This window comes from Nonomuraea cavernae, assembly GCF_014646355.1.
In the GTDB taxonomy this organism is placed as follows: Bacteria; Actinomycetota; Actinomycetes; order Streptosporangiales; family Streptosporangiaceae; genus Nonomuraea; species Nonomuraea cavernae.
The window spans coordinates 196615-311557 of record NZ_BMNH01000001.1 but is presented as its reverse complement, the minus strand read 5'-3'; the positions used below and the strand labels follow the sequence as shown (position 1 = coordinate 311557).

Annotated in this window: 103 protein-coding genes (1 of these 103 cut by a window edge); 53 read left to right on the top strand and 50 right to left on the bottom strand. The window is 71.2% G+C overall.

Features of this window, described 5'->3' with window-relative positions; translation table 11 throughout:
* Together IEY82_RS01455 and IEY82_RS01450 are read right to left on the bottom strand one after the other, a co-directional pair.
* Positions 1-2450, bottom strand: partial view of a type I polyketide synthase gene (locus IEY82_RS01455; RefSeq protein WP_189122088.1) — the 5' portion only. 733 nt of this gene lie to the left of the window's left edge; the window shows 2450 of its 3183 coding nt (coding positions 1-2450); its start codon is at positions 2448-2450; the stop codon falls past the left edge of the window.
* Positions 2451-2697: 247 nt separating this feature from the next.
* On the bottom strand, positions 2698-3543 hold the full coding sequence (locus IEY82_RS01450) for a CAP domain-containing protein (RefSeq protein WP_189122087.1): 846 nt from the start codon (positions 3541-3543) through the stop codon (positions 2698-2700).
* Positions 3544-4055: 512 nt separating this feature from the next.
* Between IEY82_RS01450 and IEY82_RS01445 the strand changes: the two genes are divergently transcribed.
* Positions 4056-4859 carry a hypothetical protein gene (locus IEY82_RS01445; RefSeq protein ID WP_189122086.1) on the top strand — a complete coding sequence of 268 codons (804 nt, stop codon included), beginning with the start codon at positions 4056-4058 and terminating at the stop codon, positions 4857-4859.
* Positions 4860-5194: 335 nt separating this feature from the next.
* Positions 5195-5398, top strand: a complete 204-nt coding sequence (locus IEY82_RS01440; protein ID WP_014179498.1) for a cold-shock protein — start codon at positions 5195-5197, stop codon at positions 5396-5398.
* A 64-nt stretch (positions 5399-5462) separates the two neighbouring features.
* Here IEY82_RS01440 and IEY82_RS01435 read toward each other — a convergent pair whose 3' ends face one another.
* A complete protein-coding gene (locus IEY82_RS01435; RefSeq protein ID WP_189122085.1) occupies positions 5463-5825 on the bottom strand; it encodes a MerR family transcriptional regulator in 363 nt (120 codons plus the stop codon).
* 452 nt (positions 5826-6277) lie between these two features.
* On the opposite strand from IEY82_RS01435, the gene IEY82_RS01430 reads away from it, so the two are divergent.
* Entirely contained in the window at positions 6278-7429 is a 1152-nt protein-coding gene (locus tag IEY82_RS01430) for an acyl-CoA dehydrogenase family protein (protein ID WP_189122084.1), read from the top strand.
* Between the two features lie 153 nt (positions 7430-7582).
* Here IEY82_RS01430 and IEY82_RS01425 read toward each other — a convergent pair whose 3' ends face one another.
* From IEY82_RS01425 to IEY82_RS01405, 5 genes are all read right to left on the bottom strand, one after another.
* Positions 7583-7732, bottom strand: a complete 150-nt coding sequence (locus IEY82_RS01425) for a GPGG-motif small membrane protein (RefSeq protein WP_189122083.1) — start codon at positions 7730-7732, stop codon at positions 7583-7585.
* Positions 7733-7786: 54 nt separating this feature from the next.
* Positions 7787-8989 (bottom strand): AI-2E family transporter, encoded by a 1203-nt coding sequence (locus tag IEY82_RS01420; RefSeq protein WP_189122082.1) that lies wholly within the window; start codon positions 8987-8989, stop codon positions 7787-7789.
* 69 nt (positions 8990-9058) lie between these two features.
* Entirely contained in the window at positions 9059-10243 is a 1185-nt protein-coding gene (locus tag IEY82_RS01415) for an FUSC family protein (protein ID WP_189122081.1), read from the bottom strand.
* 55 nt (positions 10244-10298) lie between these two features.
* Entirely contained in the window at positions 10299-10835 is a 537-nt protein-coding gene (locus IEY82_RS01410; RefSeq protein WP_189122080.1) for an NUDIX hydrolase family protein, read from the bottom strand.
* 69 nt (positions 10836-10904) lie between these two features.
* Positions 10905-11384: a helix-turn-helix transcriptional regulator gene (locus IEY82_RS01405; RefSeq protein ID WP_225261975.1), complete on the bottom strand. Its 480-nt coding sequence runs from the start codon at positions 11382-11384 to the stop codon at positions 10905-10907.
* 82 nt (positions 11385-11466) lie between these two features.
* Here IEY82_RS01405 and IEY82_RS01400 point away from each other — a divergent pair, with 82 nt between their 5' ends.
* From IEY82_RS01400 to crcB (IEY82_RS01385), 4 genes are all read left to right on the top strand, one after another.
* Positions 11467-11859 carry an STAS domain-containing protein gene (locus tag IEY82_RS01400; protein WP_189122079.1) on the top strand — a complete coding sequence of 131 codons (393 nt, stop codon included), beginning with the start codon at positions 11467-11469 and terminating at the stop codon, positions 11857-11859.
* Positions 11860-12020: 161 nt separating this feature from the next.
* Positions 12021-12530 carry a fluoride efflux transporter CrcB gene (gene crcB / locus IEY82_RS01395; protein WP_225261973.1) on the top strand — a complete coding sequence of 170 codons (510 nt, stop codon included), beginning with the start codon at positions 12021-12023 and terminating at the stop codon, positions 12528-12530.
* The gene (locus IEY82_RS01390) at positions 12527-12877 is read left to right on the top strand and encodes a DUF190 domain-containing protein (protein ID WP_189122077.1); all 351 of its coding nucleotides are present in this window, start codon (positions 12527-12529) and stop codon (positions 12875-12877) included. Before crcB (IEY82_RS01395) ends, IEY82_RS01390 begins: the two co-directional genes overlap by 4 nt.
* Complete coding sequence (gene crcB, locus IEY82_RS01385) at positions 12874-13242, top strand: fluoride efflux transporter CrcB (RefSeq protein ID WP_189122076.1); 369 nt, start codon at positions 12874-12876, stop codon at positions 13240-13242. Before IEY82_RS01390 ends, crcB (IEY82_RS01385) begins: the two co-directional genes overlap by 4 nt.
* Before the next feature lie 82 nt (positions 13243-13324).
* Here crcB (IEY82_RS01385) and IEY82_RS01380 read toward each other — a convergent pair whose 3' ends face one another.
* From IEY82_RS01380 to IEY82_RS01350, 7 genes are all read right to left on the bottom strand, one after another.
* Positions 13325-13651, bottom strand: coding sequence for a DUF3040 domain-containing protein (locus IEY82_RS01380; protein ID WP_189122075.1), 327 nt, complete (start codon positions 13649-13651; stop codon positions 13325-13327).
* A gap of 70 nt (positions 13652-13721) precedes the next feature.
* The gene (gene ctaD / locus IEY82_RS01375) at positions 13722-15344 is read right to left on the bottom strand and encodes an aa3-type cytochrome oxidase subunit I (RefSeq protein WP_189122542.1); all 1623 of its coding nucleotides are present in this window, start codon (positions 15342-15344) and stop codon (positions 13722-13724) included.
* A gap of 416 nt (positions 15345-15760) precedes the next feature.
* Complete coding sequence (locus IEY82_RS01370) at positions 15761-16783, bottom strand: branched-chain amino acid ABC transporter permease (RefSeq protein ID WP_225261971.1); 1023 nt, start codon at positions 16781-16783, stop codon at positions 15761-15763.
* Complete coding sequence (locus IEY82_RS01365) at positions 16780-17640, bottom strand: branched-chain amino acid ABC transporter permease (protein WP_189122074.1); 861 nt, start codon at positions 17638-17640, stop codon at positions 16780-16782. The genes IEY82_RS01370 and IEY82_RS01365 overlap by 4 nt, the downstream gene beginning before the upstream one ends.
* The gene (locus IEY82_RS01360) at positions 17637-18296 is read right to left on the bottom strand and encodes an ABC transporter ATP-binding protein (protein WP_189122073.1); all 660 of its coding nucleotides are present in this window, start codon (positions 18294-18296) and stop codon (positions 17637-17639) included. Before IEY82_RS01360 ends, IEY82_RS01365 begins: the two co-directional genes overlap by 4 nt.
* Positions 18293-19000 (bottom strand): ABC transporter ATP-binding protein, encoded by a 708-nt coding sequence (locus tag IEY82_RS01355; RefSeq protein WP_225261969.1) that lies wholly within the window; start codon positions 18998-19000, stop codon positions 18293-18295. The genes IEY82_RS01360 and IEY82_RS01355 overlap by 4 nt, the downstream gene beginning before the upstream one ends.
* A 50-nt stretch (positions 19001-19050) precedes the next feature.
* On the bottom strand, positions 19051-20238 hold the full coding sequence (locus IEY82_RS01350) for an ABC transporter substrate-binding protein (protein ID WP_189122071.1): 1188 nt from the start codon (positions 20236-20238) through the stop codon (positions 19051-19053).
* A gap of 94 nt (positions 20239-20332) precedes the next feature.
* Between IEY82_RS01350 and IEY82_RS01345 the strand changes: the two genes are divergently transcribed.
* From IEY82_RS01345 to IEY82_RS01330, 4 genes are all read left to right on the top strand, one after another.
* The gene (locus tag IEY82_RS01345; RefSeq protein ID WP_225261967.1) at positions 20333-21169 is read left to right on the top strand and encodes a PaaX family transcriptional regulator; all 837 of its coding nucleotides are present in this window, start codon (positions 20333-20335) and stop codon (positions 21167-21169) included.
* A gap of 72 nt (positions 21170-21241) precedes the next feature.
* A complete protein-coding gene (locus IEY82_RS01340; protein WP_189122070.1) occupies positions 21242-22747 on the top strand; it encodes an acyl-CoA synthetase in 1506 nt (501 codons plus the stop codon).
* A gap of 45 nt (positions 22748-22792) precedes the next feature.
* Positions 22793-23893 (top strand): 5-methyltetrahydropteroyltriglutamate--homocysteine S-methyltransferase, encoded by a 1101-nt coding sequence (locus IEY82_RS01335; RefSeq protein WP_225261965.1) that lies wholly within the window; start codon positions 22793-22795, stop codon positions 23891-23893.
* A 48-nt stretch (positions 23894-23941) separates the two neighbouring features.
* Entirely contained in the window at positions 23942-24298 is a 357-nt protein-coding gene (locus IEY82_RS01330) for a hypothetical protein (RefSeq protein WP_225261964.1), read from the top strand.
* Between the two features lie 62 nt (positions 24299-24360).
* On the opposite strand, the gene IEY82_RS01325 is transcribed toward IEY82_RS01330, so the two are convergent.
* A complete protein-coding gene (locus IEY82_RS01325) occupies positions 24361-24828 on the bottom strand; it encodes a MarR family winged helix-turn-helix transcriptional regulator (RefSeq protein WP_225261962.1) in 468 nt (155 codons plus the stop codon).
* Positions 24829-24988: 160 nt separating this feature from the next.
* On the opposite strand from IEY82_RS01325, the gene IEY82_RS01320 reads away from it, so the two are divergent.
* Complete coding sequence (locus IEY82_RS01320; RefSeq protein WP_225261960.1) at positions 24989-27007, top strand: MMPL family transporter; 2019 nt, start codon at positions 24989-24991, stop codon at positions 27005-27007.
* A gap of 18 nt (positions 27008-27025) precedes the next feature.
* On the opposite strand, the gene IEY82_RS01315 is transcribed toward IEY82_RS01320, so the two are convergent.
* On the bottom strand, positions 27026-28189 hold the full coding sequence (locus IEY82_RS01315) for a pyridoxal phosphate-dependent aminotransferase (protein ID WP_225261958.1): 1164 nt from the start codon (positions 28187-28189) through the stop codon (positions 27026-27028).
* 217 nt (positions 28190-28406) lie between these two features.
* Between IEY82_RS01315 and IEY82_RS01310 the strand changes: the two genes are divergently transcribed.
* Genes IEY82_RS01310 through IEY82_RS01300 form a run of 3 tightly spaced genes read left to right on the top strand, consistent with a single transcriptional unit; the run spans position 28407 to position 31965 of the window.
* Positions 28407-29165 (top strand): carotenoid biosynthesis protein, encoded by a 759-nt coding sequence (locus IEY82_RS01310; protein WP_189122067.1) that lies wholly within the window; start codon positions 28407-28409, stop codon positions 29163-29165.
* Positions 29153-30718, top strand: coding sequence for a phytoene desaturase family protein (locus IEY82_RS01305; RefSeq protein ID WP_225261956.1), 1566 nt, complete (start codon positions 29153-29155; stop codon positions 30716-30718). Before IEY82_RS01310 ends, IEY82_RS01305 begins: the two co-directional genes overlap by 13 nt.
* Positions 30715-31965, top strand: a complete 1251-nt coding sequence (locus IEY82_RS01300) for a glycosyltransferase family 2 protein (RefSeq protein WP_225261954.1) — start codon at positions 30715-30717, stop codon at positions 31963-31965. Before IEY82_RS01305 ends, IEY82_RS01300 begins: the two co-directional genes overlap by 4 nt.
* Here IEY82_RS01300 and IEY82_RS01295 read toward each other — a convergent pair.
* Positions 31916-32512 carry a glycerol-3-phosphate acyltransferase gene (locus IEY82_RS01295; protein WP_189122065.1) on the bottom strand — a complete coding sequence of 199 codons (597 nt, stop codon included), beginning with the start codon at positions 32510-32512 and terminating at the stop codon, positions 31916-31918. The two genes, IEY82_RS01300 and IEY82_RS01295, sit on opposite strands and share 50 nt — an antisense overlap.
* On the opposite strand from IEY82_RS01295, the gene IEY82_RS01290 reads away from it, so the two are divergent.
* Positions 32487-33308 carry a spheroidene monooxygenase gene (locus tag IEY82_RS01290; RefSeq protein WP_225261952.1) on the top strand — a complete coding sequence of 274 codons (822 nt, stop codon included), beginning with the start codon at positions 32487-32489 and terminating at the stop codon, positions 33306-33308. The genes IEY82_RS01295 and IEY82_RS01290 overlap by 26 nt on opposite strands.
* Positions 33309-33463: 155 nt before the next feature.
* Here IEY82_RS01290 and plsX read toward each other — a convergent pair whose 3' ends face one another.
* From plsX to IEY82_RS01250, 8 genes are all read right to left on the bottom strand, one after another.
* Positions 33464-34459: a phosphate acyltransferase PlsX gene (plsX, locus tag IEY82_RS01285; protein ID WP_189122534.1), complete on the bottom strand. Its 996-nt coding sequence runs from the start codon at positions 34457-34459 to the stop codon at positions 33464-33466.
* A 74-nt stretch (positions 34460-34533) separates the two neighbouring features.
* Positions 34534-35433, bottom strand: a complete 900-nt coding sequence (locus IEY82_RS01280) for a phytoene/squalene synthase family protein (protein WP_189122064.1) — start codon at positions 35431-35433, stop codon at positions 34534-34536.
* Positions 35430-36896 carry a phytoene desaturase family protein gene (gene crtI, locus IEY82_RS01275; protein ID WP_189122063.1) on the bottom strand — a complete coding sequence of 489 codons (1467 nt, stop codon included), beginning with the start codon at positions 36894-36896 and terminating at the stop codon, positions 35430-35432. Before crtI ends, IEY82_RS01280 begins: the two co-directional genes overlap by 4 nt.
* On the bottom strand, positions 36896-37948 hold the full coding sequence (locus IEY82_RS01270; RefSeq protein ID WP_189122062.1) for a polyprenyl synthetase family protein: 1053 nt from the start codon (positions 37946-37948) through the stop codon (positions 36896-36898). Before IEY82_RS01270 ends, crtI begins: the two co-directional genes overlap by 1 nt.
* A 116-nt stretch (positions 37949-38064) precedes the next feature.
* A complete protein-coding gene (locus tag IEY82_RS01265; RefSeq protein WP_225261946.1) occupies positions 38065-38544 on the bottom strand; it encodes an RNA polymerase sigma factor in 480 nt (159 codons plus the stop codon).
* A gap of 79 nt (positions 38545-38623) precedes the next feature.
* Entirely contained in the window at positions 38624-39532 is a 909-nt protein-coding gene (locus IEY82_RS01260) for a MerR family transcriptional regulator (protein WP_189122061.1), read from the bottom strand.
* A 204-nt stretch (positions 39533-39736) separates the two neighbouring features.
* Positions 39737-40912, bottom strand: a complete 1176-nt coding sequence (locus IEY82_RS01255; RefSeq protein WP_308015905.1) for an anhydro-N-acetylmuramic acid kinase — start codon at positions 40910-40912, stop codon at positions 39737-39739.
* Between the two features lie 98 nt (positions 40913-41010).
* A complete protein-coding gene (locus IEY82_RS01250) occupies positions 41011-41241 on the bottom strand; it encodes a hypothetical protein (protein WP_189122060.1) in 231 nt (76 codons plus the stop codon).
* A 486-nt stretch (positions 41242-41727) separates the two neighbouring features.
* On the opposite strand from IEY82_RS01250, the gene IEY82_RS01245 reads away from it, so the two are divergent.
* On the top strand, positions 41728-43797 hold the full coding sequence (locus IEY82_RS01245) for a sensor histidine kinase (protein WP_225261944.1): 2070 nt from the start codon (positions 41728-41730) through the stop codon (positions 43795-43797).
* 15 nt (positions 43798-43812) lie between these two features.
* On the opposite strand, the gene IEY82_RS01240 is transcribed toward IEY82_RS01245, so the two are convergent.
* Both IEY82_RS01240 and IEY82_RS01235 read right to left on the bottom strand, forming a co-directional pair.
* Complete coding sequence (locus tag IEY82_RS01240) at positions 43813-44766, bottom strand: NAD-dependent epimerase/dehydratase family protein (protein WP_189122059.1); 954 nt, start codon at positions 44764-44766, stop codon at positions 43813-43815.
* 31 nt (positions 44767-44797) lie between these two features.
* Positions 44798-45781 carry an anti-sigma factor RsbA family regulatory protein gene (locus IEY82_RS01235; protein WP_225262136.1) on the bottom strand — a complete coding sequence of 328 codons (984 nt, stop codon included), beginning with the start codon at positions 45779-45781 and terminating at the stop codon, positions 44798-44800.
* A 243-nt stretch (positions 45782-46024) separates the two neighbouring features.
* On the opposite strand from IEY82_RS01235, the gene IEY82_RS01230 reads away from it, so the two are divergent.
* The 3 genes from IEY82_RS01230 to gdhA all read left to right on the top strand — a co-directional run bounded on the left by IEY82_RS01230 (position 46025) and on the right by gdhA (position 50501).
* Positions 46025-47854 (top strand): glycoside hydrolase family 15 protein, encoded by a 1830-nt coding sequence (locus tag IEY82_RS01230; protein WP_189122057.1) that lies wholly within the window; start codon positions 46025-46027, stop codon positions 47852-47854.
* A 108-nt stretch (positions 47855-47962) separates the two neighbouring features.
* On the top strand, positions 47963-49066 hold the full coding sequence (locus IEY82_RS01225; protein WP_189122056.1) for a C45 family autoproteolytic acyltransferase/hydrolase: 1104 nt from the start codon (positions 47963-47965) through the stop codon (positions 49064-49066).
* Between the two features lie 91 nt (positions 49067-49157).
* Positions 49158-50501, top strand: coding sequence for an NADP-specific glutamate dehydrogenase (gdhA, locus tag IEY82_RS01220; RefSeq protein WP_189122055.1), 1344 nt, complete (start codon positions 49158-49160; stop codon positions 50499-50501).
* Here the strand turns inward: gdhA and IEY82_RS01215 are convergent.
* From IEY82_RS01215 to IEY82_RS01190, 6 genes are all read right to left on the bottom strand, one after another.
* Positions 50498-51331, bottom strand: coding sequence for an SAM-dependent methyltransferase (locus tag IEY82_RS01215; protein WP_189122054.1), 834 nt, complete (start codon positions 51329-51331; stop codon positions 50498-50500). The genes gdhA and IEY82_RS01215 overlap by 4 nt on opposite strands.
* An 85-nt stretch (positions 51332-51416) precedes the next feature.
* Positions 51417-52373: a quinone oxidoreductase family protein gene (locus IEY82_RS01210; protein WP_225261942.1), complete on the bottom strand. Its 957-nt coding sequence runs from the start codon at positions 52371-52373 to the stop codon at positions 51417-51419.
* Positions 52374-52376: 3 nt separating this feature from the next.
* Positions 52377-52736, bottom strand: coding sequence for a hypothetical protein (locus IEY82_RS01205; RefSeq protein ID WP_189122053.1), 360 nt, complete (start codon positions 52734-52736; stop codon positions 52377-52379).
* Positions 52733-53596 carry a DODA-type extradiol aromatic ring-opening family dioxygenase gene (locus tag IEY82_RS01200; RefSeq protein WP_189122052.1) on the bottom strand — a complete coding sequence of 288 codons (864 nt, stop codon included), beginning with the start codon at positions 53594-53596 and terminating at the stop codon, positions 52733-52735. The genes IEY82_RS01205 and IEY82_RS01200 overlap by 4 nt, the downstream gene beginning before the upstream one ends.
* Positions 53589-54455 carry a citryl-CoA lyase gene (locus tag IEY82_RS01195; protein ID WP_189122051.1) on the bottom strand — a complete coding sequence of 289 codons (867 nt, stop codon included), beginning with the start codon at positions 54453-54455 and terminating at the stop codon, positions 53589-53591. Before IEY82_RS01195 ends, IEY82_RS01200 begins: the two co-directional genes overlap by 8 nt.
* Positions 54448-55623, bottom strand: a complete 1176-nt coding sequence (locus IEY82_RS01190; RefSeq protein WP_189122050.1) for a CaiB/BaiF CoA transferase family protein — start codon at positions 55621-55623, stop codon at positions 54448-54450. The genes IEY82_RS01195 and IEY82_RS01190 overlap by 8 nt, the downstream gene beginning before the upstream one ends.
* Positions 55624-55827: 204 nt before the next feature.
* Between IEY82_RS01190 and IEY82_RS01185 the strand changes: the two genes are divergently transcribed.
* Together IEY82_RS01185 and IEY82_RS01180 are read left to right on the top strand one after the other, a co-directional pair.
* On the top strand, positions 55828-57276 hold the full coding sequence (locus IEY82_RS01185) for an amidohydrolase family protein (RefSeq protein WP_189122049.1): 1449 nt from the start codon (positions 55828-55830) through the stop codon (positions 57274-57276).
* Between the two features lie 50 nt (positions 57277-57326).
* On the top strand, positions 57327-58127 hold the full coding sequence (locus IEY82_RS01180; RefSeq protein ID WP_189122048.1) for an IclR family transcriptional regulator domain-containing protein: 801 nt from the start codon (positions 57327-57329) through the stop codon (positions 58125-58127).
* Between the two features lie 73 nt (positions 58128-58200).
* Here IEY82_RS01180 and IEY82_RS01175 read toward each other — a convergent pair whose 3' ends face one another.
* Positions 58201-60633 (bottom strand): protein kinase domain-containing protein, encoded by a 2433-nt coding sequence (locus IEY82_RS01175; RefSeq protein WP_189122047.1) that lies wholly within the window; start codon positions 60631-60633, stop codon positions 58201-58203.
* 174 nt (positions 60634-60807) lie between these two features.
* Here IEY82_RS01175 and IEY82_RS01170 point away from each other — a divergent pair, with 174 nt between their 5' ends.
* A complete protein-coding gene (locus IEY82_RS01170; RefSeq protein ID WP_225261940.1) occupies positions 60808-61719 on the top strand; it encodes a glycoside hydrolase family protein in 912 nt (303 codons plus the stop codon).
* 15 nt (positions 61720-61734) lie between these two features.
* Here the strand turns inward: IEY82_RS01170 and IEY82_RS01165 are convergent, their stop codons facing one another.
* Complete coding sequence (locus IEY82_RS01165) at positions 61735-62685, bottom strand: sulfotransferase family protein (protein ID WP_225261938.1); 951 nt, start codon at positions 62683-62685, stop codon at positions 61735-61737.
* Between the two features lie 73 nt (positions 62686-62758).
* Here IEY82_RS01165 and IEY82_RS01160 point away from each other — a divergent pair, with 73 nt between their 5' ends.
* From IEY82_RS01160 to IEY82_RS01135, 6 genes are all read left to right on the top strand, one after another.
* Positions 62759-64096: a lanthionine synthetase LanC family protein gene (locus IEY82_RS01160; protein WP_189122045.1), complete on the top strand. Its 1338-nt coding sequence runs from the start codon at positions 62759-62761 to the stop codon at positions 64094-64096.
* A gap of 101 nt (positions 64097-64197) precedes the next feature.
* Positions 64198-64398, top strand: a complete 201-nt coding sequence (locus tag IEY82_RS01155) for a hypothetical protein (protein ID WP_189122044.1) — start codon at positions 64198-64200, stop codon at positions 64396-64398.
* Entirely contained in the window at positions 64395-64922 is a 528-nt protein-coding gene (locus IEY82_RS01150; protein ID WP_189122043.1) for an NADPH-dependent FMN reductase, read from the top strand. The genes IEY82_RS01155 and IEY82_RS01150 overlap by 4 nt, the downstream gene beginning before the upstream one ends.
* Positions 64923-65088: 166 nt before the next feature.
* The gene (locus IEY82_RS01145; protein ID WP_189122042.1) at positions 65089-66753 is read left to right on the top strand and encodes a PucR family transcriptional regulator; all 1665 of its coding nucleotides are present in this window, start codon (positions 65089-65091) and stop codon (positions 66751-66753) included.
* Positions 66754-66864: 111 nt separating this feature from the next.
* Positions 66865-68115 carry an NAD(P)/FAD-dependent oxidoreductase gene (locus IEY82_RS01140; RefSeq protein ID WP_189122041.1) on the top strand — a complete coding sequence of 417 codons (1251 nt, stop codon included), beginning with the start codon at positions 66865-66867 and terminating at the stop codon, positions 68113-68115.
* Between the two features lie 104 nt (positions 68116-68219).
* Entirely contained in the window at positions 68220-69491 is a 1272-nt protein-coding gene (locus IEY82_RS01135) for a phospholipase D-like domain-containing protein (RefSeq protein WP_189122040.1), read from the top strand.
* A 48-nt stretch (positions 69492-69539) separates the two neighbouring features.
* On the opposite strand, the gene IEY82_RS01130 is transcribed toward IEY82_RS01135, so the two are convergent.
* A complete protein-coding gene (locus IEY82_RS01130) occupies positions 69540-70790 on the bottom strand; it encodes a C39 family peptidase (RefSeq protein WP_189122039.1) in 1251 nt (416 codons plus the stop codon).
* Between the two features lie 431 nt (positions 70791-71221).
* Here IEY82_RS01130 and IEY82_RS01125 point away from each other — a divergent pair, with 431 nt between their 5' ends.
* The 7 genes from IEY82_RS01125 (at position 71222) to IEY82_RS01100 (ending at position 80483) form a co-directional block, all read left to right on the top strand.
* The gene (locus IEY82_RS01125) at positions 71222-71872 is read left to right on the top strand and encodes a hypothetical protein (protein WP_189122038.1); all 651 of its coding nucleotides are present in this window, start codon (positions 71222-71224) and stop codon (positions 71870-71872) included.
* A gap of 159 nt (positions 71873-72031) precedes the next feature.
* Positions 72032-72820 (top strand): hypothetical protein, encoded by a 789-nt coding sequence (locus IEY82_RS01120; RefSeq protein ID WP_189122037.1) that lies wholly within the window; start codon positions 72032-72034, stop codon positions 72818-72820.
* A gap of 62 nt (positions 72821-72882) precedes the next feature.
* On the top strand, positions 72883-77199 hold the full coding sequence (locus tag IEY82_RS01115) for a cation-translocating P-type ATPase (protein WP_189122036.1): 4317 nt from the start codon (positions 72883-72885) through the stop codon (positions 77197-77199).
* A 100-nt stretch (positions 77200-77299) separates the two neighbouring features.
* Positions 77300-77425 (top strand): hypothetical protein, encoded by a 126-nt coding sequence (locus IEY82_RS39770; protein ID WP_263647436.1) that lies wholly within the window; start codon positions 77300-77302, stop codon positions 77423-77425.
* Between the two features lie 350 nt (positions 77426-77775).
* A complete protein-coding gene (locus tag IEY82_RS01110) occupies positions 77776-78585 on the top strand; it encodes a phytanoyl-CoA dioxygenase family protein (RefSeq protein ID WP_189122035.1) in 810 nt (269 codons plus the stop codon).
* Between the two features lie 4 nt (positions 78586-78589).
* Complete coding sequence (locus IEY82_RS01105; protein ID WP_229697516.1) at positions 78590-79924, top strand: glutamate-cysteine ligase family protein; 1335 nt, start codon at positions 78590-78592, stop codon at positions 79922-79924.
* Between the two features lie 178 nt (positions 79925-80102).
* On the top strand, positions 80103-80483 hold the full coding sequence (locus tag IEY82_RS01100) for a RidA family protein (RefSeq protein WP_189122033.1): 381 nt from the start codon (positions 80103-80105) through the stop codon (positions 80481-80483).
* A 7-nt stretch (positions 80484-80490) separates the two neighbouring features.
* On the opposite strand, the gene IEY82_RS01095 is transcribed toward IEY82_RS01100, so the two are convergent.
* The 7 genes from IEY82_RS01095 to IEY82_RS01065 all read right to left on the bottom strand — a co-directional run bounded on the left by IEY82_RS01095 (position 80491) and on the right by IEY82_RS01065 (position 89787).
* Positions 80491-81246, bottom strand: coding sequence for a methyltransferase (locus IEY82_RS01095; RefSeq protein ID WP_189122032.1), 756 nt, complete (start codon positions 81244-81246; stop codon positions 80491-80493).
* Positions 81247-81278: 32 nt separating this feature from the next.
* Positions 81279-82253 carry an NAD(P)-dependent oxidoreductase gene (locus tag IEY82_RS01090; RefSeq protein ID WP_189122031.1) on the bottom strand — a complete coding sequence of 325 codons (975 nt, stop codon included), beginning with the start codon at positions 82251-82253 and terminating at the stop codon, positions 81279-81281.
* Entirely contained in the window at positions 82250-83254 is a 1005-nt protein-coding gene (locus IEY82_RS01085; RefSeq protein ID WP_189122030.1) for a hypothetical protein, read from the bottom strand. Before IEY82_RS01085 ends, IEY82_RS01090 begins: the two co-directional genes overlap by 4 nt.
* A gap of 29 nt (positions 83255-83283) precedes the next feature.
* On the bottom strand, positions 83284-83658 hold the full coding sequence (locus tag IEY82_RS01080) for a hypothetical protein (RefSeq protein ID WP_189122029.1): 375 nt from the start codon (positions 83656-83658) through the stop codon (positions 83284-83286).
* Positions 83659-84027: 369 nt separating this feature from the next.
* Positions 84028-86829 (bottom strand): cation-translocating P-type ATPase, encoded by a 2802-nt coding sequence (locus IEY82_RS01075; RefSeq protein WP_189122028.1) that lies wholly within the window; start codon positions 86827-86829, stop codon positions 84028-84030.
* Between the two features lie 107 nt (positions 86830-86936).
* A complete protein-coding gene (locus tag IEY82_RS01070) occupies positions 86937-88169 on the bottom strand; it encodes an AI-2E family transporter (protein ID WP_225261934.1) in 1233 nt (410 codons plus the stop codon).
* 148 nt (positions 88170-88317) lie between these two features.
* Positions 88318-89787: an MFS transporter gene (locus tag IEY82_RS01065; RefSeq protein WP_189122027.1), complete on the bottom strand. Its 1470-nt coding sequence runs from the start codon at positions 89785-89787 to the stop codon at positions 88318-88320.
* 153 nt (positions 89788-89940) lie between these two features.
* Between IEY82_RS01065 and IEY82_RS01060 the strand changes: the two genes are divergently transcribed.
* From IEY82_RS01060 to IEY82_RS39765, 5 genes are read left to right on the top strand one after another with little or no spacing between them, the layout of a single operon-like run.
* A complete protein-coding gene (locus IEY82_RS01060; RefSeq protein WP_225261932.1) occupies positions 89941-90333 on the top strand; it encodes a YbaB/EbfC family nucleoid-associated protein in 393 nt (130 codons plus the stop codon).
* Positions 90330-90656, top strand: coding sequence for a hypothetical protein (locus IEY82_RS01055; protein ID WP_189122026.1), 327 nt, complete (start codon positions 90330-90332; stop codon positions 90654-90656). The genes IEY82_RS01060 and IEY82_RS01055 overlap by 4 nt, the downstream gene beginning before the upstream one ends.
* Positions 90657-90659: 3 nt before the next feature.
* A complete protein-coding gene (locus tag IEY82_RS01050; protein ID WP_189122025.1) occupies positions 90660-91139 on the top strand; it encodes a hypothetical protein in 480 nt (159 codons plus the stop codon).
* Between the two features lie 26 nt (positions 91140-91165).
* Positions 91166-91645 carry a hypothetical protein gene (locus IEY82_RS01045; RefSeq protein ID WP_189122024.1) on the top strand — a complete coding sequence of 160 codons (480 nt, stop codon included), beginning with the start codon at positions 91166-91168 and terminating at the stop codon, positions 91643-91645.
* A 46-nt stretch (positions 91646-91691) separates the two neighbouring features.
* On the top strand, positions 91692-91817 hold the full coding sequence (locus IEY82_RS39765; RefSeq protein ID WP_263647435.1) for a hypothetical protein: 126 nt from the start codon (positions 91692-91694) through the stop codon (positions 91815-91817).
* Positions 91818-91871: 54 nt separating this feature from the next.
* Here the strand turns inward: IEY82_RS39765 and IEY82_RS01040 are convergent, their stop codons facing one another.
* Positions 91872-92375, bottom strand: a complete 504-nt coding sequence (locus IEY82_RS01040; protein ID WP_229697514.1) for a hypothetical protein — start codon at positions 92373-92375, stop codon at positions 91872-91874.
* 1356 nt (positions 92376-93731) lie between these two features.
* Between IEY82_RS01040 and IEY82_RS01035 the strand changes: the two genes are divergently transcribed.
* Both IEY82_RS01035 and IEY82_RS01030 read left to right on the top strand, forming a co-directional pair.
* Positions 93732-94073 carry a hypothetical protein gene (locus IEY82_RS01035; protein ID WP_189122022.1) on the top strand — a complete coding sequence of 114 codons (342 nt, stop codon included), beginning with the start codon at positions 93732-93734 and terminating at the stop codon, positions 94071-94073.
* 132 nt (positions 94074-94205) lie between these two features.
* Positions 94206-94727, top strand: coding sequence for a hypothetical protein (locus tag IEY82_RS01030; protein ID WP_189122021.1), 522 nt, complete (start codon positions 94206-94208; stop codon positions 94725-94727).
* A 14-nt stretch (positions 94728-94741) separates the two neighbouring features.
* Here the strand turns inward: IEY82_RS01030 and IEY82_RS01025 are convergent, their stop codons facing one another.
* The 3 genes from IEY82_RS01025 to IEY82_RS01015 form a co-directional block, all read right to left on the bottom strand.
* A complete protein-coding gene (locus IEY82_RS01025; RefSeq protein WP_189122020.1) occupies positions 94742-95929 on the bottom strand; it encodes a tetratricopeptide repeat protein in 1188 nt (395 codons plus the stop codon).
* Positions 95926-97314, bottom strand: coding sequence for an ATP-binding protein (locus tag IEY82_RS01020; RefSeq protein ID WP_189122019.1), 1389 nt, complete (start codon positions 97312-97314; stop codon positions 95926-95928). The genes IEY82_RS01025 and IEY82_RS01020 overlap by 4 nt, the downstream gene beginning before the upstream one ends.
* A 109-nt stretch (positions 97315-97423) precedes the next feature.
* A complete protein-coding gene (locus tag IEY82_RS01015) occupies positions 97424-97720 on the bottom strand; it encodes a 4a-hydroxytetrahydrobiopterin dehydratase (protein WP_189122018.1) in 297 nt (98 codons plus the stop codon).
* A gap of 89 nt (positions 97721-97809) precedes the next feature.
* Between IEY82_RS01015 and IEY82_RS01010 the strand changes: the two genes are divergently transcribed.
* The 5 genes from IEY82_RS01010 to cydB all read left to right on the top strand — a co-directional run bounded on the left by IEY82_RS01010 (position 97810) and on the right by cydB (position 107843).
* Positions 97810-98769 (top strand): lytic transglycosylase domain-containing protein, encoded by a 960-nt coding sequence (locus IEY82_RS01010; protein ID WP_189122017.1) that lies wholly within the window; start codon positions 97810-97812, stop codon positions 98767-98769.
* Positions 98770-98980: 211 nt separating this feature from the next.
* On the top strand, positions 98981-102943 hold the full coding sequence (locus IEY82_RS01005; protein ID WP_189122016.1) for a HAMP domain-containing hybrid sensor histidine kinase/response regulator: 3963 nt from the start codon (positions 98981-98983) through the stop codon (positions 102941-102943).
* A 47-nt stretch (positions 102944-102990) separates the two neighbouring features.
* Positions 102991-105366, top strand: coding sequence for a SpoIIE family protein phosphatase (locus tag IEY82_RS01000; protein ID WP_189122015.1), 2376 nt, complete (start codon positions 102991-102993; stop codon positions 105364-105366).
* A gap of 95 nt (positions 105367-105461) precedes the next feature.
* Positions 105462-106841, top strand: coding sequence for a cytochrome ubiquinol oxidase subunit I (locus IEY82_RS00995; RefSeq protein ID WP_189122014.1), 1380 nt, complete (start codon positions 105462-105464; stop codon positions 106839-106841).
* 18 nt (positions 106842-106859) lie between these two features.
* Positions 106860-107843 (top strand): cytochrome d ubiquinol oxidase subunit II, encoded by a 984-nt coding sequence (gene cydB / locus IEY82_RS00990; RefSeq protein WP_189122013.1) that lies wholly within the window; start codon positions 106860-106862, stop codon positions 107841-107843.
* Between the two features lie 15 nt (positions 107844-107858).
* On the opposite strand, the gene IEY82_RS00985 is transcribed toward cydB, so the two are convergent.
* A complete protein-coding gene (locus IEY82_RS00985) occupies positions 107859-108926 on the bottom strand; it encodes a trypsin-like serine peptidase (RefSeq protein ID WP_189122012.1) in 1068 nt (355 codons plus the stop codon).
* A gap of 170 nt (positions 108927-109096) precedes the next feature.
* Positions 109097-109375 (bottom strand): MafI2 family immunity protein, encoded by a 279-nt coding sequence (locus IEY82_RS00980; RefSeq protein WP_189122011.1) that lies wholly within the window; start codon positions 109373-109375, stop codon positions 109097-109099.
* Between the two features lie 575 nt (positions 109376-109950).
* On the opposite strand from IEY82_RS00980, the gene IEY82_RS00975 reads away from it, so the two are divergent.
* From IEY82_RS00975 to IEY82_RS38815, 5 genes are all read left to right on the top strand, one after another.
* A complete protein-coding gene (locus IEY82_RS00975) occupies positions 109951-111474 on the top strand; it encodes an FGGY family carbohydrate kinase (protein WP_225261930.1) in 1524 nt (507 codons plus the stop codon).
* Positions 111471-112277, top strand: a complete 807-nt coding sequence (locus IEY82_RS00970; protein WP_189122010.1) for an SDR family NAD(P)-dependent oxidoreductase — start codon at positions 111471-111473, stop codon at positions 112275-112277. Before IEY82_RS00975 ends, IEY82_RS00970 begins: the two co-directional genes overlap by 4 nt.
* 48 nt (positions 112278-112325) lie before the next feature.
* Positions 112326-113345, top strand: coding sequence for an ABC transporter permease (locus IEY82_RS00965; RefSeq protein WP_225261929.1), 1020 nt, complete (start codon positions 112326-112328; stop codon positions 113343-113345).
* Positions 113346-113407: 62 nt separating this feature from the next.
* The gene (locus IEY82_RS00960; RefSeq protein WP_189122008.1) at positions 113408-114364 is read left to right on the top strand and encodes a substrate-binding domain-containing protein; all 957 of its coding nucleotides are present in this window, start codon (positions 113408-113410) and stop codon (positions 114362-114364) included.
* A partial coding sequence (locus IEY82_RS38815) for an ATP-binding cassette domain-containing protein (RefSeq protein WP_229697513.1) occupies positions 114364-114943 on the top strand: 580 nt, incomplete at its 3' end. The genes IEY82_RS00960 and IEY82_RS38815, both read left to right, overlap by 1 nt.

Here is a 114943-nt window from a genome sequence, read left to right as displayed (position 1 = left end):
AACCGTACGGGCTCGCGAAGGTTGCGCACCCAGTAACCGGCGTCGAGCTCCGCGCCGTCGGTGAAGCGGTCGAGCACCGTCGACCAGATCGGCACGTCCGGCGCGGCCGGCCGGAGGTCGCGCAGCTCCAGGAGCAGGTCCTGTCCGAGGTCGTCCACCTGCGGGCTGTGCGAGGCGAAGGCCACCTGGACCGTACGGTGGAAGACGCCCCGCCGGTCGAGGTCATGCGTGATCTCGCCGAGCGCCTCCTGGTCGCCGGACAGGATCGTCGAGGACGGGCTGTTGAAGGCGGCCACCGCGACCCGGTCCTCGTGGCCGGAGAGCGCCGCGCGGGCGGCTTCCCCGGAGAGCCCCGCCGAGACCATCGCGCCGCGCCCGCTGATCCGCTGGGCCAGCCCGCTGCGGCGGCAGATGATCGCGGCGGCGTCCGGCAGCCCGAGGCCGCCCGCCACGCAGGCCGCCGCCACCTCGCCCATGCTGTGCCCGATGACCAGGTCGGGTTCGACTCCGAGGGAGCGCCACAGCGCGGCCAGCGCCACCGACACGGCCCACAGGGTGGGCTGGATCTCGTCGGCGCGGTCCGACAGGGGAGCCCCGGCCTGCAGCCTGGCGAGCACCGACCAGCCCGCCTCCGCCTCGACCGCCTCCGAACACCGCCGCAGCGCCTCTTCGAAGACCTCGGAGGACGACAGCAGGTCGCGGGCCATCCCCGTCCACTGTGAACCCTGCCCCGGGAAGACGAACGCGATCCGGGGCGCGGCGCCTAGCACCTCATCGCCGGCGATCACGTCGTCGGCCGCGCCCGCGTGCCCGTACTCGTGTAACGCCGCCGCCAGGGCGTCGTGGGTCGGTCCGACGGCGACCAGCCGGCTCTCGTGGTGCCCGCGCCGCCGTGCCGCCGTGTAACAGATGTCGCGCAGGCTCGGCCGGCGTCCCGCGCCACCGGGGGCCAGGTAGCCGGCGGCCCTGCCGGCCGCCTCCCTCAGCGCCTCCGGCGAGCGGGCCGACAGCGTGAACAGGTGCGCGCCGCCCACCGGCGGGCGGACCCGTGCCTCCGCCCTGCGTGGGACGTGTCCGGGCGGGACGTGTCCGTGCTGAGCGTGTCCGTGCTGGACGTGCTCTGCGAGCACGACATGCGCGTTCGTGCCCGAGATGCCGAACGAGCTCACCCCGGCGATCATCGGCTCCGGGCCGGTCGGCCGCCATGGTTCGGTCGGGAGCTCCAGAGCCGAGTCGTCACGCGTGATGGCGGGGTTCGGTTCGAGGACGTGCAGCGTGGGCGGGACGGCCCGGTGGTCGACGCAGAGCGCCGCCTTGATCAGCCCGGCGATGCCCGCGGCGGCCTCGGCGTGCCCGATGTTGGACTTCACCGAGCCCACCAGGCACGGCTTCCCGGCCGGTCGCCCCTCACGCAGGATGTTGCCGAGGGCGGTCAGCTCCACCAGGTCGCCCACCCTGGTCCCGGTACCGTGCGCCTCGACGTAGTCGACGTCGGCGGCGTCCACCCCGGCGGCCTCCAGCGCCTGCCGCAGCAGGTGCTCCTGCCCGGCCACGCTCGGCGTCATGAGCTGCCCGTTGCTCCGCCCGTCGTTGTTGACCGCGCTCCCGTGGATGACCGCGTACACCCGGTCCCCGTCGGCGACGGCGTCGGGTAACGGCTTGAGGACGACGACGCCGACCCCGTCCGACCGGACGAACCCGTCGGCGGCGGCGTCGCCGAACTTGCACCGGCCGTCCGGCGCCAGCATGCCGGCGTCCGCGAAGGCCGCCCCCTCCTGAGGGAGCAACGCCAGGTTGACGCCGCCGACCAGGGCTGTCGTCGACTCGCCCAGCCGGATGCTCTGGCAGGCCAGATGGACGGCGGTCAGTGACGCGGAGCAGGCGGTGTCGACCGACACGCTCGGCCCGCGCAGGTCCAGGTGGAACGAGACGCGTCCGGGCAGCGACGCCCGGAACTCACTGCCGACCAGGCCGTAGATGTCGGGGTCGGCCTGCCGGCAGAGCAGCTCCCAGTAGTTGGAGGTCACCTGCCCCACGAACACGCCGGTTCTGCTGCCCGCGAGCCGGTCCGGGCACAGCCCGGCGTCCTCGATCGCCTCCCAGGCGGTCTCCAGGAAGAGGCGGAGCTGAGGGTCCGCCTGCTGCGCCTCCCTCGGAGCCATGTCGAAGAAGCCCGCGTCGAAGCGGTCGATCGCGTCGAGCCGGCCGCCGCGCCCTGCTTCCGCGCCACGCCCTGCTTCCGCGCCACGCCCTGCTTCCGCGCCACGCCCTGCTTCCGCTCCGTGCCCTGCTTCCGCGCCGTGAGCGCGTGCCGCGTCGCCGACGACGTCCACCCTGTCCATCAGCAGCCGCCAGAACTGGTCGGGCCCGTGCGCTCCCGGGTATCGGCACGCGATCCCGATGATCGCGATCTCCGTGGGCTTCCCGGGCTCGTGGTTGAGCCGGTCCATAACTGACCCCGTCCGCGTCGTTTCGGTGTCCATGTCGTGCAGCTCGCCCCAGTGCCCCGACTGCAGTGCCCAACGCGGTGCGCGGTATGCGTCATGGACGGAAGTCGTGGCGAGATTCCCTGTGACCTGCGGGACCCCGGAACGGGAGACGCCCCGCGACGGGCGACCGTCGCGGGGCGTCTCATTCACCCGCCGTGGGCTGGTGACTCTCGTACGCGTTCTTTCTGGCTTACCTGGCTTACCAGGCTTACTTGGCGGCGAAGTTCTGGGTCCAGTAGATCTGGCCCTTCGAGTTCTTGGCCGCGCCGACACCGATGAGGGTGTACTTGCAGTTCATGATGTTGGCCTTGTGACCGGAGCTGTTCATCCAGGAGGTCATCACGGCCGCCGGGGTGGACTGGCCCATGGCGATGTTCTCGGCCCAGCCGGAGCCACCGGTGAAGCCGGCGCCCCGGATACGGTCCATGAAGGTGCGGCCGTCCTTGGACGTGTGGCTGAGGTAGTTCTGGGTCGCCATGTCCGACGAGTGGCCGAAGGCGGCCTGGCGGAGCTGGGCGTCGTGCTTGAGCGGCTGGCAGCCGCCCTTCGCGCGCTCCACGTTGGTCAGCCGTACGACCTCGTTCTCCTCGGCCGTGCCGACGGTGCCGGCGGGCGGCGTCGCGGTGGCGGACGGCTTGGGAGTGGACGACGACGTGGCGGTGGGGGTCGGCTTGGGGGTGGCCGACGAGGTGGGGGAGGCCGTCGGGGTCGGCGTGCTCGGGGCGCACGTCAGCCGGGTGGCCCGGGACTTGCCGGTGTTGCCGCGATAGTCGGTGACCACCGCGTAGTAGACGCCGGGGGTGCACGGCAGGGTGACGGTGACCTTTCCGCCGGTGGTTCTCCTGGCCCCGCTCTTGATGACCGGATCGGTGCCGGCCTGTGCGCGCTTGACGCGGATGCGGACCAGTGCGGTGCTGTCACAGCCGCTACGGGACGCGGACGCCCGGATCCTGCCGTCGGCGGTGAGGGCCGGCTTGGCCACCTTCACCCCGCAGGCGGCGGCCTGCGCTTCCGTCGCGGCGTTGGCGCTGGCGACGGGCATACCGAGGGCCATCAGGCTTACGACGCTCGCGAGTACCCCAAGGGGTCTACGCATATGGGGGTTCCTCCAGTCGGATTGGACGCTGGATAGGCTCCGCATTCTGTCGGGGTGGGTCGCGCCTTGTCACGAAATTTCGGACATTTTTTGAGATTTGGGTAAACCAATGGGGCTCCAGAGGCGTCCCGCTCGGCTTCCCGGCAGGTCTCCGCTCGGCTCCCGACCGTGCTCTGTTCAGGTTCCCGAGCGGCCCTTCGAGCGGGCCCCCGAGCGGGCCCCCGAGCGGGCCCCCGAGCGGGTCCCCGAGCGCCCCTTCGAGCGGGTCCCCGATCAGGGCCTATGACCGCCTCACGGCCGGGGGCCGGTGTGTGCGTTCCAGTGGGCTGCAAGCGGCCGGCCGACTTTCAGCCCGCTATCGGCAGCTCTCGTCAGTGCCGGGCAAGGCACTCGCAGGTGGTGGAGCGCATAACTGGTACGAGACCCGGGGGCAACGCCGGACCGGGAACACCACGAACAGGAGACCCCCCATGAAGCGCACCTCGCTCGGTCTGGCCGTCTTCGCGATCGCCGGCCTCGCCACCGCGGTCCCCGCCACATCCGCCTCCGCCGCCACCACGGAGGCCGCCGCCACGGAGGCCGCCGCCACGTCCGCCGCCCTGGGCGCCACCGCCGTCACGGGCGTGGCCACCACGGTCACCGCCGCGGACCCCGGCCCCGAGACCTGCCGCCAGGGTTACGTCTGGCGGGTCGCCCGGTCCTCCGACCTCGTCTGCGTCCTGCCGAAGACCCGCAGCCAGGTCGCCGCCGACAACGCCGCCAAGGCCGGCCGCTGGACCAACGGCGCCTACGGCCCGCACACCTGCGTCGTCCCCTACGTCTGGCGCGAGGCCTACAAGGGCGACGACGTGTGCGTCACCGGCACGCAGCGTGACCTGGCCGCCGCCGACAACCGGGCGAGCTCGGGCCGCAAGGTCCTGGCCAAGCTGTGGATCACCAAGTACACGGTCCCGCCCAAGGACAACGGCGACGGCACCGCCACCAGCACGTCCGTCGACGACATCGCCCGGCTCAAGCTGAACGGCAGCCACTACAACTTCGGCAAGGTCCAGCTCGTCATCCGGTGGAGCCACAACGACGCCGTCTACTGGCACGGCAGCGTGACCGCCAAGTCCAACGGCGGCTACCCGGGCGGCAGCTTCGGCTACAAGACCGGCAAGTTCGACTGCTCCGCCAAGAACAAGCCGGCCAACGCGTACGCCTACGCCTACGACACGATGTCGGGCCGCTACTCCGCCCGTGTCCCCGTCCGCATCGGCTGCGCCGTCCTCTGACCGCGCGCCATCCCCTGCGGGGCCGGCCTTCCCCGTGGCCGGCCCCGCCTGCCGCCCTGACCAGCCCGCTGTCCCGATCCGTACGCCGCCCCAACCCGTACGGCGGGCCACTGTGAGGAGGCGAGCGGGGGCATCACGGCTTTGCTCCGTGCACGACGGGGCGCGTGCTAGACTCAGGATCAGTTGCAGTTTTGGTACCCATGAACTTTGTGTGCGCCTGGCGAATGTAACCCAGGCGCATTTTGTTTTGCCGGTCATTTCCGGATGGGTCATGGCGGCGACGTGGGATCCGTGAAGTGCGGATACCAGCTCTGCGCCTATCGAAGGAGAATGACATGGCGACTGGCACCGTTAAGTGGTTCAACGCTGAAAAGGGCTTCGGCTTCATCGAGCAGGACGGCGGCGGCGCCGACGTCTTCGCTCACTACTCCAACATCGCCGCTCAGGGCTTTCGCGAGCTCCACGAGGGCCAGAAGGTGAGCTTCGACGTCACGCAGGGCCAGAAGGGCCCGCAGGCCGAGAACATCGTTCCCGCCTGACGCGACGCACCACCTCGAGCCGGGGTCCGGACCTGAAAGGGTCTGGGCGCCGGCTCGTTCGTTTTCAGGGGCCTGTCGTCGGCGGCTCGCGGCGATCGTGGACCTGACGCAGCTCGGTGTTGGCGCGCTGAGCGTCGGCGAGCTGGTCTTCCAGGTTGATGATGCGGCAGGCCGCCTCCAGGGCGGTGCCTTGGTCGATGAGCTCACGGACGCGGGCGGCGATCCGGAGCTGCCTGCGTGAATAGCGGCGGTGGCCGCCACCGGATCGCTGCGGCGAGATCAGCTCGGCGCTGTCCAGAGTGCGGAGGAAAGCCTGGGTGACACCCAGGATCTCCGCTGCCCGCCCCATGCTGTAGGCGGGGTAGTCCTCGTCTTCGAACTTGTCGTCGGGGAAGTGGCCCGGCGACTCGGCTTGAGCTTGATCCATCTAACCTTCCGTAACACGAACGGGGGGCCCGGTGCGTGCACCGGACCCCGAGAGGTTCAACACCATCCGCCGGCCACTGGGCCGGCTCCTTGTGTCCGCGTCATCCCCGAAGGGACGCTACGCGGGGATCGCGTAAGCGAGACCGTAGACCACCTTCCAATCTGCGGGACCTGCGGTGACCCGCGCGGCGCTGGGCCGGCGACGGGCGATCCTGATGGCGCTCAACGCTCCCTTCTGTGTCTTCCACTTCACTGACAAGACTTCGGCGACCCGTGTGGCCGCTCACTGATGACTTTCTCCCGTTGCTTCGTTAGGAACTCTACTGGTGATGGCTGCGTATGTCTACATCGAGCGCTGTAGATTTTCTGCCTCTCGCTGGAAAGAGCCGAGGTCGATTGGCCGAGGCATCTGAGGGCACGTGATCAGCCTGTCTATCGTCAGGAGAGACCGCCGTGCACACAGGTGACTTCTACGACTACTTCGACCTGCTTGAAGACGACGAGAAGAAGATCGTCCTGCGCGTCCGCGAGTTCATGAACCAGGAGGTCGCGCCCATCGCCGACGAGGCGTGGACCACCGCGAGGTTCCCCCACCAGCTGATCCCCAAGCTCGCCGAACTCGACATCGCCGGCCTGCCCTATCGGGGGGCGCGCAGCCTGCTGACCGGATTCGTGGTGCTGGAGATGAACCGCGTGGACCCGTCGATGGGCACGTTCTTCGGCGTGCACAACGGCCTGGCCATGGGCAGCATCGCTCGGCTGGGCTCGGACGAGCAGCAGGAGAGATGGCTGCCGCCGATGAGCGACCTGACGAAGATCGGGGCGTTCGCCCTGACCGAGCCCAAGGGCGGATCCGATGTGGCGGCCGGCCTGCGCACCACGGCGCGACGCGACGGCGACAGCTGGGTGCTCAACGGCGCCAAGCGCTGGATCGGCAACGCCACCTTCGCCGACCTCATCGTGGTCTGGGCCAAGGAGGAGACGGACGGGCAGGTCAAGGGGTTCGTGGTGGAGAAGGGGACGCCGGGGTTCACCGCGACGCGGATCGAGAACAAGATCGCCCTGCGGACCGTGCAGAACGCCGACATCACCCTGACCGGCTGCCGCGTGCCCGACGCCAACCGGCTGCCCGGCGCCCGCACGTTCCGGGACACCGCGGCGATCCTGCGTCAGACGCGGGGAGGGGTGGCCTGGCAGGCCGTCGGCTGCATGATGGGCGCCTACGAGCGAGCCCTGTCCTACGCCAAGGAGCGCGAGCAGTTCGGCCGGCCTGTGGCGGGCTTCCAACTGGTGCAGGACCTGCTCGTCCGGATGCTCGGCAACGTCACCTGCTCGCTCGGCATGGTCGTACGGCTCGCGCAGCTCCAGGACCAGGGCGTCTACAAGGACGAGCACTCGGCGATGGCCAAGGCGTTCTGCACGGCCAGGATGCGGGAGGCGGTGGGCTGGGGCAGGGAGATCATGGGTGGCAACGGCATCGTCCTCGACTACGGCATGGGCAGGTTCGTGGCCGACTCGGAGGCGATCTACTCCTACGAGGGCACGCGCGAGATCAACACTCTGATCGTGGGACGCGCGATCACCGGCCTCGGCGCCTTCGTCTGAACCGGAGCGTCCGAGCCCGGGCGGCCAGCCCGGGCGTCGGAGCTCGGGCGTCAGAGCCCGGTCCGCCGGACATGCCGGACCGCGCCTGGAACGGCTCATCCAGGCGCGGCGCCGGCGACTCGTTCCCCGTGTCCGGTGACCGGGGAACGAGGGTCAGACATTGAAGATGCTCACTCCTCCTGGGCCGACCAGCAGCCCGAGAACGATGAGGACGATGCCCCACAGAATGTCGCGGCGGGCGATGAGTACGTAGACGCCGGCGATGACCAGTACGACGGCCAGAATCCAGAGCAAGGTAGCCATGACCTAGTGCTGCCCTGGGCTTGAGGGGTAAACCTCAGGAGGGTAATGGTCTGGTCAGTGACGTTCCTGCCGGGGCAGCACGACCTCCGCCGTGATCAGCTGGAGCGCGGCGGCGGCCGGGATGGCGAGCAGCGCGCCGACGACGCCGAGCAGGGTGCCACCGATCAGGGCGGCGACGATGGTGGTGGCGGCCGGCACGTCCACGGACGACTTCATCACCCGGGGCGCGATCAGATAGTTCTCGATCTGCTGGTAGACGACGAAGAACACCAGCGTGGCGATGGCGACCGGGAACGACACGAAGAGGGCGACCAGCGTGGCCACGGCCGCGCCGATCCCCGCTCCGATCAGCGGGATCAGGTCGGTGATCGCCACGATGATGGACAGCGCGAGGGCGTAGGGCACTCCGGCGATCGACAGGAACATGAACGACGTCACGCCGGCGATCAGCGAGATCAGCAGGTTGCCGGCCACGTAGCCGCCGACGCGCTGGAGGATCTCGTCGCCCAGCATCTGCACGCGGGTCCGGCGACTGCGGGGGATCAGCCGGTAGCCGTACCTGGTGATGGAGGGCAGCGCGGCGAGGAAGTACAGCGTCAGGATCAGCGCCGTGATGGCGGAGAAGACCGCGCTGACCAGCAGGGTGGCCGCGCCGAGCAGCCCGCCGAAGAGCTGCTGCCCCAGGTTGCCGCTGAGCAGATACTCCTGCGCCCGTTCCAGCAGCCCGTAGCGCTGGTCGAGCTCGCGCACCTGCGGGTTGTTCTGCAGCTGGGTGACGTACGTGGGCAGCTGCTCGACGAACTGGCCGGCCTGTGCCGACAGGGCGGGCACGGCGGCCAGGGCGAAGATCACGAAGAAGGCGATCACCGTGACGAACACGATGGTGATCGCGAGCACGCGGGACAGGCCACGTTCCTCCAGCCATTCCACGAACGGGTTCAGCCCGACGGCGAGGAACAGCGACACCACGATCAGGATCAGCACGGAGACGGTGGACGCCAGCGCCTGGACCAGCAGCCAGGCGGTCAGCACACCAAGGGCGGCGTTGAAGCCGAACAGGAACGGGTTGCCGTTGAACGGGCGGCCGGGCCGGCCGAAGGGCAGTGGTGTTCCGGCTCCCGATCCTTCGCTGGCTCCGGCGGCCGCGGAGGACGCGGGAGCCGCGGTGGTCGTGGAGGTGGGCGCGTCGCCGTCGGACGACGCGACCTGCGGCGAGGCCGACGGCGCGGGGGGTTTCGGCGCGGGGGTATCCGACACGGGGGGCTCCTCGGGGTGACGGGCACTCCACTGCCCCGCGGAGCGGGTTCTAGCCGTGTTCCGGTGGTGTCACAGGCCCGGGGCCGCCTCGGGTTCGCCGGCGATCAGGGTCATGATGCGGTGGGCGTCGGTGAGCAGGCTGCCGCTGATCGCCCAGCCGGCGGGGTGGTCGACCTCGCCCGCCTGGATCTCACTGGTCATCCGCTCGTGGATGCGGGTGGCCTGCCTGTCGGCCCGCGACAGCAGCTCGCGGACCCGTTCGGGGTCGTCGGCGTGCCGGATCTGGCTGGTCAGCAGGTCGGCGAGCAGGTCGAGCAGGTCGGCGTAGTCGCGGGCGTAGGCGTCGCTGAGGTCGGACGGGTCCGGCTGCGAGGTCCCGGTGGGGTCGAGATGGGTCAGGGCGTGCACGATGGCGTGGAGGTGCACGCCGACGCCGGTCATGGTGCGCAGCAGAGCGGCGTGGTCACGGTCGGCCTGGCGGCGCAGGCGGCGTAACTGGTAGTGGCGCAGGTTGTAGCGGCGGCTCTCGGCGCTGTCGGCGACGGCGGTCCTCGCCTCGGCCAGCCGGGAGTCCAGCCGGGCGGCCTGGCGTTCCCAGTCGGGTGCGCCGGACAGGTCCCAGCCGTGGCGCAGGCTCTCGGCCATGTCGCTCAGCAGGTCCGACTGGTGTTTGGCCAGGCGGCGGAAGGCCAGGTCGGGGCGCTCGCGGTAGAGCGGCGGCCACAGCACGGTGTTGACCACCGCTCCGCACAGGGCGCCCAGGGCGGTGGCGATGATGTAGGCGAGCAGATAGCGCTCCTGGGAGGCGGCGCCGAAGGAGAGCATGAGCACGGCGGTGGTGGCCACGTCGGTGCCGTGCCGCCCCATCCGGTGCCAGCGCGCGGCGACCAGAGCGGGCGGGATCACCAGGACGAGGCTGAGCGCGCTCAGGCCGAGCAGGTGCCCGATGCTGCCGGCCAGGATGACCCCGGCGGCGACCGCGCTGACCCGGCGCAGGCCGTTGGTCAGAGTCTGGTAGACGGTGGCGTGCACCATGATCACGGCGGTCGCCGGGGCGAACCAGATGCTCTCGCGCGGCAGTAGCCGGTCGGCGAGGAACCAGGCGGTCACCGCGGCCAGCGTCGCCTTGGCGACCTGGCGCACCTGGAGCCGCTGCTGCGAGCCAGGGCGGCCGAGTCCTCTCAGCTGGGTGCGGATGTAGCCGAGTTCGTGGCGCACGGTTTGCCGCAGGTTGCCGAGCCAGCGGGAGCTCATATCGCGACATTTAACGATAGATCGGTTAGATGCAAGCCGCCGCCCGGGATGACGCTCAGCTGAGCCGGCCGACGTGGGCCAGCGCCTGCTTCAGCAGGACGCCCTGCCCGCCGGCCATCTCCTCCTGCACCATCGGGGAGCACGCCTCCTCCGGAGTGAACCAGACCAGGTCGAGCGCGTCCTGACGGGGACGGCAGTCACCTGCCACCGGGACGATGTACGCCAGCGACACGGCATGCTGACGGGGATCGTGATAGGGCGTCACGTCGCGCGACGGGAAGTATTCGGCGATGGTGAACGGCTGCGGCGACGCCGGCACGTGCGGCAGCGCCACGGGGCCGAGATCCTTCTCCAGGTGGCGCAGCAGGGCGTCGCGCACCCGCTCCTGGTGCAGCACCCGCCCGGAGACGAGGGCCCGGCTGACCGCCCCGTCGGCGGAGATCCGCAGCAGCAGGCCGACATGCGTCACGACCCCGGTGGCGTCGACCCGCACCGGCACGGCGTCCACGTAGAGGATCGGCATCCGCCCCCGCACCGACTCGAGCTCCTCGGGAGCGAGCCATCCGGGCCGGGTCTCGGTATCTTCGATCATCCGTCGATCGTACGTGCAGGTCTGGCCGGAGCGGCGAGGCGGGGAGCGGGCAGGCGGCGGGCCGCTCGGTCACCGCTGGTCGCCCGGCGGCTGCTCGTCGTCGCGGAGATCCCGGTGGGTGAACATGTCGATCAGCACCTGCACCGGCACGTCCGCCTCGGTGGGGTGGCGGAAGTGCTGGCGAGGATCGATGCTGTAGTTGTTGCGTCGTCCGATCCGGATGCGTTGCAGATAGCCCGAGTCCTCCAGGTCGGAGACGATGCCCTGAGCCGCCCGTTCGGTGATGCCGATGGCGGCGGCGATGTCCCGGAGGCGAGCCTGTGGGTCACGGGCGATCACGAGCAGGACACGAGCGTGGTTGGTCAAGAACGTCCAGGAGGATGGCGTTTCCGGCATCTTGCCCTCAGGTGGAATTTTCGGATCTTCGTCACAGGACCTGGGGCCCTTACCCGAAGATTTTATACTGAAAAATTCTTCCGGTAATCTTCTTCTGACGTTACCGTTGACGAGGACCCCAGTCCCCGTTTCGAAGGGGCCGACCTTGAGCATCCGAAGTGTGTGTGGCAGGCGCGTGCCGCGCCCGATCAGCGTGTCCGCGAGCCTCGACGAGTTGGTCGTCTAGGTGCGCGCCATGATGTCGACCGACCGCGACGACGCCGTTCGCGCACGTCGTGACGACGCTGTCCGCGCCCGCGGTGACGTCGCCTCCGGCGGCGGCGTGCCGGCCGACGAGGTGCTCTACGTCGACGAGATCCTGCGCATCTCCTGCGCCGTGATCGCCGGCCCGACCGTGGTCCGGCTGGTCGGCGAGGTCGACGCCACCAACAGCGGCGCGCTGCGTCGTGCGCTGGCCCGAGCCCTGCGGATGGATCGCCATCTCGTCATCGACGCGGGCCGGGTCGTCTTCATCGACGTGTCGGGGGTCCGCGAGCTGGTCTCCTTCGTCCAGGAGACCTCGGTGCGCGTGCACAACGTGCCGTCCCAGATGCGCCGCCTGCTGCACATGCTGCGCCTGGGCCTCTGAGCTCGCCAACCGCACACCCCCGGATCGAGCGCGGCGGACGGTACGTAGACTTGGAGAACCCGCCGGTGATGGATCCCGCCGGGGCGGCTCGCCGCCCGCACCGCCCACGTGGCTGATGGTTCCTGACTCAGGTCAGCGACGCGTGTCCAAGGGGGATGAAGGTGACCTCGCGACCGGCCCACGACCGGCTCGGCGGCTTCCAGGGCCGACCGGCCAAGGATGTGTTCCAGATACGCGCGCGTACCCGTGACAGGCGGGCCGCCCGGGTGATCGCCGTCATCGCGCTGGGCGGCGGTCTCGGCAGCGTGGCCCGCTACCTGGTCGGCGAGGCGGTGCCGGTCGCCGCCGGCGGCTTCCCCTGGGGCACGTTCCTCGTCAACGTGACGGGCTGCTTCCTCCTCGGCCTGCTCATGGTCTTCGTCCTGCACGTCTGGCCGCCCACCCACTACGTACGTCCCTTCCTCGGCGTCGGGTTCCTGGGCGGCTACACGACCTTCTCGGCCTTCACCGCCGAGATCGTCCTCCTGGCCGACGACGGGGTCTGGACGCCGACCGACCTCTACGCGCTGGACAGCCTGCTGGCCGGGCTGGCGGCCGTCTGGTTCGGGACGGTGCTGGGCCGGGTCGTGGCCGGCCTGCCGCGGCGGCGGGCCGAAGGGAGCCGACGATGAGACTGCACGGCAGCGCGATGCGGCTGACCATCCTGATCGGCGAGGACGCCCACTACAAACAGCGCCCGCTCTACTCCGAGATCGTGCGCCGCGCCCACGACCAGGGGATGGCCGGCGCCAGCGTGTTCCGAGGGATGGAGGGCTTCGGCGCCTCCTCGCTCATCCACACCGACCGCATCCTGTCGCTCAGCGACGATCTGCCGATCGCGATCGTCATCGTCGACAACGAGGAGCGGATCAACGAGTTCGTGGCCCAGCTCGACGAGCTGGTGACCGAAGGGCTCGTGATCATGGACCGGGTGGAGGTCTACCGCTACGTCGGCCGGCCGCCCTGGGCGGCCGGGTGACGGTTCTGCTCGTGTTCCTCGGCGGCGCCATCGGCGCGCCGGCCCGCTACCTCATCGACCGCTACGTGCAGAGCCGCCGTCGGGGCGTCTTCCCCTGGGGCACCCTCACCGTCAACGTCCTCGGCTCGCTCGTCCTCGGGTTCCTGCTCGGCATGGGCGCCGGGGCGGGGTTGCCCGCACAGGTCCTCCTACTGGTCGGCACCGGCGTCTGCGGCGCCCTGACCACGTTCAGCACCTTCGGCTTCGAGACCCTGCGGCTGCTGGAGGAGGGGGCGGTGACGGAGGCCGTGCTCAACGCCGCCGGCAGCCTGGTGCTCGGCGTGCTGGCCGCGTTCGGCGGCTACCTGCTCGGCGGGCTGCTCTGAGGCCGGGCGTCGGCAACCGTCCGGCGGGCTGACGGCGGGCGTTCACCCGCATCTGTCCGAGTGGCGCTGACGGCAGGTGTGCTCACCGGCAGCTGTCCGAACGGGCCGAGGCCGGTGGTGGGTTGGGCGCCGGGTACGGGGCTCCGCTGCTGGAGCTGCCCGTACGAGCGGGCGTGGGACAGGCGCGACCGGCGTGCAGCACCACGATCACCGGCAGCACGGCCAGCAGGAGCGCGGCGATGAGCACGCAGACCATCTCCATCCCGCTCACGTGCGAGGAGAACCGGCGCGGGCCCTCCTCGGCGGCCGCGTTGAGCGCGTCGATGCGGCGGGCGAAGGCCTGGTCGCACTCACGCAGGCCCAGCTCGATCTCGGCCAGGATCCGCCGCTCCCGGTGCGACAAACTCATGGTCCGGGTCCCTTCCGGAGACCCGGGCGCGCGTGCCGGCCGGTCGCGGGCGGCGGTGGGAACCAGGGCTTCAAGGCCGGTACCTCCTCGCGGGTGCCACGGTGAGCTGCGTGCTGGGGTCGCCGTGCGGATGGCGTAGGTCGAAGGCGGGTCGCTCGGAGCGGATGGGCGGCATCGAGGTGAAGTTGTGCCGGGGCGGTGGGCAGGAGGTGGCCCACTCCAGTGAGTTGGCGAACCCCCACGGGTCGTCCACCTTCACTTTGGGCGCGTGGCGCGCGGTGTGCCAGACGTTGTAGAGGAACGGCAGCGTGGAGAGGCCGAGCAGGAAGGCGCCCAGCGACGAGATCTCGTTGAGCGTGGTGAACCCGTCGATCGCGCTGTAGTCGGCGTAGCGGCGCGGCATGCCGATCACGCCGAGCCAGTGCTGGACCAGGAAGGTCGTGTGGAAGCCGATGAACAGCATCCAGAACTGGATCTTGCCCAGCGTGTCGTTGAGCATCTTGCCGGTCATCTTGGGCCACCAGAAGTAGAACCCGGCGTACATCGCGAACACCACGGTGCCGAAGACCACGTAGTGGAAGTGGGCCACCACGAAGTAGGTGTCGGTGACCTGGAAGTCGAGGGGCGGCGAGGCCAGGATCACCCCCGTCAGGCCGCCGAGCAGGAACGTCACCAGGAAGCCGACCGTGAACAGCATCGGTGACTCGAAGGACAGATAGCCGCGCCACATGGTGCCGATCCAGTTGAAGAACTTCACACCCGTGGGCACCGCGATCAGGAACGTCATGAACGAGAAGAACGGCAGCAGCACCTGCCCGGTGCCGAACATGTGGTGCGCCCAGACGGTCATCGACAGGCCCGCGATGGCGATCGTGGCGCCGACGAGACCGACGTAGCCGAACAGCGGCTTGCGGGAGAACACCGGGACGATCTCGGAGATGATGCCGAAGAACGGCAGCGCGATGATGTAGACCTCGGGATGGCCGAAGAACCAGAACAGGTGCTGCCAGATCATCGCCCCGCCGTTGGCCGCGTCGAAGACGTGGGTGCCGATCCTGCGGTCGAGCTCGAGCACCAGCAACGCGGCCGACAGCACCGGGAACGCCATCAGCACGAGCATGCCGGTCAGCAGCACGTTCCAGGTGAAGAGCGGCATCCGGAACATCGTCATGCCGGGCGCGCGCATCCCGAGGATCGTGGTGATGAAGTTGACCGAGCCGAGGATCGTGCCCAGGCCGGCCAGCGCCAGTCCCATGATCCACAGATCGCCGCCCGTCCCGGGGGTGAAGACCTTGTGCGACAGCGGTGTGTACGCGGTCCAGCCGAAGTCGGCGGCGCCGCCGTTGGTGAAGAAGCCGGACAACGCGATCAGCCCGCCGAACAGGAACAGCCAGTAGCTGACCGCGTTCAGCCGGGGGAAGGCCACGTCCGGGGCGCCGATCTGCAGCGGCATCAGCACGTTGGCGAATCCGGCGAACAGCGGGGTGGCGAACAACAGCAGCATGATCGCGCCGTGCATGGTGAACAGCTGGTTGTAGACCTGCTGGCTGACCAGTTGCAGCTCCGGTCGGGCCAGCTCGGCCCTGATGACCATCGCCATGATGCCGCCGACGAGGAAGAAGACGTAGGAGGTGATCAGGTAGAGGTATCCGATGACCTTGTGGTCGGTGGTCGACAGCCAGGCGGCGATCATCCTGCCCTTGCTCGTCCTGGGCGGGGCCGGTGAGATCGGCGGTTCGTCGGCCAGCGGCTCGTAGATGGTCACCGGGAAACTCCTTCCGCCGCGGTGGCGGGTGTCGCGATCGCCGGCCGTGTGCCGTCCTGAAGCGGCTGTCCCGGCCCTCTGACCGGCGACCTGCCGTATGCGGGGATTACCCCCGTCCACCAGGCGCTATGCCTGTCCGTGGGCGCGTCGCCACGGAGGGGGACGTTCCCTTCTGGTCAGGTTTTCACCGTCTTGAGAGGTAGGCCCCGACCAGGTCGGGTAACAGCCACACCGCGTGCGTGCCCCACGCGCATGCCCCACGCGCGTGCCTCCGACGCGGGCCGCCGGCCGGGTGGTCCGGCGGGCGACTTCGGAAAGATCCGGCAAAGGTTCCGGCAGCCCCGTCAGCGGGACTCGGCAGCAGAGCCGTCCCGTTCCTCTGTCAGCGGCTGCCGGGTCCGGTCACGCCGGGCGGCCAGGCGGCCGGTGACGGCGGGCAGCAGCCCCTGGGGCAGGAAGAGGACGACGACGATGAGGACGAGCGCGTAGACCGCGTACGACAGCACGCTCGGCGCGTACGTCGGCATCCCCGGCACGGTGGCGAGGGTGTTGAGGCCCTGCAGCAGCAGGGTGATCGCGGTCGCCCCGACGACGGCCCCCCAGATCGTGCCGAGCCCGCCGACGACGGCCATCACGATGTACTGGATCGAGATGAGCACCGGGAAGGAGCCCGGCGCGACGTAGCCGGTGTAGAAGCAGTAGATGCCGCCGGCCAGCCCGGCGAAGGCGGCCGACAGGGCGAACACGGTCAGCTTGTAGCGGCCGACCGGGATGCCGGAGGAGGCGGCGGCCGTCTCACTGGTCGCCAGGGCCCGCAGCGCGCGGCCGGGTCGTGAGGTGATCACGTTGTGCGTCACCAGCATCACCAGCGCGAGCCCGCCCCAGGTCAGATAGGCGTACGCGGCCGCGCCGCCCATCTCGAACGAGCCGACGCCGAACTGCGGGATGGCCTGCAACCCGATGTCGCCGCCGGTGAAGTCGAGCTGCCCCGCGAGGGAGAGCAGGATCAGCTGCATGGCCAGCGTCGCGAAGGCGAGGTGGTGACCGCGCAGCCGGAGCAGCGGCGTGCCGATCACGACGGCGAACACCGCGGCCACGACCGGGGCCGCGACCAGACCGACCGGCGGCGGGACGCCGCCCAGGCTGAGCAGGGCGGCGGTGTAGGCGCCGATGGCGTAGAAGGCGCCCTGGCCGAGCGAGACCTGGCCGGCGTAGCCCATCAGCAGCGACACCCCGACCGTGACCATCGCGGCGAGGCCGAGCAGGATGTAGACGGCCAGCGCGCTGTCGTCGAGCACCGCGGGCAGGGCGAGTGTCACCGCGGCGACCGGCAGCCCGATCAGCGTCCCCACAGGCGGACGGCTCACACGGCCTCCTGGTGGATGGTCGAACGGCGACCGGCCCGTACGATCATGACGACCAGCATCAGGCCCAGCGCCACCTCCAGCTGGTGCGCCCCGTAGCCGTAACCGGCGGCCATGGTCTCGGCGACGCCGAGCAGCAGCGCGCCGGCGAGCGCGACGACCGGCCGGGTGAGCCCGCCGAAGACGGCGGCGGCGAATCCGTTGACGATCAGCGTGACGTCGGTGTCGAAGGAGATCGGCCGCAGCGGCGTGACCAGCACCCCGGCGATGCCGCCGAGCAGCCCGCCCAGCGCGAAGGCCAGCAGCCCCAGCCGCCGCACGTCGAGACCGACCACCCGGGCGGCGTACGGGTTGGAGGCGCACGCGGTCAGCGCCTTGCCCAGGTAGGTGCGGCCGAAGAAGAGGGCGAGCAGGACGAACGTCACCGCGGTGACGGCGATGACGAGCAGGTGCTGCGTCTGGATCCGGGCGCCGGCGACGGTCACCGAGCCGGCCAGGCCGGGGGCCGAGCGCGGCTGGTCGCCCCACAGCACGATCTCCACGGCGTACGCGAGGACGCCCACGCCGAGCGTGACGATGAGCGACGACAGCGGCGTGGTGCCCGGCCGGCCGATGGCCGCGAGACCGGTCAGCAGGCCGGCCAGCGCCGCGACCAGCACGGCGGCGACCTCGCTGAGCCCGTGCGGCAGCCCGAGCCCGAGCAGCGAGGAGACGCAGAGCCCGGCGACCACGGCGAAGGTGCCCTGGGCGAAGTTGACCACGCCGGTGACCCGGTGGACGGCGACCAGCCCGCTGGCGATGAGCGCGATCGCGCACCCGACGGCCAGGCCGTTCAGCAGGTAGCCGAGGAAGGCGCTCACGTGATGGCACCGCCGAGGTAGGCGCCCGCCACCCGCGGGTCGCCGGCCAGGTCGGCGCAGTCGCCCTCGGCCACCAGCCGCCCCGACTCCAGCACGTACGCCCGCTCGCACAGCTCGAAGGCGAGGCGCGCGTTCTGCTCGATGAGCAGCACGGTCAGGCCCCGTTCCCGGTTCAGCTCGACCAGGTGCCGGGCCAGGCCGGAGGTGACGTTGGGGGCGAGCCCGAGGGACAGCTCGTCGACGACGAGCACGTCGGGATGCGACATCAGGGCCCGGCCGAAGGCCACCATCTGCTGCTCGCCGCCCGACAGCACGCCCGCGCGCCTGGGGGCCAGCTCGGCCAGGCGCGGCAGCAGCGTGTAGACCGGGGCCGGGTCGCGCTGCCCGGAGCGCCAGCCGCCCAGGGCCAGGTTGTCGGCGACCGACAGGTCGGGGAACAGCTGGCGGCCCTCCGGGATGAGCGCCAGCCGGCCGTGTACGGTCACGGTGCCCGAGGCCGGGGTGAGGAGGCCGGCCAGGGTGTTGGCCAGCGTCGACTTGCCCGCTCCGTTGGGGCCGAGCAGGGCGACCATCTCGCCCGGCCGGATCGAGAGGGTGACGTGGTCGAGGGCGGTGGCGGAGCCGTACGAGACGACCAGGCCGGTGACGTCGATCATGACGCCTGCCCGAGGTAGGCGGCGAGGACGAGCGGGTCCGCGCGCACCTCGGCGGGCGGCCCGTCGGCGATGACCTGCCCGAGGTCGAGGACGACGGCGCGGTCGGCGAGCCGGGTCACGAAGCCGACGTCGTGCTCGATGAGCAGGATCGTCAGCCCGCTCGCGCGCAGCTCCTCGACCAGGGTCGCGAGCCGCTCGCGCTCGCCCGCGCGCAGGCCGGAGGCGGGCTCGTCGAGCAGCAGCAGCCGGGGCCGCGCGCACAGGGCGCGGGCGAGCTGCAGGGCGCGCTGCTGGCCCATCGGCAGCCGGTCCGCGGGCCGGTCGGCCCACTCGGCCAGGCCCACGCGGTCCAGCGCGAGACCGGCCTCGCGGGCGATCTCCCGCTCGTCGCGGCGGTGCCGGGGCAGCCGCAGCGCCGCCGAGACGAAGCCGGCCCGGGTGCGGCCGTGCATCCCCACCATGACGTTCTCCCGGACCGTCATGCCGCGGAAGACGCGGGCGCCCTGGAAGACGATGGCCATGCCGAGCCGGGCCCGCCGGTGCGGCGCGAGCCGTTCGACCGGCCGGCCGAGAAAGGAGACGCCGCCCCGGTCGGCCGCCAGATGGCCGGTGATCAGGTTGAACAGGGTGGACTTGCCGGCCCCGTTGGGCCCGATGACACCGCACACCTCGCCCTCGCCGACGGCGAGAGTGACGTCACGCACGGCGTAGACACCACCGAAGGAGCGCGAGATCCCGGTGACCGCGAGCACGGCTACCCCGCGCCGACGGTCTTGGCGAGCTGTGTCCTGGCCCACTCCGTGGGGACGAACTGGCCGTTCTTGACCGTGTTGACCGAGATGAACTCGGGGGACAGCCCGGAGTGGTCGGTGGGGGAGTAGCGGAACCGGCCGTTCGGGGTGACCAGGTCCATGGTCTCCAGCGCCTGCTGGATCTTGGGCTGGTCGGTGCCGCCGGCCTTCCTGATCGCCTCGAACAGCAGCAGGCAGGCGCTGTAGCCGTCCTGCGCGAACTGCGGCGGCGGATAGCCGTGCTTCTCCTGGTAGGGCTTGGCCATCTGCTCGATGATCTGCTTCTGCCGCCCGTCGGGCAGGTGCTCGCCCACGACGCCGATCGCGCTCTGCACGGTCATGCCCTCGGCGGCGGCGCCCATCGGCTCCAGCCAGAGCTTGCTGGCCTGGGACGCGGTCAGGAACAACGGCACCTTCAGCCCGGAGGCCGTGTACTGCTTGGCGGCGGTGACGCCGGGCGCGCCCGAGCCCCAGAAGACCAGCGCCTCGGCGCTCGACTCGCGGACGTGCGTGAAGATCGCGCTGAAGTCGGAGGTCGTGGTCTCGTACGGCTCGTCCACGGCGATCTTCACGTCGTACTTCGGGGCGAGCGCGACCATCGCCTTGTGCCCGGACACCGAGTAGGCGCTCTTGGAGTCCCAGGCCACGGCTACCGTCTTGACGCCGATGGCCTGGATGTACTGCAGGTAGCGCTCGGCGTACATGCTGGACAGGGCCGGCGTGACGAAGACGTACGACTTGATCGGCTCGACCTGCTCCTGGGCCGGCGCGAGCGACAGGTAGGGCATCTTGTCGCGCTGCGCCAGCGGCTCGATGGCCAGCGCCGCGTTGGAGAAGACCGGCCCGATGAGCGCGTCGATCTCGCCCTTGATCTGGTTGTAGGCCACGATGCCCTGGTCGGGCGCGGTCTTGTCGTCACGGGTGACCAGCTCGATCTTGCGGCCGTGCAGCCCGCCCTGGGCGTTGACCTGCTCGACGGCCAGCTCGACGGCCTTCTTGTCCTCGCTGCCGAGCGGCGTGTAGTTGCCGGTCAGGGAGACGATGAGGCCCACTCTGATCGGGTCGCCGGCGCCGGATCCGCCGCTCGCGCCGCCGCCGCACGCGGTGACGGCGAGAAGGAGACAGGCCAGGGACGGGAGTAACCGGCGCATCTGGACCTCCGGGACCGCGATGAGGCCCTGAATGTAGGCAGGTACATTACAGCTGTCAAGAGAATGCCCAACCTTGCTGGGGCAGGAGACGGACGTGACCGGACCAGGCCGGGACGGCGGAGTGCGCCCCCAGTCGGTGATGCTCACCTTCCTCGGCGACCACGTCCACGGCAATGACATCTGCGTGTTCTCGGGCAGCTTCATCGACGCGTTCGCCAGGGTGGGGATCTCGAAGGAGGCGACCCGCTCCACGTTGACGCGGATGGTTCGCCGCGGGCTGTTGCGCCGCCAGCGGGCCGGTCGCCGCATGTACTTCGGCCTGACCCCGGTGAGCGCCCAGGTGCTCAGGGACGGCGGGCGGCGCATCTGGGGCAGCGGGGTGGTCAACGACGACGGCGACGACCGGTGGACGCTGATCGGCTTCTCCCTGCCCGAGTCCTGGCAGCGCCAGCGGCACGAGCTGCGCGCGCGGCTGACCTGGGCCGGGTTCGGCCCGTTGCGGAACGGACTGTGGATCGCTCCAGGCGAGGTCGACGTCACCCGGGTGATCGACGACCTGGGCGCCAACGTGCGCGTCTTCGCGGCCGAGCCCCGATCGCCCACCGACATGCGGGCGCTCGTCGCCGACGCCTACGACCTGGCCGGGCTGGGGCGGCGCTACCAGGCGTTCCTGCACCGGTGGGACCGGCCGGACCCGATGCCGGAGGCGCCCGACGACCTGGCCCGCTCGCTGGTGCTGCTGACCGAGTGGTTGCAGATCATCCGGACCGATCCGCGGCTGCCGCTGCGCCACCTGCCCGGCGACTGGCCGGCCCAGCAGGCCCAGCGCGTCTGCCACGCGCTGCACGAGAGGTTCCGGCCGGAGGCGGAGGCGGTCGCGAGCGCGATCCTCGACACGGTGCCTGACGCGCAAAGTTGGGCAGATCAGTGACAGCCGTTGCACACTGGCCTAACTTGAGGGCGGGACCGATCTGACCGTCGACCTGACCGTCAAGGAGTGCCGATGCGCAACCAGGGGCTCGGCTCGTGGCCGGCGCGCCGGGCGCGGATGACGCCGGACCGGGTGGCGCTGAGCCACCGGGGAGACCACCGGACCTACCGCGACCTGCGGACCAGAACCGATCGGCTCGCCCACGCGCTGCGCGGTCTCGGCGTGCGGCGCGGCGACCGGGTCGCGTACCTGGGAGTCAACCATCCGGCCCTGGTCGAGACCTTCTTCGCCGCGGGGCTGCTGGGGGCGGTGTTCGTCCCGCTCAACCACCGTCTGACCGCGCCCGAGCTGAGCTTCGTCGTCGAGGACGCCGGAGCGGCGATCGTGCTGCTCGGCGACGGACAGGACGGCTCCGGGCTCCCCGGCCGGCACGTCCCGGCCGGCGACTACGAGCGGCTGGTGGCCTCGGGCGCCCCCGGCCCGATCGACGAGCCGGTGGACCGCGACGACCCGTGCCTGATCATGTACACCTCGGGCACCACCGGGCACCCCAAAGGGGCCGTGCTCACCCACGCCAACCTGACCTGGAACGTGGTCAACCTGCTGGTCGACGTGCCGTTCGCGCACGACGAGGTGACGCTGATCAGCGCCCCGCTGTTCCACATCGCCGCCCTGGCCCAGACGCTGCTCCCGAGCGTGCTCAAGGGCGGCCGGGCGATCCTCGAACCGTCCTTCGACGTGGCGCGGGTCTTCGACCTGATCGAGACCGAGCGGGTCACCGTGATGTTCGGCGTGCCGTCGATGTTCGGCTTCCTCGCGCGGTCGCCGCGCTGGCCGTCGGCCGACCTGTCCAGCCTGCGCCATCTGCTCTGCGGCGGCGCCCCTGTGCCCATGCCGCTGATCAGGTCGTACGAGGAGCGTGGGCTGACCCTCCTGCAGGGCTACGGCATGACCGAGACGGCGCCCGGCGCGCTGTTCCTCGCGGCCGAGCACGCGGCGGACAAGGCGGGCTCGGCCGGTGTGCCGTGCTTCTTCACCGACGTCCGGCTGGTCGCGCCCGACGGCTCCGACGCCGCTCCGGGCGAGCCCGGCGAGGTGTACGTGCGGGGCCCCAACGTGATGCCCGGCTACTGGCGGCGCCCCGAGGAGACCGCGAAGGTGCTGTCGCCCGACGGCTGGTTCCGCTCGGGAGACCTCGGGGTGGCCGACGAGGACGGGTACGTCCGCATCTCCGATCGGATCAAAGACATGATCATCTCTGGCGGTGAGAACGTCTACCCCGCCGAGGTGGAGAGCGCCCTGTACGGCCACGCCGCGGTGGCCGAGTGCGCGGTGATCGGCGTGCCCGACGAAAGGTGGGGGGAGGTCGGCAAGGCGCTGGTCGTGCTGCGGCCCGGCGCGACGGCGCGGCCCGCCGACCTGCTCGCGCACCTGGACGGCCGGCTGGCCCGCTACAAGATCCCCAAGTACCTGGAGTTCGTCGCCGAACTGCCCCGGAACGCCGCGGGCAAGCTGCTCAAGGCCCCGCTCCGCGCCCGCTACGGTGACCCGGCGCGCACCGGCGGCGCCGACGGCTGATCCCCCGACCCCTCGTCGCGACCGACCACGGAGGAGAAGATCCCCATGCGCACCTCACCGCCGTTCCGAGCCGACCACGTCGGCAGCCTGCTGCGCCCGCCCGCCCTGCTCCGCGCCCGCGACAGCCTCACCGGGGAGGCGCTGCGCGAGGTGGAGGACGAGGCGATCCGCGAGGTGGTGCGCCGCCAGGAGGAGATCGGCCTGCGGGCGGCGACCGACGGAGAGTTCAGGCGGGCCTCCTGGCACATGGACTTCATCTACCAGCTCGGCGGCATCGGCCAGGCCGCCGACGAGCGCATCACGGTCCGCTTCCACAACCGGCAGGGCGACATCGAGTTCACCCCCGCGGCCCTGCGGGTGCACGACCGGATCAGCCTGCCCCGGCCCGTCTTCGCCGACGCCTTCACGTTCCTGCGCGACACGGCCCGCACCGCGGTGCCCAAGCTGACCATCCCCTCGCCCAGCATGGTCCACTACCGCGGCGGGCCGGCCGCCATCGACCCGGCCGTCTACCCCGACGTCGAGGAGTTCTGGAGCGACCTCAGCGCCGCCTACGCCGAGCAGGTGCGCCGGATCGGCGAGCTGGGCTGCACCTACCTCCAGCTCGACGACACCAGCCTGGCCTACCTGAACGACCCGGCCCAGCGCGCCGAGCTGGCCGAACGCGGTGACGACGCCGAGCACATGCACCTGCGCTACATCAAGCAGATCAACGCCGCGCTCGCCGCCAAGCCCGAGGGCATGACGGTCACCACCCACATGTGCCGGGGCAACTTCCGCTCCTCGTGGGCCGCTTCGGGCACCTACGACTTCGTCGCCGAGGCGCTGTTCGGCGAGCTTGCCGTGGACGGCTTCTTCCTGGAGTACGACGACGAGCGGTCGGGCGGCTTCGAGCCGCTGAGGTTCGTGCCGCCGGGCAAGACGGTGGTGCTCGGCCTGGTCACCACCAAGACCGGCGAGCTCGAGTCCAAGGACGCGCTCAAGCGGCGCATCGACGAGGCGGCCAAGTTCGTCGACCTCGACCAGCTCTGCCTGTCGCCGCAGTGCGGTTTCTCCTCCACGGTCGAGGGCAACACACTCACCGCCGACCAGCAGTTCGCCAAGCTGGCCCTGATCGTCGAGACGGCACGGGAGGTGTGGGGCTGACAGGTTTGGCGCCCGCGCCTGGCGGTAGCTCGCATGCAGGGGGGAAGCATGAAGGGAATCGTTGTCTCTGGGGTCGGGTTGCTGGCCATCCTCGGGATGGTCGTGGGGTTCACCCGGGATGGCTCTGAACCACGAGAGGTGAGCGAGGACCAGTACCACGTCCTGATGGAGCAGTGCCGCTACGCCGACACCTCGGCCCGGCAGGCCGAATGCCGGGCGGCCGTCAAGGAGGGATACCGGGTCGGCAAGGTCGCCGATCCGACGCTCGACTGCCGCACCTACGTGGGCGTCACCGTATGCGGCGAGCTCACGCTGAGCGACGCCGAGCAGAAGTGCGTGCGCCACTCGGTCGACGAGGGGCTGCCCTACCGCCGTGCCGAAGTGGAGTGCTACGTCGCGGCATGACCGGATGCAACCGGACGGGGAGGCCCTGACGAAGGACAGGGTATGAGGTCGAGGACTGAGGGTCAGGCGGTCGACTGCCGCCTGGCCTTCGCCGTGGCCTCGACGGCGCGGTCGAGAAACCTGCCGATCACCTCGCGCTCCTCGGGGGCGAACTCGTCGATCACGGTGGCGAGCTGGCGGGCCAGGGGCGTGAAGAACTGCCCGGCCAGCCGGGCGGCCTGCTCGTTCAGCACCACCTCGACCTTGCGCCGGTCGGTGGCGCTGCGGCGGCGTTCGACGTGGCCGACGCCTTCGAGCCGGTTGATCAGGGCCGTCGTGGCGGGTGGGCTGAGGTTGAGCGCGGCGCCCAGATGGCCGGGGGTGAGCGGGTGGCCGGCGGCGTACGCGTCGAGGATGACCACGAGCGCGTTGAGGTCGGTGCGATGCAGGCCGTGCAGGTCGGCGAAGCGCTCGGCGAACCGGTCGTTCTCCACGTTGAGGCGCCGGATCGCGAACATCAGCTCGGTGGCGTCGGGAATGCGCGCCGTCACGGTCCCCCCTCCCTCAGCTCCGCCTCTTGGGGCATGCTAACGTTTCCATCATAGAAATATTCCACCATGGAAAGAGTTTTACATGTGGCGAGCAGAGCCTAGTAGGTGGGACGTCTTGTGGGGCAGATCGGGTAAATGGCTCACGATCGTTCTCGCGATCGTGATCTCCGGCCTGGCTCTGGCGTTCGGCGGTGCCGCCAAGGTGAGCACCGACCCCGCCGACTCGCTGCCCAAGGGGGCGGAGTCGGCGGCGGTGGCGCGGCTGCAGCAGGAGTTCCCCAGCGGCCAGGTGCTGCCCGCGCTGGTCGTCTACAGCCGGTCCGGCGCGCTGACCGCCGACGACCGCGCCGCCATCGACGCCGACGCCGAGCGGATGGCCGCGCGGGCCGTGGGCGGCAGGGTGCCGCCGCCGGTCATGGCGCCGGAGGGTGACGTGGCGCTGCTGACCGTGCCCCTGGCGGGCACGTTGTCCAACAGCGAGCTGTCCGAGGCCGTGGCGCAGGTCAGGGCCGAGGCGCGAGACGGCCTCCCGGCCGGCGCGAGGGTCGAGGTCACCGGCGGCGCCGGGTTCAAGGTCGACCTGTCCTCGGTCTTCAGCGGGGCCAACATCACGCTGCTGGCCGTCACCGCGAGCGTCGTGGCGCTGCTGCTGCTGCTCACCTACCGCAGCCCGTGGCTGTGGCTGGTGCCGCTCGCCGTCGTCGGGGTGGCCGACCAGGTCGCCGCCAAGGCCGTCGCCCTGCTCACCAACCTCACCGGGCTGACCGTCGACGACTCCACCCTCGGCATCACCTCCGTCCTGGTGTTCGGAGCCGGCACCAACTACGCGCTGCTGCTCATCGCCCGCTACCGCGAGCAGCTCCGCATCCACGAGGACCGCCACCAGGCGATGTCCGCCGCGGTGCGGTCCGCCGCGCCCGCCATCCTGGCCAGCTCGGCCACCGTCGCCCTGGCGTTGTGCACGCTGCTGTTCGCGCTGTCGCCGTTCAACCGGGCCATCGGCATGGCGGGCGCCATCGGCATCGTGATCGCCGTGGCCTACGCGCTGATCGTGCTGCCGGCCGCGATGGTGCTGTTCGGCCGCGGGCTGTTCTGGCCCTTCGCCCCCAAGGTGGGCCAGGCCGATCCGGCGCGCGACGGGCTGTGGCGGCGCGTCGGCGCCGGGGTGGCCCGTCGCCCGATCCTCATGACGCTGGTGAGCGTCGGCGTCCTGGCCTTCCTCGCGGTGGGCGCGGTGGGCGTACAGAGTGGGCTGTCGCAGACGGAGCAGTTCCGCGAGAAGGTCGAGGCCATCGCCGGGCAGGAGACCCTGAGCAGGGCCTTCCCGGCGGGCAGCGCGCAGCCGGTGGTCGTGATCGCCCGCGAGCCGGCGGCCGAGGCCGTGCTCCAGGCGGCCAAGGGCGCACCGGGCGTCTCCACGGCCACCGTGGCCGACAGCGCGTCCGATCTCACCAAGATCAACGTCGTGCTGGCGGCCGAGCCGGGCAGCGACGCCAGTCTCACCGCCGTCGAGAAGCTGCGCGAGGCGGTCAAGGCCGTGCCGGACGGGCAGGCGCTGGTGGGCGGCCCCGAGGCCATCGACCTGGACGAACGGCAGGCCGCCACCCGTGACCAGTTCGTCGTCATCCCCCTGGTGCTCGGCGTGGTCATGCTCGTGCTGCTGCTCCTGCTCAGGTCGGTCGTCGCCGCCGTCACGCTGGTGACGACCGTGATCATCAGCTTCGTGGCCAGCTTCGGGGCCGGGTGGTTCGCCTTCGAGCGGTTCTTCGACTTCCCCGCCATGGACCTCTCGGTGCCGTTGCTGAGCTTCCTGTTCCTGGTCGCCCTGGGTGTCGACTACAACATCTTCCTCACCCACAGGGCCCGCGAGGAGGCCGTCCGCCAGGGCACGCACGCCGGCATCGTCACCGCCCTGGCGGTCACCGGCGGCGTCATCACCAGCGCCGGCATCGTGCTCGCCGCGGTCTTCGCGGTGCTCGGCGTGCTGCCGCTGATCACGCTCACCCAGCTCGGCATCATCGTCGGCTTCGGCGTGCTGCTCGACACGCTGCTGGTGCGCAGCGTGCTGGTGCCCGCCCTGGTCACGCTGATGGGCGAGCGCTTCTGGTGGCCGAGCCGCCCGCTGTCGCTGAGCGCCGCGCGGAGGCTCGACAGGGAGCGCGAGCTCCAGAGTTCGTAGAGTTGGCGGGTTCGCGGGTCAGGCGGACAACGGGTTGACCGCCCGGTGGTGCAGGCCGATGACGGGCATCTCGTGCAGGCTGCCCGAATAAAGGAACTGCGTCATGCCGACCAGCAGCCGCCGCACGTCCTCCTGAGGGCGCACCACCAGCCGGAGAAACTGGCTGGTGGTGCCCAGCTTGTTGCCGCACTCGCGGACGTACACACCGTGCTCGGTCAGCAGGTGGTCGCGCAGGGGCACCCCGTCATACCCCGGGGGTAGCTTCACCAGCAGGAAGTTGCCCTGCGAGGCGTAGACCGACAGCTCCGGCATGGTGCTGAGCTGCTGGAACATCACCCGCCGGTCCTGGCTGAGGCGCCTCAGGCTCTCCTGGTACTCGCCCATGCACTGCTTCATCATGAACACCACGACCTCGGCGAACGAGTTGAGGTTCCACTTCGGCAGCGCGTCCCTCACCTTGCCGGCCAGGGCCGGGTTGGCGACCAGGTAGCCGAACCTGATGCCGTGCAGCCCGAAGTTCTTGCCCAGGCTGCGCAGCACGATCACGTTCGGCCGCACCGCCGCCTCGGCGGCCACCCCCGGATACGGCTCGGCGTCCACGAAGTCGCCGAACGACTCGTCCACGATCACCAGGTCCAGGTCGATGAGCTGGTCGAGCAGCCGCAGCACCTCGTGCTTCGGCAGGTAGCCGCCGTCGGGGTTGTTGGGGTTGCAGATCACAGCCACGCGTGAGCCGCGCATGCGGACGAAGGACACGTAGTCGTTCACGTCGAGGGCGAAGTTGCGGCTCTCCAGCAGCGGATACATGTCGACCCGCTTGCCCGTCTCCAGCGGCTGGTCGGTCCACCGGCCGAAGGTGGGGATCGGCACCGCCAGGCTGCCGCGCACCAGCAGATGGTCGATCCAGGTGATCAGCTCGGTGGAGCCGTTGCCCATGGCGACCGTCTGGGGGTGAAGGCCGAGGGTGGAGCAGAGCTCCGCGGTGATCGTGTCCGCGCCACTGGGATAGAACTTGAGGATCGTCTCCAGGTTCCGCCCGAGATGCTCGAATATCTCCGGCGTCGGGAAGTACGGGTTGCACGGGATGCAGAAGTCGACCGGGGCCCGCTGCCCGGAGGACCCGCGCAGCAGTGAGAAGTACGAAGGGCTGTGCGCCTGTGTACGCAAGAGGCTGAGCTCCACGACACCTCCATGGACGCGGGTCCGGACGTGTGGAGGTACGCGCCCGCGCACCGACCGGTTCAGCCCGGCGCCTCCGGTTCCGGCGCGTGACAGACCGGAGCGGAAAGATTCCCCCATGTCGGCGGTTCGGTAGTAACCCCCGCACAACGCCTGGAGAGCATGGAAGCGACCCGGATGCGACGCAACCGAGCGCCGCCCGGATCCGAAGGATCAGGACATGGACGCTCTTCGCGATGCACCCGTCACCCGGCCCGCGCTGGGTCAGGCGCTGGGCGCGGTGTTCCTGTGCGCCATGGTCGCCGCCCAGGTGATGTCCGGGCTGAGCGACGACCCGCTGCCGTTCACCGGTGTCGTCGTGGCGCTGCTGGCGGTGAGCGCCGTGGGCTTCGCGGCGGCGGCGCTGGGCCGGCCGCGGGCCGTGGCCGCCTTCGGCGCGGCGGTGGCGGTCGGCTACCTGGCCGAGCTGGTCGGCGTCCACACCGGGTTCCCGTTCGGCGCCTACCACTACACCGGCGCGCTGTGGCCGCAGGTCGGCGGGGTGCCGCTGGTGGTGGCGCTGGCCTGGGGCGGCATGGGGCTGGCCGCGTACGGGATCGGCGCCACCGTCGGAGGGCGGGCCGGCGTGGTGGTCGGCGCGCTGGCGCTGACCGCGTGGGACCTGTTCCTCGACCCGCAGATGCTGCGGCTGGGGCTGTGGGTGTGGGCCGAGCCGGGCCCCTACCGCGGCGTCCCGCTGAGCAACCTGGCCGGCTGGCTTCTGGTGTCCCTACTGGTCATGGTGGTCGTCCGGCGGATCGCCGGGCCCGACCGCCCGGCCCGCGCCGGGCTGCCGGCGCTGTACACGACGATGGCCGCGATGGAGACGCTCGGCTTCGCGGCGGTGTTCCAGCCGCCCGATCCGCTCGTCGCGGCAGTGGGAGGGGTGGCGATGGGCACGTTCGCGGCGCTGGGATGGAGGCGGCTGTGGCTTCGGTGACCGTGGTGGGCGGCGGCTTCGGCGGCATGGCCGCCGCGCTCCTGCTGGCCCGGTGGGGCCACGAGGTCCGGCTGTACGAACGGCTGCCCCGGCTCGGTGGCAAGCTCGCCGAGCACCGTCGCGACGGGTTCACCTTCTCCCTCGGCCCCTCGCTGCTCACCATGCCGGACGTGTTCCGCGAGCTCGGGCTGGAACGGGAGCTGATCGAACCGGCCGAGCTGTGCCGCTACCGGTTCGCCGACGGCTCCCGGCTGACCGCCCGGCGCGACCCCGCCGAGATGGCCGCCGAGGTCGACCGCCTCGCCCCCGGGGAGGGCGCCGCCTGGCGGGCCTTCCACGCGTGGGCCGGCCGCTGCCTCGCCGCCGCCGGCCGTACCTTCTTCGCCGGACCCCTCACCCGCCCTCCCGAGCAGGCCCGTCCGGCCGACCTGCTCGCAGTCGCGCCCGGCCGCACCCTGCACGGCCTGGCCCGCCGCCACTTCCGCGACCCGCGCCTCGTCCAGTACGTCGACCGCTACGCCACCTACGCCGGCTCCGACCCGCACCGGGCGCCCGCCGCGCTCGGCTGCATCCCCGCCCTGGAGCACGGCCAGGGCGGCTGGTACGTGCCCGGCGGCCTGCCCCGGCTGGCCGACGACCTGGCGGCGCTGCTGGACAAGGCGGGCGTCGAGGTGCACCTGTCGGCTCCGGTGGCCGCCATCACCGCCGACGGCGACCGCGTCACCGGGCTGCGGCTGGCAGGTGGCGAGCGGGTGCCCGCCGACATCGTGGTGGCCAACACCGACGCCGCGAGCCTGTACGGCGACCTGCTGCCGCACCGGCGGCGGCTGCGCCGGATCGCCCGGCTGGGCCGGTCCTCGTCGGTGTTGCTGCTGCTGGCCGGCGTCGAAGGCCGCACCCCCGGGCTGGCGCACCACTCGATCGTCTTCTCCGCCGACTACCGGCAGGAGTTCGCCGACATCTTCGAACGCCGCGTGCCGCCGCGCGACCCGACCGTCTACATCGGCTGCTCGGCCGTCGACGACCCGTCGCAGGCGCCGGACGGCGCCGAGAACCAGGTCCTGCTCGTCAACGTGCCCGCCCGCGATCCGGGGCGGTGGCCGGTGTCCGTGGAGTCGTACCGGGATCTCGTGCTGGAACGGCTCGCCGAGCGCGGCCACGACCTGGCCGGGCGGCTGCGCTTCGTGGACACCTTCACCCCCGCCGACCTGCGCGACCGCTACGGAGCCTGGGGCGGAGCCATCTACGGCGCCGCCACCCACGGGACGCTCTCGCCGTTCCTGCGGCCCGGCAACCGGGGCCCCCGGCGCGGCCTCTACCTCGTGGGCGGCTCCGCCCACCCCGGCGGCGGCCTGCCCATGGTCACCCTGGGCGCCCGCATCGTGGCCGGGCTCGTCGCCCAGGACTTCCCCACGGCGGCGTCGCCGAGACGTGATGACCGACCGGGCTCCCGGATTCGCGTGGCCGGGGAGATCCGATCGGGCGGTCGGGCTCACGGCGAACCGGAGGGCCGATCGGTCGCTCGGGCTGTCGACGAAAGGGGGGGCCGGTGAGGATTCGGCCGCTTGTCGTCGCCCAGGCCGTCGCGGCCGTCGTCGTCGCCGCCCGTCTCGCCCGAGGCCGCGACCGCCTGCCGCCCCTGCGTCCCGCCACGCCACCCGCTGACGACCGGCTGTCCGGTGAGGTTCGGGCGCGGGCCATGAAGGCGCCCGGCGAGGCGGCCCGGATCGGGCGGGCCGACCGGGGGATCTTTGCGGGAGTGCCGCCACGTGAGGAGGAGGGCCGGGGCGAGGGGATCTCCGTGGTGGTGCCGGCGCGGGACGAGGAGCGGCGGATCGGGCCGTGCCTGCGGGCGGCGCTCGCCGACCCGTACGTCGACGAGGTGATCGTCGTGGACGACGGCTCGACCGACGGCACGGCGGCGCTGGCCGCGTCCCTGGGCGCCAAGGTGGTCACCGGCGCCCCGCTGCCCGCCGGGTGGGTCGGCAAACAGTGGGCGTTGCGCCAGGGAGTGGCCGCGGCGCGGGGGGACGTGGTCATCACGCTGGACGCCGACGCCCGGCCCGACCCTGGCCTGTTCGGAGCGGTGGCCGCCGCGCTCGACGGCCGCGACCTGGTCACCGTGGGACCTCGGTTCAGCTGCGACGGCGGCCTGGAGCAGGCGTCGCACGCGTCGATGCTGGCGACGCTGGTCTACCGGTTCGGCCCCATCGGCCCGGCCACTCCGCCCGCGCCGCACCGCGCGGTCGCCAACGGCCAGTGCATGGCGTTCCGGCGTGAGCGGATGCTCGCGGCCGACGGGTTCGCCCGGGTGCGCGACCGGATGACCGACGACGTCGCGCTGGCCCGCCATCTGGCGGGTGAGGGCTGGTCGGTCGCGTTCCTCGACGCGGGGGCGCTGCTGGAGGTCGACATGCACGACTCGACGGCGGAGCTCTGGCGCGAGTGGGGCCGGTCGCTGCCGCTGCGGGACGTGACCGGGCCCGGCTGGCAGGCGGCCGATCTGGCGGTCGTCTGGCTGACCGCCGCGCTGCCCGTGCTGCGGCTGGCGATCGGCCGCCCGTCCCGGCTCGACCTGGCGCTGCTGGCCGTACGGTGGCTGCTGGCCGGGGCGTTGCGCGGCAGCTACACCCGGCCCGGCGTCGGCCTGTGGCTCTCACCGCTGCTCGACCCCGCCACGGCGGTCCGCCTGACGCAGGCCACGCTGCGCCCGGTCCGCACCTGGCGGGGCCGCACCTACCCGCCGGCGGTCAGGGGCGCTGCGAGGCCAGGGCGGCCTGCCCGAAGCGCAGGCCGATGAGACAGAGCAGCGCGCCCGTCGCGGCCACCTGCGGGGCGGGGACGAACAGCAGGTGCAACACCGGCACACCGAACACGGCGACCCTGGCACCTACGGCGAACGACCGGGTCACCAGGGAGACGAGCACCAGCGCCAGAACGGCCAGCAGGAAGGCGGGCAGGCAGATGACGGCGACACCCCCGGCGAAGGCGAGGATCGAGCGACCGCCCCGGAACCCGGCGAACACCGGCCAGGCGTGGCCGAGCATGGCCCCCGCCACGGCCACGTACACGGGCAGCACACTCGGCGGCACCACGACCGCCCACTCGCCGACGTGCCCGCCTCCGGCGAACAGGCCGAGCAGCCCCGCCGCGGTGCCCTTCAGCGTGTCACCGGCGAACACCGGCACCGCGGCCCGCCAGCCCAGTTGCTCCTTCATGTTCCAGAAGCCCGGGTTGCGGTCGCCCACCTCCCGGGGGTCGAACCCGTGGGCGCGCGCGACCAGCAGGGCGACCGGCACCGAGCCGGCCAGGTAGCCACCGATGAGCGACACCAGCACAGCGACCATCGCTTCGTTCCACCTCATCCGATATGACACCGTCGGCGCGATGCGCCACATGGCCTTCGACCGGCCGGTGCTGCGGAGCATCGGCGGGTTGCGGTTCTGGCGGCTGCTGGGCACCGGCCGGGGCCCGAGCATGTCGCTGGGAGCCGATCTGCGCCGCTGGGCCCTGTTCGCGGTCTGGCGTGGTGAGCCGGACCTGGACGACTTCCTGCGGCGCTCGCCGATCGCGGGCCGCTGGCGGGACGAGGCGCGGGAGTCCTGGCACGTCCGCTTGCGCCCGCTGGCCGCCCGTGGAGCCTGGGGCGGCATCGACCCGTTCGCCCCCTTCACCCAGGCCGGGCGGCCCACTGTCGCCGCTGGGGTGACATCGCCCGGCGCCGCCGGACAGGATGCAACCGGTCTCGCCGGGGCCGTCGGACAGGACGCGGCCGGGCCCGTGGCGGTGCTGACGCGGGCGTCGATCCGGATCGGTCGGCTGGCGGCGTTCTACCGTGCGGTTCCGGCGGTGGACCAGGCGCTGCGCGAGCAGGAGGGACTGCTGGCCTCGGTCGGCATCGGCGAGTGGCCGCTGGCCCGCCAGGCCACCTTCTCCCTGTGGCGCGACGCGCACGCCGTCCGCGACTTCGCCTACCGCACCGCCGACCACCGGACGGTCATCACCCGCGTACGGGCCCACGACTGGTACGGCGAGGAGCTGTTCGCCCGCTTCACCCCGTACGGAAGCCAGGGCGCCTGGAACGGCGCCGACCCCCTCGCCGGCTTCGGCGTCGGCACCCACACCGGGAGCGGGACCGGGTGATCTGGCACCGGCACCGGCACCGGCACCGGGAGCGGGTGATCTGGCACCGGCACCGGCACCGGGAGCGGGTGATCTGGCACCGGCACCGGCACCGGGAGCGGGTGATCTGGCACCGGCACCGGCACCGGCACCGGCACCGGGAGCGGGTGATCTGGTCACGGCACCGGCTCCGTGGCGAGAGGCGCTGCGACTTGTGAGGTGATCCGGGCCGCCACGTCGGCGCGGGCCAGGTCGTGGGCCACCACGCAGGCGCGGGCGATGGTGGCGGCCGTGGCGGAGCCGTGGGCCACGACCGCGGTGCCCTTGAGCCCGAGCAGGGCGGCGCCGCCGTGGGTGCGCGGGTCGTAGCGGGCCGCCACCCCGGCGAGCTGGGCGGGCGAGGCGATCCCGGAGTCCGCGACCATGGCGAGCGCGGCGCGTACGGTGCCCTCGACGTTCTTCAGCACGACGTTGCCGGTGAAGCCGTCGGTGGCGATCACGTCCACGGTGCCGGCGAGCACGTCGTGGCCCTCGATGTTGCCGTGGAAGCGCACCGGCAGGCCGGGCAGGATCTCGGCGGCGCGGCGGGCCAGCCGGTTGCCCTTGCCGGGCTCGGAGCCGATGGACAGCAGCCCCGCCACCGGGTCGGCGACGCCCAGCACGACCCGCGCGTACGCCGCGCCGAGCAGCGCGAACTGGCCGACCATCTCCGGTGTGGGGTCGGCGGTCGCCCCGGCGTCGACCAGCACGCTGGCTCCGCCTCCCAGGGACGGCAATGCCACGGCCAGCGCGGGCCGCAGGACGCCCTCGGCCCGGCCGATCCCGCGCACGGCGCAGGCGACGACCGCTCCGGTGGACCCGGCCGACACGAAGGCGCCTCCCGCGCCCTGCCGCACCAGGTCGCAGCCCATCACGAGACTGGAGGAGGCGCTGGCGGCGGCGCGCGCGCCGGGCTCGGCCATGGGGACGGCGTCCGGCGCGTGCACCACGCCGACGTCGCGGGCCGCGCCGAGCCGGTTCAGCCGGTCGCGCAGCAGCGGCTCGCGGCCGACGAGGAGCACGGGCACGCCGTGTTCGCGCCAGGCGCGCACGGCGCCGTCCACGGTCTCGGCCGGGCCGTGGTCGCCACCCATCGCGTCCACCACGACGGTCGGCATCACGACGGTCGGCATCACGGCGGCCCCCGTGACGGCGGCCCCCGTGACGGCGGCCCCGGTCCTGGTGATCCCCGGGTCGGTGGTTCCCGTCAAGATGGCTCCAGCCGCAGCAGGCGTTCGGCCCGGCCGGTCGAGGCCGAGGCGATCAGGTGGCGGGCGAAGGTGACGACCCGGCGGCGGCGCGGCACCCGTGCCCGCCGGGCCAGCACGTCGTAGCCGCCGCGCTCGATCTCGGTGAGGATGCCGCCGTACAGCTCCACGGCGGCGCGCACGCACGGCCGTGAGGAGGGCACGAGCAGCTCGATGCCCTCGGCGGCGGCGCGGTAGTGCTCGCGCGCCCGGTCCGCCTCGAAGGCGAGCAGCTCTCGTACGGCGGGCCCGGCGTGCGCCCGGCGCAGGTCCTCCTCCTCGACCCCGAACTTGGCCAGGTCCTCCTGCGGCAGGTAGACGCGCTCCCTGGCGAGGTCCTCTGACACGTCGCGGAGGAAGTTGGTGAGCTGGAAGGCCAGGCCGAGTTGGCGGGCGGGCTCGCGGGCCCGCGCCTCCGCGCCGGACACGGGCTCCAGGATCGGCAGCATCATGGTGCCGATGACGGCCGCCGAGCCCTCCATGTAGCCGAGCAGGTCGTCGTAGCTCTGGTAGCGGGTCACCGACAGGTCGGCGCGCATCGCGCGCAGGAAGGCGTCGATGTCGTCGCGGGCGACGCCGAAGGAGCGGACCGTGTGCAGGAAGGCGGGCAGCACCGGGTCGCGCACCCGTTCGCCCGCCAGCCCGGCGGCCACCTCGGCGGCCAGCGTGTTGAGCGCGCCCGCCCGGTCGCCGGTCACGAGGAAGGAGTCGACGATCTCGTCGGCGTGGCGGGCGAAGCCGTACAGGGCGTGCACGTGCCGCCGCTTCCACGCGGGCAGCAGGCGGGTGGCCAGGTAGTAGGAGCGGCCGTAGCCGGCGTGCAGCCGGCGGCAGCGTTCGTAGCTGGCGGTGAGCGTCATCGCGCGGCCTCCAGGATGCGGTCGGCGGCCAGCCGGCCGGAGATCAGCACCGGCGGCACGCCCACTCCCGGAGCGGTGTACATGCCGGCGAAGTGCAGCCCGGGAACCCGCCTGGCCATGCCGGACGGGCGGAACCAGGCGGTCTGGGTGAAGCGATGGTCCAGTGCGAACGGGGTGCCCGCGCTGTGCCCGAGCCGCTGCCAGGCGGGCGGGTCCAGGACCAGGCCGGGGGCGTCGGACAGGGTGCCGTAGCCGAGGCCGGACAGCCGCTCGCGCAGGCGGTGCTCCAGCTCGGGCCGGAGCCGCCGCCAGTCGGCGCCCGTCAGGTTGGGGGCGGGCTCCAGCACGCTGAGCGTGGCGTGCCCGGCGGGCGCGGCGTCGGCGTCGCGCGGACAGGTGATCAGCAGGCTCGGGTCCGGCTGTGGCTGCCCGTTCTCCAGGGCGCTGAAGGTCTCCTTCCAGGTACGCCCGAAGTGCACGGTGTGGTGTGCCTGGTCGGGCAGCTCGTGGTCGAGCCCGGCGTGCAGCACCAGGCAGGACGGCGAGAAGCGGGGGCGGCGCCAGCGCCAGTCGACGGCCCGTTCGGGCAGCAGCCGGGCCGCGCGGGCGGCGGGCAGGTCGCAGGCGACCACCACGTGGCTCGCGGGCAGCCACTCGCCCCCGTCGAGCCGTACCCCCGTGACGCCGTCGCCGTCCGCCTCGACCCGGCTGGCGCGCACCCCGTAGCGCAGGCAGGCGCCCTTCTTCTCGGCCAGGGCGGCCAGCGCGCGCGGGATGGCGTGCATGCCGCCCCGCTCGGGGAAGTAGACGCCGCCGACGGTGTCCATGTGCGCGATCACCGCGTAGATGCCGAGTGCCCGCTGCGGTGACAGGCCCACGTACAGGGCCTGGAAGGTGTGGGCCCTGATCAGCCGCTCGTCGGTGAGGTGGGCGGCGGCGAGCCGGTCGAGCCGCCGGAAGCCGCCGAGGGCGGCCAGCCTGAGCAGGGTCAGCGGCCGGACCAGAGCGCGCGCCCGGGTCATGTCGGCGTCGATGAACGCGGGCCACTCCGCCTCGAACAGCTCACCGAGCCGCCGCCGGTAGGCGAGGTAACGGCCGGCCTCGGCCGGGCCGCAGAGTCGTCGCACCTGCTCGGCCATCTCCTCCCGCTCGGACACGATGTCCAGGTGGGAGCCGTCGTGGAAGGCCAGCCGATAGGCCGGGTCGAGGCGGCGCAGCGGCAGCCAGGACGCGAGGTCCTCGCCGGCGGCGGCGAACGTGTCGGCCAGCACGCCCGGCATGGTCAGGACCGACGGGCCGGTGTCGAACCGGTACGGGCCGGCGCTCGCGGTGCCGCAGCAGCCGCCGGGGCCGTCGGCCGCCTCGACCACGGTCACCTCGCGACCGGCCGCGGCGAGACGGACGGCGGCGGCCAGGCCGCCCAGGCCGGCGCCGACCACCACCACGGGCGCGTGCCGGCTCATCAGAACGTCCTCTCGGTGGCCAGGCCGGCGAGGTCGGCGAGGGCGACCACGGCGTCGGCCGGCAGCTCGCGGGCGACCGCCAGCGCGGCCGTGGACTCGCCGACCAGCTCGGCGATGCGTTCCTCGACCGCCGCCAGGGCGCCGCAGGACACGATCAGCTCGCGCGCGGCGGCGAGGTCGTCCTCGTCACGCAGGTGGTCGAGGAGCGCGGCGTCGCGCCCGGCCCGCGCGCGGGTCTGCGCGAGGAGGTAGGTGGCCTTGCCCTGCCGGAGGTCGTCCCCGGCGGGCTTGCCGGTGCCGGCCGGGTCGCCGAACACGCCCAGCACGTCGTCCCTCAGCTGGAACGCCTCGCCCAGCGGGATCGCGTACGAGCTCAGCCGCCGCCGGGTCTCCGGGGTGCCCCGCGCGATGGCGTGGCCGAGGTGCAGCGGCCGCTCGATGGTGTACTTGGCCGTCTTGTAGACCGAGATGTGCGCCGCCTGCCGCACGCCCACCGTGCCGCGCGCGGTCCAGGCCAGGTCCAGGTACTGGCCGCCGATCGCCTCCTGGCGCAGCAGGGTGAAGACCTCCAGCGCCGGGCCGAGGTCGTCGCCGGTGTCGAGCAGGGCGGCGTCGGCCCAGGTGAAGGCCAGCAGGCCGAGCAGGATCGCGGCCGACTCGCCGAACCGGCGGGGATCGCCCTGCCAGCGTGACTCCCGGTGCCGGTCGGCCAGGGCGAGGTGCGCGCTGACCCGGCCGCGCCGGGCGTCCGCCTGGTCCATGACGTCGTCGAGCAGCAGCGCCGCCGCGTGCATGATCTCGATGGCGCAGCCCGCCGCCAGGACCGCGTCGAGCCGGTCGTCCGTGCCGCCGGCCGCCCGGTGTCCCCAGTAGACGAACGACGGCCGCAGCCGCTTGCCGCCGTCGCGCACGAAGCCGGTCAGGAAGTCGCGCAGCGGCTCGGCGTCCTGTCCCAGGAAGGCGAGCCCGTCGCCCTGCCTGTCGAGGAACTTCTCCAGGCGGTCGTCGATCAGCTCGCGGACGGTGTCGGCCCGAGAAGTCACCGCGGTCATGGATGCCACTCCTCCGTCGCGAACGCTTCGCATCTGTTTCACACCCGTGCCCGATCGCCGGTATCGAGGCGTCCGGGGGCGCGTAAAGAACTGATGATCAACGGCTTCCTCTCGGGTCAGGTCAGGAGCGTCGCCAGCCGGTGCAGGCCACGGGAGGTTCTGGCCTTGACCGTGCCGAGCGGGATGCTGAGTCGTTCGGCGATCTCCCGCTGGCTCAGGCCGGCGTAGTAGGCCAGCACGATCGCCTCACGCTGGGCCACGGGCAGCTCGGCGAGCGCACGGTGCAGGCGGTCACGCTCGGCCAGCGTGGTGGCGCCGGTTCGCCCGTCGTCTCCGGCGGGCTCGGCCGCGTCGTCGAGCGGGACCGTGTGCGGCCTTCTGCGCCGCAGGTGGTCGACCGCGCGCTTGTGCGCGATGCCCAGCAGCCAGGCGCGCGGGCTGCGCCCGGGGTCGTAGCGGTCGCGCGAGCGCCACGCCTCGGTGAAGACCACCTGCAGCATGTCGTCCACGTCCTGCGAGGGGACGAACCTGCGCAGGTACGTCCGCACGGAGGGCGCATGGGTGCGGTAGATCTCGGAAACCTGGTCGGCCCCCACGGCGGCACCCTCCCAAATAAGTTACTCAAAACTTATTCAAACAGAGGCAAGTGAGTCCGCGCAACCGGTCACGGAAAGGTCAGTCCAGTGCGTCCAGCACGGCCGAGACGGCTTCGTCGAAGCTGTGAACCCGTACGACCCCGCGCGGCAGCGGCTCCCACCAGCCGTTTCCGCCCACGACGAGCCGGGGCGGAGGCCGCAGCGCGGGCAGCGCCGCGAGCGGGGCCGGATCACCGGTCGTCTCCTGCTGCGACCAGACGAACACCACGGCCGGCCCGAGCCGGCGCATCGCGGTCGCCAGCGCCGAGTTGGGCACCCGCGCGCCCAGTGTCCGCGCGTCGACGCCCCGCTCGGCCAGCCCGGCGGCCAGCGCGTGCACCGGCAGGCTGTGCTGTTCGTCCTCGGCGCAGGCCAGCAGGACGGCCCTGCCGGTCACCGGCACCGGGTGGCGCTCGGCGTAGCGGTGCAGCTCGGCGAGCAGCCGGTCGGAGAACAGGTGCTCGACGTCGATGCCCGAGCCGGTGCGCGCCTGCGTGCGGCAGATCCGGTCGAAGACCGGCAGCACCAGCTCCTGCCAGGTCCAGCGCACGCCGCGGCTGTCGAGTGCGGCGGCCACGGCGGCGGCGACGGTGGGGCCGTCGAGCGCGTCGGCCGCCCGCGCCAGCCGCGCCATCGACGGCACCGCCACCCCCCGCGGCCCGGCAGGAGCCTCCGCGGGAGGGGAGGGCAGGGAGAGGCGCAGCGCCTGGGCGGCCGCGTCGGCGGGCGCGATGCCGGACTTGATCAGCCGGTTCATCTCCTCCAGGCGCAGCAGGTCACCCTCGTCGTAGCGCCGGTGACCGCCCGGGCTGCGGCGGCTCGGTCCCAGGCCGTAGCGCTGGTTCCAGGTGCGCAACGTGGGCGCGGGCACGCCGAGCCGCCGCGCGACCGCTCCGATGCCGTAGCCGGGTCCCGCGTCGTCGGCGCCGTTCGCTCCTGACTCCACCATGGGATTCTTTCGGAATTTCCAGGCCAGGGGTTCCGCTCGCCGGCTACACGGCCGAAGTTCGTTCCGCCACAGGCGTGTACGCGACCGGCGGCGCGTCGTCAGCACGGCCATCGGGGAAGACGCCCCCTGGTCTCAGCCGCCGGGTCTCACGCCGCCGGCGGCGCCAGGTCGCCCGCACCCGCCCGCCCGTCGCCACTCGTGGGCTCATCGGCGCAGTGTGAGCGACCGCGGCCGGTCGGTGATCGGCATGGGCAGGACGAGCGGTTCCGCGCCGGGCGTGAGCGTGCCGAGGACGCGGGCGGCGCGCGCGCCGGTCCCGGCGGGCACGGTGCCCGGCAGGCCGTGGGCGGTGCACCAGCCGATCAGCGCGAAGGCGATCGCCTCCTTCTCGTCCGCCGGAGCGCCGTACTCGTCGGTGAACGTGAGTCGCACGCCGGGGAGCGCCTCGCGCAGGCCGTTCGTCATCACGGGGTTGCGGGCGCCGCCGCCGGAGACGACGAGCAGGTCAGCGCCCGAGGCCAGCACCTCGCGGGCGACCGTGCGGACGGTCAGCTCGGTCAGGGTCGCGACCAGGTCGGCGTCACCGGGACGGCGGCCCGACCTGGCGATCGCCTCCTCGACGTAGGCGAGGTGGAACAGCTCCTTGCCGGTGCTCTTCGGCGTCGGCAGCCGGTAGTAGGGCTCGTCGAGCAGCACGTCGAGCAGCCGCTCGTCCACCTGGCCCGAGGCGGCGATCCGGCCGTCCTCGTCGAAGCCCCGCTCGCTCAGCCCCCTGCTCGACACGACGGCGTCGACCAGCGCGTTGGCCGGCCCGATGTCGTAGGCGACGAGGTCGTCAGGGCCGCGCACCACGGTCATGTTGGAGATGCCGCCCAGGTTGAGCGCCGCCGCGACCCCTTGGTGCCCGGCGAGCAGCAGGGCGTCGAGCACGGAGACCAGCGGGGCGCCGTGGCCGCCCGCCGTGATGTCGCGGATCCGTACGTCCGACAGCACGGGAGCGCCCGTCCGCTCGGCGATCCAGGCGGGCTGGCCGATCTGCAGCGTGCCGAGCGCGTGCGCCTCGTCCACCCAGTGGAACACCGTCTGGCCGTGCGACACGACGAGGTCGACCGGGCCGGCCTCGTCGATCGCCGCGGCCGCGACGTCGGCGAAGCTCTGTCCGATGAGGGTGTCGAGGACGCACACCTCGGCGAGCGTCGTCGGCGCCGGAGGCAGCGCCGCGACCAGCCGGGCGCGCAGCTCCGGCGGGTACGGTGTGCTCGCGGTGAACTCCACCGTGCCGGTGAGCGTGCCGCCTGCCAGGCCGAAGTCGACCACGGCGACGTCGATGCCGTCGTGGGAGGTGCCGGAGATCATGCCGAGGATTCGCATCTGCGTCATCCGCGAACGGACCTGACCTCGGAGCGGTCTTGCCGCCTCGCCGTCGAGCAATCAGCTGCTGTCACATTCGTAGATCGTAGGGCGGTTGCAAACTCCCGCTATCGTCTCGCGTCGGCGATGAGCGGCAGTGTGCCGAGTCGCTGTTCGATATGGGTGGCGACGAAAGAAGGGACCTCTGCTTCGGCCTTGACCTGTGGCCAGGTGTCCACCATTGCGGCCACGGTCCCGCGCACGACACTCGCTACCAGATCCGCGTCGAGACCGGCACCGCCCGCGAGTCTCCGGAAATTGTCCATGGTGACGAGCTTCGCCACCTTGCCGCCGTTCACGGCGAACGCCAGCGTTTCCGAGCGGAAGTCGTCGTAGGACGAAACGGAGACGAAGTCATAGGCCGGGGAGAGCCGCGAGCCCTGCCCACGTCAGCATGGAGTACTCGTTGGCTGGAACCTCGCGAAGGCGCCGGTCGGGAAGCTTGACGATCCAGTCGCCCCCCTGTCCCGGCACGTGTGGATCGCAATCGTCCGGTAACACTCCACCTTCGCCGGGCAGCCGCTCCACCTGCGCCGCGACGAGGGCATGCCGTTTGCCGCGATCATCGGCCGGTGGGCCGGCCAGTCGGGGTGAAGGCGTTCTCGGGGAACCGGCACAGACCTTGTCTGCCTAACTGGGGGAATTATTACGATAAAAGCGTCATAATCCTGTCCAGTGGGCCGCGCCGCACACTGAAGAGACAGGACCAGGATGGCCAGATTCGCCATGATCGCCGGGTGTGCCACGTTATCAGGCATCGGCACGCCCGCCGGAACGGCCCGCTGATGACGATGCCCCAGAGCTCCGACGACGTCGGAGTCACTCCGGCGCGGGTCGTGGCCGTCGTCATGGCCGTGGTGTCCCCCGCGCTCGCCGTGACCGCGCTGGTGATCTGGGCCAGGCTGCCCGAGGCGTGGACACCGGCCGGCGCCACCGTGACCCCGCAGTCGGCCGTCTCCCTGACGTTCCCCGCGGTCGGCGCGTTCCTCATCTACCACCGGCCCCGGCTGAACATGGCGTGGCTGATGTCCGTGGGCGGGCTGGGCGGTGCGATCAGCGACGTCTCGCAGGCGCTCATGCTGCGGGCCGCCGCCGACGGGGAACTGGTCCTGGCCTCGTGGCTGAAGTTTCCGGGCCAGGCCGGTTGGGCGGTGTGCGGCTTCACGCTGACCATGCTGCTGCCGTTGTGGTCGCCCGTCGGCCGGTTGCCCTCGCCGCGCTGGCGGCTCGTCCTGGTGCTGGGCGGGGCCGCCCTCACCGTCGCGTCGCTGCGCGCGCTCCTGCGCCCGGATCCGCCGCTGGAGGTCTATCCGTTCCCCGCGGTCATCCCCAACGTGCTCCAGCTCCCCGCGATCGCACCGTACGACCGCCTCATCTTCACGCTCGCCTGGACGTTCATCTACACCGCGATGGTGCTGTCGGCCCTGTCCCTGGCGCTGCGCCTGAAGCGCGCCGACCCGATCGGCAGGCGGCAGATCGGCTGGCCGCTGCTCGCGTTCACCGGCTACATCGTGTTCCTGATCCTGGGCCAGTTCGTGCCGGTGCTGGCGTGGCCGGCGATCATCTGGGCGGGGCTCATCCCGGTCGCCGTCGCGTTCGCGGTGACGCGCTACCGGCTCTACGGCATCGACACCGTGATCAGCCGGACGTTCGTGGCGGCCGGGCTGCTGATCGTGATCAGCGCCGTCTACTTCGGCGTCGGCGCGCTGTCCAGCCTCGTGCTCTCCGGCTACGACCAGCTCGCCGGGCTCGCCTCCGCCCTGTTCGCGGGCGCGTTCTTCCAGCCGCTGCGGCGCCTGCTGCAACGGCTGGTCGACCATCTGCTGTACGGCAGGGTCGGCGATCCCCGCGTGCTGGCCGAGCGGCTGACGCAGGCGGTGCGGCGGGGCGACCCCGCCGAGGCGCTGACCTCGGTGGTGAGCGTGCTGCGCGACGGCCTGGCGGTCGAGGGCGTCGCCGTGGAGGTGACCGACGGCGAGCCCCGCTACGTGGAGAACGGCCGGGTGGGCGAAGATCCCCGGGAGGTGCCGCTGGTCTGGCACGGCGAGATGGTGGGCCGGCTGCTCGTCGGCCCGCCGGGCCCGCGCCGCTTCCCCGCCGCCCACAACGAGCGGGTGCTGTCCACACTCACCCCGTACGCGGCCGACGTGGCCCACGCGGTGCGCATGGCGGCCGACCTGCAACGTTCCAGGGAACGCATCCTGTCCACCCGCGAGGAGGAACGCCGCCGGCTGCGGCGCGACCTGCACGACGGGCTCGGCCAGACCCTGTCGGCCATGGCCATGACCATCAACATCGCCCGGAGCAGGCTGAAGAAGTCGCCCGAGTCGGCCGACGCGCTGCTGCGGGACCTGCGCTCCGGCATGGACGCGGTCGCCGGCGACATCCGCGAGCTGGTCTACGGCCTGCGCCCGCCCGCCCTCGACGACCTCGGCCTGGCCCGGGCCGTCCGGGCGCTCGCCGGGCAGTCCTCACCCGGCACCGAGATCGAGGTGGCGGTCGACGGGGACCTGTCCGACCTGCCGGCGGCCGTCGAGGTGGCGGTCTACCGGATCGTCCAGGAGGCTCTCACCAACATCCGCCGGCACGCCGACGCGACCCGCGCCGACATCGTCCTCCAGCGGGAGCGGTCGGTGCTGCGGGTGCTGATCAGCGACGACGGCCGCGGCCTGCCCGAGGAGCGGCGGGCCGGCGTCGGCCTCAGCTCGATGCGCGAACGCGCCGCCGAACTCGGCGGCATCTGCGTCGTCAGCGGGGTGCCGGACGCCGGGACCCGGGTCGAGGTCATGCTGCCGCTCCTCGCGACGGCGGTGGAGCCCCGGACCGAGCGGCTCGACCCACTGGACAGGCGCTGACGGTGCGCCGGCCGGTCAGCGGGTGATGACGCCCGAGGCGACGAGCCAGTCGACGGCCTCGGCGATGGCTTCGAGCGAGGTGTGGCGCGGCCGGTGACCGAGCAGCCGCTCGGCCTTCTCCATGCTGCAGTGGGGGCTGTGCGCGAGGTGGTCGTAGGTGACGCGGGCGTCCTCCTCCGACACCGTGCCGCGCCACTGCTCCCACGGCAGGTAGGCGAGCCGCGCCTCCTGCCCGAACCAGCCAGCCACCGCCTCGGCGTAGCCGCGCAGCGTCAGGGCGGTGGTGGCCACGGAGTGGAAGCCGGCGCCCACGGCGACCGACGGACTGTCGAGCGCCGCCATGAACAGCCGGGCCACGTCGTCGGCGTGCACGTGCTGGACGGTCTCCATGCCCAGGTTGGGCAGGACGACCTCGGCCCCGTCGGCCAGGGCCTGGAACACGGCGGGGTTGACGTTGCCCGCCGGGTTGACCGGCACCCAGCCGGGGCCGGTGATGTGGCCGGGGTGGATGACCGTGGCCGGGAAGCCGTCGCGCTGGGCCCGGTCGAGCAGGTAGGACTCGATGGCGGCCTTCTGTCTGCCGTACTCGCCGATCGGTCGCTTCGGCCGGTCCTCGGTGGTGGGCACCCGCGTGCTGGGGCCGTGCACCCAGATCGTGCCGCAGTGGAGGAAGTGGCGGACCCGGCCGGTCAGCGCGGTCGCGAGCTGGCGCGCGCTGGACTCGCGGAAGCAGATCAGGTCGATGACGGCGTCGCCCTCCAGGTCGGCGACGCGCCGGCCGAACGTGCCGTCGGCCTCCTCCGCCTCGCGGTCGGCGGTGACCGCCGTGACCCGCTGCCAGGCGCCGTGCGGAGTGTACGGCTCGCGCTTGCCCCTGCTCACCGTGACCACGTCGTGGCCCGCGTCGACCAGCCGGGGCACCAGGTAGGTGCCGATGTGGCCGCTGGCGCCGATCAGCACGACTCGCATGCGCTCACCCCTGCCTCGTGGGTCCCGGATGTCAGGTGCGGCGAAGGCGCAGCCGTACCTGGGTGCCCGCCTGGCCGGTGCGCACCTCCACCAGGTCGCACAGCTGGCGCGCCACCCACAGGCCGTAGCCGCGGGCGGTCGCCGAGGTGGGCGGCAGGTAGCCGGCGAAGAGCTCCAACCCCTCGCCGTCGGGCCGTCCCGCGTCGCGGATGTCGCAGCAGATCGAGTCGTCCTCGGTCCACAGCAGGATGTCGCCGCGCCCGCCGCCGTGCTCGACCGCGTTGGCGGCCACCTCGTTGACCACGATCACCAGCCGGTCGGCCGTCTCGGCGGGCAGCTCGCCGGCCGCCGCCCACGCGGTCACGTACTGCCGCAGGAGGCGGAGGTCGGCGTCGAACACGTGTCTGGTGCCGTAGTCCTGGCCCGGTGGCGGCAGCGGCAGCAGGTCCCTGGAGTGGCCGAACTCCGACGGCTCGGTGTAGGCCGGGCTGACGGTCGTGCCGTGTCCCGTGACCAGCTCGGGGTGGGTGCGCCGGGCGTCGTCGACGATGTGGCGGGGCAGCGCCCGCGTGTCGTAGGTACACATGATCCACACCGGGCTGCCGGCGAAGGCCGCGTTGAGCATGGACTCGTACCGGGTCCACTCCGCCTCCTGCGCCCGGTCGCGCCCTCGCCAGACCGGCTCTCCGAGCATTCGGACGCGAGGGTGGTCGAGCTGGTGGGTGTTGACGTAGCGACCGCAGGCGTCGAGCGTGCGGCCCGGCGCGTCGTACCACTCGAGAGCGTTGACGAGCTCGACCCGCGCGGCGTCGGCGCCGAGGACGTCCTCCAGCGCCTCGATGTTCGGCGGCGTGACCACGGCCATGATCCTGTCGCCCCGCGCGAGGCCGTCGAGGCAGAAGCGGGCGGCCGCGGCGGCGAACGTCTCGATGCCGTCGTAAAGCAGCGCCTGGTGGATCAGCGTGGACGCCGGGTCGCTCGCAGCGGGATTGGAACCCTCCTCCGCCTGGCGCATCACGTATTCATCCCCGGCCGAAACTGTAATTCTCTCGCCTGCACTGTACCTTTTCTACCCCCATACGCCTAGGGAATCGCTCACACAAGAGATGTCTGGTCTCAAATCCGGAGAAGACCGGCAAGTGGAAGATCTGCCCGCCTTTGACGTACGCCAGATCCAGCGCCAGGCCGGACCCGCATACCTTGAGGGGCAGACCTTTAGGGACAGACCTTTAGGGACAGACAGGGAGAAAGGGCGGTCATGACTGCTGGTGAGCCCGGCCACGCCGGCGAGTCCCGCTACCTGCCGATCGGCGACCACGGCCTCATCGGCGACCTGCGGACCGTCGCGCTCGTGGGGACGAACGGCACCGTCGACTGGTACTGCTGCCCGCGTTTCGACGCCCCCAGCGTGTTCGCCTCGATCCTCGACGCCGACCGGGGCGGTTCGTTCGAACTGGCCGCCGACACCCCGGCCCGGACCAAGCAGTTCTACTTCCCCGACACCAACGTCCTCATCACCCGGTTCTTCGCCGACGACGGGGTGGGCGAGATCCAGGACTTCATGCCCGTCGCGGACGACTCGCGCGAGGCCGACCGGCACCGGATGATCCGCCGGGTGTCCTGCGTCCGCGGCACGCTCCCGTTCCGCGCCCGGGTGGCGCCCCGCTTCGACTACGCGAGGCAGCCGCACACCGTGCGGGAGGAGACCGGCGGTCTGCTGTTCGAGTCGCCGGCACTGTCCCTCTCCCTGAGCTCCAGCGTGCCGATCGAGACCGACGGGCAGGACGCGCGGGCGCGGTTCACCCTCGGCGAGGGAGAACAGGCGGTGTTCGCGCTCGACCGGGTCGGCGACGGCCTCTCAGCCCGCGGCTGCCCGCTCGCGGAGGCCGAGAGCGAGTTCGCCGCCACGGTCCGCTACTGGCGGCGCTGGCTGTCGGCCTCGCGCTACCGAGGCCGGTGGCGCGAGGTGGTGCACCGCTCGGCGCTCACGCTGAAGCTGCTCACCTACGCGCCGACCGGCGGGATCGTCGCCGCGCCGACGACCAGCCTGCCCGAGCGGATCGGCGGCGAGCGCAACTGGGACTACCGCTACGTGTGGATCCGCGACGCCGCGTTCTGCGTCTACGCGCTGCTCAGGCTGGGCTTCACCGACGAGGCGGAGTCCTTCATGGGCTTCCTGTCCGCGCACGTGCCGCTCAGCAGCGACAGCGGCACCGGCCCGCTGCAGATCATGTACGGCATCGACGGCCGCAGCGACCTGCCCGAGGAGGAGCTCCACCACCTGGAGGGCTACCGGGCCTCCGCTCCGGTGCGGATCGGCAACGCCGCGGCCGACCAGCTCCAGCTCGACATCTACGGGGCGCTCATCGACTCCATCTACCTCTACAACAAGTGGGGCGACCCGATCGCCAGCGACCGCTGGGACGAGCTCTGCACCCTGGTCGAATGGGTCTGCCTGCACTGGGACCAGCCCGACGAGGGTATCTGGGAGACCCGCGGCGGGCGCCGGAACTTCGTCTACTCGCGGCTGATGTGCTGGGTGGCCATCGAACGCGCCATGCGGGTGGCGATCCAGCGCGGGCTGCCCGCCGACATCCCGCGCTGGCGCGAGGCCCGCGACGCGATCTACCAGCAGATCATGCGGCGCGGCTGGTCGGCCGAGCTCGGGGCGTTCGTCCAGCAGTTCGACGAGGACGTGCTGGACGCCTCGATCCTGATGATGCCGCTGGCCAAGTTCGTCTCGCCGACGGACCCCAAGTGGCTGTCCACCCTCGACGCGCTCGGCCACGGGCTGGTCTCCGACTCGCTGGTCTACCGCTACGACCCGGAGATCAGCCCCGACGGCCTGCGGGGACCGGAGGGCACGTTCTCGATCTGCTCGTTCTGGTACGTCGAGGCGCTGGCCCGCGCCGGCCGCGTCGACGAGGCCCGCCTGGCCTTCGAGAAGATGCTGACGTACGCCAACCACCTGGGCCTGTACGCCGAGGAGATCGGCCACACCGGCGAGCAGCTCGGCAACTTCCCGCAGGCCATCACCCACCTCGCGCTGATCAGCGCGGCCTTCAACCTCGACCACGCCCTCGGTTAGGGCCCTCGGTTAGGGCCCGTGAGATATTGGGCCCGTGGCCTCGACGGGAGCACGTCGCGGGCCGCCCACGGCCCCCCGGCGGACTGAGCGCGTCGAGGGAGGACGGCTGTGCGGCTGCACGAGCACGACAGCAGGGGGCGTGGCTCGCCGGAGCGCGGACGGGAGTTCGGGCGGGTGTGGGCCTCGCGGATCCACGCGGCGATCGCCGCCTACCGGCGCCACTACCTCCAGCTCGGCATCGCCCCCGAGACCAGCGCCGCCGTCGCCGAGAAGTCCTGCCAGGCCCTCTTCGCCTGGCATCCCGCGCTGGGCGACGAGCTGGAGTCGATCGCCGCCGGGGCCGGGATCACGGTCGTCGAGCTGGGGCTGCTCAACTCGCGTACCGAGATCCTCGCCGTCGCGCCGCCCCAGGGCGACGGCGAGTGCTCCACGGTGGTGCGGGCCGGCGCGGCAGGCGGTCCGCCGGTCGCCTTCCAGACCTGGGACTGGCACCCCCGCCTGGTGCCCGACGCCGCGCTCTGGCGCTACTCGCCGGCGCCCGGACGCTGGGTCAAGACGTTCACCGAGCCGGGCATGCTGGCGAAGATCGGCCTCAACAGCGCCGGGCTGGGCGCCAACTTCAACTTCCTGCACCATCGCGCCGACGGCTCCGGGGACGGCGTGCCCGTGCACGCGATCGCCCGCCGCATCCTCGACGAGGCCGGCACCGTGCGTGAGGCCGTCGACCTGGCCCGCTCGGCCCGGGTCAGCGCCTCGACCGCGATCACCGTGACCGCCGTCGCCCCGGCAGCCGAGGCGGTCTCGATCGAACTCACCCCGGCCGGCGCGGTGGTGATCCCGGTGCGGGCGGACGGCTGGCTGATCCGGACCAACCACCTGCTCGGCGCCGAGTTCCGCGACGCCGACGTCCGGCAGCCGACCAGCACCTCGCTGCCCCGCTACGAGCACCTGGACAAGGCGCTCGCCGCCGGCGTCCCGGACGGCGTTTCGGACGGCGTTTCGGACGGCGGCCTGCCTGAGCTGGCCGGGCGGCTCTGCGGCGAGGCCGGTGCCGGGGCCCCCATCTGCATGCGCGAGGACCCCCGGCTGCCCGAACCCGCCCGCCGGCGCACGATGCTCACGATCCGCCTGGACCACGCGGGCGGGGCCATCGAGTACTGGCCGGGCAGCCCGGCGGCCGCGGCCGAGGCGGGACACGCCCGCCGCTTCTGAGCCATGGGGGATCATGATCCGGACCCCCGGAGCCGAGCGGTTCCGAGCACCCCCTAGAGTGAGATGAACCGGGAATGAGCTGGGAGAATCCGTGCTGCACGAGAAACTGTCGTCGATCTATGACAACGTCCTCCGCCGCAACCCCGGTGAGATCGAGTTTCACCAGGCGGTGCGCGAGGTGCTGGAGAGCATCGGCCCGGTCCTGGGCAAGCACCCCGAATACGCGCAATCCAAGATCATCGAGCGCATCTGCGAGCCCGAGCGGCAGATCATCTTCCGGGTGCCGTGGGAGGACGACCAGGGCGAGGTCCACATCAACCGTGGCTTCCGGGTCGAGTTCAACAGCGCGCTCGGGCCGTTCAAGGGCGGGCTGCGCTTCCACCCGTCCGTCTACCTGGGCATCGTGAAGTTCCTCGGCTTCGAGCAGATCTTCAAGAACAGCCTGACCGGCCTGCCCATCGGCGGCGGCAAGGGCGGCTCCGACTTCGACCCCAAGGGCCGGTCCGAGCGCGAGGTCATGCGCTTCTGCCAGAGCTTCATGACCGAGCTCTACCGCCACATCGGCGAATACACCGACGTGCCCGCGGGTGACATCGGCGTCGGCGGGCGCGAGGTCGGCTTCCTGTTCGGCCAGTACAAACGCATCACCAACCGCTACGAGTCCGGCGTGATCACCGGCAAGGGCCTCGCCTACGGCGGCGCCCAGGTCCGCACCGAGGCCACCGGCTACGGCTGCGCCTTCTTCGTCGAGGAGATGCTGAAGGCACGCGGCACCTCCTTCGGCGGCAAGCGGGTCGTGGTCTCCGGCTCCGGCAACGTCGCCATCTACACCATCGAGAAGGTCGAGCAGCTCGGCGGCCTGGTGGTCGCCTGCTCCGACTCCTCCGGCTACGTCATCGACGAGAAGGGCATCGACCTGCGGCTGCTCAAGCAGATCAAGCAGGTCGAGCGCGGCCGGCTCGACGCCTACGCCGCCCGCCGCGGCGACCACGTCGTGTTCGTGCCGGGCCACAGCGTGTGGGAGGTGCCCTGCGAGGTGGCGATGCCGTCCGCCACGCAGAACGAGATCACCGGCCGCGACGCCGCGGCCCTGGTCGAGGGCGGCTGCCTGGCGGTCGGCGAGGGCGCCAACATGCCGACCACGCCCGAGGCCATCAAGGTGTTCCTGGACGCGGGGGTCGCCTTCGGGCCGGGCAAGGCCGCCAACGCCGGCGGCGTCGCGACCAGCGCCCTGGAGATGCAGCAGAACGCCAGCCGCGACTCCTGGACCTTCGAGTTCTCCGAGCACCGGCTCCAGGAGATCATGCGCGACATCCACGGCCGCTGCCTGGAGACCGCCGACGAGTACGGCATGCCCGGCAACTACGTGGCGGGCGCCAACATCGACGGCTTCCGCCGGGTCGGCGACGCGATGCTGGCCCTCGGCCTGATCTAGCCGAGGTCGCGCGCTCCCGGCTCCGGCTTGCGGGCGACTCCGGCGACGACCCACGCCTTCCGCGCCTCCTCCTCCGACACCGGTGTCTCCGGCCGCCACTGGCGGACGTAGACCAGGCCCGGATCGACGAGTTCGAGCCCGTCGAAGAAGCGGGCGACCTGGGCGCGGGTGCGCGGGCCGCCGTCGGGGCGGCCGAGCGCCTCCCGGTAGATGTCGGCGACCTGCTCCGCGATGTCCGGGCGGGTGTCCAACACGGCATGGGTGAGGCAGAGGTAGCTGCCGGCCGGCAGCCGCTCACACAGCCGCGCCACGTTCTCGAACGGCTGGTCGGAGTCGGGGATGTACTGCAGTGAGCCCACGATCAGCACGGCCACCGGCCGGTCGAGGTCGATCAGCCGCCGCAGGCCGGGGTCGTCGATCAGCTCGCCGGGGCGAAGGACGCCCCCCTCGACCACGCCGGTCTGCTCGTTGGTGGCGAGGATCGCCCGCGAGTGGCTGAGCACGACCGGGTCGTCGGCGACGTAGACGACGTGGCTGTCGGGGGCGAGCGACTGCGCGATCTCGTGCAGGTGGTGGTCGGTGGGCAGCCACGGGCCGACGTGGACGAACTGCCTGACGCCCCGCCCGACGAGGTGGCGGACGGCCCGGTCGCGCCACGCCTGGACCTCCTCGCCCATGAGCCTGGCCTCCGGGGCGAGGGCGAGCACCTTGTCGACGGCCTCGCGATCGGCCGCGAAGTTGTCCTTGCCACCCAGGAAGTAGTCGTTCATGCGGGCGACATTGGGGGTGCCGGCCGCCACGTGTGGCGGCCGCTGGGGGGCGTCACTCATCCGTGATCTCCATGTTTCCGGCATGTGAGGAGGACGCTACCAGGTCGTCCGCGAAGTGCATGATTGAACCGTTTTGTCCCCCGGATCAGCGCAGGGTGAGGACGATCCGGCCGCTCGCCGAGCCGTCGGCCTGGCGGGTCCAGGCCGGCCCGGCGGCGTCGAACGGCACGACCTCGTGGGCGACGGCCAGCCGCCCCCGCGCGGCGTGCGTGGCCACCGTGGCCACCGCCGCGGCGCGCTGCCCGGAGGTCAGCTCGTTGTTGGTGTAGCCGAGCAGCCGCAGCGACCGGCTGCGCAGCGTGGCCGAGTCGAGCGGGCACGTCTCCGAGGCCGAGCCGCCGAGATTGACCAGCCGGCCGCCCGTCCGCAGCGTACGCGCGGCAGCCGCCGCCGGCGGGCCGAACAACGGGTCGAGGACCAGGTCGGCCGGTCCGTCGATGACCGCCTCGAACCGGGCCGCGAGCTCGGCCACGTCGTCGGTGTCGAGCGCGACGACGGCGTCGGCGCCGGCCTCCGCCGCCCGTTCGCGCCCCGCCGCCGAGCGCGCGGCCGCGACGACCCGGCGCGCGCCGGCGATGCGGGCCAGCTGGACGGCCGCCTGCCCCACCACGCCTCCCGCGCCCAGCACGATGACCTGCTCGCCGGCCGCCAGCTCGCCCCGCCAGGTGAGCGCCAGGTACGCGGCGACCGCCGACAGGCCGAGCGCGGCGACGGCAATCGGATCGGCCTCCTCGGGCAGCTCGACGAGGTCGGCCTCGGGCACCCGGACGACCTCCGCCATGCTGCCGTCACCCGGGGCCATCCCGGCCGAGGTGGGGAACCACACCAGGCGACCGCCGGCCGTCCCGACCCCCTGCACCCCCGGCACGTACGGAGTCGACGGCGTGCCGAAGTAGGACGTGCCGCTCGCGCAGAGCACGTCCAGCGGGGTGATGGGGGCGGCGAGGACCTCGACCAGGGCCTCGCCCGCGCCGGGCGCCGGGGCGGGCCGCTCGGACACCACGGGCGGCCGGCCGGGACGCCGGATCTCCAGTGCGCGCACGACTCAGGTCGCGATGTCGGGATAGGGCAGGCTCAGGTGGGAGAGCCGCCGGGCGTACTCGGTCTGGAACCCCAGCGGCTCGTGGTCGCGTTCGAACATGGCGATGAACAGCGTCAGCGTGAGGAACGGATGCGCGCCGAGCTCGAACAGCCTCGGATAGTCGTGCGCGGCCAGCGCCTCACGTTCCACGTCGTCGAAGCGCAGCCAGGTGGACGACTCGCCCTCGTGGCAGCCGAGGATGCGGTTGGCGTAGTCGGCCTCCCACATCTCCACCGTGGCCCGCGGCTCCTCCCGGTAGCGCTCCACCAGCTCCGGATCGCGGTCGACGGTGAACAGGAACTTGTTCAGCAGGTACTTGCTCATGCCTGCCCTCCGTTCGGATACCAGGTGAAGTAGGCCTCCATGGTGTGGAACAGATCGTAGGTGTCGACGTAGTCGGCCTTCCGGCCCTCGCCCGCGACGCCCATCATCAGCATGAAGTCCATGAAGCCGTGCGTGGCGTTGCCCGGCAGGTGCAGGCTGTCGAGGGTGACCTCGGCCAGGCAGCCCTCGATGTCGCCGGTCGAGATCCACTCGACGGCCTTGCGGTCGAACTCGGGGTCGGGCCCGTGCGGGCCGAACTGTCGCGGCCCGCCGAGCTCCAGCGACAGGTGCCCGGTGCCGATGACCGCGACCCGCCTGTCCGCCGGCCACGACTCGACGAGCTCCCGGATGGTCTGCCCGAGCTGCACGAACCGTTTCGGCCGTGGCAGGGGCGGGGCGAAGATGTTGGTGTAGACGGGCACGATCGGCAGGTCGTTCTGCGGGCGCAGGGTGATGATCGGGCAGGTGATCGAGTGGTCGATCCGCAGCTCGTTGGAGAACGCCAGGTCGAACCCCGCGTCGAGCCCTTCGCGCAGCACGTGCGAGGACAGGTCCTCCTGGCCCTTGAACAGCATCCGGGGCAGGCCGAACTCACGTTCCTCGTTGTAGAAGTTCGCGTCGTAGAAGGGGGCCTTGCCGACCAGGAACTGCGGCATGTTGTCCAGCCACAGCTGGTGGAAGTGGTCGGAGCCGACCATGACCAGCACGTCGGGACGGGCCCTGGTCAGGGTCTCCCGGAACGCCTCCACCTTGCGCACCCACTCGTCCGCGAACGGGGGACGGTCCTCCCCGGTGGCGGTGCTGGCGCGGTAGTAGAAGGGGTGGTGAGTGGACGCGATCACCGCGACCAGTTCAGCCATGCGAACCTCCAGGGGGGTACGGCTCGGGGGCGACGGACCGGTTGTTCAGGTCCACCGACAGGAAGATCTCGTTCGCGACCGGGCGGCGCAGCTCCTCGGCGAGCTGCCCGATCAGTCCGGCGGTCCTGGCCAGCAGGGCGAAGCCGCGCAGCAGCTCCAGCGGCAGGCCGAGATCGGCGAGGGCCGCGCCGCAGACGCCGGCCCCGTTCAGCGGCAGCCTCTTGCCCAGCACCTCGGGATGGACCCGGCCGATCGCGGCGAACAGCGACAGGTGCGGCCCGTACAGGCCCTCCTCGGCGGCGATCCGGAACAACCGCGCGGTGCGTGGATCGCCCTGCTTGTGCACGTGGTGGCCGAGGCCGGGCACGAACCTGTTCGCCTCCCGCTGGGCGCGCACGGTGCGCAGGGCCAGGGCGTCCCAGCCGTCGTCGTCGGCCGGCGGCGGGTCGCACGAGGCCAGCACGTCGTGCAGGAACCGGCCGCAGTCCTCGGTGACGCCCAGGAAGCGCGACCCGCCGCCGAGCAGCCCGGCGGCGAGCGCGCCCTGGATCGAGTCGGGCGCCGACAGGTAGGTCAGCCGGGTCACGATCGCGGTGGGCGTGAAGCCGTGGTCGGCGAGTGCGGCCAGCACGGCCTCGAACACCCGGGTCTCTCCCGGTGTGGGCCGCCGCTGGGTCGCCAGCCAGAAGGCCAGCTCGCCGAACCCGACCTGGCCCATGACGTCCTCGGCCAGGTCGTGGCCGAGCAGCGTGATCGTCTCCAGCGACGACGCGCCGAGCGCGGTGGGGTAGTCGGGCCGCTCCGTCTGTCCTCCCGGCTCCGGCTCCGGCCGGCGCGGCTGGCCCGCGTGTTCAGTCATCGCCGTCCTCCCGTGGGGTGGTCAGCCAGGCGCGCAGCTCGGCGCCGTGCTCGTCGAGCTCGGGCGGCGGCAGCGCGTAGCCGACCGGCGTCTCGGAGAACCGGATCGGATGCCGGGTCGTAGGGATCGCCCGCTCACCCTCGCCGACCTCGACGATCGGGTCCAGCCCGAACCGTTCGGCCATCGCGAAGCCGCCGTCGATGGTGTTGATCGGCCCGCTCGGCACCCCCGCCTCGACCAGCAGCTCGAACCACTCGACCGCGCCCCGCTTGGTGAGCTGCTCGACCAGGATCGGGCGCAGCTCGTCGCGGCGCGCGGTGCGGCCGGCGTTGCGGGCGAAGCGCGGGTCGTCCGCGATCTCCGGGATGCCGAGCACCTCGCAGAGCCTGCGGAACTGGCCGTCGTTCGCGGCGGCGACGATGATGTCGTTGTCGGCGGTGGGCAGCGGCTCGTACGGGAAGACGCTCGGGTGCGCGTTGCCCATCCGGTAGGGGACGACCCCGCCGGACACGTACGCGGAGCTGTGGTTGACCAGCCCGGTGAGCGCCGACGACAGCAGGTTGACCTCGACGTGCTGTCCTCGCCCGGTCGCGTCGCGGTGCCGCAACGCGGCCAGGATGCCGATGACGGCGTGGTTGCCGGCCATCACGTCGAACACCGAGATGCCGGCCCGGTACGGCGGCCCGTCCGGCTCCCCGGTCAGGCTCATCAGGCCGGACATGGCCTGCACCATCAGGTCGTAGCCGGGCACGTGCCGGCCCGCTCCCGAGCCGAACCCGCTGATGGAGGCGTACACGACGCCGGAGTTGCCGGCCCGCACGGTCTCGAAGTCCAGCCCGTACTTGGCCAGGCCGCCCGGTTTGAAGTTCTCGATCAGCACGTCGGCGCGGCGGGCCAGCTCCCGCGCCACCCGGGCGTCGGCCTCGTCACGCAGGTCGAGCGCGATGGACCGCTTCCCGCGGTTGACTCCGAGGTAGTAGGTCGACACGTCGCCGCGCACCGGCGGGGTCCAGGAGCGGGTGTCGTCGCCCTTCGGCCCCTCCACCTTGACGACCTGGGCGCCCATGTCCGCCAGCAGCATCGTGGCGTACGGGCCCGCCAGGACCCGGGAGAAGTCGGCCACCAGCACGCCGGACAGCGGCCCCCCGGTGACGGCGTTGTCTGTCATCCAGCTCAGTCCTCTGCTCCGCACAACGGACACCTGTCCGCTGAAGCGATTCTGGGTATCCAGCGGGCCAAGGTCAAGCCTTGACAGCCGGACCGGCGCTCATCAGAGTTACGGCGAACAGCGGTGACCGCATGACGGACAATCGTTCGCAAGATCGGTACAGGGTCGGGTCATCGGTCGGGACACAGGGTTAGGAGCCCATCGATGAGCGAGCCGAGCGAGTTCCAGCCGGGACGGCCCGTGGTGCTGCGCGGCGGCACGGTGCTGCCGATGGACGACGGGCGCGGGGTGCTCACCCGCACCGACGTCCTCGTCGTCGACGACCGGATCGCCGCCGTGGGGCCCGAGCTGGAGGTGCCGGAGGGCGCCGCCGAGATCGACGCGACCGACGGCATCGTGATGCCCGGCATGATCGACACCCACCGGCACATGTGGCAGACGGCCATGCGCGGCTACGGCGCCGACTGGACCCTGACGCAGTACTTCGTCTGGTACTACCTGGAACACGGCAAACTGTTCCGCCCCGAGGACGTGCACGCGGGCAACGTGCTGGCCGCGATCGAGGCCATCGACGCCGGGGTCACCACCGTCGTCGACTGGTCGCACGGCCTGCGGACCGTCGACCACGCCGACGCGGCCGCCGACGCGCTGCAGTCGGTGCCCGGCCGGTTCGTGCTCGCCTACGGCAACATCCAGCAGCCGCCCGCCGAGTGGACCGCCGCGCCCGAGTTCCGCGACTTCGTGCGGCGGCGGATCACCGGCGACGACATGCTCGGGTTCCAGCTCGCCTTCGACGTCCTCGGCGACCCGGCCTTCCCCGAGAAGCCCGCCTTCGAGGTGGCCCGCGAGCTGGGCGTCGCGGTCACCACCCACGCCGGCGTCTGGGGCGCGACCAGCGACGACGGCATCAGGCTCATGCACGACCACGGCTTCATGACCCCCGAGACGGTGTACGTGCACGCCGCGTCGCTGTCGGCCGACTCCTACCACCGCATCGCCGCGACCGGCGGCTCCATCTCCGTCTCGACCGAGAGCGAGCAGAGCGCCGGCCAGGGCTACCCGCCCACCTGGGCCATCCGCGAGCACGGCATCCCGGTCTCCCTCTCCATGGACACCAGCGTCTGGTGGAGCGGCGACCTGTTCTCCGCGATGCGCACCACGCTCGGCGCCGACCGCTCCCGGGAGCACCTGCGGGCGCAGGCCGAGGGCGACACCGTCACGCACTGCGCCCTGCGCTCCGACCAGGTCGTCGAGTGGGCCACGCGGGGCGGAGCGCGCGCCCTCGGCCGTGACCACGACCTGGGCGGCATCGAGGTCGGGAAGAAGGCCGACCTCGTCCTGATCAAGAACGACGACTCGCCCGTGTCGTTCCCGCTGCTCCACCCCTTCGGCCACGTCGCGTTCCAGGCCCAGCGCGGCGACGTGCACACGGTGATCGTCAACGGCCGGGTGGTCAAGCACCGGCACCGCCTGATCGGAATCGATCTCGCCGCGGCCCGTCGCGACGTCGAGCGGACCGTCGACCACCTGCGGTCGACGATGGGCGAGGAGGCCTGGGTGAAGGGGATGAACCCCGACATCCCGGCAACGAAGATCCTCGACAACCCCTACACGTATACCGACTATCGCAGCGAAGCGACGCACAGCCAGTGAGCGCGGCCGGTCTAGAGTCGGATCCGTGATGTGCAGCAGACGAGGCGTCCATGGCACGTGCTGACACGGGGCCCGACTTCATCGAGGCGCTGGCCCGCGGTCTCGACGTGATCAGGGTGTTCCGGCCGGGGCGCCCGGTGATGTCGCTGACCGAGGTGGCCACCGCCGCGGGGCTGGCCCGGCCGACGGCCCGCCGCATCCTGCTGACCCTGCAGGAGCTCGGCTACGCCAGGGCCGAGCAGGGCGGGTTCGCGCTCACCCCGCGCGTGCTGGAGCTGGGCGTCTCCTACGTGCGCTCGATGGGGCTGTGGGACGTGGCCAGGCCGCACATGGAACGACTTGTCGCCCAGACCCACGAGTCCTCGTCGATCGCCCAGCTCGACGGCTCCGACATCGTCTACGTCGCCCGGGTGGCGGTCCCCAAGATCGTCACCCTGTCGGTGCAGATCGGCACCCGCTTCCCGGCCCTGCAGACGTCGCTGGGCAAGGTGCTGCTGGCCGGCCTGCCGCCCGCCGAGGTCCCACGGGTGCTGGCCGAGCCGAGCCGGTCGGGCATCGAGCCACGCTGGCGGCCCGCCGCCGAGGAGCGCGACGCGGTGCTGCGCGGGGTCCGGGCCAAGGGCTGGGCGTTGACCGACGAGCAGCTCGCCCTGGGCATCAGGTCCGTCGCCGCCCCGCTGCGCGACGGGCTCGGCAACGTCGTCGCGGCGCTCAACGTCAACGCCCACGCCGCCGAGACGTCCATGGAGCAGCTGACGGACGAGTACCTCCCGCTGCTGCTCAAGGCCGCCGGGGCGATCAGCGCCGACTGGGCCCTCTGCGAGGCCATGCCCCAGGTCACGGCCTCCTGACCTCGGGGCGGCTCGCCGGTACGTTCCGCGGCCTCCTGACCAGGAGCGCAGGCGGGACCTCCGCCGGGGAGCGTCAGGCTTCGCCGAGGCTCCAGACGCGCATCCAGCCGTCGGTCGCCGCGACGGCGACGGGGCGGCCGTCGATCCGGGCCAGGGTCAGCGCCCGGATCGGCTCGACGCTCAGCCTGCCGACCGTTTTGCCGTCGCTGAGGTTCCAGACGCGCAGGAACGAGTCACCGGAGGCGGGGCTGTGGGCGGTGGCGGCGATGGGCACGCCGTCGAGCTCGCCCGCGACGAGGGCGCTGGTGCCCCGGTCGTCGGGGCTCCGGCCGCTGAACGTCCACTTGCCCGTACGTCTGCCGGTGGCCAGGTCGTAGACGCGCAGCGTGGCGTCCAGGTGGGTGGACACGACGACGGGCCTGCCCTTCACCTGGCCGCAGGCCAGCCGCTCGATGCCGCCGACCTCGCCGGTGCCGAACGCGCGTACCTGCTTGCCCGTGGCCAGGCGCCACACCCGGACCTGGTTGCGGCCGTCACCGGTGACGGCCACGTCGTCGTCGCCGAGCCGGCCGAACGCCACGCCGTTGACGCCCTGGAAGTGGCTGGTGATCGTGGCGCCGATCTGCCTGCCGGTGGAGATGTTCCAGAACCGTACGGAGCTGGTGAGGTCGGTCAGGGAGTTGTACTTCTCGGTGATCGCGACCGCCGCGGCGCCGATCGTCACGGCGAGGACGGGGTCGCGCAGCCGGTGTTCGGTGCTGGGATCGCCGGTGGGTGCTCGCAGCGGGACCGCGCTGTCGGGGCCCCAGGGCGATGTCCACAGCCGGACCGTGCCGTCGGGGTGCCCGGTGGCCGCCGTGACCCTCCCGGCGACGGAGCCGAAGGCCACCGAGGTCGTCCTGGTGCCCGAGCCGCCGAGCCGGTGGGGCGCGGTCGCGGCGGCCGGGTCCCAGGCCAGCGCCGGTCCCTTGGCCAGGCCGCAGACCACGGTGGAGCCGGCGGAGGCGAGGGCGACCGGTGTGCCGTCCAGAGAGACGGGCTCCCCGATCGGGGTGCCGAGCGGCAGTCCGCCGGACGTCGGGCCGGACGTCGGGCCGTTCGTCGGGCCGTTCGTCGGGCCGTTCGTCGGGCCGGAGGTGGAGGTCGGCGTGGACGTGGCGGGCCGGTCGGTGCCGGCCGCGACGGGTGAGGCGGAGGGCGAGCCCGGGGTGCCCTGCCGGTCTCCCGCGCGGATGAGGGCCACGGCGGAGACCGCTGCGGCGGCAGCCGCCGCGACGCCGCCGATCAGCACCCGGCGGCTCATGGACCTGGCACCACCCGACAAGGTCGCCGCCCCGGCCCCGGCTTCGCCCCCGCCCCCGGGCGCGGACGGGGCCTCGCCCCTCCCTGGCATGGTTCCGGGCGCGGACGCCGACTCGGCCCTCCCTGGCACGGTTCCGGGCGCGGACGGGGCTTCGGCCCGCCCCGGCATGGTTCCGGGCGCGGACGCCGACTCGGCCCTCCTTGGCACGGTCCCGGGCGCGGACGCGGCCTCGGCCCTCCCCGGTACCGTTCCGGGCGCGGACGCGGCCCCGGTCGCAGGCATGGGCCCGCTTAGAGCCCCGGCCCCGCCCTCTGGCGCGGCCCCGGCACCGAGGGCGGCCTCGGGTGCAGCCGTAGCCGTGGGCGTGGCAGCGGGAGTGGTGGGCGGGGGGAGTGGGGTGGCGCGGCCGGTCAGCCATTGGAGCAGGGCTAATGGCGTCGGGCGGGTCGCGGGATCCTTGGCCAGGCAGGCGCGGATCGGGTCGGCCAGGTGGGGCGGCAGGCCGGCGAGGTCGGGAGTGCCGCTCAGCACGCCGTTGAGCACCGCCGGGATCGTCTCGGCGGTGAAGGGCGGGTGGCCGGTGGCCGCGAACACCATCGTGCCCGCCCAGCTGAAGACGTCGGAGGCGGGCAGGACGGCCTCGCCCCTGATCTGCTCGGGCGACATGTAGGCGGGTGTGCCGACCGGGCCCGAGGCGCGCGTGGTGCCGTCGAGCGCCTTGGCGATGCCGAAGTCGATGACGATGGGGCCCTCGGGACCCATCAGGACGTTGGCCGGCTTGAAGTCGCGGTGCACGATCCCGGCCTGGTGGATGGCGGTGAGCGCGGTCAGCGTGGAGATCGCCAGCCGATCCAGCCCGCCGCCGGCCCGGGGCCCCGAGGCGCGTACGAGCTCCTGCAGGGTGACGCCCGGCACGAACTCGCTCACGATGTAGGGCTGCTCGCCGAGCACCCCGACGTCCAGCACGCTGGCCGTGCAGAACGCCGCCACCCGCTGCGCGGCCTCCACCTCGCGCAGGAAGCCCCGCCTGACGTCGTCGTCGTGGCTCAGATGGCTGTGCAGCAGCTTGATGGCGACCTCGCGGCCCGAGTCGGCGACGGCGCGGTAGACCACGCCCTGCCCGCCCGAGCCGAGCACGCCGACGAGCCGGTAGTCACCGATCCGCTCGGGATCGCCGGGCCGCAGCGGGCGTACGTCCGGCATGCGGCTCCCCCCTTCACGGACACAGACGACCCCCCACCCTAGGACCGTCTCCGCCGTACGGGAAGGCGGCGGGTCCCTCCGGTCTTCACGTAAAATCCCCTTGAAATGCATGGATTCCTAAAGGGAAGGTGAGTAGCCATGCCCGGTCCCCTGTCGTGGCCTAATCTCATGCCCATGTCGATGGATGAGGACGTTCGCCGGCTTGCCGGTCTGCTGCCCGACCCCGACCGTGCGGCTGTCGCGGTCGTGCCCCCGGTCTCCGGTGACGGCCATTGGGCAGGGGCCCCCAGCGCGGTCGCGGCCGACGGGTTCGTTTATCTCGCCTACCGGCTGCGGAGACCCGTGGGCGAGGGGCGCGGCTACGCGGTCGCGGTCGCCCGGTCGGCGGACGGCGAGCGCTTCGAGACCCTGACCACGATCACCCGTGAGCAGATGGACGCCGAGTCGCTGGAGCGGCCCACGCTGGTGCGCGTGGCCGACGGCCGCTGGCGGCTCTACCTGAGCTGCGCCACCGAGGGGACCAAGCACTGGCGGGTGGAGGTGCTCGAGGCCGGCGACCCGTCGGCATTCGACCCGGGCTCGCGCGTCACCGTCCTCCCGGGTGACCCCAAGACGGGGGTGAAGGACACCGTGATCGTACGGCGGGGCGCGACGTGGCACCTGTGGGCCTCCTGCCACCCGCTGGCCGACCCCGACCAGGCCGACCAGATGGTGACCGACTACGCCACCAGCGCCGACGGCCTGGAGTGGACATGGCACGGCACGGCGCTGAGCGGCCGTCCGGGCATGTGGGACGCGCGGGGCGCCCGCGTCAGCGCCGTACGGTTCGAGGGCGATCGGGTGCTGGCCTTCTACGACGGCCGCGCCACGGCGGCGGAGAACTACGAGGAGCGCACCGGCGTCGCCGCGGGCACCGATCCGGCGGCGCTGACCCCGCTGGGCGACGCCCCCGCCGCCGAGTCGCCCCACGCGGGCGGCGGCCTGCGCTATGTCGACCTCGTCGAGCTGCCCTCGGGCGGGATCCGGCTCTACTACGAGTACACCCGCCCCGACGGCGCCCACGAGCTGCGCACCGAGCTGCGCTGATCCGGTCCCGGCGGATCACGCCGGGGGCGGCCGGCCGTTCCGCGACTGGCGCTGACCGGGCGGCCGGGTCCCGACCAGGCCGCCCGAGCGTTCCCTGGGCCGCAGCCAGTCGCCGAAGTCCTGCCCGGTGACCTCCTGGAGCAGCCGGACGTCCGCCGCGAAGTAGGGGATGAGCGACTGCCGCTGCTCCCAGGTCAGCGGCCGGCGGGGGTCGCCGCGGTGCTGGAGCAGCTTCTCGATCGGGGCGGCCAGGCCGGAGGGCACCCGGCGCCGGAACGACGCCAGCAGCGCGTGCCGCGGGCTGGCGTCGGGATGCGCCGTCACGTTCTCCCTCGGGAGCACGCTGACCAGGCCCTGGCGTACGCCGAGGAAGGCGCAGATCCGGTCGAGCGTCTCGGCGGGCCGGTCGACGAGGTCGCGGTACCGGAAGATCAGCACCTGCTCGCGGGCGAACAGCGTGAACAGGTGAGCCAGCTGCTCGCCGTACCTGCCGAGTGCCACGTAGTGCCAGAAGTGCGCCCATCCGGCGGCGATGCGTCGTTCCTCCTCCGCGCAGGCGCGCACCACGTCGCCGATCGGCTCCAGCCCGGCCGACCACAGGTGCGTCCAGTTGGAGTGGGCCCGTTCGACGGGGTCGCGCAGGATCACGATCAGTCTGGCGTGCGGGACGGCCTCGCGGATGCGCCGCTGCGCGGCCAGGTCGTACAGGTAGAAGGGAGTGGCCTCGCCGGCGAGGGTGCCGGGGGGCGCCACGGCGAAGAGTTTCTCGTAGTCCGTGCGCCGCCAGACGTGCTCGCGGTAGGTTTCGGCGTCGCCGGGACCACCCGTGCTCGGGGGAGGCCCGTCGGTGAGGAAGTGCTTCGGCTCCTTGACGGGCGACAGGAAGAGGTCAGGATGCCGGTGGAGAGCGGCGTGCAGGGCCGTCGTTCCGGCTTTGGGGACCCCGATGATCAAGAAATCCGGCATGGGCACAGACGACCTCCCGATCTCAACGGTATCTATACCTATTTTCCTACCAAATATGTGGGATGCTTCAAGTATGGGTTTGGATGGAACCCGCTCACCGAGCGAGCACGCTGAGACACCGTTGAACGCCGCCATCCTGGCCGCACGCTGGGTCCGGTCCGCGGCCGTCGACGACCGTCGCGGGCGGCACTGGCAGGCCAACCCCGACCCCCGGGGCAGGTCGGCCGTCGGCACGGAGCCCGCTTCCCTGTACGCCGGAGCCGCCGGCATCGTGCTGTTCTTCCTCGAACTCGCCGCGGCGACCGGGCGCGAGGCCTACCTGGACGACGCCCGCGCCGGTGCCCGCTACCTGGCCGCCACCTGGTGCGATCAGCGAGATCTCACCTTCCACCACGGCCTGGCCGGCATGCTCGTGGCGCTCACCGAGGCCGACTGGGCGCTCGGCGGCTTCGAGGAGACGATCGCGGAGATGGCCGACCGGATCGTCCACGCGGCCCGGCCCCTCGACGGCGGCCCCGGCTGGACGGGGGATCCGGCCCAACGCGGCGACGGTGGGATCGTGCTCGGCCTGCTGCGGGCCGCCGCGGTCCTCGGCGTGCCCGCCTACGAGGAGCTCGCCGCCGAGGCCGGGGCGCGCATCGCCGGCCGGGCCGTCCCGGGTCACCGCTTCGGCGACTGCGCCGACCTGCCCACCGACGCCGTCACCCCGGGTTTCCTCTCCGGTACGGCGGGCACCGCCTTCCTCCTGGCCCGCCTCCACAGCGCCACGGGTGAGCGGAGCTTCCTCGACGCCGCCCGCAGGGGAGCCGACTTCGTCCGCACGGTCAGCGTCGTGACCGGCCGGTGCGCCGTCGTGCCGCATCACGTGCCGCAGGCGCGAGGGCTGCACTACCTGGGGTTCTGCTCCGGTTCGGCCGGGGTGGCGCGGATGTTCTACGAGCTGTACCGGGTGACCGGCGACGCGGGCGACCTCGACTGGGTGGTGCGGCTGGCCCGTGGCATCACCGAGAGCGGCGTTCCGCGCCGGCGCACGGCCGGGTTCTGGAACGTCGCCTGCCAGTGCTGCGGCTCGGCCGGCCTGCTGGAGCTCTTCGTCGGGTTATGGGCGGTGACCGGGCGGGAGTCGTACCTGACCTACGCCGCGACGCTCGCGAGCGACCTCGTCGGCCGCGCCACCGGCCATGACGACCGGGGGCTGCGCTGGTATCAGGCGTACCGCCGGTTGCGGCCCGGCGAGGTGACCGCGGACACCGGCTATCTGGTCGGGGCCGCCGGGATCGGCGCCGCTCTGCTGCACTTCGACGCCGCGACGCGGCCGGACGAGGCCCGCCGGGTGATCCTCCTCCCGGACAACCCGTTTCCGGCCATCCCCGTCCCCACCACCACCCTGCGTCCCCACCAGAACCCGTGACGAGTTTTCATGTAAAACATGTAGGGAATATTGACTTGAGTTCGGACACCCCCCGCCGCGCGACGAGGTCGCCGCGGCCCAGCGAGAGGAGGCGACCTTCGTTGCCTGAAGCCGCCACCCGTACCGAAGCGCCGCCGGAGTCCGGCGACGTCCACAGGTACGACCTGCCCGACGACGACGCCGAGCCGGACGGAGACGCCGAGCCGCCCCGCGCCCGCAGGCGCCCGTGGCGGATCCTGACGACGGCCCGCTTCGCGGCCGGGTCGTCGGGTGGGGTGGTGGATGGGGTGGTGGTCTCGTGAGCGGCATCGTGGCGCTGGTCGGCAACCCCAGGAGCGGGTCCAGGACGCTGGCCGTGGCGGTGGAGGCGGCCGAGACCCTCGGCCGGCGTCTCGGCCACGCCGCCGCCCCCGACCTGATCGACCTGGCGGCGCTCGGCCCGCAGCTGCTCGCCGTCCTGCCGGCGCCCGCGGTGGAGGTGGCGCTCGAACTCGTGGCCGGGGCCGACCTGGTCGTGGTCGCCAGCCCGACGTACAAGGGCACCTACACCGGCCTGCTCAAGGCGTTCCTCGACCGGTTGCGGCCGGACGCGCTGGCGGGCGCGGTGGCGCTGCCCCTGCTCGTCATGGGCGATCCCCGGCACGCCCTGGCGGTCGAGGTGCATCTGCGGCCGCTGCTGGTCGAGCTGGGCGCCGTCGTGCCCACCCCCGGCCTCGCGCTGGTCGAGTCCGATCTGCCGCGCCTGGGCGAGGTGCTGGACGGCTGGTACGACCGGGTGATCCCGCAGCTGGGCGCGGCCGTTCAGGAGGCACCGGCCACGCGCTGAGCAGCGCGCCGGAGGCTGCGCGTCAAGACCGCGAGCCGTCAGCGCCCGGAGGCCGCGTCACCGGTGCCGAAGACCCGGACGCGCGGCGAGCGTCGGGCGGTGCCCGGTCCGTCACCGCGTGTACGCTGCGCGGATGCGGCGCGACGACGGGTAGGTGAGCGCGGCGATGCTGAAGCTGGATCGGCTGGTCAACGTTCTCGGGGGCTACGGGGCGAGGTTGTGGAGCGCGCCCGCGTCACGTGACGTCGCGCTGCGCAGCGTGGTGGTGCACGACCCGACCGACCCTCGGGCGGCGACCGGTGACGTGTTCCTGGCCGTCGGGGTGGAGTCGGCGGCCGAGGCCGTCCGGCTGGCGCGGGCCGCGCGGGCGACGGTGGTGCTGGTGCGCGAGAGCACGGCACTGGCCGAGACAGCGCTGGCCGAGACAGCGCTGGCCGAGACAGCGCTGGAAAAGACGGCGCTCAACGAGACGGCGCTCAACGAGACGGGGCTCAACGAGACGGCGCTGGATGAAACGGGCCTGGACGAGTCGGCGGAGACGGCGTTGGCCGAGGCGCGTGACGGCGGGGTCGCGGTGCTGCTGGTCGATCCCGAGGTGTCCTGGAGCCAGCTCTTCGGCGTGGTGTACGGGCTGGTGCTCGAAGGCCGCGAGACCGAGGCCGGTCGGGGGCCGACCGACCTGTTCGCGTTCGCCGACACGCTGGCCGGCGAGCTCGGCTACCCGGTGACGATCGAGGACCAGATGTCGCGGGTGCTGGCCTACTCGGGCTCCCAGCAGACGGCCGACCCGGTGCGCCTGGAGACGATCCTCGGCAGGCGGGTCTCCGAGGCCATGCACCGGTTGCTGGAGAGCAAGGGCGTCTTCGCGCACCTGGCGGTCTCCGACGAGCCGTTGTTCGTCGAGCCGTCGCCGGCCCACGGGCTGCGTGGCCGCATGGTGGTCGCCGTCCGGGCCGGGCGCGAGCTGCTGGGGTCGATCTGGGTGGAGTGCGAGCAGCCGCTGGCCGGTGGGCGGAGCACCGCCCTCGCCGACGGGGCGCGGGCCGTGGCGCTGCACCTGCTGCGTTCCCGGGTCAGCGCCGACCTGGAACGGCGGGTGGAGTCCGACCTGGTCATCCAGTTGCTGGAGGGCACGGCCGACGTCTCGGCGGTGATCAGCCGGCTGGGGCTGCCGGGTGGGCAGTTCCGGGTGATCGCGCTCCAGGCGCACATCGCCGAGGAGCGGCACGCGGCGATCCTGCTCGCCTTCGAGCGGGCGACCACCGGGTTCGGCTGGTCGCGGCCCGGCCGCAGCGCGCTGTTCGGCAACACGCTCTACACGGTGCTGCCCTCGGGCGGCGACGTCTCGGCCGCCCTCGACTGGCTCGCCGCCATCGTGGGCGTGCTGCCGCGCCGGGTCACCGTGCTGGCCGGGGTGGGCGGCCCGGCGACGCCCGCCCACCTCCCGGCGAGCAGGCAGGAGGCCGACGAGAGCCTCGCCCTGCGGGCGTCCCGGCCCGAGGGAGGTCCGGTCGTCTACGACGAGTCGTGGGACGAGATCCTGCTGCAACGGCTGCGCGCGGCCGCCTCGGCCGGGCGTGCTCCGGCGCGCGGGCCGGTGGCCGACCTGACCCGGCACGACGCCGAGCACGGCACCCGCTACATCGAGACGCTGCGCGCCTGGCTGGAGGCGCAGGGAGATCTGGCCGTCGCCGCCGGCCGCCTCGGCGTCCATCCCAACACGGTCAGATACCGGCTGCGGAAGATGGCCGCCGTCACCAACCTGCGGCTCGACCTGCCGGAGAAACGGCTGGCCATGATCATCGCGTTGGCGGTGCACCAGGGCGGATGATTGTCGCGGCCGAACAAAAGCCGCATTAGTGCTTGTCCGAGATGTACAGCCCATTCTCGCTCCGTACGGGCGATGCTCGCTCGTATACGGACATGCGAGAGCGGAGTGGCAATGAGCATCGACGGTGGGCCGCGTACGGTCGTGGTCGTCGGCGCCGGTGTGGTGGGCCTGTCCACCGCCTGGTTCCTGCAGGAACGCGGTGTCGACGTCACCGTGGTGGATCGGGACGGCGTCGCCTCGGGCGCGTCGTGGGGCAACGCGGGCTGGCTCTCCCCGGGGCTGGCCATCCCGCTGAACGAGCCCGGCGTCCTGCGCTACGGCCTGCGTTCGCTGCTCGACCGGGACGCCCCGCTGCACGTGCCCGTCACCCCCGACGTGGGCCTGTGGACCTTCCTCACCACGTTCGCCCTGCGCTGCAACTGGAAGGACTGGGGTCGCGCGGTACGCGCCAACCTGCCGTTCAACGAGGAGTGCCTGGAAGCGTTCGACGTGCTCACGTCCAACGGCGTCGAGGCCCCCACGCACGACGCCCCGATCATGGCCGCGTTCCAGACCACGCGCCAGGCCGTCGCGCTGCTGCACGAGCTGCGCCGCATCAACGACTCCGGGCTGGAGATCAAGTACGCCGCGCTCGAAGGCGACGACCTCTACGCGCAGGCGCCGCAGCTCTCCCGGACGGCCAAGGCCGGGATCCGGCTGGACGGCCAGCGCTACGTCGACCCCGGCGCCTTCACCCACGCGCTGGCCGGCGCCGTCACCGAGCGGGGCGCCGCGATCAGGTCCGGCTTCCGGGTGACCGGGGTGAGCGAGGACCGCGGCGGGCTCACCGTCTGGTCGGACACCGGCGAGTCGGTCACGGCCGACGCCGTCGTCGTGGCCACCGGCGCCTGGCTCAACCAGCTCGCCAAGGAGTGGGGCGTCCGGGTGCCGGTGCGCGCCGGTCGTGGCTACTCGTTCACCGTGCCCACCGACCAGCCCGTGCCCGGACCGATCTACCTGCCGGCCGTACGGGTGGCCTGCACGCCGTACCAGGGCAAGCTGCGGGTGGCGGGCACCATGGAGTTCTGCGACGCCGACGCCCCGCTGTACCAGAGGCGCGTCGACGCGATCATCGCGTCGGCGAAGCCGCTGCTCAGCGGCGTCTCCTGGGAGGAACGCACCGACACCTGGGTCGGCCCGCGTCCCGTCACCCCCGACGGGCGGCCGCTCATCGGAGCCACCCACGTCCCCGGGATCTACGTCGCCGGCGGTCACGGCATGTGGGGGCTCACCCACGGCCCGGCCACCGGGCGGATGCTCGCCGAGCAGATCACGACCGGCAAGCAGCCCGCGGCTCTGCGGGAGTTCGACCCCACTCGGTAACCGGGCGGGGCGAGATCACGGAACCTCGTTGACAGTCGATCGTCAACAGCCTGACATTCGGAGTCACCACACCCTGTGCACCCTCACGGGAAGGGACTCCCCGCATGCCGACGAAGAGTTCGACCGTCATCGTGGCGTTATGCCTGGTCGCCTCGTTCCTGGTCACCGGACCGGGCGCCCAGGCCGCCCGGCGGGCCGCCGCCGTCAGCGGCCCGCCCGTCATGAACGGCCCCGTCTTCAACGACCCCACGGCCGACACCGGCACCCCGGGCACACCGAGCGCCGCGCAGTCGGCCGTCATGGACCAGCTGATCCGGCTGATCCAGGCGACCCCGTCCGACGGTGAGATCCGCTTCGTCAACCACCAGTTCTCGACCGGTCAGCGGTCGAGTGAGGTGGCCACCGCGCTCGTCGCCGCCCACAGGCGGGGGACGCGGGTCAAGGTGATCCTCGACAGCATGGAGAACGGTGCCAACGACGCGATCGCCGCCCAGCTCGCCTCGGCCCTCGGCGCCTCCGAGACGGCCGGCTCGTGGTTCGTCCAGTGCGAGTATCCGAACCCCGCCACGGTCAACCGCGGCTGCATCGCCCGCAACTACCTGCACAGCAAGTTCGCGCTGTTCTCCAGCGTCGTGGTGGACGATGTCACGTATCCGAACGTGGTCTTCCAGACCTCGTCCAACCTGTCCGACTGGTATCTGTACAACTCCTTCAACGACGCCTACACCTTCTCCGACGCCGCCGTCTACACCGGCTACGGCCGCTACTTCGAGGACCTGCGGGCGGGCCGCCGCGTCGCGGTCGACCCGGGCTACTACTGGACCACGCCGACCGGGTCGACGTACCGGGCGAGCTTCCTGCCGAGGCGCGTGACCGACGGCGATCCCATCGTCAACATCCTCAAGCTCGTCCGGTGCTCCTACCAGGACGCCGACGGCGTCACCCGGCAGACCGGCATCCGCCTGGCGCTGACCGCCTTCAACAAGAACCGTGTCGCCATCGCCAACGAGCTGCGCAGGCTCCGTGGCGAGAACTGCTGGATCGACATCGTCTACTACGAGAACGCCCCGGGTGACGACAGGAACGTCGACGACACCATCCGGCAGGTCCTGGCCCAGCCGGCGAACGGCAGGTCCGTCCATGTCACGCCGTGCAGGTTCAGGGTCGGCACCCGCGACGTGGTGCCGCACAACAAGCTCATGATGATCGACGGCTTCTACGACGACGACATCACCCCGCGCGTCTACACCGGCAGCGCCAACTTCACGCACCTGGAGAACGCGGACGACGCCCAGGTGCGGATCTCGGGACGACAGCCGCACACCACGTACCTGAACTGGTTCCTCGGCCTGCGCCGCGCCTGCGGCGGGCCCTGACGCCGACGCGGCCGGTGGGCGCCGCGAGCGGGCGCCCACCGGCGCGGGTCACCAGTTGGCCGGCAGGCCCGGCGTCGAGGCGGGCAGCGCGTGGCCGGGAGGGGTGATGACGTACACGATGCCGCCGCTGCTGGAGCTGCGGAGCCAGACGTTCTCGAAGTCGGCCCGAGGGTAGACCCGGCGCACGGCGGTGTTGCTGGAGGAGGCGGGGTCGTTGGCGATCACGTCACCGTCGGCGGTGAAACCGACGACGACCATGATGTGCCCGTTGGTGCCGTATCCCGCGCCCGGCAGCTCGTTCTTCTTGAACGACTGCGAGGTGATCACCGGAACGCCCGCGCTGATGAGGCGTTCCAGCTCCGTGAGCGAGCGCAGCCGGGTGACGAAGCCGTCCATCCCGTAGCGGCCGGCGTAGGCGGTGTTGAACGGCCAGTTGCCCGCGCCCTCGTAGGCGTGGTCATAGGTGAAGCGGGCGGCGTAGTCGACCTCGGGATCGGGGTCCGACGGGTTCACCCAGGCGGTGTCCTGGGCACTCGGCCACCGGTCCCAGAAGCCGAGGACCATCGTGGTGGACGTCGGGCTGCACCAGGCCTGGCCGCCGCCGTCCCATTCCGGGTAGTGGCCCGCGTGCACGTTCTGCGAGCGGCGTGGCACGGCCAGCTCGGTGCCCCACGCGCCGCCGCCGGGGCTGACCGGGACGGTCTTGCGCTCGGGCACGTACGAGGCCATCGCGCCGAGCGTCCGCACGCGCGGCTGGACGGTGGAGCCGGGCGTGCGATAGAGCGTGAGGCGCAGTTGGTAGGCCTCGATCCGCTTGCCCGCCGCCGCGACGAGCGTGTCGACCGCCACGGTGCCGTCGGCGTCGCCCTGCCCCGGCACCGAGGTGCGGCGGATGTCCGCCTCCTCGTAGGCCCAGCGGCCGAGGACGTACCACTTGGTCAGGCCGGAGGTGTGGCGGGTGCGCGCCTCGACCTGCAGCCAGCTTCCGCGAGGGACGTCGGCCGTCCAGGAGGCGATCAGCTCGGTGGCGGCGAAGCCGACCGCCCGCTCGGGGCCGGTCCAGCGGGCGTACTCCCACTGCTTGGTGCCGAGCGCGTCGGTGTAGGAGGTGGTGCCGGCCGCGGCGGCGAACGACAGCCCGTTGCCGGACGTCGTCCCCTCTGCGGTGCCGACGGCGAAGTCGGCCCGCTGGAAGACGACGTCGCTGGTGCCGGCCGCGGGTTTGACCCCGGCCGAGACGGGCGTCGTCAGCGCCGTGGCCAGTAGGACGGTGGAGACGAACACGGTCAGCGTGCGCATGGACCCACCTTCTCGGACGATGCTGAATCCGGCCGAGAGTAGGCACATCAGGCATGAAGCGCATCGGGCGATCTACGTATGGCCGCTCGTCGGCGAGGCCGGGGGAGGGGCGTCCCGATCACGTTCCGGCCGCCATACCAGAGGGCGGGCGGGGCGGCCTGCGGTCTTTCCGGAGTTTTTCCGCGTTCCGGGAAATCGGATCCGGTGTGGCGTCGCGGTGGCACTTGGGGCAACTGTAAGCATCTGAACCATCACGTTCGGTTCGTCCGGCGAGGGCTGGCATGGGCCGCATGTCCGGCCAGTTGGTCAGTCGCGGCGATGGGCCGCGTTCCGAAAGGGGCGTCACCTTCATGTCCACACTCAGTTCCCGAACCAACGCCCCGGCCCCGCGTGCCCGGCGGACAAGGTGCCGATCGATCAGCGGACTGGCGGTGTTGACCACGGTGGGCTCGCTGTCCGTGACCCTCGCCGTGCCGGCCGGTGCCGTACCCCGCGATGACGAGACGAGCGAGACGACGAGGACCGACACGACGACGAGCGAGACCACCGCGACCGACACGACCACGACCGGCGGCAAGAAGAAGTCCAAAAGGCTGGGCAAGGTGCGAGACGTCGCCTGCGCGCCGCACGTCTTCTTCAAGGTCCGTTCCCTGCAGCCGAGAAACTTCTTCATCCCCCGGACCCGCTTCATCGACGGCCCGGGTGGCGAGATGACGGTCTCGGTCACCCGGGAGCACGAGGTGCGCGCCTTCATCGAGACCGAGAACGAGAAGCTGAAGTCGATCACCACCGACGATGTCGTCAGACAACTGCGCCAGATGCTGCTCCCGCACCTTGAGGTGCGGCACATGGTCTTCGTCGGCCACGACTACACGCAGAAGATCAGCAAGGGCATGTACGGCAACATGTGGTACCGCGTCTTCGGCTACCGCGTCGGCTGGTCGGCGTGGCAGCGGCTCGACAACTGCCGGCAGGTCAGGGTCACCACCGGCATCGCCAACATCCCGTCCCGGGTGGAGGGCTGGCGCTACTGGGAGACCAAGCATCCGATGTTCAAGGGGCGGATCCTGTCCCGCAAGTGATCGGTCGCCGCATAGATCGAAGTTTAGGGCGGTATAGAACGCCTAAAACCTTCCGTCCGGAATAACGCGACTGGCCTAGGAAAGGGACATACGGAGAGTCGCTGTCGCGGTCTCGCCGTCCTTGGCTCCGGTCAGGGAACAGGCGTCGGAGGAGGAGCCATGGCGGAAAGCAAGACGCGCCCGTCCCAGGAGCGTTCCGCGCCCACGAACGGTCACAAGAAGCAGTACACCCTGGGTCTGCCCATGATGACCATCCAGGTGCGCCCGCCGGACGTCCACATGCCGCACATCGGCGCGCCCCCCATGCCGCACGTCCAGCTGCCGCACATCAGCAGGCAGGAGCTCGGCCAGGCCGTCGACATCGCCAGGTCGTTCATGCCGCCGCCGGAGCGTCTCGCCTACTACGGCGCGCTCGGCGCCCTCGCGGTGTTCGGCGCGATCGACTGGCCGGTGGCGGTCGCGATCGGGGCGGGCGCCATCCTCGCGCAGCGTTCGCGTTCCGGCCGAGTGACCAGGTCCCCGCTGCGCCGGACGTCCGCGACGACGGCCGGCGAGGCGAGAAGGACCGGCCAGGCCGCTGAGAAGGCCGGCGAGAAGGCCGGCGAGAAGACCACGACCACGCGCAGCAGGCCCTCGACCTCCCGGAGCAGGACGTCCACCGCCGCGAGCAGGACATCGGCGTCGCGGAGCGGCTCCTCGTCCACGAGCGGAACGTCGGCCGCGCGGAGCAGGACGTCGGCCGCCGCGAGCAAGGCGGCGGGGCAGGCCAGGTCGACCGCGTCCACCACCCGGCGGAAGGCCGCCTCCGCCAAGCCGGCTTCGGCCAAGCCCGCCTCCACCAAGCCCGCTTCCACCAAGCCCGCCTCCGCCAAGACCGCTTCTGCCAAGACCGCTTCCACCGGTACGGGCGGGCGGAAGAGGAGCACGGCCGCGCGCACGGCCGGCTGAACCTGAGACATCCGGTCCGATACGAGAACTCCGATACGAGAACACCGTCGACAGGAGGCCGCATGGCGGTGTTCGATCTGTTGTCCGTCGAAACCCTGCTGAACATCCTCCCCGAGCCGATACGCGGCCTCGTCCCGCGCCCCCGCCACGTACGGGACTGCCCGGGAGGAGTCCGCGTCGAGTTGCGGCACATCGGCGGCCCGGGCACCGAGCGGGAGGCGCGCGCTCTGGAGGAGCGGCTGCTCGCGATGGGGATGGCGCGGGCCGAGGTCAACGGCACGCTCGGCAGCGTCTTCGTGAGCTGCGAGGCGGGCACCGACCGGGACAAACTCCTCGCCGTGATCGAGGAGTACGACCGGGACGGCGGGACGGCGGGCGTCGCCCGCGCACTCGACGGCATGGAGCAGCAGGCCCGTGCCGCGGCGAGCCTGGCCCTGAACCTCGTCGGCACCGGGCTGGCGGCCACCGGCCGGCTCGCGCGCGTTTCGATGCTGCCCATGGTGGTGCCCGCCTTTCTGGCGGCGGTCGACGAGACCCCGCGCCTGCGCCATGAGGTGGAGCGTCGCCTCGGCAAGCCGGTGGCCGACACGGTGCTCGCCACGGGCCGGATCGTGTCCACCACCCTGGCCGCGCGGCCCGTGTCGATGCTGATCGACTCGGCCGCCGCCATGAGCCGGTACCTCGCCATGCGCGCCGGTGCCCGGGCCTGGGCGGACCGGGAAGAGGAACTGGCGGCCCTGGCCGGGACGTACCGGAACATCCCGGTGCGCGAACTGCCGCGCCCGATCCCGCTCGCCCGCGGCCCCGTCGAGCGGTACGCCGACCTGGCCGGCGCGACGGCACTGGCCGTCTACACCGTCACCGCGACGGTGGGCGGCGACCACGAGAAGGGGCTGTCCCTGCTCATCGGCGGCATGCCCAAGGCGACCCGCATCTGCAGGGACGCCTTCATCAGCGGGCTGGTGCGCGCCCTGTCGGCGCGCGGCGCGATCGTGCTCGACCTGTACGCGCTGCACCGCATGGACCGCGTCGACACGGTGGTGATCGACGCCACCGCGCTCATGACGGGCGCGTGGACGATCGACGACGTCCACACCCTGCTCACGGACGTGGACCTGGACGATCTGCACGCCCGCCTCTACACGCTCCTCGACCTCATGGACCCCTCGGCGCGGCGCGAGCACGACGGGTGGACCGCCGCGCCGTGGGACGCCTCGGACGGTCCCGCGCCACCGGAGCACTGGCAGGAGAAGGGGAGCCGCGCGGTCGTGGTGTCCCACCAGGGCACGGAGGTCGCCCTGGTGGGTCTGGCCAGGGAGCTCCACCCGATGGCCGAGGCCCTCGTCGCGGCGCCGAAGGACGCCTGCGAGGTGATCCTGGCCGGTGGGGAGCCCGGCCTCGCTCTCCGGCTCGGCGTGGACCGGACCGTGGAGGGCGGATCCCGGCTGGTCACGTCGGTGCGGGAGCTCCAGCTGGAGGGCCGCGGTGTGGCCCTGGTCTCCCAGCGGTCGCGGCGCGGGCTGACACACGCCGATCTGGCCATCGGCGTACTCGACCGGTCGCGGCGGATCCCGTGGGACGCGGACGTGATGGGTGAGCTCGACGGGGTGCATCTGCTGCTCCGGAACCTCCCGATGGCGCGGCGGGTGAGCGCGCGGGGCGCGTGGGTGGCCGCGACGGGCGCCGTTTTCGGGACGGGTCTGTCGTTCGCGGGTCCCGCGCCCACGGTGGTCCGCCGCGCCCAGGTGGTGCGTGACTGTACGTCGGCGGTCGCGTTCGTCGTCGGGCACTGGGCGGGCCGCGTCGTCGGGAGGGGAGCGCCGCCCATCTACGCCGACACCACGCCCTGGCACGCGATGGCCGCCCGCGACGTCCTGGCCCGGCTGGAGACCTCGCCCAACGGCCTGACCGAGGCGGAGGCCGCCGGCCGCCGGGTGAAAACGGAGCGGAGGGACGAGTTCCATCCCAAGTCGTTGCTCGGCGCGGCCCTGGAGGAGCTGGCGAATCCGCTGACCCCCGTGCTCGGCGCGGCGGCCGGGGTGTCGGCCCTGGTCGGCTCGGCCGTGGACGCACTCCTGATCGGCGGCGTGCTCGGCGTCGACGCCCTGCTCGGCGGGGCCCAGCGGCGGGGCGCCGACCGGGTGCTGCACCGTCTCACCGAGGCGACGGCGGTGACCGCGCGCCTGCGCCGGCCCGGCGGCGTCGAGGAGGTCCTGGCCGACGACCTCGTACCGGGAGACGTGATCGAGCTGCGGGCCGGCGACGCCGTGCCGGCGGACGCCCGGCTGATCAAGGCCTCCGGCCTGGAGGTGGACGAGTCGACGCTCACCGGCGAGTCGCAGCTCGTGGCCAAGACGACGGCGCCGACCGCGGCGGCGGCCGTCGCCGAGCGGAGCTCGATGGTCTACCTCGGCACCACCGTCGCGGCGGGCAGCGCCCGCGCGGTGGTGGTGGCGACGGGCGACCTGACCGAGGCGGGCCGGACCGCCCGGCTGGCCCGGCAGGAGGCGCCGCTCAGCGGCGTGGAGCTGAGACTGCGCGCGCTGAGCCGCCGCATCCTGCCCGCCGCCGTCGGCTCCGGCGTGCTGCTGATGGGCATCGACCTGGTTCGCGGCACACCGCTGGCCACCGCCCTCGGTCCCGCGGTGAGCATGATGGTGGCCGCGGTGCCGGAAGGACTGCCGTTCGTCGCCACCGTGGCGGAGCTCGCCTCGGCCAAGCGGCTGGCGAAGCACAACACCCTGGTGCGCAACCCGTCCACGATCGAGGCGCTGGGCCGGGTCGACGTGCTCTGCTTCGACAAGACCGGCACCCTGACCGAGGGCCACATCAGCCTGGGCCAGGTGTCCGACGGGTGGTGCGAGCAACCACTGGCCGAGTCGAAGCCCGAGATGAGAGCCATCGTCGCCGGAGCGCTCCGCGCGGGGCCCCGGTTCGGCGGCGGGCGGGTGATCGCCCATCCCACCGATCGGGCCGTCGTGGAGGGAGCCCAGAGCGTCGGCGTCAGCCCCGACGAGGGCCTGACGGAGTGGCGCAGGGTCGACGAGCTGCACTTCGAGCCGGCGCGCGGCTACCACGCGGTGCTCGGCCTGTCCGGCGCCGGGCACCTGCTGAGCGTCAAGGGCGCGCCCGAAGTGGTGCTGGGCCGCTGCACGTCGCTCGTCAGGGACGGGCGGACGGTCCCGCTGGACGACGCGATCATGGGTGAGCTGGAGCAGGAGGTGGACCGGCTCGCCCGGCGGGGCTACCGGGTGCTCGCCGTGGCCGAGCGGCCGGCCTCCAGCCGCGCGGATCTCGACGAGGACCGCATCGAACGGCTGTCCTTCCTCGGCTTCCTGGGCCTGGCGGATCCGGTGCGGCCGACGGCGAAACGCAGCGTGGAGCAGCTGGTGCGGGCCGGCGTCCGGGTCGTCATGATCACCGGAGACCACCCCAGCACGGCCGAGGCCATCGCCGCCGAGATCAACGCGGTCAACGGGCTGCGGGTGATGACCGGTCCCGAGATCGACCGCCTCGACGACGACGCGCTCGCCGAGGTGCTGCCGCAGGTGGCGGTCTTCGCGCGGACCACCCCCGAGCACAAGGCGCGGATCGTCACCGTGCTGCGGGGCACGGGCAGGGTCGTGGCCGTCACGGGCGACGGAGCCAACGACGTGCCGGCGATCCGGCTCGCCGACGTGGGCGTCGCCCTCGGCGCCCGCGCCACTCCCGCCGCCCGGTCGGCCGCGGACATCGTCGTCGCCGACGACCGCATCGAGACCATCATCGACGCGATCGTCGAGGGCCGGGCCATGTGGGGCTCGGTCCGCGACTCGCTCGGCATCCTGCTCGGCGGCAACGTGGGCGAGATCGTCTTCACGCTCGGGTCCAGCCTGCTGACCAGGCGCAGCGCGCTGAACGCCCGCCAGCTGCTCCTGGTCAACCTGCTGACCGACATGCTGCCCGCGATGGCCGTGGCCGTCCGGCCGCCGAGCGCCGCCAGCCCCGAGAAACTGCTCGCCGAGGGGCCGGAGGCGTCGCTGGGCGCCGCCCTGACCCGCGACATCTACGTGCGCGCCATCGCCACGGCCGGAGGGGCGATCGCGGCGTGGACCTTCGCCCGCGTCACCGGCACCCGCGGCCGGGCGGACACGGTGGGGCTCATCGGCCTGGTCGCGGCCCAGCTCCTGCAGACGCTGGCGTTGGGACACCGCGACCGTACGGTGGTGCTGGCCTCGCTGTCGTCGCTGGCCGCGCTGGGTCTGATCATCTCGATACCCGGCGTCAGCCAGGTGTTCGGCAGCCGGCCGGTGGGCCCGGTGGGCTGGGGGATCGGCCTCGGCTGCGGGGCCGTCGCGGCGGTCGTGGCCGGTCTGATCGAGAAGGCCGTCGCCGGATAGACGTCGTCAGTTCACCCGATCGTCGCCTGGCCTTCTTCCCCACCACTATCTTGTGGTGAAATATGCCAGTAAAAGCCGTTTTCTCCCTATGAGGTGTCCCATGTCCGAGTTTCTGGCCTCTGTGCTGGCCAAGGCGGCGTTCCTGCTGCTCGAAGCGCTGATCATGCGCCTCGTCCACGCCTTCGTCACCTCCACCCTCCGCCCCACCGGCCTCCGCCTGGTCTGAAACCCCTCGTGTCCCTGACGCCCGGACCGCCCGAACCCGGCCGCGCCGAGGTGGCCGACGAGCTCGCTGAACGAGCCGGCGCGGCGTCTCGTCCGCGTATCGGAACGGGGCTTCCGCATAAATGGACGCCTTTCTGTACGCCGTCGGATGTGACCGAAATTTGCCGGGCAGCGGCCGGAGGACGCGAGCGGCGGCACGTTTCGCTGATTGCGCCAAGTCGGTGGGCTGGATTACGCGCAGTCCGGGCCGGCGGATGAAGCACGGCCATTTTCGGCACGTATGGCCGAATCGTGGTCACCGGCGTATATTACGACTGCGTCGGCTGAATCATCGACGAAACGCGAGACCTTATGAGCGCCCTTCAGGGTTATCTCAACCAGCATTTCTTCGGGGTCCTGTCCGTCATGCGATTCCTGCCGCGCCGGATCGACTACTACAGGAGGCTGACCACCGCCCCGGTCCGGTCCGAGCTCGAACCGCATCTGCGCACCTTGCGGCGCGACGGGATCGTCATCATCCCCGACCTGCTGCCGGAGAAGACGGTCAAGGAGATGCGGGACGCGGTGCCCGAGCTCAACCGGTTCGAGGAATCTCCGGAAGGAGATCGCGCGTACTTCCTGCCGGAGGCGCATCGGATCGCAGATTTCTCCCCCTTCTTCGAGCATCCTGACGTGCGCGATCTGGTCCGCGGTTACATCTCCGTGGAAGCGGTGCCGCATCGGCGCACCATTGGGCTCAAGGTGGTTTACGGCGACTTCCCATCGTTCGAGCGCAACTATCACATGGACACCTGGAGACAGCGCGTCAAAGCCTTCCTCTACCTCGACGAGGTCGGTCCGGAGCAGGCACCCATGACCTACCTCCGTGGCAGCCACCGAGGTTTGTGGCGGTTGTGGACCGAGGCACGGATCGCGCGCGACTACGTCGTCGACGAACGCGGATTCGGCACCGATCAGGACCGCTGGTTTCTCGGCTCGTTCTGGCCACACGAGGTCGCCCAGCTCAAGCAGGATCGCGGCTACGAGGAGGTCGTCTGCACAGGTGGCGCCGGGACTCTCGTCCTGTTCGACGGGCGCGGCCTGCACCGTGCCACGCCACTGATCTCGGGCTCGCGGCTGCTGCTCAACAGTTACTGGATCCACGCCCGCGAGCACACGTGAGGCGATGGCTGTGGATCTGCCCCTTCTTCTGCGCACGAACGCCTTCTTCGCGGGGACGGATCGCGAACGCGTCGGCATGGAGGTGGAGCTCGCCGCCGTCGACGAGCGCACCGGGCGTTGCGTCCCGTACGCCGGACAGCGAGGCCTGCGCAGGGTGCTGGAGAGAGTCCGCGACGAGTGGACGGGTGAGGCGTCGGCGGAGAGCGGCTATGTCACGGCGGTACGCAGATCTGACGGCGCGTGCGTCTCTCTGGAGATGGGCGGCGCGATCGAGTACGCCTCCCCGCCGGCTGACACCGTGCACGACCTGGCCACTCGCCTCGGGCGTGACCTGGGCGGCCTGGCCGCCATGGCGGCTGAGTACGGCGTCGCGTTGCTGCCCGGAGGGAACTTCCCGTTCAACACGAGCGCGGACATCACCTGGCTGCCACGTCGCCGGGCGGAACTGCTCAAGGCGCACTACGCGCGCGTGGCTCCGCACGCCGGCTATGAGGCGATGACGCTCAATCTCTCGGCGCAGGTCACCCTCGACTACCTGGGCCCTGTCGATCTCGCGCGGAAGCTCCGCATGCAGGCGCTGGTGGCGCCTGTCGTACACGCGATCCTGGTCAACTCGCCGCTGTTCGCGGGGCGGCCCAGCGGGCTGCTGTCGCGCCGGATGCACCAGTGGCAGCGGGCCGAACCGGTCCGATGGGGGCCGCTCCGCGCCGCCTGGCTGGCCGACGACGAGATCGTAGCGGGGTTCGTCGACTGGGCCGGCCGGCTGCCCATGATCTACCGGAGGGCGAACGGCACGTACGAGCCGGGGCCGGACCTTCCCTTCCGTGACCTCGTGAGTGAGCGCGGGATGTCGAGCGAGCAGATCACGGAGGCATGGCGTCAGCACCTCGATCAGATCTGGACCGACGTACGCCTGCGGAGAACGCTGGAGCTCCGGGGCGCCGACGGTCCACCCGCCGAGGCGCTGCCGGCCGTGGCGGCGTTATGGGCCGGGCTGAGCTATCACCGGCCGTCGCGTGCCGCCGCGAGCGGGTTGCTCTCCCGCAGCACACCGCGCGACTACGTGTCGGCGACGGGCGAGACGAAGGTGGCCGGGTTGGCGGCGACGTACGGTGGCCGGCCCATGCGCGAGCTGGCCGTGGAGATCGTCCGCCTGGCCAGGAACGGTCTTGAGGAGCGAGCGGCACAAGGGCTCGAAAAGCCGGGCGCGGCACGCCTGCTGGAGCCTCTGGAGGAAGTCGTCGACTCCGGGTTGACCTATGCCGAACGGACCCTTCGCGGGTGGGACGGCCGATGTGACAGATATGTACGACATTTTAGAATAAAGGACAGTTTGTGATGGCCAATCATATGCGACATTTCCTCGTAAAAGACTGTTTTGATGGCCAGCTGCTGGGCGATGAACACGGTAAGAAATCGACCGCCCCGGCAAATATTCGACTGCTAGGCTGCGATTCTTTCGACCCGCATTCCGACCCATGGTGTTCACTTCGACAGAGAATCAGAAGGAGTCTCACATGAAATCCGCAGTATATGTCAGTAAGAAGGCTCCGGCTCCCGTGGGCCCCTATTCCCACGCCGTTCGCCGTGGACCGCTGCTCGCCCTGGCCGGCCAGGTGGGCATTGATCCGGAGACAGGGTCGCTCGTCCCCGGCGGGGTGGCCGAGCAGACCCGCAGAACCCTGGAGAACCTCAGCGCCGTCCTGACGGAGGCGGGGGCGTCCTTCGAGGACGTCATCATGATGCGGGTCTACCTCACCGACGCCGCCCATTTCCCCGAGATGAACGCCGTCTACACAGAGCTCGTCGGCGAGCCCCACCCCTGCCGCACCACGGTGTTCGTGGGCCTTGGCCCGGGCATGCTCGTCGAGATCGACGCTCTCGCCGTCGCCGGCTGAGCCATGGTCACGCGTCCATCCGGTCCGTCAGGGGCGGACCGGGTGCGAACTCGTCCGGTCCGGACGCCCCGAAGCGGGTCATGACCAGGTCGAGATGGCCCGTCTCGTCGTACGAGTAGTCGGCCGATCGCCGCCAGATGCCTCCGGCGAGCAGATAGGTGTCGCCGGCCACGAAGGCCGCTCCTGCGCGCGACATGCCTCGAATGCGCCGATGCACCGCCGGTCGCCGTGAGAACCGGCCCATCCTGATGGGACGTACCATCCAACTCGTCAAGGTGTAGCCGCACCTCATCGCATGGTGGAGAAGAGAGCGCGGATCGGCGTACGAGGAGATCATCATCATCACGGTGTCGAAGCCCGCCGACAGGATCCGCTCGCTCACGGTGGTGCCGCGGACGCCTCCGGACAGATGGGGATACCGTGGCTGCCCGTCGAGCAGCGGCAGGTAGGGAGGGTTCGCGATCACACACGTTCGCTCGCTGTCCGGCAGCGACACGGTGAAGAAGTCGGCGTGCGTGACGTGATAGCGGTGAGCCAGCCCGCTGCCTCTGACGACGTCACGGGCGATGTCCGCTGATCTCGCGTCGATCTCAAAGCCGTGCACCTGCCCAAGGAAACCGCCCCGGCGTAGCGCACCGCACACCGCCTCGCCGGATCCGACGCCGAACTCGTACACCTTGTGCAGTTTCGGATGGCGCCGGAACAGGTCCTCGACGCACAGGCCGTAGAACTCCGATTCCTCAGGGTCGTAGAAGGCGGACATCGTGGATCCGTGACCTCCCGCGTGGAGTGGGCTCATGACAGGGGAGGCCGGTCAAGCCGGCCGCCGAGTAACTGGTAGCCGGCCTCACCGGTGTGGGTGGTCCACCCCGAGTCGATGGCCATCATGACCGCGACGAACGTCTCGCGGGCCAGGTAGGCGTCGGATTCGGCGGAGTTCCAGGCCGTGTGCGGAGTGACGACGACGTTCGGCAGACTTCGGTAGGGGTGGTCGGCGGGCATGGGCTCCAAGGTCGTCGCGTCGAGGAACGCGGATGACGCGGGATTGGCGGTGAGATGCCGGACCAGGGCGTCATCGTCGATGAGCTCGCCTCGGGCGGTGTTCACCACCACGACGTCCTTCTGGAACAGCGCACAGGTGTCCTGGTCGAGAAAGTGCCGGGTGGTCGCGTTGAGGTCCAGGTGGAGGGAGATGATGTGCGCGGCGGCGATGACCCGCTTGACCTCGGGCTCCGGGGTGCGGGAGTTGACGGTGCTGACGGCGAATCCGAGGGCGTCGCACAGATCCGCCAGGATCCGGCCGATCGCGCCATGCCCGATGATGGCCACCCGCCTGCCCCGGGCCTCGCGGCCCTGGAACGCCAGATAGTCCCACCGTCCCTGGCGCACGTTGTCGATGGCGGGCACCAGGTGGTTCAGGCCCATCAAGATGAAGGCGAGTGTCTTCTCCGCGACCGTGCGGGCGCAGAAACCCGGGAACCATCTCAGGTTGACGCCCGCCTCGCCACAGGCCGCGATGTCGACGTGGTCGATCCCCGATGAGCAGGAGATGATGGTCCGCAGTCGCGGAAGCTCGGCCACCACCTCCTTGGACAAGGGGGTGAAGGCGTTGACCACGATGATCTCTGCGGCCTCCGCCCGCCTGATCACCTCGGCCGTGGCGTCGGGCGGCACGTTGTGGTCGTAGGTGACCAGCCGGCAAACGGCGCCGATCTTACCCAGATCGGTGGGGCTGAGATTGGTTCGGCCGAGAATATGAACACGCTTCACAAGGACCGCCACCTTTCCACATAGGTTTCCAGAATCGCCTGCTGCACCGGCGTCGGATATGACGCGAACTTCTCGAACAAACCGCGTGCGGTGGCCGCTCGCCGTCGCCAGTCCTGTTTGTCGTTGCGGACGATGAGGGCTTGGAACGCGGTCATGAAACGGTCGATGTCATGGTGGACCCCAGGCCTGCCGATGAGCTCGTTCTGCACCTCCTGGATCGACTGGGCGACCTCGAGCCGGCCGCTGTAATGCGGCTCCTGGTTGATCACGATGAAAGAGTTGTCGCCGGCGCGGGAGAAGATGTTGATCGGCCCGATGTCCTGCTCGTCGGCGAACTCGATCAGGTCCTTGTCGTAGACGAATTCGAGCTCGATGCCGAGCGCCTCGAAAGTGAAGAGCAACTTGAGAAACTGCTCGTCGTTCAGGTCGAGCCGTGAGTAGACCACGATCCGCCGCGACTTCATTTTGAACGCCCTGATCAGCGCGGCCTGGTGGGAGAGATAGAGGAATCCGGCGGGCGAGAACCAGAACGGGACCTCCGACCGATCCGTCATCGCGTCGAGTCGCGCGTGAGGGTCGACGTAGTTGACGCTGTAGGAGCTGTACCAGAGGGTGGACGTCTCGGCTTGACCGAAAATGGTGTCGACCAACTCGGTGCTGGTCAGCCAACCGGTCACCAGAGGCGGGAAGTCCATGGTGCGGCTGAGCCGGAAGGCGCCGAGATCGAGCGCGTACGTCTGCGCGCACATCAGGATCTGGCCGGCGTCCCCGCGCTGCGCGAACTGGGAGTAGAGATCGTAGAAGACAGGCCTCGGGGGCTGGTTGTACGGGCCGATCGTGAGGATGAAGTGGCAAGCCGGAGTCTTGCGAATGAAGCCGCGAATCTGGTCGAAACACAGCATGTACCGCTCGGGAGACAGGACGAGCAGCATCCCATTGACGATCGGCAGAAGGTCGGCCTCCAGGAGCTTGACCAAGTCGTTCAGTTCGTGGTCGGGCACCTTTCCGATGACACCGACGCAGGCGTGCATCAGGGACCGTTCTGCGGCGGAGTGATCCCTGGCAGGTTCTCCAGCCCGTCGAGAGCCGACCGCTGCAGGGTGGAGTCTCGCCGGCGAATCTCCTTGCGGATCTCGATTCCGGCCACCTGACGGCTCAGGCCGTCGAGCGTGAGCAGCCGTACGGACTGGTCCTGGAGGTAGGTGATGGACTCGTCGAGCAGTCGCAGGGTCTCGGCGAGCTTGAGATTCCGCACCAGCAGGAAGCAGGCCGCGCCGGCGAGCCCTGCGAGGGTGGTGGCCAGGCCGTACGTCTGCGCGTAGAACGGGAACTGAATAATCGCGCTGTCCGGGAGTAAGGCGAAAAGTGAGCTGACAACGATAATCGCGCGGAATAGTAGACCCATTCGGTATATCCTGCGCGCTCGACGTCGATATGCCTCAATGGTGGACTCAATCCATCCGTCGATGTCGCTTTCCGGGGGGCGGCCCGTCATAGCCATGGGGTACCTCCGCCGATGCTCGGTAACTTCCGACAAGTTGCAGTATGACGCATAAACGGGTCGATCGGAGATAAGCGAGGTCCGAATCGCGACCCGTTTGCTTGCCGAAAACGGCGAATGGGCGATTTGCGGGCATCGGTCCCAGTAAAGCCGCCGATACTTCGCGATCTATTCGTGGTCTTGGTTCACCATTGTGGATCAATGAGCGCACGCGCGAAATTCGGCGGAGGCGGCCACACCGCCCGACGGGCGGCGACGTACGCGACCGGGAGATCAGCCCGGCAGGGCGCCGGCCCGCCGCAGGATCAGCTTCCGCAGCTCGCTGACCCACAGCACCGCGCTCGCCATCGCGACGCAGACCAGCCACTGCTCGAACGAGAGCGGCGAGGTCGTGAACGCGGTGTTGAGGAAGGGCACGTGGACCACGGCGATCTGCAGCACCAGCGAAAGCCCGATGGCGCCCCACAACCAAGGGTTGGCGAACAGCCGCTGGAAGGCGCTGCCGGTCTCGGACCTGGCGTTGAGGGCGTTGAACAGCTGGGCCAGCACGAGCACCGTGAAGCCCGCCGTCCGGGCGTTGTCCAGCGACCGCGAGCCCTCGATCAGCCCGCCGGGCAGGTAGAGGTCGATGGTGGCGAGCGTCGCCACCGCCATGGCGAGGCCGATCACGATCACGCCGGCCCACATCCGGCGGTCGATGACCCGGTCGCGCAGCGAACGCGGCGGGTGGTTCATCACGTCCTCGATCTCCGAGTCGACGCCCATGGCGAGGGCCGGGGCGCTGTCGGTCAGCAGGTTGATCCACAGGATCTGGGTGGCCAGCAGGGGCAGCACGATCGTGTCCTCGCCGTGTGACAGGCCGATGACCCCGGCGAGGACGACGCCGAGGAAGACGGTCAGCACCTCGCCCATGTTCGAGGAGAGCAGGTAGCGCAGGAACTTCTTGATGTTCAGGAAGATGTGGCGGCCTTCGCGGATGGCCCGCACGATGGTGGCGAAGTTGTCGTCGGCGAGGATCATCTTCGCCGCTTCCTTGGTCACCTCGGTGCCCGTGCGGCCCATCGCGATGCCGATGTCGGCCGACTTCAGGGCCGGCGCGTCGTTGACGCCGTCTCCGGTCATGGCCACCACTCTGCGGTCGTCCTGGAGCGCGTCGACGATGCGCAGCTTGTCGTGCGGCGTCACCCGGGCGTAGACCGACCTGTGGCGGACGATCTCGCGGAATCCCTCCTCGTCCAGCCGGTCCAGCTCCGCCCCCGACACGGCGACCGCCTCGTGCTCGACGATGCCGAGGTCCTCGGCGATCCGCGCCGCGGTGCGGGGGTGGTCACCGGTGATCATGATGACCCGGACGCCCGCGCGGTGCGCCTCGGCGATGGCCGCGGCCGCCTCCGGGCGCGGTGGGTCGATGATCCCGACCATGCCCGCGTAGACGAGGTTCTCCTCAAGCGACTCGTCCATCTCGGGTGGTTCGGTCACCTCCAGCCGCCGGTAGGCCACGCCCAGGGTGCGGAAGGCCTCGCCGGACAGGCGTTCGACGTCGTCCAGGACGCGGGCCCGCCGGGCGTCGTCCAGCGGCTCGGCCGCGTCGCCGACCCGTACGTGCGTGCAGCGCCGGAGCAGCACGTCCGGGGCGCCCTTGGCGACCACGGCCAGCTTGCCGGCCCGCTCGGCGTCGGCCTCGACGCTGGTCATCATCTTCCGCTCGGAGGTGAACGGGATCTCGCCCACCCGCTGAAATCTCGACGTACGCCGGTCACTCGCCCCGAGCTTCGCCTCGGCGACCAGGAAGGCGGCCTCGGTCGGGTCGCCCTGGACCAGCCATTCGCCGTTTTCCTCGCGCAGGGTGGCGTTGTTCGCGAGACTGCCGCCGACCAGCACGAACGCGGTCTGACGCCACAGGACGCTCCCCTCCTCCAAGGGCGCGCCGTCGTGCGTCATCCGCCCCTCGGGCCGGTAGCCCGCGCCGGTCACCATGACCTCGCCCGACGCGGTCACCACCCGGCCGATGGTCATCTCGCCCTTCGTCAGGGTGCCGGTCTTGTCCGAGCAGACGACCGACGCCGAGCCGAGCGTCTCGACCGAGGAGAGCTTCTTGACGATCGCGTTGTGCAGAGCCATCCGCTGGACGCCCAGCGCGAGCACCACCGACAGGATGGTGGGCAGTCCCTCGGGCACGGCCGCCACGGCGAGCGACACCCCGAGGAGCAGGGCGGTGACGACGTCATCGACGCTGTTGACCCCGAAGAACAGGAAGATCGTGGCCATCACCACCACGGCGATCACGATCACCGCGATCCCGAGCATCCGGCCGACCCGGGCGATCTCTCGCTGCAGCGGAGTGGGGTCCTCGCGGGTGGCGTGCAGCAGGTCGGCGATCTGCCCCATCTGGGTCGCCATCCCGGTGGCGGTCACCACCGCCCGGCCGACGCCCTGGGTGACCGCGGTGCCGTTGAACACCATGTCGAGCCGGTCGCCGAGCGCCGCCGGCTCGGGCAGGGTGTGGGCGTCCTTGAGCACCGCCTCGCTCTCCCCGGTGAGCGAGGCCTCCGAGATCTTCAGCGTGGCGGCCGACAGCAGCCGCGCGTCGGCCGACACGGTGTCGCCCTCGCCCAGCACCAGGACGTCGCCGGGCACCAGCTCACGGGTGGGCACCCGCGACGGCACGCCGTCGCGCAGCACGGTCGCCGTGATGGCGCTCATCCGTTGCAGCGCCTCGACCGCGTGCTCGGCCTTGGCCTGCTGCCAGTAGCCGAGGATCGCGTTCAGCACCACGATGATGGTGATCACGATGGCGTCGAACGGCCAGCCCTCGGCCCCCTCGATGAGCCAGGCCGCGAGCGAGATGACGATCGCCGCGAACAGCAGATAGATCAGCGGGTCGCGGAACTGCTCCACGAACTTGCGCCACTTCGGCACCGGCCTGGCGGAGGTGATCTCGTTGGGCCCCGCCGACGCCAACCGGCGGGCGGCCTCGTCCGAGGTCAGGCCCCGCTCGGGGTCCGTGCCCATCGACTCGGCGACGGTGCGCGCGTCGACGACCGACGGATCGAAGTCGAGGGCTCCGCTCGCCATGAGACGTCCTCCTGTCGTCTTCGTGCGAGATCTGCGCGGCATCACCTTCCTACCCCGGGCCTCGCCGTCCACGTCCGATCGGCTGGGACGCGGCCGACTGACGCCGATCAGGACGGGGGTGCGGGCGGCTCGCCGCCCTCCTGCCGGGGCTCGCCCTCGTCCGGTACGTCCCGCGCCCGGTCTCCAGGCGCCCCCGCCCCATCCGGTACGCCCGGTTCGTCGGGCTTCTTCGGCCCGGGCGGGAGCGCGGGCGGCTCGGACCGGAAGAGCTCCGGGATCCCCCGATAGAGGATCGCGGCGATCGGCACGGCCACGACCGCGCCCGCGATCCCGGCCAGGATGCCGCCGACGGCGAGCACGATGATGATCGCCAAGGGGTGGAAGTGCAGGCGCCGGCCCACGATCTGCGGCTGGAGGACATGGTTCTCCAGCTGTTGTTCGAGGATCAGCAGACCGAGGAAGATGAGCGCGTAGATCGGCCCCTTCGTGCCCAGGGTGATCAGCGTGGCGACGGTTCCGGCGAAGAAGATGCCGATGATCGGGATGAAGCTGGACACGAAGATCAGCAAGGCGAGCGCGACCCAGAGCGGCACTCCCATGATCGCCAGGGTGACGCCGAGGAGGACGGCGTGCACCGCGGCCACCGCCACGGTGCCCTGCACGTAGAAGGAGAGCGCCCGCCACGCGGCCCGGCCGGCCCGGTCGACCCGGCGCGCCTCCCCGCCGAAGGCCCTGAGGAACCAGGCCCAGATCCGGTCGCCGTCCTTCAGCAGGAAGAACGTCACGAAGAGCAGCAACACGATGGAGGCCAGCGCCTCGATCAGTGCCACGGTGCCGGCCAGCACCGTGGAGGTGATCTGCTGCTGCCGCTCGGTCACCAGCTTGGCCGCCTCGTCGAACCAGATGCTGAGCTGGCGCGGTTTCAGGTGCAACGGGCCGGTGTAGAGCCAGGCCTCCAGTGACTTGACGGTCTGCCGCATCTGTCGCATCAGGCCGGGGAACTCCTCGCTGCCCCGTACGCCGATGATCGATCCGAGCCCGCCGAGCAGCGCGAACGCGACGAACATGGTGACCCAGGTGGCCCAGATCGGTCGCATTCCCCGCCTGCGCAGCGCTCCGGTGAGCGGGAACATCAGCGCGGTCAGCAACAGGGCGACCGCGACCGGGAGTGCGACCAGCCGCATCGAGGACACGACGTTGACCACGAAGTTGGCCACGATCCCGATGAGGATCAGGCAGCCGCACCACGCGGCAATCCTGGCCAGCGTGGGCGGCACGAGCCCCCAGAGACGGTCCGGCTTCGTCGGTTCCGGAGCGTTAACTCCGGTTGCGATGCGCACGCCTCCCTCTTACCCGTAAACCAGACACTAGGCACCGAAGCGCCTGAAACCCCCACAGGCAGCAGTCAACTACCTTGATCGTTCCTGGTCCAGGAGGCGCTGGGCGGGGCGCCGCTGCCGGTCTTGAACGATTGTGCCGCGCCGCCCGTCACCGCCGGGACCGCAGGAGGGTGACGATGAGGAGGGCGATGCCGGTCATCAGGCCGGCGCTGATCGCCGCGGCCAGGTGGAAGCCCTCGACGAAGGCGGCTCGCGCGGTGCCGAGGAGTTCGGCCGCGAGCCGTTCGGGAAGGCCGTCCGCCACGGCCACGGCGGTGGTGAGGCTGTCGCGGGCGGCCGGCGGGAGGGACGAGGAGACCTCGTTCCGGTAGACGGCGGTGATGACGCTGCCGAGCAGCGCGATGCCGAGCGCGCCGCCGAGCTGGGGAGCGGTCGAGGAGATGGCGGCCGCCGCGCCGGCCCGCTCGGGCGGCGCCGAGCCGACGACCAGGTCGGTGGCCAGGGCCATCATCGGGCCGAGGCCCGCCGAGACGACGACGGCCCCCGTCACGAGGACGGCCAGCCCGCCGGTCTGGGTCAGCACGAGGTAACCCGCGGCGGAGACGGCTAGGCCGACGCCGATCACCACGGGTGGGCGGATCGTCCGCGCCAGGCGGGGAGCCAGCAGGGATCCGGCGATGACGCCGGCCGCCGAGGGCGCCGTCCACAGACCCGCCTCCAGCGGGGACAGGCCGTGCACGAGCTGCAGGTACTGCGCGATGGCGTAGTTGGAGCCCCAGAGCACGAAGATGCCGAGCGCCAGTGTGGCGGCGGCGACGCCGAACGTCCGGTCGGCGAACAACCGCAGGTCGACGAAGGGCACGGCGAGCGCCCGCTGCCTGCGCGCGAACGCCGCGCCCAGCGCCACCCCGGCCGCGATGGCGGCCGCCGACGGCACGTCCGGGCCGTCGGCGGCGATCTGCTTGAGCCCGTACACGACCGGCAGCACCGCGCCCAGCGACAGCAGCGCGCTGACCAGGTCCAGCCGCCCGGCGCCGGGGTCGCGGACCTCCGGCAGCAGCGGCGGCGCGACGACGAGCAGCACCGCCATGAACGGCACCGCGAGCAGGAACGCCGACCCCCACCAGAAGTGGGCCAGCAGCCAGCCGCCGACCAGCGGGCCGATGGCGGTCCCTCCGGAGACGCTGGCGACGATGACCCCGATGGCGACCGCCCGCTGCCGTGGCTCGGGGAACAGGGCCGTGGCCAGCGACAGGGTGGACGGCATGAGGGTGGACCCGGCGACCCCCATCAGCGCCCGGGCGGCGATCAGACTTCCGGCGTCGGGGGCGAAGGCCGCCAGGAGCGAGGCCAGCCCGTACACCGCCGCGCCGATGAGCAGGAGCCGGCGGCGGCCGATCCGGTCGCCCCAGACGCCCATGGTGATGAGCGACCCGGCGAGCAGGAAGGCGTAGATGTCCACGATCCACAGCAGCTGGGTGCCGCTCGCGCCCAGATCCCGGCCGATGGCGGGTAACGCGAGGTTCGTGACGGTCAGTTCGAGCGAGGCGAGGAGGGCGGGCAGGGTGAGCACGGCGAGGCCGATCCACTCCCGCTTTCCCGTGGTGACAACGTTCATGATCTCAGGATGAAAGCTCAACCAAAGTCGAGGTCAACTCGTCAGGCTTCGTTCCGTCATCGATCAGATTGAAGAGTATATCTACCAAAAATACATGGATATACTGTCCTCCCGACGATCTTGGGCTGCACGTGAACCCGGCTGGGAGGGCGGTTGGACACCAATCTGGAAACACAGGGCTTCGACAACCTGGTGGGGGCCGCGCTGCGCGCGCTGAAATCCACGGGGGAGCCGGACCGGGAGGCCCCGGCTCGCGCGGAGGGCACGGCTGACGACGGCAGGGTGCGCGCCACCGTGGTGACGGGAGGGCGGCTGGCGGCCGTGCGCATCGACCCTCGCGCGATGAAGCTGGGCTCCGAGACGCTCGGCGAACAGATCGTGCTCGCGGTCAACGCGGCCCTCGACGAACTGCACGCGGTGCCCGCCCCTCCAGGGGAGGGTGATCCGGCGGCGCACCTGCGCCGGATCCAGGACGAGGCCGTGCTCCGCCTCGACGTCTTCGCCAAGGCCGTAGAGGACGCGCTCGCCCGGGTCGAGGCGCGATGAGCACGATACCCCCGGAGCTCGGCATCCACCACTCCAGCCTGCGGGACGGAGGCGACGGGCTGCGCGCTTCGGCCACCGAGCTGGGAACACGCATCGAGGCGCTGGCCACGTCGATCGAGGCCCTGGGGCCGCTGGGCGGCGCCGACGACATCAGCGCGCTGATCGGCGAGGCTTACGAGGCCATCCACCATGCCGCGTTCGAGTCCCTCCAAACCGCCTTGGACGCCCTCGCCCAGGACGGGAACACGCTCGACGCGATGCGCGTGACCTTCCGCGTCCAGGAGCGATCGACCGAGCAGAGCATCGACTCCCTGAGGGCGTGACGCATGGGACTCCAGATTCCGGACCAGCTGTCCGGGTTGCTCTACGACCTCGGCTTCCTGTGGCCCGTGGTCGACGAGGAGAAGCTCTACGCCGCGGGCCTGCTGTGGCTCCGGTTCGGCGGGGACGCGGGGACGGTGGCACGGCAGGCGAACGACGCGGCGCTGCGGGTGTCGGCCGTCAACACGGGGTCGTCGGTCGAGGCGTTCACCGGGGCCTGGGCCGAGGACGACGCGCCCCACGCGATCCTCACCGACGGAGCGACCGGCGCGTACGTCGTGGGCGCCTGCCTCTTCGCCTGCGCGGGACTCGTCCTGGCCCTGAAGATCACCGTGATCGTGCTGCTCTGCACGCTGCTCGCCCAGGTCATCCAGGCGCTCCTCGCCGGGCCCGGCTCCGCCCTGCTGATCCCGGTGTACCGGAAGTTCACCGCGATGGCGCTGAACGCGCTGTTCAACCGTACGGCGACGGTCCTCCTTGGCTGAGCGCGCCCGGACCGGAGGCGCCGGGCATGGTTAGGGGCGGCAAGGCGGCCAGGCTCGTCGGCGGCTTCTTCGGACGGCGGGCGGGGCGGTTCTTCCGGCGGGCCCGGAAGCGTGAGGAGATCACCCCGCGCGGCTTTCTCAGGGACGCCAGGGAACGCGGCGGGTTCACCTGGTCGCCGCACACCCGCCGGCCGCCCGACGACGGCTACATGGTCGCGCTCACCGGCCACACCGTCCAGCACCCCGCGAGCCTCCTCGACGACCTGGACGCCTCGGCCGCGGCCATCGACGACTACCTCATGCGCAGGCGGTCGCTGTTCGAGAACGACCGCGACATCTATCTGGGCGGCTGGATCGAGGACGGAAAACTCTGGCTGGAGCCCTCGCGCAACGTCCGGAACCGCGCCGCCGCGGTCAGGCTGGCCCGGGAGACCGATCAGATCGCGATTTACGATGTCAGAGCGGGGACCACCATCGATACGGGAGGTGCCGGTGGCTTTCTTTAGGAAGAGCCGGAAGGTTCATGCGCAGCCGCCTAAGGGCTACTTCGACATGTCCGAGGAGGACCGGCTGGCGTGGGCCCGCGGCTTCGCCGAGGAGCTCAGGGACGAACGCGACGGCACCCCCGACGACACCTCGCCTTCGTCCGGCCGCGACGACTCGAAGGATGGTCCCTGATCGAGCCTCACTGCCCCTGGGCGAGTGAGGCCCGATCCTGACTTCTCAGTGCGCCTAGCTGGAGCCCCTGCGAGCTTCGCGGTGTCCGCCGCAGTGATCGAAGCCCTTCGAGCCGCCGTAGGCGCGGATCTGGACACCTGCCATGCGCCTATTGTCGGGAACGTTGTCGATGCGCCCGTCGAAGGCGAAACAACCGCCCTTGACCTGTACCTTCACCGGACCTGCGTAGTACCTGAAGTTGCCCTCGTCCGGGAAGGTGGAGTGGCTTCTGAAGAAGCCTCTGCGGACGAGGGCCGCCCTGGTCGGCGTGAGCTGCCCCACGAAGCTCGACTTGATGGTGACGACGCAGTACTGATCGGTACGCACGCTGTGGAGCAGGTGGACATGGCCCCGGACGATGCCGAGATGGTCGGTCACCGGCTGGGTGCCGCCCGCCACCCTGCCGAAGCCGCTGCCGCACACCTGTTCAGGGGTGTACCCGTTCGTCTCGGCGGACGCGGAGGCCGGCAGTGCGCTGAGGGCGGTTGCGAGCAAGGCCGCTGAGGTGAGTCGTGCCATGACTCCACTGACCATGGGTGTCCTCCTGCGTGACGGATTCGCGGCTGGATCCGGGCTCGGACGGTGATCGCCCGGTGTTTCCGAGGCTGACGGCCACGGCGGTTGTCCGGAACCGCTCGGCGCGCAATCGCTGGTGAAATGCGGACAATGAGTTGTCCGCGGACAATTGTTCTGCTGTCCTCATTCCGTGGAGGAGCAGCGGGACACGCCTGCGATGCCCCGCAGGGCGGGCAGGCCACAGGGCAGGGCGAGGGGGAGCACGGAGCAGGCGAACGCCCTGGCGGAGTTCGTGTTGTCGCTGACCGGCGGCGTGACCGTGCGCGAGCTCGCCGGGCGTTACCACGTGGGCAAGACGCTCTGGGGCGAGTACCGTTCCGGCCAGAAGATCATCCCGCTGGAGTTGCTGCGGCGGTTGGTGCAGGACCGCACGCCGGACGAACGCACCCGTCAGGTACGCCTGGAGACGGCCCTGCGGCTGCACGCGGCAGCCCTTGAGGCGGGCTCGGCGACGAACCCCGCACGGGACCGCGAACCCGCACGGGACCGCGAACCCCCACCGGGCGCGGAACCCCCACCGGACCGCGAACCCCCACTGGGCGCGGAACCCTCACCGGACCTGGAACCAGCACCAGAGTCCGCCCGGGCACCGGAGTCCGCCCGGGCACCGGAGTCCGCCCGGGCACCGGCCGCGAACCCTGGTGCGGCGTCCACGGTGAGACGCCGCCCACGCCTGACGTACGTCGGCGGTGGGGTCGCAGTCGTGCTCCTCGCCGCGCTCGTCCTGCTGGCCGGGTGGGGCCCGGCGGACGTGGACGGAGTGGCGAGCGCGCCCGTCGCCCCCGAGGCCGGCGGCGCCGCGATGGCCGTGCCGAGCGCGGGCACCGGCGTGTACGCCGCCGGCCCGGATGGCCGCGGCGTCTTCCAGTGGAACGGCGAAGACGCGACCGGATGGACGAGAATCGGCGACGCCGCGAAGCGGCTCTGGTCCGGCCCCGCGGGCCTGTTCGCGACCAGGACGGACGACCGGCTCTACCGGTACGAAGGGCGGGGCGGCCGCTGGACCCCCGTCAGCGAGCCTGCCGCCGACTTCGCGATCAGCGGCTCACACGTCTACCGGCTGACCGCCGACCGTCAGGCCGTCGACATCTGGGACGGGCGAGGCGGGTCCTGGACCCGGATCGGCGGCCCGGCGGTGCGGTTGTACGGCGGTGCCCCGGGCCTGTTCGCGACCAACCCGAACGACGGCCGGATCTTCCGATACCTGGGCCGCCCAGGCCACTGGGACCCGGTCGGACCGCGGGCGCCTCGTTCGCGCTCACCGGCAGGCACCTGTACGGCCTCACCCCGGAACGCGCCATGGTCAATCGCTGGCTCGCGGACGAGCACCAGGGCCCGGGACTGCCCTGGATCTACGCGGCGGGCCCGGCCGGCGACCTGTACGGAGGCGTCGCCGGGCTGTTCTCCACCGATCTGTCGGGCGAGCGGTTGCGCTTCCTCACGGAGCCGGGGACCGACGCCACGATTCAGAACTGGCGGGACATCGGCTCAGCGGGCGCGGAGGTGTGGGTCGGGCGGCGGGAGGCGTACGTCCTGACCAGAGATCGCTCGGAGATCCTCCGCTGGTCCCGCGACACCGGAGCCTGGAGTCGCATCGGCGGGCCCGCCCAAACACTGACGGTGTGGGCCACCCCGGAATGACGAGGCCGATTTTCGACGTCCGTGCAGGTCAAATGGCGGCAATACCCGCGAAGGTTATTCAAGGTACGGCGGGCATCAATTGGCTTGAAAGCGGCGTGTTCCACACTCTCGTCAAGAGAGAGAGGAACCCCCATGAAGGCCAGCCGTACGATCACGATCGCCGTCGCCACCGGAGCGCTCCTGGCAGCGACCGCCGCGGGCACCGCCACCGCCGCCTCGGCCGCCACCGTCCTCACCGCCCCCACCACGACCCCGACCATGACCGAGCAGAGCGCGCCGACCCCCTGGGGGCCGAGGTACGCGCCCGGCAAGCGGGCCGTGGCCAAGGGCACCCTGACCAGTTCCCAGCTGAACAAGCAGACGATCCCCAACATCAGCACCGTCAAGGTCAAGGGGAAGGTCACCGACCTGACCCGTGGCGGCGGCTGCGGCTGGGCCGTCTTCCGCGTCACCTACCTCAAGTCCGACGGCAGCGTGCCGTTCAAGCACCGCAGCTACCTCGACTGCTCCTACGGCACGCCGAAGCCCTTCTCCTTCACCGACCGCAACGTGGCCCTGGTGGAGCTCAAGGTCTGCAACGAGCGCAGGGCGGGCAAGCCGTCGGACATCTGCCTGTACGCCGGCACCTGGAAGACCCTCCACTCCAACCTCTGACCGTCACCCTGGGCTCAGGCGGGCGCCGGGAGCACCCGCCGAACGCCCGCCGCCACCCAGATCGTGGCCAGTCCGGCATAGACGCTCAGCAGTGCGGTGCCCATCGAGTTCAGCGGCGCCGCCGCGGCGACGGCCAGGGCGAGCAGGCCGGTCCAGCCGTACAGGATCGCCCGCCCTCGGGGCGAGCCCGTGTGCGCGGTCTCCTGGACGGCGGTGATCAGCGCCATCACGGCCACACCGACGGTGGCGACGACCTCGCTCCCGAGCGCGATCCCCAGCCCGAGCAGCGCCGCGCCCGCGACCAGCAGCGCACAGCAGAGCACGGCCACCCGGGCCTCGACGCCCTCGAAGAGCAACCGGGTGGCCCTGGCTCGGGCCAGGCGCAGCGTGGTCCACGACTCGGTGACCCATGCCGCCCAGTGCAGCACCGCGACGAGCACGAACACCGCGATGACGGGCGGCGCGACGGGCAGCAGGAACAGCAGCCACCAGCCGCCACGGAACCGGGCCCGCAGCGGATCCAGCACCCGATAGACGGGGTTGCGCTGCTTCAGGGCGGTGACGAGCAGGTCCCTGGCCTGGTCGAAGCCGGGATCCAGGCGGAGCACCTCCCGGAAGGCGTCGGCCGCCCGGCGGGGATCGCCTGCGGCCAGCGCCACGGTGCCGTACACGTGGTGAGCGCCGGCGTTCTCCGGATCCAGCCGTACGGCCTGCGCGGCGGCGGCCCTGGCCGGTTCCCTCTCGCCGAGCATGGTGAGGGCCAGCGCCAGCAGGCTCGTCAGGCCCGACTGCTGCGGATCGATCGCCAGGCCGCGTCGCGCCGCATCGGCCACCTGGTGCCACTGGGCTTTGAGCACGTGCGCGCGGGCCAGGAGCTCCCAGCTCGACGCCTCGTCGGGAGACAGGGCCAGCGACGCCTGGAGGGCGGCTATCGCCTGGTCGGCCAGGCGGGCACGGCAGTAGACCTGTCCGGCCAGGTAGTGCGTGAGCCAGTGCTCGGGCGCGAGTCGTACCCCCTCGGACGCCTCGGCGATCGCTTCGGCCGTGCTGCCCTGCGCGGACAGGGCGAGGGCCAGTAAGGAATGCGCCCCGGGGTGCTCCGGCTGCCGGGCGAGCATCCCCCGCAGCTCGCGCTCGGCCTCGGCGGGCCGGCGCAGCTCCAGCAGGGCGCGGGCCCGCTCGATCGCATCAGCGGCGATCACCACTTGTTGCCCTTGATCCAGGGCATCAGCTCGTCCCAGGCCCCCGATTCGTTGGCGTGCATCACGTAGTTGCGCGCGGTGGACATCCACTCGCGCACCGCCGTGGGCTTGGTGCTCCTCGCGGCGGCCACCAGGTCGGCCGTCGTCAGCGGGATGGGACGGCCCGCGCTGATCGACTGGTGGAGCTTGGCCTCCACCGCCCGGTCCACCACGCCCTTCAGGTCCGCGCCGACGAAGTGCTCGGTGATCCGTGCCACCGCGTCGAAGTCCATCTCGGCCAGCGGCTTGTCGCGGCACAGGATGCGCAGGATGGCCGCGCGCGCCGCGGCGTCGGGCGGCGGCACGAACACCGGCTGGTCCAGCCGTCCCGGACGGCGGAAGGCGACGTCGATGTACCAGGGGACGTTGGTGGCCGCCAGGACCAGCACGCCCTCGTTGGCGCTCTGGTCCACGCCGTCGAGCTCGGCCAGGAACTGGTTGACCAACTGCCGGTTGTGCGCCTGGCGCATGTCGGAGCGGCGCGCGGCCAGCGCGTCGACCTCGTCGAAGAACAGCACGCACGGGCGGCTGCGCCGGGCCAGCTCGAACGTGGCCCGCAGGTTGCGCTCGCTGGAGCCGACGTACATGTCCAGGATGTCGGCCAGCCCCACGTTGACGAACGACGCGCCCAGCTCTCCGGCGGCCGCCCTGGCCAGGTGGGTCTTGCCCGTCCCCGGCGGCCCGTACAACAGCACCCCGCCACCGGCCCGCTTGCCGAACGCCGCGAACAGCTCCGGCTGCTGGAGCGGCAGCAGCAGCTTGACCCGCAACGCCTCCTTGACCGCCTCCATCCCGGCCACGTCCGCGAACGTGACCCCCGACCGCTCCACCGCTCCACCATCCGGCCCACCACCCGGCGCCCCGGAATGCGGCGCCGGCGTTCCGTACGGCGATGCGGCGGGAGCGGACACTCCGTGGGACGGCGCCGCCGGTGCCTGAAGGGGCGGCACCACCAGCCGGGCGGCCAGGTCCGGGTCGCCGACGGACGGATCGCGGGAGACCGCTTCGTGATAGCGGTAGGCCGCGCCGCCCATGTCGCCCTCGCCGAGCAGCGCCCGTGCCGCGATCACACCCAGCCGGGGCGGGTAGCCGGGCGAGGCCAGGAACGGCTCCAGCGCCGCCAGCGCGGAGCCGTGGGCGTTCTGCCGGACGAACGCCTCCGCCAGCCCGGCCGTGACGTCCACATCCCTGGGCGCGAGCATGAGCGCGGCGCGGTATTCGGTCTCCGCCTCAGCGAGGTATCCCTTCTCCAGCAACAGCCCGGCGAGGTGCCGCCGCAGGGGGAGGTTGTCGGGGGACAGGCGCGCTGCCTCACGAAGCGCCTGGAGGCCGGCGTCGTCGAGCACGCGCTGGGTCCCTTCTGTGGAAGACGTCGGTTACGTAAGCTACCGAACCGGACGAATCCCGCGCATGCTTCCGCCGTGACGCGTGCCCCCGGCATGGATCGCGTCGGCGTCAGCCTCGATCGCGGGCCGCGCCGTCGATGACGTGGTCGATGTGCGCGGCCAGTTCGACGTCCTTGGCCGTCACTCCGTCCTCGCTGTGCGTCCACAGCCGGAACCGGATGCCGTCGGGCGTGCGCTCGATCTCGGGGTGGTGGTCGAGCGCGTTCGCCTCGTTCATCACCGCCTCGCTCAGCCATCGATAGCTGTCAGGCGTGATGGAGATGTCCCTGACCAGGGCGTTGTCCTCCCGGTGCCACCCTTCCAGGGCTGCCAGCGCGGTGTCGATCTCCTCGTCGGTCAGACGCATGATGTCCCCTATGTCCGTGTTATCGCTCTCGCTGAGGGGCTACCACCGTGACGCCCTTTCACACCCCGATGCGGGTAGGTTGGCCCGCTATGGGAGAACGCCCGGGGATCATCCGGTCCGGTGACCGGCGCCGCACGCGTGTCAGGCCCCTCGCCGCGGTGGTGGTCGCCGTCCTCCTGGCCGCCGCGGGGTGCGGCGATCCCGGTCCAGCGCGTACGGCGGACACCGCGCCGTCACCCGTGTCCACCCCGACGCGATCACCCGCGCCCACCGCGACCCGATCACCGGACCTGCCGGCTCCCGACGCCAAGATCCCCGGCGACGCCGCGAAGCTGGCGGCGGCCCTGGAGCGGACGTCCAGGCGGCTCGACGAGGCCATCGACGCCTGGACGGCCGGGAAGGCGCCGAAGGGTCCGCCACCGGAGGAGGTCGAGCTCCTCGCCCTCCACCAGCAGCGGATCTACCGCTACGCCGCCCGCCATCCCAAGGTGGCCGACCGGGCCTTCGCCCGGCTGCCCGCCGAGCGGGCGGCCCAGGCCAGGGACAACACGGCCGCCATCCGCGAGCTGCTCTCCCTGGCCCACCCCATCAAGGGCTCGGCCACGTTCAAGGTCCAGGACCCGTTGCCGGCGGGCACGCTGCTCGGCCACTTCAAGAAGGCCGAGCGCCGCTTCGGGGTGGAGTGGGAGGTGCTGGCGGCGGTGATGTTCGCCGAGACCAAGTTCGGCAGGGTGCGCTCGGCGAGCCATGCCGGCGCCCAGGGGCCCATGCAGTTCATGCCCGCCACCTGGAGGGCGTACGGGATGGGCGGCGACATCCAGAACGTGCGCGACGCCGTGATGGCCGCCGCCAACTACCTGCGGGCGACCGGCGCGCCCGGCGACTACCGGCGCGCGCTGCACGCCTACAACCCGTCGCGGGCGTACGTGAACGCCATCCAGTTGCACGCCCGTCAGATCAAGCGCGACGCCCGGCACTTCTACGCCTACTACAACTGGCAGGTCTACGTCATCACCACCACCGGCGAGCGCCGCCTCACCGGCCCCTGACCCCGGGCGCGAGAGCGACGACGCCGGTCAGGACGGTCAAGGAGGAAACCCTCCATCAGGCCCCGCGCGGTGGTCATAATGTCGGGCGCACGTTTCGGGCGGTCTTCAAAAGCTCCCGATCTGCGCACCTATGATCTGTGTTCGCATAGTCTGAGGACTCCGCCGCTGGTCTCTGTGGTGGCCCTGGCGAATGAAAGGACCTGGGAAAACCATGGCTGACAGCGCACGTTCCACCCCCAACGGCACCGGGGTCGGTGAGGCGGAGCTGCGGCAGCTGCTGGCCGGGCTGACGGCGGTCCGCGACGGAGACTTCCGGACGCGGCTGCCGGCCGACGCCGACGGACTGCTGGGCGAGATCGCGTCCGTGTTCAACGGGATGGTCGACCAGCTGTCGCTGTTCACCTCCGAGGTCACCCGCGTCGCGCGCGAGGTGGGCACCGAGGGTCAGCTCGGCGGCCAGGCCGACGTGCCGTCGGTGTCGGGCACCTGGAAGGACCTGACCGAGTCGGTCAACGCCATGGCGGGCAACCTGACCGGCCAGGTGCGCAGCATCGCCCAGGTGACCACGGCGGTGGCCAAGGGCGACCTGTCGCAGAAGATCACCGTGGACGCGCGGGGCGAGATCCTGGAGCTGAAGAACACCGTCAACACGATGGTCGACCAGCTCTCCTCGTTCGCCGCCGAGGTCACCCGGGTGGCCCGCGAGGTGGGCACCGAGGGTCAGCTCGGCGGCCAGGCCGACGTCAAGGGCGTGGCGGGCACCTGGCGCGACCTCACCGACTCGGTGAACTTCATGGCCAGCAACCTGACCGGCCAGGTGCGCAACATCTCGCAGGTGGCGACCGCGGTGGCCAAGGGCGACCTGTCGCAGAAGATCACCGTCTCGGCGCGGGGCGAGATCCTGGAGCTGAAGAACACCCTGAACACCATGGTCGACCAGCTGTCGTCGTTCGCCGACGAGGTGACCAGGGTGGCCCGCGAGGTGGGCACCGACGGGCGGCTCGGCGGCCAGGCCGACGTCAAGGGCGTCTCCGGCACCTGGAAGGCGCTGACGGAGTCGGTGAACGTCATGGCCGACAACCTCACCGCCCAGGTGCGCAGCATCGCCCAGGTCACCACGGCCGTCGCCAAGGGCGACCTGACGCAGAAGATCCGGGTCGACGCGCGCGGCGAGATCATGGAGCTGAAGGAGACCATCAACACGATGGTCGACCAGCTCTCGGCGTTCGCCGACGAGGTGACCAGGGTCGCCCGCGAGGTGGGCACCGAGGGCAACCTGGGCGGCCAGGCCACGGTCCGGGGCGTGTCCGGCACCTGGAAGAACCTCACCGACAACGTCAACTCGATGGCCGACAACCTGACCAACCAGGTGCGCAGCATCGCCCAGGTCACCACGGCCGTCGCCAAGGGCGACCTGACCCGCAAGATCGACGTCGACGCGCGCGGCGAGATCCTGGAGCTGAAGACCACGATCAACACGATGGTCGACCAGCTCTCCTCGTTCGCCGCCGAGGTGACCCGCGTGGCGCGCGAGGTGGGCAGCGAGGGCAGGCTGGGCGGCCAGGCCGAGGTCGAGGGCGTCTCCGGCACCTGGAAGCGGCTCACGGAGAACGTCAACGAGCTGGCCGGCAACCTCACCCGCCAGGTCCGCGCCATCGCCAAGGTGACCAGCGCCGTCACCTCCGGCGACCTGACCCGCTCCATCACGGTGGACGCCGAGGGCGAGCTGGCCGACCTCAAGGACAACATCAACTCGATGGTCAAGTCGCTGCGCGAGACCACCCTGGCCAACGAGGAACAGGACTGGCTGAAGTCCAATCTGGCCCGCATCTCGGGGCTGATGCAGGGGCACCGCGACCTGGCCACCGTCGCCGAGCTGGTGCTCAACGACCTGGCGCCGCTGGTCTCCGCGCAGTACGGAGCGTTCTTCCTGGCCGAGGAGTCGGAGCTGGAGCTGATCAGCGCCTACGGCTACCCCGCCGACCCCGACCGGCCCACCCGGTTCAGGATGGGCGAGACGCTCGTGGGCCAGGCCGCCCGCAGCCACCAGACCATCGCGATGACCGACATCCCGGCCGGCTACATCACGGTCGCCTCCGGCCTCGGCCGCACCCAGCCCGCCTCGGTCGTCGTGCTGCCGATCGTGGTCGAGGAGCAGGTGCTCGGGGTGATCGAGCTGGCCTCGGTGTACGTGTTCACGCCGGTGCACCGGGCGTTCCTGGACCAGCTGATGGAGACCATCGGGGTCAACCTCAACACGATCGTCGCCAACGCGCGTACCGACGAGCTGCTGGTCGAGTCGCAGCGGCTGACCGCCGAGCTGCAGGCCCGCTCCGAGGAGCTGCAGAACCAGCAGGAGGAGCTGCAGCACTCCAACGCCGAGCTGGAGGAGAAGGCCAGGCTGCTGGCCAGCCAGAACCAGGACATCGAGGCCAAGAACCTGGAGATAGAGCAGGCCCGCCAGGAGCTGGAGGACCGCGCGCAGCAGCTCTCGATCGCCTCCAAGTACAAGAGCGAGTTCCTCGCCAACATGAGCCACGAGCTGCGCACCCCGCTCAACTCGCTGCTCATCCTGGCCCAGCTGCTCGCCCAGAACCACACCCGCAACCTCACCCCGAAGCAGGTCGAGTACGCCGGCATCATCCACTCGGCCGGCTCCGACCTGCTGCAGCTGATCAACGACATCCTCGACCTGTCCAAGGTCGAGGCCGGCAAGATGGACATCAACCCCGAACGGGTGTCGCTGCGCCACCTGCTGGAGTACGTCGAGGCCACCTTCCAGCCGATGACCACGCAGAAGAACCTCGACTTCCGCATCACCACCGCGAGCGGCGTCCCGGTCGACGTGGTCACCGACGACTCGCGGCTGCGGCAGGTGCTGCGCAACCTGCTGTCCAACGCGGTCAAGTTCACCGAGACGGGCAGCGTCGAGCTGCGCATCGAGCCGGCCGCCCTGTCCGAGCTGCCGGTGTCCGTACGCCCGCACGGCGCGGCCGTCGCCTTCCGGGTGATCGACACCGGCATCGGCATCCCCGAGCAGCAACTCGAAGTGATCTTCGGGGCGTTCCAGCAGGCCGACGGCACCACCAGCCGCAAGTACGGCGGCACCGGCCTGGGGCTGTCGATCAGCCGCGAGATCGCCTACCTGCTGGGCGGCGCCATCACCGCGCGGAGCACGCCGGGCCAGGGCAGCGAGTTCACCCTGTACCTGCCCATCGCGCGGCCCGACTTCGCGGAGGGCTCCACCAAGCCCGCCACCGCCGAGTCCGCCGACACGGCGGACGGGCAGGACGAGACGCACGAGCCCGCCCCGCCACGGCCGGCGCCGCAGCAGCGGCGGCTGCTGGTGATCGAGCACCGGCCCCGCGGGCTGCTGTCGCTGGTCGCCGAGAGCGTGGTGACGGAGCTGTCGCCCGACCGGGACAAGTCCATCGAGATCGTCACCGCGGAGGGAGAGGAGGCGGCCGCCACGCTGGCCGCCGAGCCGTGCCACTGCATCGTGCTCGACCTGGACATGCCCGAGCAGGCGGCCTACCGGCTGCTGGAGGCGATGGACGGCGATCCGGCGCTGCGCACGGTGCCGGTGCTCGCCTACCACAACCGGCGGGCGCACCCGCAGTACGAGGCCGATTTGCAGGCACGGGCCGCGAGCCAGCCGCTCGAACTGCTCTCCGGCCTGGACGAGCTGCGCGAGCGCATCGCGCTGCACCTGTCGGCCGACCAGCCGGGCGACGTCCTGCCGCTGCTCAGGGCCGAGAGCGTCGAGGTGGCGGCTCCGGAGGCCGAGGTCGACGGGTCACTCACCGGGCGTACGGTGCTGGTCGTCGACGACGACGCGCGCAACCTGTTCGCGATCACCAGCATGCTGGAGATCCACGGGCTGCGCGTACGGCACGCCGAGAACGGCCGTATGGGCATAGACGCGCTCCTCGCGCACCCGGACATCGACCTGGTGCTGATGGACGTGATGATGCCGGAGATGGACGGCTACACCGCGACCATGAAGATCCGCGAGATGCCCGAGTACGCGGATCTGCCGATCATCACGGTCACCGCCAAGGCCATGCCCGGAGACCAGGAGAAGAGCCTGGCCGCGGGAGCCAGCGACTACGTGACCAAACCCGTCGACGCCGACCAGCTCATCACCTGCATCCGTCACTGGATGAGCGCGTAGTCCGGGATGTCACAGGTCGCCGTATCGCCCGCGAGGAGCCGCACACCGTGAACATCCCTCAGCAGCCGGTGGACTCCGCGCTGCTCGCGTACCAGCTCACCGAGGCGCCGGCCGACACCAACGTCAGCCGGCTCGCGGCCACCATCCAGCGGCTGCGCAGGGAGATCGAGGAGGCCCAGCACGCCGCCGAGGGCCGCGCCCTGATCGAGCTCGCCAAGGGCGTGCTCATCGAGCGGCTGCGCTGCGGCGTCGCCAAGGCCGCCCAGCAGCTCGCCACGCTGGCCGAGCAGGCCGGGGTGACGCAGCTCGAACTGGCCGCCGACATCATCAACCAGGCCGCCCAGGACCGCATCAGCGAGGTGGTGCGCGAGTTCCTGACCGCCGCCGAGGCCGGGACCGCGACGCCCGGGGCGTCGGACGTGGCGATCCGGCTGCGGGCCGCCGAGAGCGGCGCGCTGAAGGCGCCCGACACGCAGGCGGTCGCGGAGTCCCTGCTGGAGCACGCCCTGGCGCCGCTCGGCGCGACCGCCGTCGCCGTGTGGGAGGCCGGGCCGGACGCCTCGTTCACGCTGGTGGGCTACGCGGGCTTCAGCGAGGAGGAGGCCCGGCGGTGGCGGTACGTGCCGCCGGGCGTGGTCACGCCGGCCCGTCGCGCGCTGGTGGAGCGGCAGGCCGTGTGGATGGAGGGGATCGGCGACGGTGGTCTGCCCTCGATCGGGCAGCGCGAGACCGCCGGCGGCCGGGTCACCGTGCCGGCGGGCACCGGCGGGCGGGTGATGGGCGTCCTGGAGATCGCCTGGCCGCACCCGCTGCCGCCCCAGCCGCCGCAGATCCGCAAGCAGATCGAGGCGCTCGCGGAGCTGTGCGCGCACACCCTCGACACGCCCATGCGGCAGGAGCACGAGCCGCGCGTCCTGCCCGAGCTCATCGACCTGGCCGACGCGCTGCCCGACCCGGCGCTGGTGCTCCGCCCGCACCTCGACGCCGACGGCCGGCTCACCGACTTCCGGGTCCACCACACCAACAGCCACTTCGTCGACCCGGCCGGCCGGCCGCGCAGCGTCGTCACCGGCTCGCTGCTGCTGGAGGCGTATCCGCTGGCCGCCGTGGACGACGGCCTGTTCACCAAGATCGAGTACGTGCACGCCACCGGTGAGCCGTTCCGCTCGGAGCAGATGATGCTCACCGCGCTGGTCGACCAGGTGCCGCTGCCGAGCGTCGCCGGCATCAGCATCACCCGGCACGGCGACAACGTGCTGCTCATCTGGCGTATCCAGGACGAGGCCGCCAGGCTGGCCAGCATCCTGCAGCACGCGCAGCGCCTGGGCCGGATCGGCGGGTTCGAGGAGAACACGCTGACCGGAGAGATCACCTGGAACGGCCAGCTCTACGCTCTGTACGGCATGGAGAGCGGCGAGCAGCCCATCCCGCTCGACCGGCTCGCCGACCACGCCCACCCGGACGACGGAGTGGCCATCGGCCGGTTCCTGGCGACGGTGCTGCACCACCGGCGATCGGCCTCCACCGCGTTCCGGCTCCAGCGGCCCGACGGCATCACCCGGCAGATCAGGGTCGTCGCCGAGCCCGTCTTCGACGCCGACAACCGGCTGGTCGCCGTTCGAGGCGCGTACCAGGACATCTCCTCCCAGCACTGGACGGAGGTCGCGCTCGCCGCCACCCGGGACCAGCTCGCCGAGACCGAGCAGCAGGTCGCCGAGCAGAACCGGCTGGCCCTCCGGCTCCAGCACGCGATCATGCCCGCGAGCCGGGAGCCGATCGAGATCTCCGGCCTGAACATCGCCGTCCGCTACCGCCCCGCCGAGAAGGAACACCTCGTCGGCGGCGACTGGTACGACGTCGTCATGCTGCCCTCGAAGCAGATCCTGATCTCGGTCGGCGACGTGGCCGGACACGGCATCAAGGCCGCCACGGTCATGGTCGTGCTGCGCAACGCGCTGCGCGGACTGGCCGTCACCGGCGCCGGGCCGGCCCAGCTCATGACCTGGCTCAACCTGGTGGCGCACTACCTGACCGACACCGTGACGGCCACCGCGATCCTCGGCCTGTACGACCCCGAGACCCGCGTCCTGCGCTGGGCACGGGCCGGCCACCTGCCGCCCATCCTGGTCAGGCAGGGCGACGCGGAGGAGCTCGACCTGCTGCGCGGGATCCTGCTGGGCGCCATCTCCGAGAGCGACTACGTGGAGGGCGAGATCCAGCTGACGCCGGGCGACATCCTCCTGATGTACACCGACGGCCTCATCGAACGCCGTGACCAGGCCCTCCAGCACTCGCAGGAGCAGCTCCTGCACACGGCACGCCATTCGACCGAGACGCTGGAACGCCGCCTCGACTACCTGCTCACGCACAACAACTCCGACACCGACGACGACACCTGCATCGTCGGCATCCAGCTCCACTGACCGGGCTCGACCTGGGTGACTCTTGCCTGGTGCGGGGCTCGCCCACCAGCGTGTCATGACAATACGTGCGTGATCAGACACATAGAGTCGGCGGCATGGATCCCTTGGACCTCGCGCGCTGGCAGTTCGGGATCACCACGGTCTACCACTTCCTGTTCGTGCCGGTCACGATCGGGTTGTCGCTGCTGGTGGCCATCCTGAACACCGTCTGGGTGCGTACGGGCAAGGTGGCCTACCTGCGCGCCACCAAGTTCTGGGGCACCCTCTTCCTGATCAATTTCGCCATGGGCGTGGTGACGGGGATCGTGCAGGAGTTCCAGTTCGGCATGAACTGGAGTTCCTACTCCAGGTTCGTCGGCGACATCTTCGGCGCCCCGCTCGCCCTGGAGGCGCTGCTGGCGTTCTTCCTGGAGTCGACGTTTCTCGGCCTGTGGCTCTTCGGCTGGAATCGGCTGCCGAAACTGGTCCATCTGGCCTGCATCTGGCTGGTCGCGATCGGCACGACGTTGTCCGCCTACTTCATCCTGGCCGCCAACTCGTTCATGCAGTGGCCGGTCGGCTTCAAGGTCGACGGGCGGGCCGAGCTGGTCGACTTCGGCGAGGTGCTGACCAACAAGGTGCTGCTGGCCGCCTTCCCGCACACGATCGTCGGCAGCTGGCTGTCCGGCGGGGCGATCCTCATGGCGGTCTCCGCCTGGCATGTCGCCAGGAAGAGAGACCTCGACGTCTTCCGCCCCTGCCTCCGGCTCGGCGCGGTCGTCGTGGTGCTGGGCGCCTTCGGCACCCTCGTCACCGGCGACGTCCTCGGCAAGGTGATGACCCAGACCCAGCCGATGAAGATGGCCGCCGCCGAGGCGCTCTACCAGACCGAGCAACCGGCGCCGTTCTCGCTGTTCACCATCGGCACCCTCTCCGGCACCGAGCCGGTCTTCCAGGTGACGATCCCGGGCGTGCTGTCGCAGCTGGCCACGGGCTCGTTCGACGGCAAGGTCCACGGCATCAACGACATCCAGGCCGAGTACCAGAAGAGGTTCGGCCCCGGCGACTACCGCCCCTTCATCCCGGTCGCCTACTGGGGGTTCCGGCTGATGATCGGCTTCGGGATGCTCGCGGCGCTGGTGGCGCTCGCGGTGCTCTGGCTGACCCGTAAGGGAGGGATCCGCGGCAGCGGCTGGATGTGGAGCGTCGCCGTCTGGTCGGTCGCGCTGCCCTTCCTCGCCCACAGCTTCGGCTGGATCTTCACCGAGATGGCCAGGCAGCCGTGGATCGTGTTCAGCCAGATGAAGACCGCCGACGGCGTCTCGCCCAGTGTCGGCGGCGGCACCGTGCTCACCTCGCTGATCGTCTTCACGGCCCTGTACGGCGCGCTGGCCCTGGTGGAGCTCGGCCTCATGATCAAGTACGGCCGCAAGACCCCGCCGTCCCCCGAAGACGAGGAGCCGGGCGAGTCCGGCCAGGAGTCGTTCGCCTACTAGGCCCCATCGGGAGAGATCATGGAGCTCACCACCGTCTGGTTCGTGGCGATCGCCGTCCTGTGGCTCGGTTACTTCGTCCTGGAAGGCTTCGACTACGGCGTCGGCGTGCTGCTGCCCGTCGTGGGCAGGAACGACGCCGAACGCCAGACGATGCTCAACACCATCGGCCCCGTCTGGGACGCCAACGAGGTGTGGCTGATCACCGCCGGAGGCGCCACGTTCGCCGCCTTCCCTGAGTGGTACGCCTCGCTGTTCAGCGGCTTCTACATTCCGCTGCTGCTGATCCTGCTGGCGCTGATCGTGCGCGGGGTGGGGATCGAGTACCGCACCAAGCACGATGACAAGAGGTGGGAACGGCGCTGGGACGCGGCCATCGTCGTGGGCTCGTTCGTGCCCGCGCTGCTGTGGGGGGTCGCGTTCGCCAACCTCGTGCGAGGGGTGAAGCTCGACTCCCGGCACGAGTACGTCGGCACGTTCTGGGACCTGCTCAACCCCTACGCGCTGCTCGGCGGGCTGGCCACGCTGACGCTGTCGGTCACGCACGGCGCGGTGTTCCTGGCGCTGAAGACCAAGGGCGACATCAGCCGGCGGGCGGCGGCCGTGGGCCTGAAGGCGGGCGCGGTCGCCGCGGTCGCCGGGGCGGCCTTCCTGGTCTGGACCCAGCTCACCAGAGGCGACCTCGTCACCTGGATCCTGGGCGCCGTCGTCGCCCTCTCCTTCGTGCTCGGACTCGGCGCCCTGGCCAGGCGACGGCAGGGCTGGGCGTTCCTGCTCTCGGCGGTCGCCATCGGCATGACCGTGATCTGGCTGTTCACGGTCATGTATCCCAACGTCATGCCCTCGACGATCAACCCGGCCTACAGCCTGACCGTCGAGAACGCCGCGGCCACGGACAAGACGCTCGGCATCATGACCTGGGTCGCGGTGTTCTTCCTGCCGCTGGTGCTGATCTATCAGGGCTGGACCTACTGGGTCTTCCGCCACCGGATCAGCACCAGCTGACGCCACCCGGGAGGGTCAGAGCGCGTTGGTGCGCTGCGCGGCCTGGTAGACGGCCATCGCCTCGTCGCCGAAGAAGGGGCCGAACATGAAGTCGGGGGCGAAGTTGTACTTGAAGCTGTTGACGGAGTTGAGCCAGCCGAGCCCGGTGGACTCGTCGAACCCCTGGAACCAGGGGCCGCCGCTCGACCCGCCGGTCATGTTGCACCGTAATCCCAGGTCCCTGGTCATGACGGTGTCGTCGAACGCGCGCCCGCTGCAGTAGATCAGCGCCGAGCCGTCGAAGGGCGCCGCCGCCGGATAGCCGAAGGAGAACATCTGCCGCTGCCTGGGCTGGTTGAACGCCACCCCCTGCCCGCCCACGACATCGGTCAGCGTCCGGCCCTGCAGGGGCGCGACCACGGCGGCGGCGACGTCGAAGTTGATGTCCTCGCGAACGTTCCACTGCTGGGTGGTCAGCAGCCTGCTGGCCACCCAGGTGCCGAACGGACGCCGGCCGTTGTCGAAGCCCGGGACGAACACCCAGTTGCGGTGGAAGGCGCCGTTCAGCTTCACACAGTGCCCGGCGGTCATCACGACGCTCTCGTTGGCACTGGTCACGGCCGTTCCGGAACAGGAGGAGTTGCGGCCCTGCGCGGTGGTGAAGAAGACCCGTCCGGCGGTGCGCACGACGGCCCCGCCGTCGGTCCAGCGCAGGCCGGGACTGTTGGGCACCACGGCCTGTCGCTGAACGGTGCCGGCCGCCTGCCGGGTGGTGACGGCCGAGGAGCGGCGGATCGTCCACGGCGTGCCCTGGCCCGTGCCCGCCGAGCCGCCCCGGGTCGCCCACGGAGTGCCCTGGGTCGGCGTGTTCGACCGGGTCGCGCGCCGGGGCGCGGGCGCGGCCAGCGGCTGCGCCGCCAGCATGCGCCGTGGAGTCCAGTACGACAGCACGGTCCTGCGCTCCGACCAGGAGTCCGCGGCCGACCACCTGGCGGGCGTGGGGTCGAGCCCGTTCCCTGCCCTGGCCTGGGCGGCGCCCGTGGAGACCAGGGCGCCTGCCACGGCGACCGTGACAGCGGAGAGCAGGGCGACACTGCGGTGCATGACGTACCTCCCGAAGACCGGAATCTGCTATCGGGAGGTACGTACGGCGATGTCCATCTTCCTCAAGCCATGACCGTTTGGGTATGACGCCAATACGGAAAGATGTCACCACGCCACTGCTGGTCATGTCCAGGTGTCCGATGGCCGAACAGGGGGCCGACCCTACGCATTCAACCTGTGTACTTCGCCCAATAAACCATTCGACCATACGCATTCAACATCGTCGGATCAGGCGTTCCCTCATGGACTTCAGGCTCGATGAGCGGATGTTCATCAGAGAACATGGCGTCCAGTTCGAAGACCACCTGATCGATGTCATCGTCAAGCTCGCTCGTTCGGCGACGAACCCAGAAGGTCAATACAAAGCGGTCCTTCTCCACGCGGACGGCCACTGCGATCACATCCGAGGAAATGAGGCCCAGCAGTGCCTGCACGGCATGCAGAGCCATCTCATTCTCTCGCTGAAGATCCTCTGGGCTCGTCAAGGGGGCCCCGGCTGAGGGTTCATCGGCACCACGTCCGGGCTCTTCGTGGCCTCGATCACACATGGAACAAATGGATGCGGCGGCACGTGGAGCACACGAAACAGGTCGCGTCACGATCAGCCCAGTCAAGGTTGAAGAATTTCATGCTCATGATGCTAGACACGTTCTCATCTGGTGCGTGATCAGCTGTGCTCCGCCCCATCTGGTGACTGTCCGGGCCCACTGCGAAATCGCCGAAGACCAAGAACAAAGACGTGTGCGGTGCCGCGCGGACACGATCATCCTGTCATCCTATGATCGGCAAAATCGGCAGGTCAGAGGCGTGCGCGGACCGGGGCGGCTCTTCTCACTCCCTCTCGTTCCAGAGGTGAGGTCTTTACCCGCGTGACTGTTGACACACTTATCCGCTCGCTGCCACGATGCAGTGACCAGTCATTCATTACTGAATAGATATGCAGCCTGTGTGTCTGGTCAGTGGCGACGTGCGTCGCCGGCTGCCCCTTCGCAGTTCGTGTGACATTCGGCAGGAGAAAACCATCGTGGCTGACGCCAGCATGCCCAGAGGTGTCCCCGCGGTCGCCGCCATCGATCAAGGGACGAGTTCCAGCAAGGCGGTCGTCGTGGGCGCCGACGGCAGGGTCCTCGGCAGGTCCTCGGTCGGCATCGGCCGGGCCGACCCCGCTCCCGGCTGGGTCGAGCAGGACGCGAACGAGATCCGGGAGAGCGTCCTCGCCGCGCTCGTGACCGTCCTGGACTCCGTGGACGTCGAACTCGTCGGCATCGGCCTGTCCAACCAGCGCGAGTCCGCCGTCATCTGGAGCCGTAGGACGGGCGAGCCCCTCGGCCCGGTCCTCGGCTGGCAGGACCGGCGCACAGCCGATCGGGTACGCCCGCTGGAGGAGTCCGGCTGGGCCGCCAGAATCCGCGCGAAGACGGGCCTCCCGCTCGACCCCATGTTCTCCGCGCTCAAGTACGAATGGCTGCTGGACCAGGTCGATCCCGACCGCGAGGCGGCCCGCCGGGGCGAGATCGCGCTCGGCACGATCGACTCCTGGCTGACCTGGACGCTGACCGGCGAGCACCGCATCGAGATCGGCAACGCCAGTCGCACCCAACTGCTCAACCTGGAGACGCTGACCTGGGACGGCGAGCTGCTCGACCTGTTCCGCATCCCGCCCGTCTGCCTGCCGCGCGTCTCCGCGTCGGCCGAGGCGACGGCGGCGCTCATCGACATCCCCGGCGTTCCCCGGGGCACGAGCATCCACGGAATCCTCGGCGACTCGCACGCCGCCCTGTACGCCCACGGGGTGCGTGCTCCCGGCCAGGTGAAGGCGACGTACGGCAGTGGCAGCTCGATCATGGGCCTCGCCGAGGTCGACGACCGGGCCGGCGCCCGCGTCCTGGACGGCCTGGTCACCACCATCGCGTGGGCCGACCCCGTGCCGGCCTTCGCCTTCGAGGGGACGATCCTGTCGACCGGCGCCACGCTGCTGTGGCTCGCCAAGATCCTCGGAGTCGACCCGGCCCAGCTCAGCACGCTCGCGCAGTCCGTCCCCGACACCCAGGGCGTCGATCTCGTACCGGCCTTCGCCGGTCTGGGCGCGCCCTGGTGGGACGAGTCGGCGGTGGGGCTGGTCAGCGGCTTCGGGCTGGGCACCGGCCCAGGACACCTGGCCCGCGCGGCGTTCGAGTCGGTGGCGTTGCAGACCGAGGACCTGTTCGCCGCGGTGGAAGAACGGCTCGGCACCCCGATCGACACGGTGCTCGCCGACGGCGGCCCCAGCCAGAACGACTGGCTCATGCAGGTGCAGGCCGATCTGAGCCAGCGGCGCGTGGTGCGCAGCAACATCGCCGAGCTCTCCGCCACCGGGGCCGCCCACCTGGCCGGCGTCAGTTGCGGGCTGTGGACGGCGGACGAGTGCCTTCGCCTTCCCCGGGACCGCTCGCCGTTCGACCCCCTGATGGAGAGATCCGACGCCGACGCCCGCCGTCAGACGTGGCGATCGGCGATCGAACGCTCCCGATTCCAGCCCGCCATTCCCAGAAAGCAGATCGACACATGAACGAACAGGCCTCGACCATCTTCGCCGGGCACTTCGCCGGCAAGAAGGTGCTGGTGACCGGCGCCGCCCACGGCATGGGACGCGCGATCTCCCGTGCCTTCGCCGAGGCGGGAGCCGCGGTGCTGCTGGTCGACCGCGATGATCAGGTGCACGAGACGGCGAAGCTGATGCGTGCCGACGGGCTCGACACGCGCGCGTGCACGGCGGACGTCACCGACGACGCGGCCGTCAAGGCGGCCGTCGCGGTGGCGGCCGAGGAGTGGGGGCGCATCGACGTCCTCATCAACAACGCGGGCGTGATCAGCGTCGAACGGCTCACCGACCTGACGACCGAGGAGTTCAAGCGCGTCCTCGACGTCAACACGGTCGGCCATTTCATCGTGGCGCGCGAGGCCGTCCCGCTGCTGCGCGAGGCCGGCGGCGGGGTGATCCTCAACGCCGCGAGCGCCCAGGCGAGGGAAGGCTTCATCTTCACTCCGCACTACGCGGCCAGCAGGTTCGGGGTCGTCGGCATGACGCAGTCCCTCGCCAAGGAGCTCGCCAAGGACGGCATCCGGGTCAACGCCTACTGCCCCGGCATCGTCATGACCGACATGTGGGGCTACCTGGACGGCGCCTGGGGATCCAAGCTCGGTGACTATCAGCCCGGCGAGCTCGTGGCCGAGTGGATCCGCGACATCCCCCTGCAGCGCCCCGCCACCGAGGCCGATGTGGCCAACCTCCTGCTCTTTCTCGCCTCCGACGCCGCCACCTACATAACCGGCCAGACGATCAACGTCGACGGCGGAATGTCGATGGACTGACATGGACCATCCGAACACCCGTACGCCCCCTTGGAGCCAGCAGTGGCCATGACCCAGAATCCCGCGAGCGCCGGCCCGCGCGCCGATGACGGCACACGGTCGCGGCGCGGCGCGGCCAAAGGCCTGGCGCGGATCTTCGACGGAGTGGGCGGCCCGTTCCTGGGCCTGGTCGTACTCGTCGTGATCATGGCGATCTTCGCCCCCAACTTCGCCAAACCCGTCAACCTGATCAACATCCTCGACCAGGTGACCGTGCTCGGGATCCTCGCGCTGGGCGCCACCGCGGTCATCATCACCGGCGGCATCGACCTGTCGGTCGGCGCCGTGTTCGCCCTGTCGGTGATGGTCCTCGGCTGGCTCTCCCATGACGGCGGACTGCCGCTGTGGATCGCGATGATCGCCTGTGTGGCGGTCGGCGGCCTGGCCGGGCTGGTCAACGGCCTCGCGGTCACACTCACGCGATTGCCGCCGTTCATCGCGACGCTTGCCATGATGTCGGTCGCCCGAGGTCTGGCCAACATGATCACGGACGGACGTCAGATCACCGGCTACCCCGAGTGGTTCTACTCGCTGGCGTCGACCCGATACGGCGGCTTCCTCTCGATCACGTTGATGGCACTGATCGTGCTCTACGTCATCGGGTGGGCCATCCTGAAATATCGGCCGAGCGGCCGCTCGGTCTACGCGGTCGGCGGCAACCCCGAAGTCGCCCGCCTGGCCGGCATCAAGGTCAAGGCCGTGACGACCTGGGTGTACGTCGTGGCCGGCCTCACCGCCGGACTCGCGGCCATCGTGCTGGCCAGCCGGCTCGACTCCTCCCAGCCCAGTGCGGGAGAAGGGCTCGAACTCGACGTCATCGCCGCCGTCGTCATCGGAGGCGCCAGCCTCGCGGGCGGGGTCGGCCGGATCACCGGCACGATCGTCGGCGTACTCATCGTCGGCGTGATGCACAACGGACTCAACCTGCTCGGCGTGTCGCCGTTTCTTCAGCAAGTCATCATCGGCGTCGTCATCGCCGCCGCCGTGTTCACCGACGTTCTCCGGCGCCGCAAGGAACGAAGCGCATGAGCGCCGGACGGCAAGAGATCTGGAACGTTCCCACGGGAATCATTGGGAGAGGAACCCCCCGCATGTACAAAGCACGCAGGCCCGTCAAGCTGTTCGTCGGGCTGATGACCGCCGCCCTGCTGTCCACGACGCTCGGCGCGTGCGCGTCGAGCACCAGCGCCGAAGAGGGCGAGATCACGATCGGTCTCGCGGTGCCCAACCAGCAGTCCCCCTTCTACGTGGCGATCCGCAAGTGGGTCGAGGACGAGGCCAAGCGCGAGAACGCGAAGGTCCTGATCGCGGACGCCAAGAACGACGCCGACGACCAGGTCAGCCAGGTCCAGGACTTCATCACCCGGGGAGTAGACGGCCTCATCTACATCCCGGCGGGCGCCGCCGCGGCGACGGTTCCGGTGCGTGCCGCGAAGTCGGCCGGCATCCCGGTCGTCACGGTCGACCGCAACCCCAAGGACGCCCCCGGCGACACGTTCATCGCCACCGACAGCGTCGCCGCCGCGCAGGAACTCGGCGAGTGGGTCGTGAAGAACGCCGAGGACAAGAGCAACCTCGCGATCATCCAGGGGCAGCTCGGCACCACGCCCGAGGAGGCGCGTGACGAGGGGTTCAAGAAGGGCATCGAGGGCAGCAAGATCAAGGAAGTCGCCCGGCAGGCTTCCAAGGCGTGGCTTCAGGACGAGGGCTACCAGATCACCACGGACCTCCTCCAGGCGCACCCGAACATCGACATCATCTTCGGACGGGCCGACGGGCTCGCGCTCGGCGCGGCCCAGGCCGCGCGCAACGCGGGCAGCAAGGACATGCTCGTCGTCGGATTCGACGGTGACCCCTCGGGCCTGGAGGCGGTGAAGAGCGGTCTGCTCGCCGCGACCGTCACCCAGCAGACGACGGCCATGGGCAAGCTCGCCGTCCAGTCGGCGCTCAAGCTGATCAAGAAGGAGCAGGTGCCCGCTGAGCAACTGCAGAAGGGCATCCTGACGACCAGCGAGAACGTCGATGAATACATTGCGAACCACCCGTGATGAACGAGCCCGCTCCGAGCCCGATTCTGACGGTTCGCGGCATCTCGAAGTCGTACCCGGGCACCACCGCGCTGAATGGAATCGACCTGGAGGCGCGGCCGGGTGAGGTGATCGCCCTTCTTGGTGAGAACGGCGCCGGAAAATCCACCCTGTCCGGTATCATCGCCGGTGCGATTCAGCCCACCACGGGCACCATGACCTGGCAAGGCCGACCGTATTCACCCGCGACGCCGCGCGATTCGATCATGCGGGGCATCGGCATGATTCATCAGGAGATGCGGCTGCTCCCCGACCTGACCGTGGCCGAGAACGTCGCGGTCGGCCGGTGGCCCACCCGGGCCGGGTTCCTCAGCGCGAAGACGATGCTCCGGCAGGCACGGGAGCAGCTGCGCAAGGTCGGGTTCACCGGCCGGATGAATCAGCCGGTCCGCGAGTTGAGCGTCGCGGGCCAGCAGCAGGTCGAGATCGCCAAGGCGCTCATGCTCGACGCCTCGCTGCTCATCCTCGACGAGCCGACCGCCGCACTCGGCGAGACGGAGACGACCGCGCTGTTCGAGTGCATTCGCTCGCTCAAGGAGC

Bases quoted from the DNA above. Each gene is read 5' to 3' on its own strand.
- IEY82_RS01035 (WP_189122022.1), top strand. From the start codon at position 93,732: ATGGTCAATCGCTGGCTCGCGGACGAGCACCAGGGCCCGGGACTGCCC.
- IEY82_RS01400 (WP_189122079.1), top strand. From the start codon at position 11,467: ATGATGTCGACCGACCGCGACGACGCCGTTCGCGCACGTCGTGACGAC.
- IEY82_RS01405 (WP_225261975.1), bottom strand. From the start codon at position 11,384: ATGCTCAAGGTCGGCCCCTTCGAAACGGGGACTGGGGTCCTCGTCAAC.
- IEY82_RS01215 (WP_189122054.1), bottom strand. From the start codon at position 51,331: ATGAGTGACGCCCCCCAGCGGCCGCCACACGTGGCGGCCGGCACCCCC.
- IEY82_RS01245 (WP_225261944.1), top strand. From the start codon at position 41,728: ATGACGATGCCCCAGAGCTCCGACGACGTCGGAGTCACTCCGGCGCGG.
- IEY82_RS00960 (WP_189122008.1), top strand. From the start codon at position 113,408: ATGTACAAAGCACGCAGGCCCGTCAAGCTGTTCGTCGGGCTGATGACC.
- IEY82_RS01280 (WP_189122064.1), bottom strand. From the start codon at position 35,433: ATGACGCTCACCGCCAGCTACGAACGCTGCCGCCGGCTGCACGCCGGC.
- IEY82_RS01330 (WP_225261964.1), top strand. From the start codon at position 23,942: ATGAAGGGAATCGTTGTCTCTGGGGTCGGGTTGCTGGCCATCCTCGGG.
- IEY82_RS01230 (WP_189122057.1), top strand. From the start codon at position 46,025: ATGACTGCTGGTGAGCCCGGCCACGCCGGCGAGTCCCGCTACCTGCCG.
- IEY82_RS01140 (WP_189122041.1), top strand. From the start codon at position 66,865: ATGAGCATCGACGGTGGGCCGCGTACGGTCGTGGTCGTCGGCGCCGGT.
- plsX (WP_189122534.1), bottom strand. From the start codon at position 34,459: ATGCCGACCGTCGTGATGCCGACCGTCGTGGTGGACGCGATGGGTGGC.
- IEY82_RS01115 (WP_189122036.1), top strand. From the start codon at position 72,883: ATGGCGGTGTTCGATCTGTTGTCCGTCGAAACCCTGCTGAACATCCTC.
- cydB (WP_189122013.1), top strand. From the start codon at position 106,860: ATGGAGCTCACCACCGTCTGGTTCGTGGCGATCGCCGTCCTGTGGCTC.
- crtI (WP_189122063.1), bottom strand. From the start codon at position 36,896: ATGAGCCGGCACGCGCCCGTGGTGGTGGTCGGCGCCGGCCTGGGCGGC.
- IEY82_RS01175 (WP_189122047.1), bottom strand. From the start codon at position 60,633: ATGCCGGACGTACGCCCGCTGCGGCCCGGCGATCCCGAGCGGATCGGT.
- IEY82_RS01200 (WP_189122052.1), bottom strand. From the start codon at position 53,596: ATGGCTGAACTGGTCGCGGTGATCGCGTCCACTCACCACCCCTTCTAC.
- IEY82_RS01080 (WP_189122029.1), bottom strand. From the start codon at position 83,658: ATGGGTCTACTATTCCGCGCGATTATCGTTGTCAGCTCACTTTTCGCC.
- IEY82_RS01435 (WP_189122085.1), bottom strand. From the start codon at position 5,825: ATGGATCAAGCTCAAGCCGAGTCGCCGGGCCACTTCCCCGACGACAAG.
- IEY82_RS01415 (WP_189122081.1), bottom strand. From the start codon at position 10,243: ATGAGCTCCCGCTGGCTCGGCAACCTGCGGCAAACCGTGCGCCACGAA.
- IEY82_RS01075 (WP_189122028.1), bottom strand. From the start codon at position 86,829: ATGGCGAGCGGAGCCCTCGACTTCGATCCGTCGGTCGTCGACGCGCGC.
- IEY82_RS01190 (WP_189122050.1), bottom strand. From the start codon at position 55,623: ATGACAGACAACGCCGTCACCGGGGGGCCGCTGTCCGGCGTGCTGGTG.
- IEY82_RS01410 (WP_189122080.1), bottom strand. From the start codon at position 10,835: ATGATCGAAGATACCGAGACCCGGCCCGGATGGCTCGCTCCCGAGGAG.
- IEY82_RS01130 (WP_189122039.1), bottom strand. From the start codon at position 70,790: ATGCGCACGCTGACCGTGTTCGTCTCCACCGTCCTACTGGCCACGGCG.
- IEY82_RS01010 (WP_189122017.1), top strand. From the start codon at position 97,810: ATGGGAGAACGCCCGGGGATCATCCGGTCCGGTGACCGGCGCCGCACG.
- IEY82_RS01270 (WP_189122062.1), bottom strand. From the start codon at position 37,948: ATGACCGCGGTGACTTCTCGGGCCGACACCGTCCGCGAGCTGATCGAC.
- IEY82_RS00995 (WP_189122014.1), top strand. From the start codon at position 105,462: ATGGATCCCTTGGACCTCGCGCGCTGGCAGTTCGGGATCACCACGGTC.
- IEY82_RS39770 (WP_263647436.1), top strand. From the start codon at position 77,300: ATGTCCGAGTTTCTGGCCTCTGTGCTGGCCAAGGCGGCGTTCCTGCTG.
- IEY82_RS00985 (WP_189122012.1), bottom strand. From the start codon at position 108,926: ATGCACCGCAGTGTCGCCCTGCTCTCCGCTGTCACGGTCGCCGTGGCA.
- IEY82_RS01050 (WP_189122025.1), top strand. From the start codon at position 90,660: ATGGGACTCCAGATTCCGGACCAGCTGTCCGGGTTGCTCTACGACCTC.
- IEY82_RS01105 (WP_229697516.1), top strand. From the start codon at position 78,590: ATGGCTGTGGATCTGCCCCTTCTTCTGCGCACGAACGCCTTCTTCGCG.
- ctaD (WP_189122542.1), bottom strand. From the start codon at position 15,344: ATGATCGCCGCCTGGCTGTCGACCACCGACCACAAGGTCATCGGATAC.
- IEY82_RS01015 (WP_189122018.1), bottom strand. From the start codon at position 97,720: ATGCGTCTGACCGACGAGGAGATCGACACCGCGCTGGCAGCCCTGGAA.
- IEY82_RS01445 (WP_189122086.1), top strand. From the start codon at position 4,056: ATGAAGCGCACCTCGCTCGGTCTGGCCGTCTTCGCGATCGCCGGCCTC.
- IEY82_RS01180 (WP_189122048.1), top strand. From the start codon at position 57,327: ATGGCACGTGCTGACACGGGGCCCGACTTCATCGAGGCGCTGGCCCGC.
- IEY82_RS01205 (WP_189122053.1), bottom strand. From the start codon at position 52,736: ATGAGCAAGTACCTGCTGAACAAGTTCCTGTTCACCGTCGACCGCGAT.
- IEY82_RS01170 (WP_225261940.1), top strand. From the start codon at position 60,808: ATGTCGATGGATGAGGACGTTCGCCGGCTTGCCGGTCTGCTGCCCGAC.
- IEY82_RS39765 (WP_263647435.1), top strand. From the start codon at position 91,692: ATGTCCGAGGAGGACCGGCTGGCGTGGGCCCGCGGCTTCGCCGAGGAG.
- IEY82_RS01310 (WP_189122067.1), top strand. From the start codon at position 28,407: ATGGACGCTCTTCGCGATGCACCCGTCACCCGGCCCGCGCTGGGTCAG.
- IEY82_RS01260 (WP_189122061.1), bottom strand. From the start codon at position 39,532: ATGGTGGAGTCAGGAGCGAACGGCGCCGACGACGCGGGACCCGGCTAC.
- IEY82_RS01290 (WP_225261952.1), top strand. From the start codon at position 32,487: ATGAGCGACACCAGCACAGCGACCATCGCTTCGTTCCACCTCATCCGA.
- IEY82_RS01350 (WP_189122071.1), bottom strand. From the start codon at position 20,238: ATGCGCCGGTTACTCCCGTCCCTGGCCTGTCTCCTTCTCGCCGTCACC.
- IEY82_RS01040 (WP_229697514.1), bottom strand. From the start codon at position 92,375: ATGGCACGACTCACCTCAGCGGCCTTGCTCGCAACCGCCCTCAGCGCA.
- IEY82_RS00970 (WP_189122010.1), top strand. From the start codon at position 111,471: ATGAACGAACAGGCCTCGACCATCTTCGCCGGGCACTTCGCCGGCAAG.
- IEY82_RS01235 (WP_225262136.1), bottom strand. From the start codon at position 45,781: ATGCGCCAGGCGGAGGAGGGTTCCAATCCCGCTGCGAGCGACCCGGCG.
- IEY82_RS01335 (WP_225261965.1), top strand. From the start codon at position 22,793: ATGCGCACCTCACCGCCGTTCCGAGCCGACCACGTCGGCAGCCTGCTG.
- IEY82_RS01005 (WP_189122016.1), top strand. From the start codon at position 98,981: ATGGCTGACAGCGCACGTTCCACCCCCAACGGCACCGGGGTCGGTGAG.
- IEY82_RS01030 (WP_189122021.1), top strand. From the start codon at position 94,206: ATGAAGGCCAGCCGTACGATCACGATCGCCGTCGCCACCGGAGCGCTC.
- IEY82_RS01295 (WP_189122065.1), bottom strand. From the start codon at position 32,512: ATGGTCGCTGTGCTGGTGTCGCTCATCGGTGGCTACCTGGCCGGCTCG.
- IEY82_RS01390 (WP_189122077.1), top strand. From the start codon at position 12,527: ATGAGACTGCACGGCAGCGCGATGCGGCTGACCATCCTGATCGGCGAG.
- IEY82_RS01255 (WP_308015905.1), bottom strand. From the start codon at position 40,912: ATGACGCAGATGCGAATCCTCGGCATGATCTCCGGCACCTCCCACGAC.
- IEY82_RS01360 (WP_189122073.1), bottom strand. From the start codon at position 18,296: ATGATCGACGTCACCGGCCTGGTCGTCTCGTACGGCTCCGCCACCGCC.
- IEY82_RS01340 (WP_189122070.1), top strand. From the start codon at position 21,242: ATGCGCAACCAGGGGCTCGGCTCGTGGCCGGCGCGCCGGGCGCGGATG.
- IEY82_RS01055 (WP_189122026.1), top strand. From the start codon at position 90,330: ATGAGCACGATACCCCCGGAGCTCGGCATCCACCACTCCAGCCTGCGG.
- IEY82_RS01065 (WP_189122027.1), bottom strand. From the start codon at position 89,787: ATGAACGTTGTCACCACGGGAAAGCGGGAGTGGATCGGCCTCGCCGTG.
- IEY82_RS01135 (WP_189122040.1), top strand. From the start codon at position 68,220: ATGCCGACGAAGAGTTCGACCGTCATCGTGGCGTTATGCCTGGTCGCC.
- IEY82_RS01045 (WP_189122024.1), top strand. From the start codon at position 91,166: ATGGTTAGGGGCGGCAAGGCGGCCAGGCTCGTCGGCGGCTTCTTCGGA.
- IEY82_RS01425 (WP_189122083.1), bottom strand. From the start codon at position 7,732: ATGGCTACCTTGCTCTGGATTCTGGCCGTCGTACTGGTCATCGCCGGC.
- IEY82_RS01100 (WP_189122033.1), top strand. From the start codon at position 80,103: ATGAAATCCGCAGTATATGTCAGTAAGAAGGCTCCGGCTCCCGTGGGC.
- IEY82_RS00980 (WP_189122011.1), bottom strand. From the start codon at position 109,375: ATGGCTCTGCATGCCGTGCAGGCACTGCTGGGCCTCATTTCCTCGGAT.
- IEY82_RS01095 (WP_189122032.1), bottom strand. From the start codon at position 81,246: ATGTCCGCCTTCTACGACCCTGAGGAATCGGAGTTCTACGGCCTGTGC.
- IEY82_RS01120 (WP_189122037.1), top strand. From the start codon at position 72,032: ATGGCGGAAAGCAAGACGCGCCCGTCCCAGGAGCGTTCCGCGCCCACG.
- IEY82_RS01380 (WP_189122075.1), bottom strand. From the start codon at position 13,651: ATGAGTTTGTCGCACCGGGAGCGGCGGATCCTGGCCGAGATCGAGCTG.
- IEY82_RS00965 (WP_225261929.1), top strand. From the start codon at position 112,326: ATGACCCAGAATCCCGCGAGCGCCGGCCCGCGCGCCGATGACGGCACA.
- IEY82_RS01160 (WP_189122045.1), top strand. From the start codon at position 62,759: ATGGGTTTGGATGGAACCCGCTCACCGAGCGAGCACGCTGAGACACCG.
- IEY82_RS01440 (WP_014179498.1), top strand. From the start codon at position 5,195: ATGGCGACTGGCACCGTTAAGTGGTTCAACGCTGAAAAGGGCTTCGGC.
- IEY82_RS01185 (WP_189122049.1), top strand. From the start codon at position 55,828: ATGAGCGAGCCGAGCGAGTTCCAGCCGGGACGGCCCGTGGTGCTGCGC.
- IEY82_RS01110 (WP_189122035.1), top strand. From the start codon at position 77,776: ATGAGCGCCCTTCAGGGTTATCTCAACCAGCATTTCTTCGGGGTCCTG.
- IEY82_RS01145 (WP_189122042.1), top strand. From the start codon at position 65,089: ATGCTGAAGCTGGATCGGCTGGTCAACGTTCTCGGGGGCTACGGGGCG.
- IEY82_RS01450 (WP_189122087.1), bottom strand. From the start codon at position 3,543: ATGGCCCTCGGTATGCCCGTCGCCAGCGCCAACGCCGCGACGGAAGCG.
- IEY82_RS01195 (WP_189122051.1), bottom strand. From the start codon at position 54,455: ATGACTGAACACGCGGGCCAGCCGCGCCGGCCGGAGCCGGAGCCGGGA.
- IEY82_RS01165 (WP_225261938.1), bottom strand. From the start codon at position 62,685: ATGCCGGATTTCTTGATCATCGGGGTCCCCAAAGCCGGAACGACGGCC.
- IEY82_RS01240 (WP_189122059.1), bottom strand. From the start codon at position 44,766: ATGCGAGTCGTGCTGATCGGCGCCAGCGGCCACATCGGCACCTACCTG.